This window comes from Chitinophaga sp. W3I9, from assembly GCF_050434025.1.
In the GTDB taxonomy this organism is placed as follows: Bacteria; Bacteroidota; Bacteroidia; order Chitinophagales; family Chitinophagaceae; genus Chitinophaga.
This window is the reverse complement of record NZ_JBNPWC010000001.1, coordinates 656,506-771,848: the sequence shown is the minus strand read 5'-3', so window position 1 is coordinate 771,848 and position 115,343 is coordinate 656,506. Positions and strand designations below refer to the sequence as shown.

The window sequence follows — 115,343 nt, the reverse complement described above, 5'->3', positions numbered from 1 at the left end:
TCCTGTATGCAGATGAAGGCTCCGGTATTACCACCGCCTGGAAAATAGGCGCCCTGCAATTACGCAACAGCAACCTGGACCAGGACTCTACCCGTATACAGGTGGGCGATCTTTCCATCAGCAACACCGCTGGCCTGGTAATGATGGTTGCCGGAAAGGATTCCGTTCCCGCCGCGCCAAACGATACCACGCCAAATACCTGGCAGGTATTTGCCACCCAGGTAAATCTTGATAAACTTGCCCTGCGCTACGATAACGGTGGCCCCGCACCCAAAGCCGCGGGACCAGATCCTGACTATAATCACCTGCTGCTGACTCAATTCTCCAGTAAAATCAGCCATATCCGGTATAAGCCGGATAGCATTATGGTGGGAATAAAATCATTGACTGCCCGGGATAAGTCCGGTTTTACCATCCGCAAAGCCAATATGGACGTATTGTTCACGCCTTATACACTGGCGCTGCGCAACTTCCTGCTGCAAACCAATAAAAGCATTTTCCGCAAACAGATCATCGTAACAGTGCCTTCCTGGTCCGGCATTTCCGACCATCTGGACCAGCTCGGACTGGATGCCAATCTCGATTCTGTGCATGTAGCCCTGGGAGAATGGCTTCCTTTCGTTCCCAACGCACGCAAAAACAAATCATTCGACCAGCTATGGAATAAACAACTAACGCTGGCGGCTATATTAAAAGGAAACCTGGGAGAACTGAATATTAAACAACTCTACGTCAACGATCATGAAGGCAACCTGATCAAAACAGACAATGGCCAGGTGCTCCATGCTACAAACCCGGATCTGCTCAGCGCCGATCTTCCTGCGCTTTATATACAAACGGGCAACAAACCCTTGCGCGCCTGGCTACCCGCGGGTACCCTCCCGGATACGCCACGCCTACCGGAAAACATGCTGATTACCGGTATGTTCAAAGGCGGCATGAAGGATCTCGTTACCCAATTACAACTGAAAAGCGAAACCGCCAACGCCAATATCAACGCACGCCTCGTCAATATTACCGACAGCATCCGCAGCAGCTACACCATCAGCATTCCATACTTCCGCATAAACCCGGGAGCAATGCTATACGATACTACCTACGGCTGGATGTCCGGCAAACTGAGCGCTACCGGTGAGGGCTATACGCTAAAACAAATGGTGGCCAAAGCCACCGCACAACTGGATGAAGCTACCTATAACGCCTATACGTACCACGACGTAAGCGTGATCGCCGGTATCAACAAAGGCGATTTTGAAGCACAGGGCGAAAGCGCAGATAGCAGCATCACCGCCACTTTCGATATCAGCGGGCAAATGGTGGATACTACCATCCAGGGGCTGAAAGTAAATATGGAACTGGCCAAAGCCGACCTTTATGCCACCCATTGGTATTCAGAACCGTTAACGATACAGGGCAATCTCCTGGCAGACTTCAACAGCATAGAACCACAGCGCATAGAAGGCAATGCCTTTTTAACAAAATGGCAGATAGCCACACAAGGACAGGTATTTCCGCTGGACAGCATCTCCCTGGTAGCCGAATACAAGGATCAGCAATACCTTACCCTTAAAAGTCCGTTCGGCCTGATCAGCGCCAACGGCCATATCGATTATACAAAAGTGGGGGCCGCCTTCGCCAATATTATCAATAAACCATTGATGCCGGCCGATTCTGGCGCTATTGTACAGGTCCCTCGCGGACAATCACTGCAGTGGAATGCTTCTTTACAGTGGCCAAAGAATTTACAGCAGATGATTCCAACACTACGCATGGAAGTGCCGCTGGTGATGAATGGCCGCCTCAACAGCGACAGCAGCCTGCTGATCGCAAACGCATATCTTCCGAAAATTAATTATGATTCCCTGCAGGTCGACAGCCTGCGCATAGGCGTATCTATCCAGGACACCTCTTTGCGGCTCGGGGCATCTTTGGCCCGCATGGCGCACCCTACATTCCCGCTGCAACATACCTATCTTACGGCTTATGCCAACACCGGTGTGGTTGACTTTGACGTAGTACTGGATGATGTTAAACGGCAACCCAAGTATAAACTGGGCGGCATTTTTACTTTCCTGAAAGATAATGCCATGCAGCTGTCACTCAAACCCGGACTGTTGTTAAACAAACAGGAATGGACCGTGGCAGAGAACAATATTCTCCGGATGAAAAATGGCGCACCGGATACGGCGAATATCAAACTGTCGCAGGGCGATCAGTCCATCCAGGTGGCCACCAAGCCTGATACCAGCGCCACTCCTGCACTCCAGGCCAACATCGCCAATTTTAAATTGTCGACCATCACCGCCCTACTGGCAACAGACACCCTGCTGGCCAACGGCATCCTGAATGCAGAAGCGACTGTACGTAACTGGAACCAAACACCACTGATTCACGCCACGCTGAAAGTAGACAGTCTAACGGTGAAGAATACACGCATGGGAACATTGGACGCTAATGTGGAAAACAGCGGCCCTGGCCAATATAAACTTACAGCCGGATTAACCGGCAACGATAATGATGTAAAGGTGGATGGCACCTACGACACTACTATCAATGCCCAGCTGGATATCAATAAACTGAGCATCGCCTCGTTGGAACCATTCACGATGGGCAATGTTACCAAAATGTCCGGCAGTGCCTCCGGGCAATTCAATATTACAGGTACGCCGTCGGCCCCCAAAGTATTGGGAAGCCTGCATTTCGATAATGCTGCAGGCATGGTAACCATGATCGGCAGCACTTTCCATTTACCGGATGAAGATATCGTACTGGACGAAAGAGGAATACAACTGAATAACCTGGTAATAGCCGACAGCGCCAATAATGAACTGGTGGTAGATGGCCGCATTAATACCAGGAATTTCACCCGGTATAGCTTTAACCTCGATGTTACTGCCGATAACTTCATGGCTCTTGGCCGGCAGCAAAACCCGGACCAGTGGATTTATGGACCCGCTTATATAGATAGTAAAGTGAAGATCCGCGGCACACTCGACCTGCCGAGAATTGATGCCATCGTAAAGCTGCGCGACAAATCCAGCGTTACCATGACGCTGCCGCAAGAGGAGCCGGGACTCGCCAACAGGGAAGGCGTGATCGAATTTGTGGATAAATCCAATCCTGTCGATTCTGCACTGCTCGCCCGTGAAGATAGCCTTCGGTTTAAAACCACGCGGTTAAAAGGCATGTTCTTATCCGGTAACCTCGATATTACTCCGGAATCTGTCCTTAAAATTATCATCGATTCACAAAACGGTGATTATGTACAGGCAAAAGGTACCGCCAGCATTAATGCCACGCTGGATCCCAGCAGTAAGTTAAGTCTTACCGGCCGCTACGAAATAACGGAAGGTAAATACGAGATGTCACTGAACCAGCTCATTAAACGCTCTTTCGATATAGAAAAGGGCAGCTTCGTATCGTTCAATGGAGACGCTACCAGCGCCGACCTGGATATCACCGCCAAATACACGGTGAATGCGCCGGCCTACGACCTGGTGGCAGATCAGCTTCAAAGCATGTCTGCCGAACAACGAAATACCTATAAACAACGGATGCCCTTCCAGGTATACCTGATGATCAAGGGCAACCTCATGAAGCCCGATATCAGCTTCCGCCTGGACCTGGCAGAGAACGACAGGAATACCCTGAACGGAACACCATATAACCGCCTGAAACAAATTAACCAGGTGCCCTCTGAGCTGAATAAACAGGTAATGGGACTGCTGGTGCTGAACTCCTTTATCCCGGATGACCCTATGAGTACACTCGATGGCGGCTCCGGCGGTGGAGTAGGACAGGCAGCGAAAAACAGTGTAAGTAAAATACTTTCACAACAGCTCAATAACATGGCGGGCAACCTGATCAAAGGAGTGGATCTCAACTTCGACCTGCAGAACCAGGAAGATTATTCCTCCGGCTCCGCACAGGAATCCACCAACCTGAAAGTTGGCGCCTCCAAACAGTTATTTAATGATCGCTTAACCGTTTCCGTAGGTTCCAATATCATGTTGCAGGGAAGCCAGCAAAATGCCAGCTCCCTGATCGGTGATATCTCCGTAGAATATAAACTTACCCGCGACGGACGTTACCGGATAAGGGTATATCAGCGCAACGACAGTCAAACAGTGCTCGAAGGACAGGTAGTGGAAACAGGAGTTGCCTTTGCACTGATCATGGATTATGATGAATTCCGCGAAATTCTGCAGCGGTCTAAAACTGATACTAAAAAACAGCGGTTACGCGATACCAAAAAGAAGAACGATAAAAATACGACAACGCCTGATGCGAAAAGTAAGTAGCCATATCATTATTTGCTGTAGCCTGTTATGCCTGGTAATCCTGGCAGTCAGCTCCTGCAGTACCACACGTACCGTACCTGAAGGAGACCGGCTATATACTGGCAGCGACGTAAAATGGATCACTGACACCATTACTAAAAAAAGACCGAAAGATTATAGCTCGCTCATGGAAGGAATGGATAAAAGAATCCGTCCCAACAGGAACCGTAAATTTCTCGGTATGCCCATTAAGTTGTGGCTGTATAATTTAGGCAATGAACCCAAAGGGAAAGGATTGAACTACCTGCTGCGAAGAAAATGGGGGGAACCGCCCGTGTTGCTGAGCCAGGCAAAACCCGACTACACCTCACAGGTATTGGAAGAATACCTGGTGGATAACGGCTATTTCCAGGCCGGCGTTGTTTCTGCCATTAAGTTATCTGGCAAGAAAAAAGCTTCCATCAAATACACAGCCACTCCCAATCACCGGTATACCATTAAAAGTGTCACCTATTTGACAGATAGTAGTGCCATCGGTAAAACCGTTACTTATACCAAACCGGAAAGCTCTTTGATCATTGGCGCCAATTATTCGCTCGATTCAGTTAAAGCCGAACGGGAACGGATACACGCCGCGTTGAAAGAACAAGGTTATTATTATTTTACACCTGATTATTTACTGGTACAGGTAGATAGTACCAATAGCGGTACGGTTGACCTCTTTGTAAAGATAAAAGACAACACGCCACTGCTGGCGCTCCGGCCTTACAGGATGCATGACATCGTTCTGTTCCCGGACTATTCGCTGGATAACGACTCCGCTTCTACACAGGGAACTCCGGTAAGATATAAAGGCATTTACATTGTAGACTCCGCCCACCGGTTTAAATCATCCGCATTCGACCGCTCCGTGTTTTTGCGGCCGGACAGCCTGTATCGCCTGAGTTCACATAATATCACCCTGCAAAGACTGATTAACCTGGGCGTATTCAAATTTGTAAAGGGACAATTTTCGCCGGTAAGGGATACCTCTATTCACAACTTAGTGGGCGGCGGCCCCAATGTTACCGGCAACAGGGACAGCTCCAGGCGGCGCGATACCTCCGGCAGGAACCTGAACCGGCGCGATAGCACCTACGCCCGTGATACCTCCCAGGCCAACAACTACAGGGCCATGGTAAACAACCGGGTGGCACTCGACAGCGGGTGGCTGGATGCAAAACTTTTCCTTACGCCATATAAACGCCGTTCCCTTCAAACAGAACTACGTGGTACCTCTAAATCTAACGGGTTCATTGGATCACAAATACAGATTACCGCTAAAAATCGCAACTGGCTTCATTCTGCAGCATTGCTTGAAATTGGGTTGCGTGGCGGACTGGAATGGCAAACCGGTAATAAAAATGCAGGAGGCTCCAATTCGTATGGCCTCGGTGCAGAAGCTGCTGTTACTTTTCCGAGGTTCATCACACCCTTCCGTGGATTGAACATCCGTACACCCTATGTACCTAAAACAAGAATAAGCGCCAGCTATGAGTTATACAGCCGCGCCGATCTGTATAACCTTAACGCATATACGCTACAGCTGCAATACCTGTGGCAACGGACACAATACCTGAGTCATATCTTTGCACCCGTTGCGCTTACCTATGTGTTGCCTACCAAAACAACACCGGCATACGACAGTATCCTGGCAAACGATCCAAGTCAGCGCAACGCTATTGAAAAACAATTTATCCTCGGCGGCAACTATACGATCACCTACAATAACCAGCAAGCCAACCGAGTACACAGTTTCTACCTGAGCGGCAATATAGATATCTCAGGAAACATTGCCGGGTTGATCATTCCGAAAAATGATACCGGGCAAAAAACATTACTTGGGAATTCATTTGCGCAGTATGAAAGATTCACTGCAGAAGCGCGCCACTACTGGCAGCTGGGCAAAGGCAAACAATGGGTAAACCGCCTGTTGATTGGATACGGTTTACCATATGGCAACTCAGCCACCCTGCCTTTTGTAAAACAGTTTTTCACCGGTGGTAGCAGCAGCATCCGGGCATTCAGGGCGCGTACCCTCGGTCCGGGATCTTATCACAACCCCGCCGTGGATACTTCCGCCTTGCTGGCTAATGAAGCCGGCGATATCAAGCTGGAATTCAACTCTGAACTGCGGGTGCACGTGGCCAGTGTGTTTAATGTGGCAGCCTTTGTGGATGCCGGTAACATCTGGTTACAGAAAGATGTTCCGGACAAGCCGGGTAGTAAATTTGCCTTCAATACTTTTTATAAAGACATTGCCGTTGGCGGTGGGGTAGGTTTGCGCATTGATGCCTCTATTGTAGTAGTACGCCTCGATCTGGCTATTCCATTCCGTGTTCCTTACCTGCCGGAGAACGAACGCTGGGTGTTTGATAAAATAGATTTCAGCGATCCCGACTGGCGCAAAAAGAATCTCATTCTTAACATTGCCATCGGTTATCCGTTTTAATATTATGGGGAGATGGTCCTGAAATCATCTCCCCATAAATTCATATTTACAGCACATCTTTCAGGTGCTTGTAGTTCGACTTCACCGCATCAAATACATCTTCATATCTTCCGCTGAGGATCAGTTTCCCCATCCAGAGCGCAAATCCTTTCATCTGGGCAAATTCCACTTTTGGCGGCATAGCCAGGGACTCCGGATTAGTAAATACATTTACCAGCACGGGTCCTGCCGTTTTTGCTGCCTGGGCCAATATGCTTTCCACCTCTTCCGGTTTACGGATGGTAAACGCTGTGAAGCCCATGGCCACTGCTACCGCCCCAAAATCAGGATTCACCATGTCCGTTTGCCAATCGGGGAGCCCCGCCACTTCCATCTCCAGCTTCACCATGCCCAGGGCGCGGTTATTAAACACGATTACTTTTACCGGCAGTTGATATTGTTTAATGGTCATCAGGTCGCCCAGCAACATTGTTAACCCGCCATCACCGCACAAGGCAAACACTTCCCGGCCCGGTTGCGCCAACGCAGCTCCTATTGCCTGCGGCATGGCATTCGCCATAGAGCCATGGTTAAAAGATCCCAGCAAGGTACGTTTGCCGGTGCCTTCCAGGTACCTGGCTGTCCAAACATTGGTCATGCCCGTATCTACAGTAAAAATAGCGTCATCTGCTGCAATTTTATTGAGGGTAGCCGCTACATACTCAGGGCTGATGGCGTTCTCCTTGCCGGTGTCTTCTACATAAGTCTGCATTTTCTTTTGCACTTCCCGGTAAAATGCTACCATTTCGTCCAGGAATTGCCGGTCGGTATTTTCCTTTAGCATTGGCAGAAGCGCTTTCAGTGTATCTGCAATATCCCCGCACAAACCTAACTCCAGTGTGGCCCTGCGGCCAAGCCTTTCCGGCTGGATATCTATCTGGATAATCTTCGCCTTCTCAGGAATAAATGGCGTGTACGGAAAATCTGTTCCCAGCAGTAACAACACATCGGCTTCATGCATGCTTTTATAAGCCGATGCCAATCCCAGCAAACCCGTCATGCCCACTTCGTTGGGATTATTGTACTGAATACCCATTTTTGCGCGGAACGAGTATGCAATAGGCGCTTTTAACAACTGCGACAAAGCCACTACTTCATCGTGTGCTTCTACGGCGCCCAGGCCGCAATAGATCGCAATTTTCTTCGCATCGCCGAGTAACCCGGCCAGCTGCTTTAATTCTGGTGCCGACGGACAAACAACGGGCTTAGGATGATACAGCTTCGTGGCAGTAGGGATCTCCTTTGCATCAGCGGCTGCTACATCCCCCGGCAATCCTAAAACGGCTACGCCGTGCTTATGCACCGCATGCTGTAAGGCAGCCTGCAACATGCGGGGTGCCTGCTCGGCTGTTGCCGCTACCTGGTTATAATGACTGCAATCGTCAAACAACTTAATGGTGTTGGTTTCCTGGAAATAGTCGCTGCCAAATTCATTGGTAGCGCAGGTAGACGCAATGGCTACCAGCGATGCGCCCGACCGGTGCGCATCATACAATCCATTGATCAGGTGAACATGCCCGGGTCCGCTGCTGCCGGCACAACAAGCCAGCCCGTTCAGCTGTGCTTCCGCTCCTGCAGCATAAGCCCCCACTTCTTCATGCCGGACATGAATCCATTGGATCCGTCCATCACGACGCACAGCATCGTTGATGTGATTCAAACTGTCGCCGGTTACCGCATAAATGCGCTTGATACCGGCATTTGCCAGCATATCTACTAATTGATCCGCTACAAGTGTTGCCATAAGTAATTTGTTAGGATGAGTGCCAGATAAAAACAGCTGACCTCTCACATTGTTCAGCCGCCTGCCATTCATCAAATTCCCCGCCACGAGCTACTGAAAGCGTCGGGAAATTGACTTATTTTTAGGTCATTGTCTAAATCGCTATCCGTCATGTATATCCCTGCACCCTCACAACACAATTGGGTATTGCTGTTCATTATCCTGATAATGACAGGCGCCTCTTCCTGTAGCCGGAAAATTACCGAAACCGGGAAAGCATCCTATTATGCCAACTCATTCGATGGAAAACGTACCGCAAGCGGCGAAACCTTCCACCAGCGGTCGCTTACCGCCGCACATAAAACACTTCCTTTCGGAACGCGCGTTACTGTTATCAATATCGCAAATGGAAAAAGCGTAAAGGTTCGTATCAATGACCGCGGACCGTTTGTACCAGGGCGCATTATTGATCTGTCGCACAAAGCCGCCTCCAAAATAGGCATGCTGAACACTGGGGTGGCTAATGTAGAAGTGAAATACAAAAAGAAGAAAAAGAAAAAATAAAAGCAGGAGTGAGGTTGCTCACTCCTGCTCCCGGGTATTATCCCAATTGATGTACACCATCTTTACGTGCTTCATTGCCGCGCTGATCATGCGGGCCCTCTGCAATTTCTTCAATCATCTTCTTACAAAACGCAGGTAAATCCTTTGGCGTACGGCTGGTAACCAATCCCTTATCGGTCACCACTTCTTCATCCACCCATAATGCACCTGCGTTTTCAAGATCCGTTTTTAAAGACGGATAAGACGTTACCTTCCGGCCATCAAGTTCATCGGTTTCAATCAGCGTCCAGGGACCGTGGCAAATGGCGGCAATAGGTTTGCTTTCGTCGAAGAAACCGGTAACAAAAGCCACCACGCGGTCATTGGTACGCAAACGGTCTGGGTTCATTACACCACCGGGCAATACCAACGCGTCTACGAAGATGCCACCACTTCTTTTATGTCCTTGTCCACCGGGTAGTCCTTTCCCCAGTCTTTTTCTGCCCAGGCACGAACAGTTTTCCCTTCGGGAGAAATAATATCTACTGTAGCGCCTGCCTCCTTCAGCGCCTCCACGGGCTTTGTAAGCTCCACTTCTTCAAATCCGTTTGCTACCAAAACCGCTACTCTCTTATCTTTTAACTGGTTTGCCATAAAATAATATTTTATAGTTTTTGGAATATGCTGCCTCCGCAGATAAATACCGCGGCAGCATCCCATCTGCCACAAAAACAATTCCCTTTGCGTTCCCTTACGTGCACGGTACCTCTCACAAGATCAGCACGTTTGCGCCTGTATAAATTAATGCACATACCGTTGATTGCATGGGATATAAAAAGGAATCTCATTCGATTGTAATTTTTTTCCGGCAAAATTGCATTTGGAAGCAGATGCAGCTTTATTTGTTGACATACAATTAAGAACAATGAACAAGAAAACACTCCTTGCAGCATCGCTGGCTATTTGCTTTGCTGCCAACAGGGCCTTTGCTCAGGCGCCTGTGGCTGAGCTTCCCGGCTTTGCCGCCTATGCCGATCCGGTGGAAGAACATGTAGAAATCAGTGAACGCCGCGGCGTTGTAAACTGGACGGATAACAGCAATACCGTTAATTTTTATTTCCATGTGGCGAATCCCGGCACCCTCAAAGTGTCGTTACTGGCAAAAACCGATGCAGAAAGTAAGGTATCTGTTTCCGTAAATGGCGCTCAAAAAGTAGTAAGCATACCTAACAATACAGATTTTGTAACGGTACCCGTATTACAAACAACAATAAAAAAAGCAGGTTTTTACTGTGTGTCATTGAAAGGAGTGGAGAAGAAGGGAAGTATATATGCAGATGTAAAAAGCGTAAGCCTTTCCGGATCCGCGGTAAAAGATATGCAGTATAACGCCAAACCCTGGCGCCGTGCGGCTTCTGTACATTTAAACTATCCTGTTCCCGAAGGTAAAAATGTAGAATGGTTTTATGGAGAAATTAAGGTGCCGGAAGGAGAAGATAAACTGGGTACCTATTTCATGTCCTGTGGTTTTCACAGGGGCTATTTTGGTATGCAGGTAAATTCTCCCACAGAAAGAAGAATTATTTTTTCTGTATGGGACGCCGGTGGAGAACCAGAGGAACGCAGCAAGGTAAAGTATGAAGACCAGGTAGTAATGCTGGCAAAAGGAGACAGTGTAGACGCCAGCGGGTTTGGCGGCGAAGGCACCGGTGGACATAGCCATTGGGTGTACAACTGGAAAGCCGGGGACACCTATCGTTTCCTGATGCACAGCGTGCCAACGGGAAATACCACTACTTACACCGCATACTTTTATGTGCCGGAACACAAAGAGTGGAAACTGATTGCCAGCTTCAGGGCGCCAAAAGACGGAAAGTACATGGGACACCTTTATTCCTTCCTGGAAAATTTCTCTTTTGAAAATGGTCATCTTGGCCGCAAAGGATATTTCGGTAACCACTGGATTAAAACCAATACCGGCGAATGGATAGAACTTACCAAGGCCAAATTCTCCAATGATGCCACCGCTAAAGCAAAAGACAGGCTTGATTATGGCGGCGGCTCAGAAAACGGATGGTTCTATTTATGGAACAGTGGTTTCAAACCAGCCAATGCACAGTATGGCGATTTGTTTGAACGCCCTGCCACCGGCACTCCTCCGGTAATTGAGTTGCCAAAGTTCTAAGGATATTGTTATCCTTCACCGAATTTGAAAAAAAGTCGCCCGGCTGTAAATATGCCGGGCGACTTTTTTTATCTCTCTAAAAAAATAATCTCATTTATCAAACATCTACAAATAGTCCACATGTCCTATAGGATTTAAATTACGCATATATTTTCGGCACCGTACGAGTGATTTCAAACAACCGCGGCACCTAATCCCTTTCCCTTCAAACAAATAGAATTAACCCGGTATGATAGTTCCGCTCACTACTATTAACGGATTTTTGCTTTAAATTCGGTAATCAATCCTGCTAACATCAGCATATATGGCCTTCAAAAATAAATTGCCTATTCCCGGCGTAGTACAAGTACTAAACCCGTTCAAGGTGAAGAAGCAACGCATCATGAACTTTAATCCGGCGGAAGGAGTCCCATCCCGCAAGCCGGTGGAAAAAACCAAGATCACCGTTTTTGATTATAATATTAATCTTTGCTCAGAGCTGGTGCTGAACAAAATAGAGGACACCTTTAAATATGCCAACGCTCCCCAATTAAGCTGGATCAACATTGATGGTATCAGGAAAGAAGAGGTGCATGCGGTATGTGAACAATTCATCATCCACCCGTTACTTGAGGAAGATATTCTGAGTGTGGGCCAACGGGCAAAGATGGATGAAATCAATGACCGGATGTTTTGTTTGCTTCCCATGATTTATTTCAATAGTGAAACCTCATCTATCGACCTGGAACAGGTGAGTATTGTACTGGGCAGAAACTTTGTGATCTCTTTCCAGGAGGACCCTGCACGGGATGTATTTGACCCTGTACGGGCCAAACTGCTGATAACCGGATCGAGGATCCGCAATGGTGGCGCCGATTACCTCTGTTATTCATTGCTGGATGTAATTATTGATAATTACTTCATTGTTATGGATAAGCTGGGGGAACGGATTGAAATGATGGAAGACCTGGTTCAACATCAACCCAACACCCGTACGTTGGCGCGGATTAATTATTTACGCCGCCAGGTTTTCCTGTTCAAGCGGGCTATTGCTCCGGTAAGGGAGTTGGTAAATGGCTTTCTGAAAAGTGAGAGCGATCTGCTGGATGATAAAGTAACTAAATACTACAAGGACATCTACGATCACATCATTCAATGTAATGATCTGGCGGATAACTACCGCGATATGGTGCTGAACTTACAGGAGATGTATCATACGCAGTTGAACCTGAAGATGAATGAAATCATGAAAGTGTTGGCGGTGGTAACTACATTAATGGCGCCGCCAACACTGCTTGCTGGTATCTACGGAATGAATTTTCAGCATATGCCTGAACTGGCATCCCCCAATGGATATTATTTTACATTGGGAGGTATGGGGATATTATTGGTGCTGATGGTATTATTTTTCCGGAAAAGAGGCTGGTTTTAGCTTTTCTTCTTATACACGGGCACGGTGGAGCAAGGCTCTCCATACATAATACTCTTTACTACCGGGCGCAACAGGCGTGTAATTTCTGCGTAAGCAATTTCTCCTACCCGTTTATCACCGCATCCTTTAATAACAATTCTTTTATCTGCAAAAGCGGAAAGGTCAATTTCTCCCAGGTTTCTGAGATATAATGTATTGTGTATAAATGCTGCGTCTCCGAAAGCAGCATAGGCCGCCACCGGTTCCAGGTTGGTCATCACCAGCATATAAGCCCATAAAGGAATAACGGCGTCTGCAGAGCAAATAAGCCCCACGTTCTTTCCGCGGTATTGCTCCCAGTCGTGCGACTGCATAGCCGCCCGGAAATCCTTTTCTTTCAGAATGAGCTCCATAAACAGGTAATCCTTCATATCAAAAACAACAATTTCCCCTTTTGGGTAAAACTGTTCTAAATCAATGGTTTCCAGTCCACTCTGCGCTACTTTATTTATGATTTCTTCCATTTTTGTCCCTATTTAAGAATACAAATTTACGAATATCGGCGCAGGAATAGGAATAAGGGCAGAAAGGCACTAAAAGGGGGAAATAAAAAAGGGAAGCAGTAGTGCTTCCCTTTTCTTATGTCAGTAAAAAATGTAGTGATTTAGAAGAATTTACCACGGGTATCCTTCACATCGCTCTTCTTTTTCAGCACTTCGAACAGCTGTTGATCCAGCATGGATTTAACACCTTGTTCGTAAGCCGCCTGTTGGGAAGCGATATCCTGGGCTGGTTGGGCAGACGGCTGGAAGCTGTCTACTTTAATCACATATACACCTGCATTACCTTCAATTGGAGCAGATACTTTTGCAGTACCCCAGTTCTTATTGAAAGATGCGCCGGCAACACGTGGCTCAAAGCCGAGGGAAGCGATGAATGGAGTAGCGAAAGAAACGCCTTCTGCATTCAGCACCGGTTGGTTAGTAGATTTAGCCGCTGCATCCAGGGTAGCCGGAGTTTGCAGTTTAGCGATGATCTGTTCTGCTTTCTTGTGTTTCTTAACTTCAGCTTCTACCTGGGGACGTACATCTGCGAGCGGAGCAGTACCTTCTTTACGTACATTGGTTAAAACAGCCACTACGTATTTATCATCGAAGGTAAATACCTTGCTTACATCACCTTGTTTGGATTCGTAAGCCCAGCGTACCAGTTCGCGTGATTGTCCGATACCGGGGATCACGAAATCCATTGGACGTACATTATCGGCGATTCTTTTATTCAGCTTTTCCTGTTGTACTGTTTTTTCAAAAGCAGCAGCAGTACCGCTTTTACCTGCGAAACCGCTGGCAGCGCTAAATGCGTTGTTGTTAGTTTCTTTGCTGGCCTCTACAGATTTACCGAGATACGCTACTTTAATAGCAGGACCAATATTTTTCTGATCCAGGATCTCAATAACATGGTAACCAAACTGTGTTCTTACTACTTTCACCTGGCCTTTTGAACCATCGAAGGCGAAGTCTTTGAATTCAGGAACAAATTGGGAAGATGGAGTCAACTCGTATTCACCACCGGTTTGTTTGCTACCCGGATCATCGGAAAACTGGTCAACCAGGGCTTTAAAGTCTGCGCCGCCTTTTACAGCCAGCTCAAGGCTATCTGCACGTTTTTTAGCGATGGAATCCGGTAAACCACCCTGAGCGCCGGAAGCGATAAGGATATGGCGTACTTTTACGCTGTCGGGCATATTTTTACGATCAATCATTTTCGCAAAAACGATCAGGTTATTATCGTAGTATGGTCCGAAAACAGTTCCTACAGGCAGATTCACGATAGAATCCTTCATCGGAACTTTTGCTTCATTTTTGGAAATATATCCGTCGTAATATTTAATATCTGAATTACGGTTGATAAAACCGGCGATATTGTCTTTTGTGGTATCCAGTTCCAGCTTCATCGCCATTATCTGCTGAATAGCAGCTGCTGAGTCGGCAGCAGAAGGGATAGCGTCAAAGGATACATATTCAATTTTACGGGACTCTTCCACTTTAAACAGTTGTTTGTGATCCTGGATAAAGCGATCGAGTTCTGCATCAGTTACTTTAATAGTGGAATCGGAGATGGTAGCATAGGGAACGCTTACATAAGATACAGTCGCTGTTTGGCTGTTATCTTTTTGCTGTTGCGCTGCCAGCCATTTTGGATAGTAGATACCTTGTTTAACAAGGGTCACGTATTTCAAACGCTCCTGGTATTTCGCAATATAGCTTTCCAGCTGGTGTAAGCCTTCACGGATCTGTGGATTGCTGCCTGCCTGTGAAATAGCCTGTTGCAAAGCATTACGGTCAAACTGGCCATCGCGGGTAAATTGCTGCACCACAACCGGGTTAGGGTTTTTACCTTTGATTTGGTCTACCACTTCTGCCTCAGTTACGTCGATACCCAATACTTTGTATTGAGCCTGCATAATTTGTTCATTCAGAAATTCGTTCCAAACCTGCTCGCGGATATACTGACGGGTCTGTTCGTCAATATTAGGCATTTGCTGACGCGCGTTGTTTTCTGCGTCCTGAATTCGACGTTGATACTCTGCCAAATCGAGATCTTCACCATTTACTTTACCCACGCTGGTATCGCGACGGGATAGAGAACTTTTGCCAAAAAAGGCATCCTGCAACAGGAAACTAACAATAGCCAGGCAAATCACTACAACGATCATGACGGCGTACTTGTCCCTGATTTTCTGAATTACTGACATATATTATATAGTCTACATTTTTAAGGATAGCAAAAATAGAATAAATAAACTGTAACTGCAAAAGAGTATTTTTTACTCTGAAACTCAATACAGTAAAGGGTTCCAGGTGCTTATAACACTTTTGTGGGCTATGTAACATTCACAGGTTTTCCACATGAAGGGCCAATTAACATCTTCCTTTTTTTTGTGGGCCCAATATTTTTAAACACTGATTACAGCAGGTATTTGGCCGAAATTAAGTGTCAAAACCTAAAAAAAGGTTATTCACAAATGTGAAAAAAGCAGATTTTCTAATTCACATAAATTTGTGAATAAAACGGGGCTAAATTAGCCCCGTATGCATTTTGACCATTTTTCATCCCCAAGAGATTCTTTTCCACAATTGATGTGTAAAAACCCCTGTAAAACGCAAAATAAGGTGGGAAAAGGTGCCTCTGTTCACAGGTAAAACTAATTTTGTTATTGTGGTTAAATTTACCCTTAAAAACCCGGAGGTGGAAATGTGGATACGAAATGTCTTCTTTTAACATTTTCCTAATACACTACACACGAAAAAGATTTTAACCTTGGAGGATATCCACGTATGTGGATGAAAGTAGTAAAACCCAGTATTGGCGCGGAAATGGCATGTTAATTTCGTGTGGAAAGCGTAATAAAAAGGAATAACAACTACATTTGTACGTGAGCTGGAAATTAAATTTCCACATATTCACAGCCCTAATAGTAGTGGGCTTTTCTTTTAAATATTTAAAGAAGTATATAGCTATGATTATGGAAATCGCTGACGCGAAAAAAAATTTGCAACGCAACGGATTTTTGGATATATCAGTCGATCCTTCTCTGGATTTGTTTGAAGCGATAGAAAATTTGAAAAAGAAAAAAAACGCTATCGTCCTGGCTCACTATTACCAGGAACCCGATATTCAGGATATCGCCGATTACATCGGAGATAGTTTAGGCCTCAGTCAGCAGGCTGCCAAAACAGATGCCGACATGATTGTTTTCGCGGGTGTGCATTTTATGGCTGAAACCGCAAAAATTCTCAGTCCCCAGAAGAAAGTGCTGTTACCGGACCTGAAGGCGGGGTGTTCCTTGGCCGACAGTGCCCCTCCGGAGCTGTTTAAGAAGTTCCGGGACCGTTACCCGGACCATATTGTGATTTCATACATTAACTGCTCTGCGGGTATCAAGGCGCTCAGCGATATCATTTGCACGAGCTCCAATGCCGAGAAAATCATCGAAAGCGTGCCACACAACCAGCCGATCATATTTGCCCCCGACAGGAATTTAGGGGCCTATCTGATCAAAAAAACGGGTAGGGACATGGTTTTATGGAACGGCGCCTGCATGGTTCACGAGATTTTCTCACTGGAAAAGATCACAAAATTGAAAATCCGTCACCCCAAAGCTAAAGTGATAGCCCATCCGGAATGTGAACCGGCAGTTTTAGCTATTGCGGATTATATCGGATCCACCACTGGTTTACTGAAGTTTAGTCAGAAAGATGATGCGCAGGAATATATCGTTGTTACAGAAACCGGTATACTTCACCAGATGCAAAAGGAAAATCCGGGCAAAACTTTTATTCCTGCTCCGCCAAATAACGCGTGTGCCTGCAACGACTGTCCTCACATGAAATTGAATACACTGGAGAAATTGTATTTGTGCATGGAATACGAACAGCCGGAAATTACGATGGAAGAAAGTCTGAGAATAGCCGCTAAAAAGCCAATTGAGCGTATGCTGGAAATTAGCGCACAAGCCGGGCTTTAGTTTAACTGACTGATTAACAATACTATTTAAATTTTATTTTTTACATATAGGAAAGTAGTTATTTACCGAGGGCCGTGAGAATCTTGTATTCTGACGGCCTTCGTATTTATGTACGAACCGATTAATTCTCAGCGTGTTACAAAGGCTCTGAGAATCTCTTATCTGTGATTGGACTATACCATTCTCCATAAGAGCGCGATAATACGGGCAGCCCTGATTTGTTTGATGTTAAAAACCCTCTGAAATAGTTTTTTAGTGCCCTGAGAATTAAAAATAAAAAAGAGGTATTGGGTAAGTGAAGGATTTAAGAGAATATCTGATTCTCAGCGCGCTGATATTGGCGTGAGAATGGGATATTTCTTCTTTGGGTGGAATGGTATGCGTAATTTTTCTTTTAAGGAAGTCTCAGTAGTTACTTTTTTAAGGCCCTGACAATTCAATATTTATTTAGATGACAGGGATACCCCATGGTTTTGATTTTCATTACAATGTCAACCCCTTATTTTTTTGCAACTACCTTGATCCATACAGTTTTTCTCTCTTTAGTGACTCTCTACTTCTGTTGTTAGGAGATTCTTCAGCCATGTTTTTTGAAACAAATAAATGCCTTCTGACGCGGCAGCTTATTGATTTTTAAAGAAGGCTATGAGGATTGATTCTTTTTCTTTTTACTGGGGTGTTACCCCGGGATTTTATATTTCATGCAATTCTCAGCTGACTTGTAGTTTGCTGAGAATAGAGTGTTGATTGGGGTAGCCTTGACAACACATATTTCATGCGATTCTCAGCGCTTTGTCAAGGCGCTGAGAATCTGATATTTAATAGCGCCTTGTACTTGTTCCTGTTTATTTAATTTACATCGCAATCTCACTTCACTTGTAGTGCCCTGAGAATTGAATATTTGTTTACCCGCTTTTAAAAATGCACGCTGGAAATTTTCAGGCGATTGTCAGGATGCAAGTAGTGATCTGAGAATCTAATATTCGACAGGATTTGTTGTATAAGTCCGGATATGATATTCCGGTGTAATTCTCAGCGGCTCAGGAGGGCGCTGAGAATTGAATATTTTTATTCTTCGTGGCTCGGATCAGGTTTTGTAAAACGGAGGCGCGCTCAGCTCATTGGGTACGCTTTGAGAATCGGGGATATTTTTATACCTGGGGAATTATACACTGGGGATGCATTGTAGGCGCTTTGAGAAGGTGCTGAGATTTGCGTGTTTTTCAATTGTGCAGGGGAACGCCGGAGAATTTTGGCAGGATTCATTCTAAACGCTCTGCAAATTGTTAATGTTTCACAACGGAATCTGGTCGGCGACATTAAGAAGAAGAATTTCCCTCAAAAATTTCTTGGTATAAAATGTCGGAATAGGGGTAAAAAAGGAGAAATTGTTAATAAATCAGGGAAAATTCGGCTAAGAAACTAAAGAGAAAGCTGAATTTCTTTTGGAAGATTTGTTAATAGGTGGGGAGTCCATCAAAATTTCATTGAAGGAAGAAAAAGCTCAAGAATGTGTGGAAAAATAGCGGTAAAAGTGTGTTTTTTCCGGAAAATGCTCTTTTTGTTATAAAATTTTCTTGGTTTTGGGGATAAAAACGAGAAAAAAGTAGAGGAAAACTAAATTTCCTCTACCCAAATATGATCTGCTTCTGTTTTTCTAAGTGACAAATTATAGCCAGCCACCATAATTGAAATCGGATCTCCCAACGGGGCAATTTTTTCAATTTTTACTGTTTCACCTGGTACGCAGCCCATTTCCATCAGTTTAATATGAAGATCGTCTTTTGCAAATTCTATAATGATCGCGCTTTTTCCTGTCGACAGGGACGATAGTTTTATAATGCCTTTTTTCATTTCCTGCTTGTTAATCTGTTTAAACTTAGTACCAGCACAATGGGGAGCATACTTATGAATGATAAGCAAAGTTACCGCTGTATAGCCAATATGCAAAAAGAAAGGTCATCCAATCCAAAATTTCACTTTACTTTTACATCCACATAAATTTTTTCAGTATAGATGGCTATTCAGTTTACATCGCACGAGGTAAAGGATTATTTAAAAGAAAAGAGGAAGCTAAAGGTGTTTTTAAGTGATCTTTTTTCTGCAGAAGGACAGGGATTGGAGAGTTTACACTACGTTTTTTGTTCAGATGCTTACTTGTTGGAGATCAACAAACAGTTTTTGCAGCACGACACGTATACGGATATCGTAACTTTTGAAATGGGGGAGAATCCGGCCATTACGGAAGGTGAAATATACATTAGCGTGGATAGGGTGCTGGAGAATGCAGATAAGTTTAAGGTACCGGTAGCCCAGGAGCTGCACAGGGTTATTTTTCACGGTGCACTACATTTATGTGGTTTTAAAGACAAAAGTAAAAAGGACGCTGTCCTTATGAGAAGTAAAGAGGATGAGTACCTGGTAAAGTATTTCGGTAGTAAATAGGCTTTTGAGCCTTACAATGTTTCACGTGGAACATTCATTGTTTGGAATCGTTGGAGATGATTAACCTGGGCGTTATAAAACCTGGGATCCTGCATATAGCGTTATTACCCGTGGTATACTTCTCGGATACTTCTCAGTTACTTAGGAGTAGCGTATGTGTCGCACTCCCCATATAGTCCCCATATAGTCCCCATATAGTTCCCATATAGTTCCCATATAGTTCCCATACACTCACAATACACTCCTCATACACTCATAATACACTTCCCATACACTTACAATACACTATGCCCTGTTTTATACCGAAAAGAACCTTACAGCTCAGGGTGGTTATACTGGAATAACTTTACACCCCCAGCGTCGAACACAGATTTAGCTTACAATGTTGCTTTTCGGTGCAGTAATAGCTTTACAGTAACAAAGTAACCAAGGCTTTCGTTTTGATTTTCCATTTTTTATTCAAAGGTCCTTGAATTGGATTGCATTTTTGCTTGATGATCCTGTTTAAAGTTTACTGTTTAGGTTTTAAGTCCTGAAATAAGTTTACAGTGTGGGTTGTAAATCCTGTATTTGGTTTACAGCACTAGTTTTCGTTTGGCCTGGACCTTCGATATAGCGGGGAGAAGGAAGGGATATTGACTGGGGTAAGAGGCATTTGGTTATATGTTTGTACAGTACAGCCAGGACAACATTGTGTTACTGGATATTATCCACTAGGCAAGTGTTGTGCTTATAAATCTTTTCAATTTTTCTGCATGTAGCATTTTGGGAGGGGATTCCCATTTAGGGTTATGGGAATGAATAGGCTTGGAATCAAGTAAAACGATTTCCTGTTTAATATTGCGAATGGTGCCGTTAATCTTATTCCGGCAGATATTCTGTTATGGTGTTCATAAGCAAGGACAGAATTCTTTACATTTCATGAAGTGCCTCCAATAAAAGATTTACTATAAGAAAGAACAAATTTAGATGTTCCACGTGGAACATCTAAAAAGGGATTTATTTAAAAACCGAGCTTTGATTTGTAAGGTTTAAGAGGTGGGGCGTAATTCACAAGGGGGAACCGGCGTATAATAAGCATGATAATGCTGTTTCTTTCTTTATCTGGGCTTTTGATTTCTATCAAGTCATATGATGATCTATGCATGCCGTTTCAAGTGAATATGATATCGCCAGATTGGTTTTAGATTATGGCTATAGTGGTAATGCTCATGGGAGGTAGGCGTCGCTGCATTTTCTTCAGCCGTATTTGTTGATGGTGAGACATTTGGTACTCTTTACCGAATTTAGTGACACGGGACCTTCAATTCTTTTTCCAAAACAACCAAGTGATGTTAACAAGCTTTGGAAGAATAGGGACATTCTTCTTATACGCAGCTCTGCTGAATATCATTTGATATTCCATGCCTGTGAGCCAATTTAGGACTGCTATTCCAGCTTTACCTATAGATGTTGTTTGAGGAATCTGTTGATAATACCAGAAGCAAACTGAGGCTTTTGCATTTAGTTATGCAGATTGAAAAGGCATAGAATTTAGATAATGGAGAGAAACCTAGGATGCCCGGTTTCCTGGAGTTTATTTTCTGCCAGCCGGCTTGTTATCACAGAATTACTATTGAGCAACTTCTCCATGTTAAGAGTAGATTTATCTGCGTAATAAATGATGCAGGAGAGCAGCATTTACAGATTTATATAACTGAGTTTCTATGACAGTGGATGGACTTTGAGCCGGGGTGTCAAGTGTATTCTTAATTGCTTCTTGCATTTGTATCAAGAAACTGCAAGAGCTACAAACAATGATAGTGCTTTGGATTCACTATTTGTTGGAGTTTTCTTAAAGATATAGGTACCCATCACCCGGGAAGCAATTTTCATTTCCGGAGGAAGTGTTTTGCAACTTAAAGAGATACTTCCCGCAGTGGGATTCTCCAGTGTATTATTATGCGAGGAGAGAGGATTTGAATAAGTGTCTAAAGGGAAAGACTAAGAGATAATTAAAATCGATGAAAAAAAGAGCGTATTCGTCATCATACTTCTGATGTTTACCGGATCTTCTAATAGGTGATTCATAACTAATGAAAAGGTTTTGAATCAGGATAGCATCCTTTTCTAATGGAGAACTTACATCTCTTGCCGGCTAATTATGTTCCACGTGAAACATTAACAGGATAAAAGAAGATGCTAAGAATGAGCTATTGAATCCTCTACGGAATGTTCCACGTGGAACATTCACATTGGCAACCACATTCTCCTTTCTTCTACGTAATTTTGCACTTTCTAAAGTTATTATGTTTCCATCATACGATATAATTGTTGTAGGCGCAGGACACGCAGGTTGTGAAGCCGCTGCCGCTGCTGCCAATATGGGGTCCAAGGTTTTGTTGGTAACCATGAATATGCAAACCATTGCTCAAATGAGCTGTAACCCCGCTATGGGGGGCATTGCCAAAGGACAAATTGTAAGAGAGATAGATGCGCTTGGAGGATATTCCGGGATAGTAACGGATCAGTCTATGATCCAGTTCCGTATGCTCAACCGGTCGAAAGGCCCCGCTATGTGGAGCCCCCGTACGCAAAATGACCGCATGCTTTTCGCTGCAAAATGGAGGGAAGCACTGGAAAAAACACCGAATGTGGACTTCTACCAGGATATGGTAAAAGGCCTTTTAGTGAAGGATGGAAGATGCCACGGCGTTGTTACCGGACTAGGCCATGAGATCCAGGCGAAGGCGGTGGTGCTCACCAACGGGACTTTCCTCAACGGTGTAATCCATATCGGGGATAAACAATTTGGCGGTGGCAGGGTAGCAGAAAAAGCGGCTACGGGCATTACAGAACAACTGGTTTCCCTGGGTTTTGAAAGCGACCGTTTGAAAACAGGTACACCTCCACGTATTGATGGAAGGAGCCTCGATTATTCAAAAATGGAAGAACAGAAAGGGGATGAAGAGATTGTTGGATTCTCCTATTTGGATGTCGAAAGAATTAAACCTGCACAACAAAGAAGTTGCTGGATTACCTATACCAGCGATGCCGTACATGAAATGCTCCGTACTGGTTTTGACAGGTCGCCCATGTTCCAGGGACGTATCCAGGGAACAGGTCCCCGTTATTGCCCCAGCATTGAAGATAAAATAAACCGCTTCGCAGAAAGAGAACGCCACCAGTTATTTGTGGAACCAGAAGGCTGGGACACCGTGGAGATTTATGTAAACGGATTCTCTACCTCTTTGCCGGAAGATGTGCAAATGAAAGCGCTTCGCCTGGTACCAGGATTTGAAAACTGCCGGATGTTCCGGCCGGGATATGCCATTGAATACGATTTCTTTCCACCAACCCAGCTTCAGTTCTCCCTGGAAACCAAGCATGTTCAAAACCTCTTCTTTGCCGGGCAGATTAACGGCACTACCGGATATGAGGAAGCTGCATGCCAGGGTATCATGGCGGGCATAAATGCCCACCTGAAGGCCCGGGAAGAAGCACCTTTTGTGTTGAAAAGAAGTGAAGCATATATTGGAGTGCTGATCGATGATCTGATTAATAAAGGCACCGAAGAACCTTACCGTATGTTTACCTCCAGGGCAGAATTCCGCACCCTGTTACGCCAGGACAATGCCGACCTGCGCCTGACAGAAAGGAGCTATAAAATGGGGCTGGCCTCTGAAGAAAGAATGCAGAAGGTGCAGGAAAAAAGACAAGGCGTAGAACAAATTAAGCGCATCCTGAAAGAATTGTCCATAGAGCCGGACGAAATCAGCGGACTACTTGCAGAGAAATCATCTGCTCCGTTAACCCAAAAACAGAAAGCGCACCAGATTTTATTACGTCCGGGACTCGATATTTTTGCCATGAAAGACCAGGTGGAAAAAATAGGACAGGCACTCGCCGGATTTAGTAAGGATATTTTGGAACAGGCAGAAATCCAGATCAAGTATGATGTATACATTGAAAAGGAAAATGAACTGGTGCAGAAAATGAGCCAACTGGAAGATCTCGTGATACCTTCCAATTTCGATTATGCAAAACTGGTTTCATTGTCGAACGAAGCAAGACAGAAATTTAATAAAATTCGTCCGCATACCCTTGGCCAGGCAAGTCGCATTAGTGGAGTTAATCCAAGTGATGTACAAATCCTGATGGTTTATATGGGACGATAAAAATATAAAGCTTTTATAGCGGGTAGTGTTGTTCTTACAATCTGCCCGTTTTTTTTTGGTTTATCACCGGGCACAGACAAAAAATGAGCAAAAATGCCCGAAAATCGACCTTCAGAAACGCGGTAAATTTTAATGATCTCTTCTTTGATGGATATAAGTGTTAGAAAAGGGGTAAAAGGGATAAAAACGGCTAAAAATGCATGTTTTTGAACCAGAACTTTATTTTTCCGGAAAAAGCAACCTTTTTTGATTTTCCACCGTATCTATCTTCAGCCTGGAGTTTATTTAAACAATTATTCCCTGACAAAAAAATAATAGCACCTAATACCAAAAGCAGGTAAGAATATTTTTGTGCATGAGCTGAATAATATTAATGAAGTGATTGCCGGTTGCTGCAGAAAAGAACGCAGCAGTCAGGAAGCGTTATACCGGAACTTTTTCGGGTATGGACTCAGCATTTGTTTGCGATATGCACAGAACAGAGATGAGGCAGTTGAAATTATGAACGACGGATTTCTTAAAATATTCCAACACATTGAAACATTCGATACCTCCCGGCCTTTTAAAACATGGCTGGCCAGAATTATGGTGAATACCGCCATCGATTTTTTAAGAGGTAAAAAGAAACTGGTTTTTACTGATGATATTAACCAGGTACCGGAACCAGGAACGGATGAAAAAATTATTGACAAACTATCCTATGATGAATTGCTGAAACATGTACAGGCTTTGCCTCCGGCTTACAGAACTGTTTTCAACCTGTATATAATGGAAGGCTTCCAGCACCAGGAAATAGCAGGTATGTTGCGAATCTCAGAAGGAACTTCCAAATCGAATCTATTTAAAGCAAAGAAAATACTGAAAGAAAGAATTATTAAAGCATCCATGAGCACTGCTGATGGAATAGACATAAATATGCCCTTATACAAAAATGAATGACGCGTTTGAAAATAGTATCCGTAATAAGCTGAATGAAGCTGATATTCCTTTTGACCAGGATGCCTGGAAAAAAATGGAATCGAAGCTTGATGCAGGAAATAATAAGAAACGACCAGCAGGCTGGTGGTGGCTGTTGTTATTGCCTGTGCTGGGTGGTTTATGCTGGTGGATCATGCAACCATCAGCAACGGATAAAGCAGTTTCACGTGCAACAGTAGATTCCACACAAGATCAACAAGCGCATACCATCACAACAAACGGACAGCGTATTGCCACGCCGGATAGCAGTGCAGTACAACTGCCCGGAACAAGAACAATTACGTCAACAGCAACAAAAACGCAGCAAAACAGCGACTTATCATCAGGTAAACAGCTACCAAAAACAAATACTACGACAGAAAATTCCGCCCAACAGCAAACAATTTCCCCGTCAGGAATCCATCTGCCAAAAACAAATACAACAGCCGTAAACACCGGCCGTCAGCAAACCTTTTCGCAGACAAACACCTATCTGCCGAAGGCAAATAAAACAACAGGTCAGGATATACCGGAAAAAACAACTACACCAGATATTACTGCTGATGCAGGAAAAGAAACAGGAAATGATAAAGGTGTACCCCCAACAATTAATCACGCCGCTTTTGATCTGCTGAAAACAAAGAACAGTAATAACTTTAACGTATATACGAAAATAGGAAGACCTGTTGAAATACCCGTAGATACTAAGTTACAGCCGGATCAGGATAAAAAACCCGTACGTCGGAAGATCAACTCAAAAGGATTGTATATAGGAGTAACTTTCGGACCAGATCTGAACGTTGCGCCCTCTTTTAAATATGGAAACGTCGGCTTTAACGCCGGTGTACTGGCGCATTATTATTTTAACCAGCACTGGTTTGTTACAAGCGGAGTTGTATACAGTAAGAAGCTATATGGCGCTACCAGCAGTGATTATAAAAGTCCTTACAACAGTTCATGGGATCCTCTTGTTAAGGTAAATGCGAATTGTGATGTGCTCGATATACCTGTGAATATAAATTATACTTTCTTGCAGGTAAAAAATAATACAGTGAGTGCTACGCTCGGTATCTCTAACTATTTTATGCTGAAAGAAAAGTATGAATATGTATACAAGTATTCTCCCGAAAAGGAAAGAACGGTAGATAATGAAAACCAGCATTATCTTGCCATACTGAATGTTGGCGCCCTTTACCAGCACCCTGCCGGAAGAAGGTTAATTGTTGGGCTACAGCCATATGCAAAAATTCCCCTGCATGGGGTCGGATTGGGACAGGTGAAACTGTACTCTGCCGGCTTATCAGTACAGTTAAACCTGGTAGGAAAAAAACGCTGATCCATCCTGTAAACAATCATTCTGCTGCGTTGTTATCATCCTGATACAATGCCTGCTGCTTTATGTGGCATGGCATTTTCTGCTTTCCTACTCAATAAAAGATTTGATTATGAGCAACAAAAAGAATAAAACCGGAAAGGAAGATCAACAACTACCTAAAAATGAAGATGATCAGTTTCCCGGATACCCCGAATATCCTGCCAGCGAAGATATCATGAATAAAAAGAACCGGGATAAAGAAGTAGACCTGGATATTAACGAGGTAACCGGCTCTTTCCGTAGAAACAGTGAATTATCGCCTGATAAAAAGAAGTCCAGGGAAAATAATGAACAGGAAGAAACCTGGCGCCAGGATAAAGTGGGAGATGACCTTGATATTCCCGGTGCTGAACTCGACGATGAAGCAGAAGCTATCGGAGAGGAGGATGAGGAAAACAATATTTACAGCATAGGAGGCGACAGACACGAAGATCTGGAAGAAGATAACGGTGAGTTCCTCGACCTGGATGAAGACAAGGATTAGGGCTTATAATAGCGGTGTAAGGAGGCGACAAACAGCGTCCATAAACCGCTTTAGAATATTGCGCCTGTTCCAGCGGGTTTCCTGAACGGGAACTGAATATAAAAGGTCTTCTTCAAACACCTTATTCAGCCGGGTAGCCACCTCTGTATCATAGATCAAAGCACCTATTTCACAATTCAGATAAAAGCTGCGGTTGTCAAAATTAACGGAACTTACCCAGGCAAGATTATCATCTATCACCATCGTTTTCGCGTGAATAAAACCACGCGTGTAAAAATATATTTTGATACCTGCCGCCAGCAAAGGTTTCAGATAGGAGAGGGCGGCATGTTGTACAATGTAGGAATCGCCTTTTAACGGCAGCATCAGCTGTACATCTTTCCCCGCCAGCGCCGCCATTTGCAGCGCGGTGAGCAGCTCTTCAGTAGGAATAAAATAGGGATTAGAGATCCTGATTCTTCTCTTGGCAATATTAATAGCCATAAGAATACTCTGCATGGCAACAGGCCATTCTGAATCGGGCCCGCTGGCAACGATATCTACAAAGCAGGTACCCGTTAAATCTGACCGGCCAAAGAACGGTTCTGCAAAAGGAAATACTTCTTTACTGCAATAACGGTAACTCATCAGAAACTGCAGCTGCAGTATGTTTACCGCATCGCCTTCAATTTTCAGATGGGTATCCCGCCAGAAAGTAGGATGCTTGCCATTGTTGATGTACCGTTCATCGAGATTGATGCCGCCCACAAAGCCGACCTTACCATCTACCACGATAATTTTCCGGTGATTTCTGTAATTGGCGTTCAGATAAAAATCTACAAGCACAGGAGAAAAAGGGTATACACTGGCGCCATGTGCTTTTAACCGTTCGGGAATATCCCCGATCCGGTCGCTGCCCATATCATCGTACAGAAAACGTACCTGTACACCCTGGTTTAATTTTTCGATCAGGATGTTGGTTACTTCATTTCCCACATCATCATCTGCAATCATGTAGTACTCTATATGGATATGATGTTTCGCAGCACGCAGTGCGCTGAAAACCACCGGGAACTTTTCTTCTCCGTTGATCAGTAGTTGTACCCTGTTATTTTTGCTGAGGATAGACTGCCGCGTATTAAGCAGCATGGCTGAAATCTCCTGTTTGTTTCCTGCCAGCCGCCGGAGTTCTACCTGCATTTGTTCTATCAGTGGTTTTTGCGACTCCCAGTACCTGGAAAATAGTACTTCATCTTTACTGCCTTTCAGCGTAAACCTCCTTCGTTTGCGCAGATCACGTCCCAGGTAGTAGTAAACAATTAAACCAACAACGGGAATAAACACCAGCACCAGGATGTAACCGATAGCCTTTACCGGGTTGCGGTTTTCAAGCAGAATGGTAGCAATCAATCCGATGAAAATAAGGATCAGTAAGACGATACTGCCTATTTTGATGTAAATATGCCATTCTGCACCTGTTAGATAACCGATCAGTGTTTTCACCAGTAAAAATTATTTAAGTATTAATATTAACATGTTTCCGTTAAAATAGTTACAGGCTGCTTTTTTATCAACATGGGTACGTGTATCAATATACCAATCGTTGCATTTAACAGCGAGAAAGCCGTCATCCAGCTATTTTCGCGGGAGAACCCTCCCAGGAATAACCAGGCCAGGAAATACACGTGGAACCATAAAGGAACAATCCATGCGGCCAGCGGAAAGTAATGGCCACTGGTGCTATTTCTCCTGGCAAAACCCGTTGCTACCATTAACGACAGTAGTATTATCAAAGCAATGAGCCGATGCATACTGCTGATGCCAAATGCTTGTTTCAGTAAATCGGCCAATGGAAATAAGGATATCCACAGGGCAGCCTGTGAAAGGAGAATGGAAAGTAAAGGCAGCAATGCCTTCCATACCCGGGTGACGGCTACTTTTTCCAGCAGCCGGCCAAAGAGGGAATAGAAAAATACCACCAGCAACCAGCCATAGAAATTAGCGTATGGCACGCCGAACCATTGACCGGTAAGCGTTTCCGAAGGATAGCCCCTGCCCACCCAATCCCAGTGCCACATATGCAGGCGATAGGCTACCACATCCATACTTGCATCGATGTTCAATGCCAGCAAGCTGTCCAGCGCAGCTGCCGCCCATAACGGCAACCCAAAGTTATCTGTAAATAAACGCGACGAATAAATAATGACCGCCCAACCACAGCCAATACAAAACGGAATGTTATGCGGCGCCTTGCCCAACATGAGCCAGAATTGCCCGTACACATAGCCGCTGCTGGTGGCTACATTTACATATTCCAGCAACAACCCGAAACACAGTGCCCCCAGTAACCACGCCATATGTGCGGTTCCTTTTTTCAGGGCGTGCCAGCCGCAAATAAGCAAAAGGATATACATACAGATCTCCGTTAGCGGAAAGCAGTATCCAGGAGCATTACCATAAGGCATATTGGCGAAAGGAAGCATATCCCTGTAGTTTGAAGTATTGAAGATAATAAATCACCTGCGATTCATTTTCTTTCAAAAGAAAATGCCCTGTTTCCATCGTTACTGGAAACAGGGCATTTAAATATACGGTACTTTATTCGGCTGTTATTTCAAGGATGTTGCTGCTTAGTGATCTGCCATTGCCTGGTACCAGCTGAATGCCTTCTTTCATCAGGAAATCGCCGCTATAGAGCCTATCAAAATGATAGGAAGAATGTGTTCCCGGGAACAGGTTTATTTCGTTGATGCGGTAACGTTTCTGAGGATCCAGTCCTTGCAGTTTAACGAGTGTAAATACGTCGTTTTTTGCAATGTTCATCAGGTAGCTGAAAACAATACTTTTTTGCTGATCATCGCTGGTATACTGGAATACCGCCCTGTTTTCCTTATAGGGAGAAATAAGCCGGTAAAGATTGCCATACCACACAATATCACTGATACGCTTATACGTAGTTACTGCATCACGACTGAACTGTAATTCTTTCTCTGTAAAATCGTCCACTTTGATATCGTATCCCAGTTTGCCCATCATGGCTACATCGGTACGGAATTTCAGGGATTGGTTGCCCCAGTTGGTGATATGTGCGGCCATTGTATTGGCCGGGAAGAAGTGTGAGTATCCGTACTGGATATAAATTCTTTCCAGTCCGTCGGTATTGTCACTGGGCCAGAATTCGGTGAAGTATTTCATGGCGCCATAATCTGTGCGACCGCCGCCACCGGAGCAAAGCATGATTGGCAGGTGAGGATATTTCGCTCTTACCCTGTCGAGCACTTTGTATAAGCTACGGGTATAATCGATAAAAAGGTGCGACTGCTTTTCTTTCAGGTAAGGAGAATAGGTATTGGTTAGCATCCGGTTACAATCCCATTTGATATAAGCGATGCCCGGGTTTTCCGACATGGTTTTATCTACCACACCATACACGAAATCCTGTACTGCAGGGTTGGTAAGATCCAGCACCATCTGGTTGCGGTAATAGTTTTCAGCGCGGTTTGGCAGGCGAAGTATCCAGTCGGGATGCTTTGTATACAACTCACTTTTTGGATTTACCATTTCCGGTTCCAGCCATATACCGAACTTTATGTTTTGTTTTTCTGCTTCCTGTACGAGGTAGCCCAATCCATGCGGAAGTTTGGTGGTGTTGTGTTCCCAGTCGCCCAGGCCTGCGTTGTCTGCATTGCGTGGAAATTTATTGGCAAACCAGCCGTCGTCGAGTAGGAACAGATCTACCCCCAGTTTTTTGGCCCCGCTGAAAAGACCGGTTAGCCGTTGTTCGTTGAAGTCCATGCCGGTTGCTTCCCAGTTATTGAGCAGGGTTAAACGTGGGGAATGTCCATCAAGGATGCCGTAGTTGAGTGCCCAGTGATGAAAGTTTCTGCTGGCTTGTCCTGTGCCTTTGGCCGACAGGGTGAAGATGAATGCCGGCGTGGTGAAAACTTCGTTTGGTTTTAGCGTATAGTCGCTGGCGTAAGGATTAATACCGGAATTAATGTGGAGTGAGTTATGTTCATCTACCTCAAATCCAAACTTAAAATTTCCTGTCCAGGCTAATGTTCCGGCCAATACTTCTCCATTCTCTTCTTCAGCAGGATGATTTAATGACAGCAGGAACAGGGGCGATTGCAGCATATTGGCCCTTACGCCCAGTTTGCTGTCGAGGATTTTCATCCCGGTGGTAAGATATTGTTCCTGCATATCAGCTTCCTTTGCCCAATCGCCGTGGAATTGCGTTAACCAGTATTTATCTGCTTTCAGGTGCAGCATGGAAGAGGCGTAGGCTGTTAGCTGTACCGGTTTTTTCTCGTTGTGCTTTACTTCCGTCCATGCTTTGATAATATCTTCTTTATAGTACGCTTCAAAGTGGAGGATAACGGTTACCGGGTATACGGGATCTTTAAGTGTAATGGTAGTTGCAATGATGTCATCGCTGGTTTTTGCGGATGTATAGGTATCATATTTTAGCTCCAGGGAAGGATTTCCGTCGGTGTGAACGATACGGATAGCCGGGTCCAGCAGGCTTTCCATGCCGGCAGTTATATAGGCCTCCTGTTTCCCTTTTGCAAGGGTATCCGCCATATCGGGCTGTAACTGTTGTCCGAAGTATTGTTGTATTAACCGGCCTTCCGGGTTAATGCTGTACACCAGGCTAATGTTGCGGGTAGCAATGCGGATATTTTTTTCTTGTGCAGATACCCAGTGGGTTAACAATAGAAAGCTTATGCAAAACAGTGTTCTCATGTTTTAATATTTACTAACGAGGAATAAGCGTACAAAATACAAATAAAAAGAAAGGATGTATATGGTAATTTACGGGAGACAGGTATCATTCCGGTCAGGATGTGCCCGTACAAAAGTGAACAAAAGTTGTCCGGTACCGGACAAAAATCTTTTATAAGGTTATTGATCATCAATACGTTGGGGTGCGGCATTTTTTTCGCGAGAAGAAGAAACCACTATTCATTTGTTTATGATAAAGAACTACTTTCTGATTGCCTGGAGAAATATGGCGAAGAACCGTTTTTTTGCTATCGTGAATATCTGGGGATTAGCTATCGGGATCACATTTGTATTGTTGATCGGTGCATATACCTGGGGAGAATACCAGGTAAACCACTTTGTGAAGAATAGTGACCGCATTTTTCTACTGAGAAGCAAATGGACAAATCCGGAAACAGGAACAGAGTTAACAACATTAGGACCACTAACCAAGGCACTGCAGGATAATTATCCCTCGCTGGTGGAAAAAGCTTATGCCCACGATGGAATCAATGTTGTTATTTCAGTGGGAGATAAGCATTTCAGGGAAGGGGTACAGCCAGGGGATTCAACTTTTTTTGAGATGTTTAATTTTCCGGTTGCCTATGGTGATCCGCACACCGCAATGGATAAGCCAAATGCGGTGGTGCTTACGGAGAAGAAAGCAAAGCAGTATTTTGGCAAAACAGATGTGGTAGGGAAGTTAGTAAGGATACAATCCTTCGATGGAAGGAATGATAATTTTGAAGTAACAGCTGTAATAAAAGATCTTCCTTTTAATACCATCACCAACTTTTTTAAACCCGGAAATGAAATATTTCTTTCACCCGCCAGCATACGTTATTTTGGAAGGGAGTTTGGATTTAACAGCTGGTTATCGCCCTATATTGTGGGCTATGTAATGCTAAAACCGGGTGTTACTGCTGACCAGCTCCAGGGGCCAATAAAAACATTATTGGCTATCAATACGAACGCAGAAATTCAACGTACGCTGGAGGTAACGCCGGTATCTTTGAAGAACTGGTACCTCCTTATGAATAAAGGGCTGGCGAGAAAAATGATCACCGTATTTTCATTAGTGGCATTGTTTATCCTGCTGATGGCGATTATAAATTTTGTCAATATTTCTATCGGTAATTCTTTAACAAGATTAAAGGAGATCGGTGTACGAAAGGCGATGGGAGGGAAGCGGCTGCAGTTAATATTTCAGTTTATTACCGAGTCGGTGTTAGTCGTTACTTTTTCTTTTATTGTATCGCTGGGTTTGTATTTTATAGTAAGACCTTGGTTTGGAGAGATGATCGGGAAAGATATTCCAGCGTTATCTTCTTTTCCTGCCAGGTTTGCCGTGTTACCATTGTTGGTAATCCTGTTTACTGGCTTACTGGCAGGTATTTATCCTGCGTTTGTATTATCTGCGCAACCTTCTGTAACCGCATTGAAAGGGAAGTTAAAGGATGTAAAGGAGAAATTATTATTCAGGCGGTCGCTTGTAACCGTACAATTTGTGACAGCCATCGTGGTATTTATTGCTGCGATTGTAATAGACCGGCAGGTGGCTTTCTTTTTCAATTCAGACCTTGGGTATAATAAGGAAAAGTTGGTGACTGTTGCCGTGCCGCGCGACTGGACCATAGCGGGAGTAGCACATATGGAACGAATGAGGGAGGAGTTCCGGGCAATGCCGGAAATAAAAGATGCCACCTTTGCCTATGTGATCCCCGACGGGGCAGCCAGTGGCGCCAGCAGGATTTACAGGCCGGAAAATGATTCCAGTACTGCTGTTTCGGCGGTGTCACTTATTACAGATGAGCGCTACCTGGCCACTTACGATATCAAACTGGATGCAGGAAGCTTTTATAATGGCGCCCCGGAAGATTCTACCAAAATTATTATTAATGAAGCGGCGGTAAAGGCATTAGGTTGGAGGAGTGCGGAAGAAGCCATCAATAAGCCGCTGCGGCTGCATAATTTTAACCAGGTGCTGTATGTGAGTGGTGTTACCCGGGATTTTCATTTTGGGAGTCTGCATGATGCCATAGGCCCGGTTTATTTTCAGCCGGTACGGGGAATAAATATATACCGGTATTTATCGTTCCGCTTTAATCCTGGAAATACGGCGACACAAGTAACTGCATTGCAACGAAAATGGCAGCAGGTTTTCCCGGATGCTCCTTTTGATTTCAAATTTTTGGATGATAGTATAGCGCAGTTATACGATACGGAAACACAAATGCGGAAGGCTGCAAAGGCTGCCACTGCAGTATCACTGATGATTGTGTTGCTGGGGGTGCTGGGAATTGTTACTATGAGTATTGCAAAGAGGAATAAAGAGATGGGAATAAGAAAAGTACTCGGTGCATCGGGCTTACACGTCCTCCTGCTTTTTACAAAAGAGTTTTCAGGAATCATTGTTGTGTCCAATATCATTGCCTGGCCATTATCGTGGTATCTCTTACATGGCTGGCTGATGGACTATGCCTACCGGATCAACATTGGGGTATTGCCTTTCCTGATTGTGGGCTTAACCCTGGCAATACTGGTAGGGGTGATCATTGTGTGGATGACTCACCGGTTAGCGGCTATTAACCCGGTAAAGAGCCTGAGAACGGAATAATGATTATTTTAGTAATCCTTTAAAGGATTACTAAAATGGCCACTCAGATTATTATTGTGCTTATCCTTACGATGTTTATTAACGGGATAACTACGTTGTCTTATGCTGTAAGACTGGTAGGTGTAAAAACCGGTAGAATTGCCATTACCTTTTCTTTATTTAATATCCTTGCTCTTTTATCCCGCACCGCCAATACGTTGCAGGCGCCGTTACTGGCCAAAACGGTAGAACGGGACCTGAAACAGGGGCTTTCCTCCAATATGGAGATATTCAGGTATATTATTCTGTCGTGTACTATTGGCGCTATAATTGGCGCACTGTTGATCCCAACTTTTCAGCGGTTATTGTCTAAGGCAGTGGTGCATTTTAGTGTACATAAATCTATTCCCAGGTTATTTTATGTTGGCTTATCCGGCGCCGGTATGCAGTTCATGAAAGAAAGCATGCGGATGCCCACAAAAGAGCAATTCCTGGAATTGCCTGCTAACAGGGATATGCCCTGGCGTATTTTTATCTACAATGTATTGGCCAGCGCAGTAATAACAATTTCGGTTTTATCGTGTGTGTATGCTGCATATCTGAATCCTGAGTACAGAACAACAGCCAGTAATTTATCGGGTGTTATAAACGGTATGGCCACGGTGCTGATGGTATTGTTTATTGATCCGCATTTATCTATACTCACGGATGATGTGGTACTAGGAAAGCTTTCACAGGGCGCTTTCAGAAGATTTGTTGCCTATATGGTAATTGCCCGTATTGCCGGAACGGTACTTGCACAGCTGTTACTTTTCCCCTGTGCGCAATTGATTGCCTGGCTGGCAGAAAAAGTATAGTCCGTTCACAATTGGTTAACATTTTTTTGATGTTTTCCGTGTTTTTTTGAGAATGAATTTTAACCCACGAAAATTATTTGTCATTGTTGGTGATCCTCATTCAGGCAAAACAAGAACGATACAAAACTTGTTTCAGCGAAAGCGGTTTTATCTCTTCAAACAACCCATAAAACTGGATGCTTTGTGGAAGGAGAAATTTATTGTCGTAAATACTCCGGACCCGTACTGCCGGTCAGACGACCAGCTCAGCCGCATTAAATCGGTTATAGAGTATCATGCAGTATCGGATACCTCTTTTCTTTTTAGCCTCAGCCTGGTAATAGATAACAGCGCATTTGACATCGGGCAAATCGTGTCTTATTTTAACCAGTCTGCTTTTGAGGTTCACTACCTTGTTTTATACTCGAGCTGGTATGATAAAAAAGTAATAAGCGGGGAGAACATATTCCGGCTGCAACAGCTGGTTGAAAACGGGAGCATCCATATATTTGAAAGGTTGGTAACCCAATCAGGGTTGCGGTTTAATGAACGGGTGGAGGAGGTGAAAGAGGCCATAGGACGAATACTTGGAATAACCGTTAACATAGAAGGGCAATGAAGAAACGTTGTATTTGGGCATTCATATGATAAATCGGAATCAGCCAATTCAAGGTGTCACAATTTTTGTTGGGAGAGTATAAACATAAATTATGAAACAGCCTTATGTTATAAACATCGACGTATCTCTACTCGACGATTTACGTCACCGCCTGGCGATGACACGCTGGACCAATGACATTAACAACGACAACTGGAAAACGGGCACAAACACAACATATTTGAAAGAGTTATGCTATTATTGGTTGCATAACTTCGATTGGAAAAAGAATGAAGCCTTCCTTAATTCGTTTTCGCATTTTAAAACTGCTATCGACAACGAAGGGATTCATTTTATCCATGAAAAAGGAAAAGGCAAAACAAGCGTGCCTCTTTTGTTGATACATGGTTACCCAGATTCGTTTATGCGGTTCCTGAAAGTAATTCCGCTGTTGGTTGCTCCTGATGATGGGTTTTCCTTTGATGTAGTGATTCCGTCCATACCAGGCTATGGTTTTTCGGATATTCCGACATCGCCGGGTATGAATCCAAAACGCATAGCATCCTTGTTTGCAAAATTGATGACAGAGGAGTTGGGTTATTCCTCCTTTATAGTGCATGGTGGGGATTGGGGTAGCACCATTGCGGAGCAAATTGCGGTTAATAATTCTCAAATTCTTAAAGGTATTCATCTTACCGATATCCCCTGGCGTCATCTGTTCTCTATCTCCCCGGATGCGTTGACGGCATCTGAAAAGAAATACGTGCAAACCGGTCAGCAATGGAGTCAAACCGAAGGAGGTTACGCCGTAATACAATCTACGAAGCCGCAATCGCTGGCATATGGATTGAATGATTCGCCTGTGGGGCTTGCTGCATGGCTGATAGAAAAGTTCTTTAGTTGGAGTGGTTGTGATGGCAAGCTTGAAAATACTTTTACCAAAGATGAATTACTTACGAATCTTACTATCTACTGGGCTACGCAAACAATAACTTCAGCAGTGCGCCTCTATTATGAGGCGGCCGTTTCAATACAACAGGAGGAGAAAAATATGGAAATTAAGAAAGTGGAAGTTCCTACGGGTGTGGCTATATTCCCCCAAGACGTTGTACCGGCTCCCAGGGAATTCGCGGAACGACTCTTTAATGTGCAGCAATGGACTGAAATGCCCAGGGGAGGACACTTTACGGCAATGGAACAACCAGATCTATTTGCAGGGGATGTTCGAAAATTTGCAAAATCATTGAGTGGGGTAAGCTTGCGGTGAATGAGTGGGAGCGAATGAGATATTAAAGATTACCCGGAATACAAGTTGGGCTGTTCATATGAGTGAGCCATTCACTCAGAAATTTGTGAATATATTAGATATACCAAATAACTATTTTTCACAAATAGCGTCGATTTTTAATCACATTTCATGTTTTCTAAATAATTTTCATAAATTAGATATAACTATATTTCATGAAATAAGATGGAAATTAACAGCTTTTCACAATTAATAACGGTATTTCAGGAGAGAACTTCGCCTGAAAAAGGTTATTTAGTAGGATATGGGGCGATATTAAAGGCCTATAATTTACAGGCTCCGCTTCCTGATATCCTGGCTCTTATAAGCCAAAAGCACAAGCAATACAAAACGGAAGAATGGATTGTTTTTACACCCAGACATATGCCTGAAGATACTCTCATGGGGCACCTGACTTTTGCATTAAAGTATGAAGGAATTGAACTTGGGCTACTAAAAAAATTATTTGAAAAGCTGGATGCAGAAGAGATTAGTAAGGTGATCAGCAATGAACCAACGGGCCAATACAGCAGGAAAATATGGTTCTTGTACGAGTGGTTGATGGGTTTTCAACTGGAAATTCCTGATCTGATAGCTGGTAATTATATTAACCTGGTTGATGAAGACATTCAATATGCTTGTCGTGATAGACTGGAGACTTCTAAAAGGCATCGGATAAGAAATAACCTTCCCGGCGTTAAAGATTTTTGTCCTATGATCAGAAAGACTGCTTTATTAGAGCAATATATCAGTCTTGATTTATCCCAACAGATAAAAAGGATCATCGGAAAAATTCACCCGGATGTTATGGCGAGAACATCGGCTTTTTTGTTATTAAAAGATTCAAAAGCATCTTATGCCATTGAAGGAGAAAGACCACCGCAGAACCGGGCACAGCGTTGGGGACGGGCTATCGGTCAGGCAGGTCAAACACCAATCTCGAAAGACGAACTAATCCGGTTACAACAGATAGTAATAGATAACCCGCGATTCACCAAGATGGGATTCCGCGATCACGAAGGGTTTATTGGTGAACATGACAGACGACATGGGACACCCATTCCAGATCATATTTCAGCCAAATGGCAGGACCTTGATGCATTAATAGATGGCTGGATCGCTGCCAACCAAAAATTGGAAAAGGATGGCTCCTTTGATGCCGTATTAGCTGCAGCATTGATTGCTTTTGGATTTGTATTTATACATCCCTTCGCGGATGGAAACGGTAGGATTCACCGGTACCTGATCCATCATGTGCTTTTAAGAAAAGAATATATTTCAAAAGGAATAATCTTTCCTGTTTCTGCCATCATTTTGGAGCGATTGGATGAGTACCGCCGGGTGTTAGAGGGTTTTTCAAGGCCGCGTCTTAATTTGGTGGAATGGAAACCCACTGAAAATAATAACGTTGAAGTACTGAATGATACAATTGATTTTTACCGGTATTTTGATGCAACCAAGCAGGTGGAGTTTTTATATAGTTGCGTTCAGCAAACCATCGAGCAAACCATTCCTGAAGAAGTTGATTATCTCGAAAAGTATGATCTTATGAAAGATTATCTGGACAACTACTTTGAGATGCCAGATAAAACAGTTGCTTTGCTTGTCCGTTTTCTGGAACAAGGAAGAGGACAACTATCTGAAAGAGCGAGAGCAAAAGAGTTCGAAGCTTTGACAGATAAAGAGGTTATTGAAATCGAAAATAAATACCAGGAAATATTCCAATAAAGATGTCTACCGTTTATAATTGCTTACACTATGAAAAGTAAAGCGTTCCAGTTACATATAAGCCTGAAAGATTCTTCTCCATTAATATGGCGCAGTATTATAGTGCCGGAAGATTATTCATTTTACAACTTACACATGACCATCCAGGCAGCTTTCGGTTAGGAGAATGGTCATCTTTTCCGGTTTAATAAATCAGGAATGATGGATGACGAAGGAATAGGCATTCCATATGAAGAATCAGGTATCCTTCTGCACGATGCAAGATCTGTTTTAATCAAAACTATTTTTAAAAAGAAAGGAAATGAATATGTGTATACTTATGATTTTGGTGATAACTGGGTACACCAGATCAAATTAGAATCTATTATAAGTAGAGAACTTTATTGCGCTGTTTGTATAGACGGGGAAAATGAATGCCCGCCTGAAGATGTGGGAGGAATATATGGTTATGCAGCCATGCTGCAATGTTTTGCCTCTGGTACAAAAAAGGAAAAAAAGGAGTTTATTGATTGGATTGGCTTAGATTCCAAAGAAACCTGGAACGCATCCTATTTTAATCTCCGGGAAATAAATAAGCGACTTTCTCTTGTTTCGCCGGCTGATTTCTTTTAAACTTTCAGCAAATAATACATCCAATGTTCCATTATTTAAAAGTCGTAAAAAAAGTCTGCCAGACTTATTAGTAGATAGCAAAACCAATAAGGTTTAATTTTTTTTAACCCAATTCTATATAATAGGAAAATGAACAGTGTCGAACCCACGGGTGAATGAAGTATTCCGTTAATGACGGGCCTGGTCCGGGTTTTAGGGGAAATAAAAAACGGGAACAATACTTTTTACAGTAATGTTCCCGTTTCTGTGGTGTGAGCCGGGATCGAACCGGCGACACAAGGATTTTCAGTCCTTTGCTCTACCAACTGAGCTACCGCACCATCCGTTTTTTATTGCCCTCTCTCGTGAGGGGATTGCAAAAGTAATACATTCTTTCGAATTGCAAAATTTTTTTGAGAAAATTTTACGAAATCACTTTTTCACTGAGAATACTGCTCCAAAGTTCATGCCGCCAATACAGCGACTGGCGGGCGTATTCAGCAGCTTCATCCCATTTATTTTTGTCCGTGCCACATAATTCATTGACCATTTGCATGGCCAGTTGACTATGGTGGTCACCGTCTACTTCTATGTGTCTTTCCAGGTAATAAATGAAGGTATCCAGCTTGCCCGGAAACTTCTGATCGAGGTCTTTTACCAGTGCGAGGAACATGTCGGGAATCAGGTCTTCCCTGCCAAAGGTGAACACCGCTGCCATAATATGTGCCTTACCGGTAGCAATCACTTCAAATGTAAAGCTAAGAAAACCCTTTATGGCCTCAGGAAGGTCGGCGGTGGCCAGCATCCTTTCAATAGGCTTTCCAGCCTTTATATCAGCTATAATCGCCTCTATCGGGCTGGTATCGGCGCCAGCCTGTTGCATGGCGCGTTCATACAGTTCAAAATGGCTGCAGCGGTTACCTTCTTTATCTACGTCGCTTTCTTCCCCGGTAACAATTTCATTGATCAGGTAACGGGTAGCGGCATTGCCCACGGGTACCCAGGGCACGCTTACACAGGTGAGTTGTTGCTGCAGTCCTTTCAATAAAGACATGAAGTCCCATACAGCATATACATGATACTGCATAAAAGTGCGAACATCATCCAATGTTTGCAGCTCCGCGTATAACGGGTGTGATACTACTTTCTCCCTCCCGGAAGCAATCGTTTCCTGTATTTGTTTAATGCTCATCTGTTGTACTTATAGCCGGACTAGTTGCCGTATACCACCAGGAATTTTATACGCATCAGCTTCAGTTGCTCCAGCGAATAATCATTTTCAATCAGTTCTTCCCTGGCCAGGGCGAGACTGGAAGTTTCGCAGCCTTTGAAATACTCCATGATTTCATCCTGTGCATAATCATCCAGTTCTTCATCCAGGCAGTAATCGATGTTCAGTTTGGTACCACTGGCAACAATGGTTTCCATTTCGTCGAGTAACTGGGAGAGGGAGAGTTCCTTATTTTTAGCAATGGTTTCGAGCGGTATTTTCTTATCGATATTCTGGATAATAAATACTTTCATCCCGCTTTTATTCACCACGCTTTTCATAACGAAATCGTCCGGCTTGGTGATATTATTTTCCTCTACGTATTTGGTGATTACATCCAGGAACTGTTTGCCGTAGCGAACAGCTTTCCCTTTGCTCACGCCCTGGATTTTTTCCAGTTCCTGAACGGTAGTAGGGTATTGGGTGGCCATATCTTCCAGGGAAGTTTCCAGGAAGATAACAAATGGGGGAAGGTTCTTTTCCTTGGATACTTTCTTGCGCAGTTCCTTCAGCATTTCAAACAATGCGGGGTCTGCAGATGCCTGTGCTTCCGCGGCGGCTTCCTCTTCCTCATCCAGGGTGTCTTCATCAAACTGGTGATTCAGTGCAACCATGATGGAGTAGGGCTTTTTGAGGAATTTGGCGCCCTTATCGGTTACTTTAAGCAGGCCGTATTCCTCAATATCTTTTTCTATCAGTCCTTCCAGCATCATCTGGCGCATCAGGGAGTTCCAGAAGTGCGCGTCAAATTCTTTTCCTTCTCCAAACACCTCCAGTTTATCATGACGGTAGGTGCTGATCTGGGGGCTGGTTTTCCCGGTGATGATATTGATCACATATTCGCTGCCAAAGCGCTCTTCGAGGGAGCGGATGGCTTTCAGCATGATCACCACGCGGTTTCTGACTTCTATTTTTTCTTTCGGGTTACGGCAGTTATCGCACTGGCCGCAATTCTCCGTTTCGTAATGTTCTCCGAAGTAGTGAAGGATAACCCGGCGGCGGCATACGGCGCTTTCGGCGTATGCAACGGTTTCGTTAATGAGCTGTGCGCCCATTTCACGTTCGCTGAGCGACTTATCGCGCATAAGGTGTTCGAGTTTCTGCACATCCTTATGGGAGTAGTAGCAGATACAATGTCCTTCCAGTCCGTCCCTGCCGGCACGGCCGGTTTCCTGGTAGTAGTTTTCCAGGCTTTTAGGAATGTTGTAGTGGATCACGAACCGTACGTCGGGCTTGTCGATTCCCATTCCGAATGCAATGGTGGCTACAATTACCTCAGTATCTTCATGCAGGAACATATCCTGGCGTTGTGCCCGGGTAGTAGGGTCCAGGCCGGCATGGTAGGCTACCGCTTTAACGCCGTTGGCTACCAGCATATCCGCCAGTTCCTCGGTGGTTTTACGGTTCAGCGTGTAAATGATACCGCTTTTGCCTTTATGCTGATGAATGAACTTAACAATATCCTTGATGGTTTGATCCTTTTTGCGTTTGGGCCTGATTTCGTAATACAGGTTTGGGCGGTTAAAGGAAGAAATAAAGATATTGGCCTTGTTCAGACACAGGTTCTTTACGATGTCGCTTTGCACCTTCGGGGTAGCAGTAGCGGTCAGGGCAATAATGGGCAGGTTATCGCTGATCTGGTCGATCATTTCCTTCAGGCGGCGGTATTCCGGCCGGAAGTCATGTCCCCATTCAGAAATACAGTGTGCCTCATCTACTGCGATAAAAGAGATTTCCAATTCCTTGAAGAAATCGAGGTTTTCCTGTTTGGTGAGGGTTTCCGGAGCTACATAGAGCAGCTTGGTTTTTCCCGCCGTCAGGTCGGCCCGCACTTTCTTGATCTGCGCCTTAGATAAGGTGGAGTTTAGAAAATGTGCCACATTGTCCTTACTGCTATAGCCTCTAACCAGGTCTACCTGGTTTTTCATCAGCGCAATAAGGGGTGAAACGATTAGCGCACAACCCGGCCTCATCAGCGCCGGTAGTTGATAGCATAATGATTTACCTCCGCCGGTTGGCATTATCACAAAAGTATCTTTGCCTGAGAGGATGCTATTTATAATTTTTTCCTGATTTCCCTTAAAGGAATCGAACCCGAAGTGTTCGCGTAATGCATCCATCAAACGTTCCTTAACAACAGCCATTGCATTCAAATTTTAACTCTAAAGAACCAACAAATGACGAAATATATTTATATGTTTTTTAGGGGACACGAAGTTACTTAAAAAAGCGCGGAGTATCAATATAAATTACTTGACCGCTCCAGTGCTGGTTAAAAAATGATAAATTTGTAAATCGACATGAAAAGGAATCAAACTATCAATATAGGACAGGTAGCCAGGCGCACAATTGCGATGGAGGCATCAGCTATTAATGATTTGCAGCATTTTATAGATGCAGATTTTGAAAGAGTTGTTGAAAAGATCGCTCAATGCCAGGGGAGACTGGTGGTGACAGGCATTGGTAAAAGCGCCATTATTGCCCAGAAAATAGTGGCTACATTTAATTCTACCGGTACGCCGGCCCTTTTCATGCATGCAGCAGATGCCATCCACGGAGATCTGGGCATGATCCGCGAGGAAGATGTGGTAATGTGCATCTCCAAAAGCGGTACTTCCGCCGAAATAAAGGTGCTTGTTCCCCTGGTGAAGAACTTTGGCAACACTTTAATTGCCATGGTGGGGAATACCAGCTCGTTTTTAGCCCAGGAAGCCGATTTTGTACTTAATACCACGGTTAGTAAGGAAGCCTGCCCAAATAACCTGGCGCCCACTACCAGTACGGCGGCACAGCTGGTGATGGGAGACGCCCTGGCCGTTTGCCTGATAGAATGGCACGGATTTACTGCTGCAGATTTTGCCAAGTTCCATCCCGGAGGCGCTTTAGGAAAGAAATTGTACCTTAAGGTCGGGGATCTCAGCAAACAGCACAAAGCCCCGCAGGTATCAGCAAACAGCTCATTGAGAGAGGTGATTGTGGAAATTTCATCCAAAATGCTGGGTGTTACTGCCGTAGTGGATGAAAATGGATTACTTCAGGGTATCATTACAGATGGCGACCTGCGCAGAATGCTGGAGAAAGATGTTCCTACAGCAGCTGTAACGGCAAAAGATATAATGTCGCTTCACCCGAAAATGATCCAGCAGGATCAACTGGCCATCAACGCTTTAGAGATGATGCGCCAGCACGATATTACCCAACTGCTGGTAATGGACGGTGAACGGTATCAAGGTATTATTCACTTACATGATTTAATCAGAGAAGGAATTATTTAGAAATGACACAGCTGAACAGCCATTTTTACGTGGCAATAATGGCAGGGGGAATAGGCAGCCGGTTCTGGCCCCATAGCCGCACAGACAATCCCAAGCAGTTCCTGGATATCCTGAATACAGGAAAAACCCTGCTCCAATGGACTTATGAACGCTTCGCGCAGTTCATCCCAAAGGAAAATATATTCGTGGTAACCCACCATCAATATAACAGCAAGGTGAGTGATCAGTTGCCGGAATTGCCCACAGCCAATATTGTGAGCGAACCATCCCGTAAAAATACAGCTCCCTGTGTTGCTTACATTTCCCATAAAATCCATAAACAGGACCCGTTGGCCAACATTATTTGTGCCCCGGCAGATCACCTGATCATGGATGGACCGGCGTTTACCAATTCCTGTTTAAATGCACTGCTGTTTGTGCAGAAAAACAGCGCCCTGGTTACACTGGGAATCAAACCTACCCGCCCGGATACCGGTTACGGCTATATCCAGTTTGAACCACAACACGTGGCGGATAACGTATACCAGGTGAAAACCTTCACAGAAAAGCCCAACCTGGAACTGGCCAAAACGTTCCTGCAAAGCGGTGATTTCCTCTGGAACGCCGGCATCTTTGTATGGAATGTAAAAACGATCCTGGCAGCTTTTAAACAATATCTTCCGGAGATAGATGAACTGTTTGAACAGGCTACACCCGCACTCAATACCCCCCAGGAAAAAGAGGTAATGGAGAAAGTATATCCGCAGTGTACCAATATCTCTATCGATTACGGTATCATGGAAAAAGCCAGCAACGTATATGTGATCCCCGCCAATTTCGGATGGAGTGATCTGGGTACCTGGGCTTCCGCCTATGAGAACCTCGAAAAGGATTACCTCGGCAATGCAGTACAGGGTAAAAACGTGGTGGTGATAGACGCGACCAAATGCATGGTGAAAGTACCTAACGATAAACTGGTGCTGTTACAGGGCCTGGATGAGTTCATCGTAATCGATACAAACGATGTACTGCTCATCTGCAAAAAAGAAAATGAACAACAGATCAAAGAATATGTAGGGGAAATCAAGCGCAACAAAGGCGAGAAGTTCCTGTAAATATTTTTGTGATTTTTGATATTGAAATTCAGATATTTAGTGGCTGAAAAGACTTTCTCACCAGCAGATGTCTGAATTTCAATATCAAAAAATCCGGCAATGATCTCAAAACTGCCCAACGTAGGCACCACCGTATTTACCGTCATGTCCGCACTGGCGGCTTCCCACCAGGCAATTAACCTCTCCCAGGGATTTCCCGATTACGACTGCAGTGATGAACTGAAAGCTATGGTAAATGAAGCCATGCAGCAAGGGCATAACCAATATGCACCTATGCCGGGCCTTCCGCAGTTGCGTAATGCTATTGCCACAAAAATCAGTAGTCTTTACCAGCAGCAGGTACATCCCGATTCGGAAATTACCATTACACCCGGGGGCACCTATGCTATTTTTACGGCCATTGCTACGTGTATACATCCGGGTGATGAAGTGATCATTTTTGAACCGGCCTACGACAGCTATATTCCCAATGTATTGGTAAACGGGGGAGTGCCCGTGCTCATTTCCCTTTCGTTTCCGGGCTACCGGATCAACTGGGACGAAGTAAGAAGTAAAATCACACCCCGCACCAGGATGATTATGCTGAACACCCCGCATAATCCAACAGGGAGCATCTTACAGGAAAATGATATGCAGGAACTGGAAAAACTGGTGGATGAGTTTAACCTGATCGTATTATCAGACGAAGTATATGAACACCTGGTTTTCGACGGCGCACAGCATCACAGCGTATTGCGTTATCCCGCTATTTTCAGGAATAGCTTTGTTACCTTCTCTTTTGGAAAAGTGTTTCATAATACCGGCTGGAAAATGGGCTATTGTGTAGCGCCGGAGCACCTGATGAAGGAGTACCGGAAGGTGCACCAATACCTTTGTTTTTCTGTAAATACCCCCATGCAGTACGGACTGGCAAAATTCCTGGAAATGCCATCTCATTACCTGGAGTTGCCGGCGTTTTACCAGCAGAAAAGAGACTATTTCCTTGAATTAATGAAAGGTACCCGTTTTACCCCGCTGGCCAGCCAGGGAAGCTATTTCCAGCTGATGAAATACGACCGTATATCAGATGAAGGGGATAAGGATTTTGCGATCCGTATGACCAAAGAATTTGGAGTGGCGGTGATCCCTGTATCTGCGTTTTACCAGGATGGGAAAGATGATCATGTCATCCGGTTTTGCTTTGCGAAGAAACAGGCTACGCTGGAACAGGCTGCCGCGCGGTTGCAACAGATATAAAAAAAGGAGACCGCTGATAACAGCCAGATCAATGCCTTTAAATAATTGATCTAACGTGTTATCAGAGTCTCCCTCTTTTTATGAAAAAGCAAATTTATTCTCTTCTATAAAAGGCGGACAGCTTAAACAGCTACTGCTGTTGCTCCTTCCGGTATGTTATTTTCCAGGATCAGCGTTTGCTCCATAAAGCTTACGATCCCGGTTTCTACGTCGTAAATCGCGCCTATAATACCTACTTCTCCTTTCTGGATCATTTCACGGAGAATGTTGCTTTGTTCCATAATGGCCTGCACAGAGCGTTGTACATGGATCGCGTTTACCGCTTCCACAAACTCGCCGTTATGGGAGTTGCGGTCCTGTTTAATAGTTTTCTCTGCAAATACAGCCGGGGCTATTTTGTTTAACAGCCCGGTGAGGTTACCCATTTCAATGGAATCGCAGGCACCCTTGATCGCGCCGCATTTTGTATGGCCCAACACCACGATGAATTTGGAGCCAGCTACCTTACAGGCATATTCGAGGCTGCCCAGTACATTATCGGAAATAACGGCGCCGGCTAAACGGATACTGAAGATGTCGCCCAATCCCTGATCAAAGATCAGCTCTGCAGAGGTACGGGAGTCCATACAGCTGACGATAGCCGCCATGGGCCATTGTCCGTCGGAAGTATCGTTCACCATTTGCAGCAGGTTGCGGTTCAGGCGAAGGTTTTCCACAAACCGGGTGTTACCGGCCTGCAGCAATTCCAGTGCTTTTTTAGGAGATATATTGGCTTGAGATATTTTATTCAGTGTCTTCATAATTGTCATTTTTTGAAATTGAAAAATGAACGGATGTAAGCATGGTTTCCGTTACGTTTTTACATTAAAGAGGTACCTGCCTTTAATTTAACTGCAGCTCTTTCAGTAACTCTTTATGGTTACCGGAAGAAATAGTGTGTACCTGCGGGGAATTCAGCCTCGACTGTTCTTCAACAGAAAGGTCTGGTGTATTTTGAATGTTGTACACGGATTTAAATCCCGTCAGGATTACTTTGATATTTTTTTGTGGCGCTTTGATGTCTTTGAATTCGCGGATGGTCTGCAATACATCAAAATCGATATAAGCAGTTTTGTGTGCATCAATCACCAGTGTAATATTTTCAGGCATATGATCCAGCGTAAGCAGGATGCTGGCCTTGTTCAGGAAAGAAACTTCCTGTGCCAGTTCCAGGCGGATGCTGTCGCCACTGTGGTATTTTTCCTTGCGGAAATAGTAAGAGCTTTTCATATTACCACGTAAAATGGCGAGCACACTTACAACCATACCCAATGCAATACCTACCAGCAGATCGGTAAACACGATGGCTAATACGGTTACAACAAAAGGCACCCATTGGTACTTACCATTTTTGAACATTTCCTTGAAAATGGAAATTTTGCACAATTTGTAACCAGTTACCAGCAATACTGCCGCCAGGGTAGCCAGCGGAATTTTATTTAATAATGCAGGGATCAGGGCCGTACAAACCAGTAATAATGCACCATGCGTCATTGTTGCCAGTTTGGTTTTACCACCGGCATTGATATTAGCGCTGGAGCGTACAATTACAGAGGTGATTGGTAAACCGCCAATTAAGCCACTGATCATGTTACCAATACCTTGTGCTTTCAACTCCCGGTTAGGAGAAGTATGGCGTTTCAGGGGATCCAGTTTTTCGGTGGCTTCCACATTCAGCAGGGTTTCCACGGAAGCTACTATTGCTATAGTAGCGCCGGTAATCCAAACATCTTTGTTAGTGATGGCGTTGAAATTCGGGAGCGTGAACTGGTTCACGAAATCACCAAAACTACCGGCTACCGGTAAAGTTACCAGGTGATTAGATCCCAGTGCCAGCAGCTCACTGCCGGAAAATGCTGTATTCAGCAATATGCCGGTAATTACTGCTACCAGTGGCGCTGGCACTACATTGAGCTTCGGGATCTTACTCCAGTACAGAATAATGAGAATGGAGATAATGGTGATCAATGTTGCGCCAAGATTAATGTGGTTAATCGTGGAAAGCAGGGCACTGAAAGTATTTTCGCCATCTACCTGAATAAAGTTGAAATCACCTTCCGAATCGGCATCATAGCCAAATGCGTGCGGTAACTGTTTCAGGATAATGATGATACCAATAGCGGTAAGCATACCTGTGATTACATTGGAAGGGAAGTAGTTGGCTACCGTTCCTGCTTTAATTAATCCCAGTATAAGCTGAATGGCGCCGCCTATTACCACGCTCAGGAGGAATACATCGAAGGCGCCAAGTTTGGTGATAGCCACCAGTACAACAGCGGTAAGACCTGCTGCAGGACCACTTACACTCAATTGCGAGCCGCTTAAAAAGCCGATTACCAGGCCACCGATGATACCGGAAATCATACCGGCAAACAAGGGCGCTCCTGAGGCCAGGGCAATTCCCAGGCACAATGGTACCGCAATGAGGAAAACAACAAGGCCGGCTGAAAAATCGCCTTTTATATTGGAGAATATTGATATTTGCTTGTTCATAAAATTTGCTTTTCCGTTGAGGGATCACACTTCCGGATAGCAGCCAATGCTGCAACCGTGGAAGCTACAATGATATAATAGTACTCCCCGTTAACGGCTACATACAGGTATCGCCTTAATGGATACACATAGCACGGGCAGTGTTTGAAAAAATCAGTAATAAATAAAATAGAAAAACAGCTGTTGTAATGACAACTGCAAAACGAAATTACGCGATGTGCGTATTGGGAGGAGGGGCGTGTATTTCCTGAGCAGGGTTGCTGGGAATATCTTCCATTAAATGATATTGTAAAATACCAAGAATGAGCAATGGGTTAAACTGGATCTCGTCAAACTGCTTACAAAATTTCAGCTCTTTCGCAATCTTTATATGATCGCCACCACAATCAACCGGGTGTTCTTCCACAATCTGATTATTAAACAGCAGCTTCCCTACTTCCTTGATCGGAAGCAGTTGTGACACCATCAGTGCCAGCAGGAATATGCCAATTAATTTCTTCATGTGTATAATACGCTTAATGCAAATGTAATAGAGGTTAACCATAAATAGTAAATAATCCCAATTAAAATAATGTTAAAGGATTTTAACATAAAAAGGCGGCCCCAACTGTTCCTTTCCGTTTATCCCGGCTGAAAACCGGTCATCATTATCCTATAACAAGTGTTATAACCCGTTTTTTCTACAAGGTCCGCATCTGGATTGAGTTTTGTAGGCTTTGCCGGGTAACGTTCTAAACAAGTTATTTTGCTTTCTATGGTATTGTGTATTGCATAGTAGTAAAAGTTTCCTATTTTTGTATCGTAAAGTTGAAAGAATAGCTATCAAACACTTTAATAACTGATCAGAAACCACCATTAGAAAAAAAACATTAAAGCTCACTTGCCATGAACATTGATAACACACAATCGCAGATGAGGAAGGGAGTGCTGGAGTTTTGCATATTGTCCGTCATTAAGCAAAGGAGAAGCTTACCCTTCAGATATCATCGAAAAGATGAAGGAAGCAAAGCTGGATATCCTGGAGGGCACTCTTTATCCTTTATTAACAAGATTGAAAAATGCGGAATTACTCACTTACCGCTGGGTAGAAAGCAGCTCAGGCCCCCCACGGAAGTATTTTTCCATGACAGATAAAGGGGAAACCTTTTATAAAGAACTGGAAAGTACCTGGAACGAACTGGCCAATGCGGTGCATCAATTAACACAAAATAGTACACCCCTGTAAAGGAAGACTAACCTAAAACCTAAAATCAACTGGTAATGAAAAAGATAATCAACATAAACCTTTCAGGCCGCCTTATCCCCATCGAGGATAGCGCGTATGAGATACTAAATCAGTATCTCGGGAGCCTGAAAAAATATTTCTCGAAAGAGGAAGGCGGGGATGAAATCGTGTCTGACATTGAAAGCCGCATTGCTGAAATATTCCAGGATAAATTGAAAAAAGGCGCTCATTGTATTACTGATGAAGATGTAATTGCAGTAAAAGCTTCCATGGGTACACCAGAGCAATTCGACGACGCTGCCGGCGAAAGCACTCAACAAACAAAGGAAGACGATCCGTTTGCAGGATATATTCCCCGCCCACGCAAACGCCTGTACCGCGATCCGGAAAATAAGGTGCTGAGTGGTGTATGTAGCGGGCTAGGCGCTTATTTCAACATCGATCCGGTGATCTTCCGTATCATATTCGCCCTGTTGGCGATTGGTGGCTTCGGCACCGGTATCCTTGTATACTTCATCCTCTGGATAGCAACTCCGTCTGCCGACACGGCAGCGGAAAAGCTGGAAATGAGAGGAGAGAAGGTGGATCTGAACACCATCAAGTCCACCATCCAGGAAGAATTAAATCATATGAAAGGCCAGGTGAAAAATGTAGGAGATGATATCCGAAATTTTTCTCAGGGCCGCGGCAAGCAGGTAGGTAGTGATATCGAACGCTTTTTTGTGAGCCTGGCAAGTGGATTAGGTAAAGTGTTGGTAGCTGTTACCAAAGGGTTCTTTTACTTCTTCGCTGTAGTGATGCTGATCTGCCTGATAGTGGCAGGAATAGCCATTGCAGCCACTTCCGCGGCCCTTTTTCCCATCAAGGATCTGTTACTCGGCGCCCCGGTGCAAAGCGCATTGTTATGGCCTGCAGTTGGATTGCTCATAGGCATCCCGATTGTTGCACTGGTTATATTCATCATCCGTAAACTCACCGGCGTAAAAGAAGGCAACCGCTATGCAGGTTATACCTTAACCTTCCTGTGGTTACTTGGACTGACTTTCGCCGCCATCATTGCTACGTCCTTTGTAAAAGATTTCAGAAGACCGGCAACAGAAACGGAAGCAATAGCCATTCAACAGCCATCGAAAGGCAAGCTGATACTGAAAAGAACGCCTGGTATCCTGTCTGAAATCAATGGCGACGACATCAGTTTCTTTGATGATCACTTACTGATCGCAGACGATACCGTATTGATTAACTACATCCGGATAAGGGTTGAAAAAAGCCTGACCGACAGTTTCTCGGTAGATGTATCCCGCTTTTCCAGGGGCCGTACCGTTCAACAGGCAAAAATGCTGGCTCATGATATAGCGTTCCACCTGAACCAACAGGACTCTGTATTGTACCTGCCGGAAGGGTTTTCCCTGCCGCCGCACTCCAAGTACCGCGGTCAGCGTATTACAGTAACCATTAAAGTACCGGTAGGAAAGAATATTGAAATAGATCGCGAAGTATACCGTAACTATGACTTTAGCCGGTACGACCGTAACGACAATGGCGACTGGGATAACGATTTCGATAATGACCAGCCCGGACCATTGAACCTGAAAATGACACCCGATGGTACCGACGACGTCAACGAAAAGAAACCGGTGCCGGAAAAGGCGAATACCGACTCTTCCAATGAAGGCTACCGTTACAAGGGACCCGCCGCTGAAAATGCAGTTAAAGCGGTGAAAAAGAACCAGCCCATCGAAGGCGATGTATCTTTCCTGGCTTATTCCCTCATTAACATGTTTCACAGTTAATCTATATAAATAATTAATTTTTAAAAAGATAAAGCGAAAACAAGCCACTGTTTTCGCTTTATCTTTTCCGGCAAATTACCATTCTGAGATTTTCCCGATCGGATCATTCCGCCGGCTGATTAATGTTTAACTTTGCATCTTCAGCAATTAATATTAATAAATAGGATAAGATAAGGAATGCAGGCTCCCATAAACATCGCGCTGGTAGGTAATCCGAATAGTGGTAAAAGTTCCCTTTTTAATGCGCTCACCGGCTTAAACCAGAAGGTGGGTAATTTTCCGGGCGTAACGGTAGATAAAAAAACCGGGATAGCTCAGATAGTATCAGGCGTAACAGCCAATATTATCGACCTGCCGGGAACTTATAGCCTGTATCCGAAAAGCGCCGATGAATATGTTACCTATGATGTGCTGATTAACCAGCAAAACGAAGATACCCCCCGCCTCGTGATCATTGTAGCGGATGCTTCCAACCTTAAACGTAACCTGTTATTCTGTTCCCAGATCATCGATCTCAAAATCCCGGTCATTATAGCCCTCACCATGATGGACATTGCCCGTAAAAAGGGTGTGGAGATAGACCTGGACGGACTGGAAAGGGAACTTGGCGTGCCCGTAGTAGCCATCAATCCAAGAAAAAATAAAGGGGTTACGGAAATCAAGAAAGTAATAGACCTGTCGATGCGTTCCCATTACAGCACTCCTCCCAGGGATTTTATTAATAACAACGCGCTGGCTAAAGACGTGATTGACGAAGTACGTAAAACAGTACCGGTGAAAAGTGATTACGGCGCTTTACATATAGCCGTTAACGTAGACGATCTGCCTTTTATAGACATTACACAGAAAAAGGCGATTCATAGCGCGCTGGAAACATACCAGTTTAATAAAACAAAGATCCAGGCCGAAGAGATCATGCAGCGGTATAGCCGGATCAAACATATCATGAAAGCGACGGTAGTGGAAAATGATCCGCTGCAGAAGCAATTGCGTTCTGAAAAAATAGACGACCTCCTGCTGCACCGTTTCTGGGGATACGTAATTCTGCTGGTAGTGATGTTCCTCCTGTTCCAAAGCATTTTCTGGCTGGCTTCATACCCCATGGACTGGATCGAAGGCGGCTTTGGCGCGCTGAGCGGATGGCTGAGCAATATCCTCCCCGACAATAAAGTTACCGACTTCTTCATCAATGGGATCCTGGCTGGTATCAGCGGTTTTGCCGTGTTTATTCCCCAGATCATGATCCTGTTTGGCCTGATCACCATACTAGAAGATACCGGCTACATGGCCCGTATCAGTTTCCTGACGGATCGCCTGATGCGGCAGGTGGGATTAAACGGAAAGTCAGTGATGCCGCTGATCAGCGGAGTGGCTTGTGCAGTACCCGCTATCATGGCCACCCGTACTATTGAGAATAAAAAGGAACGGCTTATCACCATTATGGTAACGCCTTTAATGAGTTGTTCTGCAAGGTTGCCTATTTATACCATGATGATTGCGCTGATCATCCCCGACAAGCGGATCTTTGGTATTCTTGGCCTGCAGGGACTTATTATGATGGGGCTTTACCTGCTGGGCTTCTTCATGGCCATCTTCATTGCGGCTATCATGAAGCTGTTTGTACGCATCAAAGAAAAGAGTTACTTCATCATGGAGTTACCAGTTTACCGCTCCCCGCGCTGGGCCAATGTGGGAACCACCATGGTGGAGAAAGCGAAAATATTTGTGAAAGACGCCGGTAAGGTGATTGTGGTAATATCTGTAATCCTCTGGTTCCTGGCTTCTTATGGTCCTGCCAGCAGAATGGAACCGGTACATGCCAAATATGAACAACTTCTCGCGAAAGTGCCTGCTGAATCTCCCGAAGCAGCGGTGTTGAATAAGGAATTTCAATCTGCCAAATTATCCAATTCCTATGCAGGGGTACTCGGTCATGCCATCGAGCCGGCCATCCGTCCGCTGGGATTTGACTGGAAAATCGGCATTGCACTGATCACCTCTTTTGCCGCCCGCGAAGTGTTTGTGGGTACTATGGCTACCCTCTATAGTGTGGGAGAAGATCCTGATAACAATAACGCTACCCTCCGGGAAAAACTGTCGTCGGCTACCTGGCCTGATGGTGCGCCGGTATACACGCTGGCCTCGGGGTTGTCTTTAATGATTTTTTATGCGTTTGCCATGCAGTGTATGAGTACGATGGCCATTGTAAAACGTGAAACCAAATCATGGAAATACCCGCTGATACAGCTTGTTTACATGACAGCACTGGCCTATGTGTGCAGTTTGATCATCTTTAATATCTTCAAATAATATCTTGTACATTGCAGGTATAGTTAACCATAAATGCAATGTTTATGAAATGGCTTTGTTACAGCTTTTGCCTGCTTTTTGCGCTGCCTGTGATGGCGCAAACTTCCGTTGATTCCATGCAATTGATGAAAGATGTGAAAACGCTTTCCGCAGATAAGATGGAAGGCCGGAAAACAGGTACCCGCGGCAGCCGTATGGCGCAATTCTATATCCTCGACCGCTTCAAAAAAATTGGGTTATCCGCTTATCACGATACCTACGAATATCCCTTCTATTTCCAGGAAGGAGATAAGAAAATCATGGGCACTAACCTGTACGGCTATATTCCCGGTAAGCTGAATACAGTGATTGTTATTTCTGCGCATTATGATCATCTCGGTATTACCTCCAAAACGAATGGGGCGGACACTGTGTATAACGGCGCAGACGACAACGCTTCCGGCATAGGCGGATTACTGGCAATGGCTGCTTATTTTAAAACGCACCCGCCCCGTTATACCCTTATTTTCGCCGCTTTTGATGGAGAGGAGGAAGGACTCCAGGGTGCTAAAGCCTTTGTAGCACAGGCCCCGGTGCCGCTTACACAAATCCGGCAGAATATTAACATGGATATGATTGCCCATAACGACAAAAATGAACTGTATGTATGTGGCACATTCCAGTTTCCGGATCTGAAGAAGTATACCGATGATGTGGCTGCGCGCAGCAGCGTGAAACTGATAGCAGGTCATGATAAACCGGAAAGCGGTACAGACGACTGGACGAAACAGAGCGATCAGTATGAATTCTTTAAACAAAAGATCCCGTTCCTGTACTTTGGCGTGGAAGATCACCCGGATTACCATCATCTCTCTGATGAATATTCCCGCATTAATCATTCTTTCTATTACAGGGCAGTACAGGCGGTGCTGGAAGTGGTGAAGAAGCTGGACAGCGATATGCCGGAGAACAAATACAGCGGCGCTAAAACGATGTAAAAATAAAGGCCGGTAGTTCCGCAAAAGAAACTACCGGCAGTAAATATTATTGGTGGATGGTTTGTATCATCCCTTTAAATTTAGTGGATTCCAGCCTGTTGGCGGGTGTTACAGCCAGCCTGTTTCCGTTTAATTTTGCCGCGCGTCCCAGTGAGCCGGCGTCAACTCCCATATCAATGAGTGCCGCACGTAATAACGGATCGCTGAAGGCGCCCCAGTCGAGCGAGAAATCATCCTCTGCTTTTATATCTGCCGGAAGGCCACTAAAATAATCACCTTCGTTAGCTGAGTTTTTTGTCTGGAAGTTAACCGCGTACATATCATATTTACCAAAAGAGATATTAATGAAACCAACAGGTTTGCCATAAGTGTTGCTTCCTACCAGCTTGGTGGTCATTACCGGTTTCAGCACATTGTACAGCAGTTCACTGGCAGATACGGTATTACGTGTACCCAGGAATGTAACTTTGTTTAAGGCAAGTGCGCCGCTTTTCTGGAACTTCGCTGTTTTATAGGTAGTGGCTTCGCTGTAGAAGATATCCGACCAGTTTACGCTGGGATAATAAGGCACGGCCTTCATGTATTTGAAGTAGGGGCCGTAATTATTAGTATTCACGTTGTTATTGAAATACTGGGAATACATGGTGGTGTTGCTTTTGGCCGCAGGCACCAGGATATTGGCAAGATATTCCGCCGTTTCAATCAGCCCACCGCCGTTATATCGCAGATCAATAACCACCTGCTTTACTCCTGCCTTTGTATAAGCGTCAAAAATTGAGTCTATCTGCGCTTTTACGTCAGATAATGCTACGAAGTTATTAAAAACAAAGTAGCCGATTTTATTGCCGTTAAAGTCATATAAGTGAGAATAAAGAATAGGATTCAACTTATAATCTACACGGCTTAAATTAAACTGCTGGGTAGTGTTGTCTGGTTTACGGAAACCCCAGGAGGCACTGGCACTGCCGAAGGCAGTATTCAGCATATTATCCGTAGTACCGTCGTTTACCCTGAAGCGGGTGACCCCATTTACGTCAATTAACTGCCAGCCCCTTTTAATACCGGCTTTACCGGCCGGAGAGCCGGGGTATACATACACCACAAACAAGGTGGAGTCCGTTTGATAGCCTACTTCAAAGCCCATATCGCCCGCAATCCCTTCCTGCAGGGCCCTGGAGGTGCCGCCATTGTCTACAAAGCTGTACCTGTCGAGGTTATTGCCGGAAGCGTCTTTTTTATAGGTTCTCAATGCGTTAAACAGCACGATCGGATTTGCATATTGATTGGGTTTGAACGTTGCCGAGTCGGGCAAAACGTCGTTCCAGAGGTATATATCTTTCGCGATGAAAAAGACGCTGTCGTTGACGGAGCCGGTTACGCCATCACCTCCGCGGTTTCGCGGGGTATTACTATCCTTTTTATTACAGGCAGACATCAAAAAAATGAGCACTAAGCCAGTGAGTAATGAGTGGTAAAAATTATTTGGTTGCATAGATCCTTTTTTATGCTGCATAACCGCTATGAATAAACGTTAAAACGGGTTGTTATTGTATGGGTCTGAAGTTAATGCCTTCAATACCCAGTTCTTCCGGAAGCACGCCGTTGTTTTTCAGGCCCACATTTACTTTATCCCGCCAGCGGATCTGTTCTGCAGCATTCAGTCCGTGATGGGTTTCCTGGTCGAAACGGTACTGGAGGCGGTTCATCTCCCGGAAAGACTGAAGGTACTGATATTGTATGATACTATCGTAGTCGTCGCGGTTCAATGCGGTTTGGCGGAGCTTCTGTTTAAACCGTTCTACCACCAGGCGGGTAATATCGAAATGAAGTTGTTCATGTGCCAGGGCATAGCTGTTCCTTGCTTCCGGCCTTACCCACGACGCGCTTTTTATAAAGAACACCTGAAGGTTTAGCGTGATCCGGAGGGTATCATTTACGAGGTTGCTGTTGCCCTCATAGGCAAAGCTGGTGTAGGAAACTGCAGCACTGGGGCCGTTGGGCGAAGGCTTTGCCTGAAAATCCTCCCATTGCAGTTTTCTTTCGAAATCATAATAAATAGTATCGGATCCGGGCGGTGCGGGCGTTTGTTTTTCTTCGAAATTCAGCTGTATGACGGTATAATGCCGGCCCTCCGGGCGTGGATTTTTATGTCCGGTGAACAATAGCAAAAAGCTCAGTATGGTAGCAGCAGACAGCATTATCGGTTAGAAGGTAATAAAATTAAGGGAATGGCCGGCTATCTGTTTCATGACGGAAAAATTTGGCGATTCTATAACATTTGAATACCGCTGTTTTAACAATCAATTCCTGCTGAAACGGTCTTTTTTCCGTAATTTACTAGCGACCAAAACAATCGCACTATGTACGGCGGTGGATATATTTTCGACGAACCCAACAGAAATCAGTTGCGGGAAGAACAGCAGCATGATGAGCCGGAAAAGCTCGCTGCTTTTGAGGAACGTATTGCCAGAGGGGAAAAGATAGAACCCGGCGACTGGATGCCGGTGGAATACCGGAGGCAGTTAATACGCCTTATTGAACAACACGCTCACTCAGAAATTATCGGGGCATTACCGGAAGGCACCTGGATTACGAGGGCGCCGGGCTTCAAGCGCAAACTGGCGCTAATCGCCAAAGTGCAGGATGAAATAGGGCACGGGCAGTTACTGTACAATGCGGCCGAAACACTCGGCAAATCAAGGGAAGCCATGATTAATGACCTGCTCAGCGGTAAATCCAAGTACTCCAACGTATTTAATTATCCGGCCGAGACCTGGGCAGATGTGGCTGTTATCGGATTTCTGATTGATGCCGCAGCCATTGTAAACCAGGTTGCCAATGCCAAGGGTTCGTATGGTCCCTATTGCAGGGCATTGGAGCGTATTTGTTACGAAGAAAGCTTCCATCTCAAACAGGGCCATGACGCGTTTATTGAACTGGCAACGGGTACGCCGGCGCAGAAGGAAATGCTGCAGGATGCCCTTAACCGCTGGTGGCAGCCTATTATGCATTTCTTTGGCCCTCCGGACAAAAGTTCCAGTCATAGTGAAAAACTGATGCAATGGAAAGTGAAAATGGCGAGTAATGATGATATGCGGAATCAATTCCTGGAGTCCTATGTACCTAAGATCTGGGAGTTGGGGCTCACCCTGCCGGATCCGGCGCTGCGCAAAAATGTGGAGACAGGCCGTTGGCAATATACGGACCCCGACTGGGATGAGTTTTTCCGGGTGATTAACGGCGGCGGACCCTGTAATATGGAACGGCTGCAAGTGCGCAAGTGGGCAGAAGAAAAGGGCCGTTGGGTACGCAAAGCGCTCATGAAACCAACAGAAAAACGGGTATTGCCGGTGGCCTAGGATGTGCCGGCAGAAATAGCAGCATCAGACTTTATCATTAAAACTATTCAAATATTCATGTCGAACGATTCTTTAGATCCCCGTGTAAACAGGCTGAAACTGGGCCAGGCCGGGGAAGTAGTGAAAGTGGAGGAGGGAGAGAACTGGAACATATACGAGGTATTTCACCAGGAGAAGAGAGGCGCGCATCATGAGCACGTGGGCTGTGTACATGCGCCGGACCCGCAGCTGGCGCTGGTATTTGCGAAAGAGCAATTTGCCCGCCGGAAAAAATGTGTCAATCTCTGGGTCGTGAAAAGTGCAGACATCCTGGCCTTTGATGTGGAAGATGAAGATATGTTTGCCAACAATATGGAGAAAACCTACCGGGATGCCAGTGGCTTTAAAGTGATGGAGAAGATCAATAAATTCAAACAATCCAAATGAACAACGCAGCACTAACAGATCTGATTATAAAAATGGCAGACGATGAACTGATTCAGGGACATCGTAATTCTGAGTGGACGGGATTGGGACCTGTGATGGAAGAAGATATTGCTTTTTCTTCCATGGCGCAGGACAAAATAGGCCATGCATGGGCGTTGTATCGCATGCTTCATGAAGATCTCGGAGGAAAAGATCCGGATACATTTGCATTTCTCCGTCCGGAGAAAGAATTCAAGTCGTCGCACCTGGTAGAGATGCCTAATGGTGAATATGATTTCAGCCTGATGCGGCACTTTTTATTTGACCTGGCCGAATCAGTCCGTTATGAAAGTTTACAGGACAGCAGTTATGAACCTTTCCGGCTATTGAGCAAAAAAGTAAAGGGGGAGCTGAAATATCATACGCTGCATGCAAATGCATGGATTATGCAACTGAGCCGGGCGGGAGAAGAAAGCTACGACCGTATGCAGCAGGCGCTCGACCAAACGATTGCACTGGCGGCGGGAATTTTTGAACCCTCGCAGCTATATGAAGAGGCTTTGATTGAAGACAAGGTATATCCTGGTGAAACGGCGTTGTACCATCGCTGGCTGGATCGGATTTACCCGGTATTGGTAAAGGCCTCCCTGAACCTGCCGGAGATAAGTGCTATTGTTCCGGTGTATGGCGGCCGTCATGGACTTCATACGCCGCACCTGCAGCCTTTATTGAGAGAAATGAGTGAAGTGTTTAACCTGGATACGGAGGCCAGCTGGTAAATGATGTCTTCCAAAACAATTACGATAGCCGATGTATATGCAGCACTGGAAACGGTGATGGACCCGGAGATCCCGGTATTGAGCGTAGTGGATCTGGGAATGATCACCGGTGTGGATCTGAATGACTCGGCGGTGCATATTAAAATGATTCCCACTTTTGCGGCCTGCCCGGCGGTGAGTTATATCCGGCATAACATTAAAACAGTGCTGGAAAAAGAACTTGGTATAGCCGTTAGCGTTGAAGTGGACAAACAGGAGCACTGGCATAGCAACCGGATGACGCCTGCCGCCAAGGAAAAGCTGAAAACCTTTGGCATAGCCCCTCCCAAAGTATTGACGGGAGAGGTAAGCGCAGAACTTATGATGGAGGTTCCCTGCCCGCATTGCGGCAGCGAACAAACTTATTTACGTTCTCCTTTCGGCTCTACGTTGTGCCGTGCGATCCATTTTTGCAAGAACTGCGGCCAGGTGTTTGAGCAATTCAAACCACTGGAATAAGCCTTATTTCCATGTTCCCGCTATAAATACCTATTTTTACACGCATTATGAAGTAGCCATTGGCAATTTATACGATGAAAACATGAGAATAGGCTTGTATTTTGGGTCTTTTAATCCTATACACACGGGGCATTTGATCATTGCCAATTACGTAGCGCACAATACTGATCTTGATAAAGTATGGCTGGTGGTTTCGCCGCATAACCCGCTGAAACCACAGTCGGCCCTGCTGAATGAACATGATCGCTTTCACCTGGTGGAGCTGGCCATCAAAGACGAAGTGCGGCTGCGGGCCAGCAACATTGAGTTTTCGTTACCCCGGCCGTCCTATACAGTGGACACGCTCACGTATTTGCAGGAGAAATTTCCAACACAGGAATTTGCCATCATTATGGGAAGCGACAGCTTTCAGAATTTACCGCGCTGGAAAAATTACGAACAGATCGTGAAAAATTATCCGATCTATGTTTACCGCCGGCCGGGGCATGAAATAACAGACACCTTTGGCGCCCGGATCGAAATACTGGATGCGCCTATGCTGGACATCTCCGCTACAGATATCCGAAAATGGCTGAAAGAAGGAAAATCTGTCCGTTTTATGGTACCTGATAATGTGATTAATTATATCTCCGAAAATAATTATTACCGCTGATTACCTTGTTCCGGGCGTATCGCGGACATCTGTATCGGTGGCCGGTTTCTTCTGCGCGATATCCCTTCTTTTTATCACAAACTCATTTCCGTAAATATCCAGCAAAAGGATAAACATAGAGATGAGTAACGGGCCGAAAATCAGGCCGATGAAGCCAAACAGGCTAACGCCAATGATTACACCGAATATAGTAATGAGGGGATGGACGTCTGCAATTCTCTTTGCCAGCAACATCCGCGCAACGTTATCGGAGGTGCCCACCACGCCGAATCCGTACACCAGCACCGCTATGCCCTGCCAGGTGCTGCCGGAAGCCAGTAAATAAACTCCCAGTGGCACATACACAGCGGCGGCGCCTATCACCGGCAGCATTGCGGTAAAACAGGTGATCACAAACCAGAAAAAAGGCTGGGGGATTCCAAAAATTAAATAGCCGATCAGAGAAATGACACCCTGTACCACCGCAATGAGGGGGATACCTACGGCATTGGCAATTACCAAAGTGTTGAACTCTTTACCCAGTCTTTCCACATTTTTATCTTTCAGGGGAATATACTCATAGAGGTTCTCTTCCATTTTCCGGCCGTTTACCAGCATAAAATACAGCATGAAATACATCAGGGCAATGGTAGTAAGCGTATTGAAGGTAGCGCCCAGGAACCCGGGTAAAAAGGCGGTGATATTTTCCTGTATTTTCTGCAGCCGTTCTGCGGTGAGCAGGCCGAATCCCAGGCTATTTTCCAGCCGGGCATTAGTTTGTTTGAGGCTGTTGATGAGTTCTGTGGAGTGGTTGGCGGCATAAGCGGCTTTGGCCCCGAGCATGTTTATCAGCATGCCTATGGGCAGCAGGATCACCAGGAAGGAGAGTACCATCAGCAGTGCAGCGGCAAGATTTGTTCTCCACTTACGTTGTTCTACCAGTTTGAACATCCATTTCCTGCTGATTACATACAGGGTAACAGCCCCCAGGAAGCCGGGAAAAAAGGTGAACATCTCCATAAACAGGAGCACAGCAAGAAATAGGATCAGGAGTAAAAAGCCAATTTGTTTAAGGCGGTCGTTGTCAAGATAGCTCATAGTACATAATATCGTGTAATTATCCGGTATGTCAAAAAACAGACCGGCCGCACCGTTATACTTTTATAAACCCTAAACAAAATTACGGAGAGCTTGTTCTTATTTGGCGGAGGTTTAACACAGCTTTTTATTCAATTGTCATTTATGGAATAATGTTTGTTGCACCTCTGTTACCAAAAAAGAAAACCTAATTTATAACATCTTAAAAACCTTTAGTTATGAGTAACAGTTCCAAAGCCGTGGTTTCATTTATTGTAGGTGCAGCCGTGGGCGTTGCAGTAGGGTATTTCCTCAATTCCGATAAAAAAGATGAGCTGGTAGAAAAATTAAGAGATCAGTCTGAAAAGCTGAAAGAAAAATGGAGAAAGAAGAAAGATCAGTTCCAGGATGAGTTAGAGAATGAGTTGGCATAACCCCATTTGAATAAATTGATTTGCATGGAAGATAATTTCAGCAACTATTTTTCCCAAACGGGAAAAGTAGCCAGGGAATACCTGGAAACCAGACTGGACCTGATTAAGCTCCAGGCAGCAGGAAAGCTGTCAAAAGCGTTGGGATTGTTTTTCTCTCTTTTGATGGCTTTCCTGCTGTTCTTTTTTGTGATTGTGTTCCTGGGCATGGTAGTAGGCTTCTGGATCGGGGAAATGACCAATAGTTTTACCATTGGTTTCAGCTGTGCTGCAGGATTATTTATATTGTTATTCCTGGTTATTTTATTGTTCCGTAAGCAGCTGATACAGCGGCCACTGGCTAAATTGCTGATTACTGAACTGGTAGATGAAATTACGGACCAGGATGAGCATTCCAATCATATTCACAATCAGCGGGCAAAGGAACATCCGGAGCAACCTGTAGATCCGGGGTATGTTCCTGATGAAGAAGCCACTGAAAACACCATGAAAGGATAAACAATGATAAATGTTTACACATGAGTAAGAAAATAGACAGCTTCGAATCACTGGAGCTGGAAATTACCCGGCTAAAAATGAAGTCCAGGCAGTTGGAAAATGAAATGGGAAACAGGGTGGATTTTTTCAGGGACAACTATAAAAAGATGGCCCTGAATGCTGTTATCCCCGGTAGCGCAAAACATAGCGGTGCCCTGAACGTAGCCATGAATGTGGCTAAGATGGCCTGGGGAAGTGGTAAATTTAAGAATTTTGCTACCGGGGCATTAATGACAGCACTTGAGTTTATAGGTGTTCAACTAGGTATCAACCTGTTTAACAAGGTGACGAAGGGTCGTCGAAAAAAGAAAGAGACAGTGGCTGAATAAAGGAAATCGGTTTCGGCAGGTATCCCATTACAATTATATCCGCGTTATCTGCGTCGGATCCTTTAATAAATCCACCTGCGCCATTATCCAGCATAAATGATATGCGCAGGGAAACGGTAACAGTTTTCCCCGAAGGATCCGCTGCAAAGGTAGGGAGCTGTTCTAAAACACGTTTTACCTCATCGCCAAGTGCTTTATCCGGCGTTTCCAGCAACTCTATATTATTGATGACACCGTTGGGCTGAATTTTATATTGCAGCCTGACCACACCGGCCGTTTTGCTTTGCTGGCTTGCCCTCGGATAGCGGACATTTTTTGCAAACACCTTGCGGTATGCGTGCTCTCCACCTGGAAAGCGATTCAAAAAGGTGGAGTCGGTAGTAATCCCTTTAGTGGCTCCATTACCTTCTGCCAATGCAAGGTCCTGCAGGTGCCGGGGGCAATTCTTCATTGGAAAAGGACCTATTCCGCCTTCCTTCTCAGCACAATAAAAGAAATAAGGTGTAAACGGAACTTCCATTGTTTCCCGCATTGACCAGGTACCGGACACCAGTTTGAAATCAATTGCTGTGATTTCCCCGTTCTTATTACGTTTGAGGGTCGGGATGTTCAGCGTTATACCTTTTTTTTCCAATGCATCCTTCATCTCCGCGAAGTCCTTATCAGAAGTTAATGGCGTAACCACTCCATAGAGCCGGTCGTTTTCTGTGGCCAGGTATTTAGTGCCCGCGTCGTTTTTTGATGATGGAGAAGTGGCCGCCAGAAGGCCCGCTGCCAGTGCAAATACCGGCAGCAGCAGCAGGTACCGCCAGGTACGTAGCCGGGGTGATTGGGTTTTGTTGATCATGAGTATTCTGTTTTTAATGAACGATTTACTGAAATGATTCACGATGGTTACGCGGCTGCCGGCCAGGCCTATCTTCAGTAAACTGTACTGGTAGGCATCCGGGGCGTCGGTGGTTTGGATGACGGCTTCATCTGCCAGGAACTCCAGGTTCAGCTGCAGCGCTCTTTTACAACGCCATGCAAAGGGATTGATCCAGCAAATGCAGCAGTAGAGGGCTGATAGCAGCATATCAGCAGAGTGGTATTGCTGTACATGCGCTTCTTCATGTTTGAGAACATGTTGCAATTCCGTATGGGCATGGGCGTTAGGATCGAAGAAAATGGTTCTCAGAAAAGAGAAGGGCGCTGTTATTCCGGAAAGCTGTACATAACGTATGTTATTACGCATGTATACATTGCCTGCCCGCACCAGGCGGCGGATCTTTAAGAGCTGCAGTATGTGCAGCAACAGCAGGAAAGCAGCTATTGCTATGTATGCTGCTACCAATATGGTACCACCGTGTTGCATCAGCGGGTCCCACCAGTGGTGTTCCACTGCGACACCGGTTACCGGCGTAGATGCGTGCGCGTTATCACTAAAGTAAACGCTTACCGGTGTTGCGGCTTCTGTTGATTTTTGCGTCCATTGCCATGCAGGGAGGGGAAGCAGCGGCAATATCGCTGAGAATATGAAAGCGCTCAGCAGAACGATCCTGTTATACCGATAAAATGTTTCTTTTTTAAAACAGCTGATATACAGGAGATAAAAAAGCGTCATTGCACAGGATGCTTGCAGAATATATATAAACAGGGTAGGCATACACGTTATTTTTTATCTTTTTCGATCATCTTTACCAGCGTCTTCATGTCTTCCGCACTGATTTTTTCTTCCTTAGCGAAATAAGCCAGCATATTGAGATAGGAGTTATCAAAGAAAGTGTTGAGTACCTTTTTCATAAAAGTGTCTTTATAACTTTCCTTTGCAATGGTGGGGTAATACTCGAAGGAGCCACCATATTCATGATGGGCGAGATACCCTTTATCTTCCAGTCGCTTCATGAGCGTAGCAATGGTGTTGTAATGCGGCTTCGGGTCGGGGAGTTGCTCGATGGCATCCTTTACAAATGCTTTTTCGAGATCCCACATTACCTGCATTAATTCTTCTTCTTTACGGGATAGCTTTTTCATAACACTAATCTATAACTATTTCTGTAGTTTAAAAACTATTTTTGTAGTATTAAACTATAAATATAGTTAATAGATTGAATGTCAATGAGAAAAAATTTCTGCAGCAGGTGATTATCCCCAAACTTTGGTGCCTTCACTGCAGTTAGCGCAGATATCTATGTTTTTGCGGGTTTCGAGGATTTGGCTACGGAAACGGATATACTCTTTATTATGCCACAGTGTTTTGAAGGATTCTTTTTTCAGATCGCCCAGCCTGTGCTGTGCATCTTTGTCGAAGCAGCAGGGTACTACCAGGCCATCCCAGGTAACCACCGGGGAATGCCACAGGCGCCAGCAATGATTGCTTAGCTTGTTTTTTATGGCGTAGGTACCATCTTCGTTGCGATGGTAGCGGGAGTATTTATCGATGGTAGGAATTAAGCGGTTGCCTTCTTCATAATCATATACCTGCGCAGTTTTAAACCGCACCTGGTCTACGCCTATTTCCTTGGCCAGCCGTTTAATATCTTCTATCTGGTGTTCATTAGGTTTTACTACAAGGAACTGGAAAAAGACAAAAGGCTTGGACGAATTCAGCTCTTTTTTCCATTTTACGATGTTTTTTGCACCCTGGATCACTTTATCCAGGTGGCCGCCTACCCGGTACTGCGTATATACGTCCTGGGTAGTACCATCGATAGAGATGATGAGCCTGTCCAGTCCACTTTCCACTGTTTTCTTCGCATTGGCGTCTGTGAGGTAGTGGGCGTTGGTGGAGGTAGCGGTGTAAATTCCTTTATCGGCCGCATATCTCACCATGTCCAGGAAACCGGGATTGAGATAAGGTTCTCCCTGGAAGTAAAAGATCAGGTATAGCAGTTCTTTGGAAATTTCATCGATCGTTTTCCTGAAAAAGTCCTGTTCCAGCATGCCGGTAGGGCGGGTAAAGGCCCTGAGCCCGCTGGGGCATTCGGGGCAACGGAGGTTGCAGGACGTAGTAGGTTCAAAAGATATAGAAATAGGATAGCCCCACTGAACCGGTTTGTTGGTCCACTTGCTCATGAAATAGCTTCCAAGTACTTTGCCGGCATTTAAACCGCGGCGCAGTGTAAACTTTGAAAACAAATTAAGGGTATCCTTCAGGTTAAAATCGGGCATAAAAAATCACTTGACCGCTGTAAAAGTAGCTTCTTTAAACAAATTATAACCTATACTTGCTGTAAAAAATAGGACTGCCGGCATTTATTACAGCATCCTTACCCAATTACCCTGCAACTAACAGAAGCAAAAGTGAAAAGCATCCGGATCCGATTATTATTAATATTACTGGTAGTACTGGCCGCAGTGGCTTATTTATGGTGGCGCCAGCGGGAAAAGCAAGTGAAATTTGTACGCTATGAAGAGTTTGGAATTGACATGCCGGTGAATTATAAGATACATGGGATAGATGTTTCTAAATTTCAGAAAGACATCAACTGGGCGGCAGTAAAACAAATGCAGGTAGATAAAATTCGTATATCCTTTGCCTTTATAAAAGCCACGGAAGGTATTACACGGCAGGACGCCGCCTTCAGGATAAATTGGGACAAGGCGGGTAAGGCTGGTTTAATCCGGGGCGCCTACCACTTCTTTTATGCTACCCGTGACCCGTTGAAGCAAGCCATTAACTTCCACAATGTGGCCGACCTGCAGTCAGGGGATCTTCCGCCGGTACTGGATATCGAAACCAGCAACAACCAGCCTGCCGCCGTTATCCGCAGCACGGCGAAAATCTGGCTGGAGGAAATGGAAAAGGTATACAAGGTAAAACCCATCATCTACACTAACATTCATTTTTACGAAACCTATCTTGGCAGCGAATTTGACCGCTATCCTTTGTGGATCGCGCATTACTATCAGAAGGAGCGGCCGCGTTCCGACAGGGCCTGGTTGTTTTGGCAGCACAGCGACATCGGCCGGGTAAACGGCATCCGGACCACTGTGGATTTTAATGTATTTAAGGGCGACAGTACAGACCTTGCCAAACTGTGCATACCTTAGTAGTGCTGATATAAAAGATTATGGAAGAAGAACAGGAAAAACCGGCGCCGGATCCCAATAAGATGGATTATGAGTTGTTTCATTTCCTCATAAAAATAATGCGGACCATCTTTATTGGCTTTTTCTGGTTGATGATCAATGTATTCCTCGGGTTGTACCTCGGATTTGCTGTGCCGGAGGAGTCTACTCCTGGCAGGATGATCTTCTTCTACAGCTGGTTTGGCGTTTCCATGGCAGCCTATCTTTACTTTGTATGGCGTATGTGGCGCAAAAAGATGAGCGCCCCCTGATTAGTTGGCAACAGACCTCCTGCCCAATTCCATTGTCCAGTCGTTGTTATAGCGGCCAATGCCGATCTCTTTAAAATTAGCATCCATCATATTGTGACAATGTTTCGGACTGTTTAGCCAGCCAAGTATCACGGCTTGTTCGTTCAGGCTGCCGGTAGCTATATTTTCTCCATAATAGGTCCATTTGTATCCGGCTGCATCCAGGCGGGAACCAGGTGTGGAACCATTGAGCCCGGTATGGTCGAAATATTTATTCAGTACCATGTCTTTGCTGTGGTCATAAGCCGCTCTTTCCAACAGGCCATTCCAGGTAAGGGCGCCTACAGGAGGCATCGATTCTGTACCGCAGTTACAGCCACGGTTGCGTAATCCGTTTACCAGCAGTAAGAGGGCGTTGCGGTCCACTTTGTTTTCGGGCACCACCGACGTATCTGCAGGAGGTGTTTTTTCCGGCGTATCCAGTGTCAGGTCAGTCTTTTTAGTACAACTGCAATAAATAACAACAGCCATCAGAGCGGTGGCAACGCGCATAATTTTCCCGGGCATAACCAGTAATTAGTTATAGTAAATAGATACCGGGTTCTAAACAGGACTTGGATTAAAACTAAAAAATTGGCTTTAGGCAGGAACTTGATTAAAACTACTCGTGGCTGATCAGAGGTTACGGGTTAAAACTTGTTTGAGGCATCGAAGATAGTGTGTAGATATGAGATAATGATCATAGTTTTTGTAAATCTAATGTTAATCAGAACTGCAATATTTCCGCAGCCGGTGTGTTGTTATTCTTTCTCACTGTGCATCAGGGTTTTGTGGAACTGATGCCCCGGACACCCTTCGCCAGCTCGTCAAAATGGCCTGTTTTGAGGGTGGAATAGTGTTTGTGATTCCCATGGTGTATCTCCCATATTTTCATCTTCAAAAAAAGAGATTATGAAAAAGAAGGAAACAGATCATACCGGTGAGTATCATGACAGGAAGAAGAAACCGGTAGACATATTAGACCAGGATAAAGGCACTACTAACCGTAATCCCTTACATGGCGATTTGTCTGATAAACCTGAAAAGGAGAACAAAGCGGTGAGGGATAGTGAAGCCAGTAAGAAATCAAAGCATTGAACATTTTACCATATCAGATGAAAACTTTTAAACTTTACTTCTAAAGAAAAAGAAGTCCAGAACTTCTTTAATGTTGTGGTGTATAGCGGCCATCCTATTCCTGGGATGGTTTTTTTTAGCTGCTATGGTCAGCAATAATTTTCCATTGTCCTTTTATTTTTTGTAAGATGAGGCTGAAGTGGCCCTGTAAGTCGCCTATAGTCCTTTCCAGGTGCCATTTCCCGATTAAGAGGTAGGTATCGGAAGCCAGGGGCTTGAATTCCAGCAATTTGAAATCCAGTTTGCCCATTGCCGCGGCGTCCGGATATGTTTTTTTATAGCGGTCCAGCGTGGCCTGCCACCCATAGGTAACCCCGTTTTTACCGATGAACAGCAGGGAATCGGAATGCCAGTAAGTAGTCATGAAGCCGTCGATATCTCCTTTATTCCAGGCGGCCGTTTGCGTGGCCATGAGTGCAGCAATCTGTTGCTGATCGGCGGGCAGGGCTTTCTGCGCGTGAGCGGGCATTCCGGCTAAAACCCCCAACAGGGTAAGGAACAGTATAAAACGCATGGTGAATTTTTAGCAAAAGATAAACAGTTTTTCCGATGTAACGCAATGCCTATTATAGTAACTTTGCAGCACTATTGAAAAAGCACTCATTCAAATTATATTTTAAAATCAACAGTTTATGCCCGGATATGAACTATTTGGAGCCGAGGAAAGGAAAGAAGTAAACGACGTACTGGAAACAGGAATAATGATGCGTTACGGATTCGACGGTCCGCGTAAAGGCATCTGGAAAGCAAAGGAGCTGGAACAGGCTATTTGCGATAAACTGAATGTACAGTATACCCAGCTTGCCTCCAGTGGTACGGCCGCGTTAACCACCGCTATGGCTGCCCTGGGATTGGGCGCAGGCGATGAAATCATTATGCCCACCTTTACTTTTGTGGCCAGCTTTGAATCGGTATTTTCCGTAGGCGCCACACCGGTACTGGTAGATGTGGACGATACCCTGACCCTGGACCCCAAAGCGGTGGAAGCAGCTATTACTCCCCGTACAAAGGCAGTAATGCCGGTGCATATGTGCGGCGCAATGGCCGATCTGGATGCGTTACAGGCCATTTGTAAAAAGCATAACCTGTTCCTGCTGGAAGATGCCTGCCAGAGCTTTGGCGCTTCCTATAAAGGAAAAGCGCTGGGTTCCATTGGCGATGCCGGTACGTTTTCTTTTGATTTCGTAAAAACGATCACCTGTGCAGAAGGGGGCGCCATCATTACCAATAATAAAGACATTTATACTAAATGTGACGGGTATACGGACCATGGTCATGATCACCTCGGGGTAGACCGTGGCGCTGACCTTCATCCATTTATCGGTTACAATTACCGTATTTCCGAATTGCATGCTGCAGTGGGACTGGCGCAGATCCGCAAGCTGGATACGTTCCTGGAAATACAGCGTAAGACCAAGAAAATATTCAAGGATGCACTGGCCACTGTGCCGGGTGTAACCTTCCGCCGGTTGCCGGATGAAGCCGGCGACAGTGCTACCTTCCTGTCGTTTTTCCTGCCGGAAACAGCCCAGGCAGCAAAAGCAGCTGCTGCAATGAAAGCCGCCGGACTGGCCGCTTTCCATTATTATGATAACAACTGGCATTACATCCGCCAGTGGCAGCATTTTAAAGAAGGGCATGTATTAACTCCCTTTGCAAAAGAACTGAAACAGGCAATGGAGGTTTACAAAACCAAAGAATTCCCTGCTTCAGATGATATCATCGGAAGAAACATTTCCACCCCGATTAACCTGGGCTGGAGCGAAGAAGAGATCCGGGAAAGAGCAGAGAAACTGGTGAAGGCAGTTAAAAGCGCATTATAATTGATCTGGTGAAGGCGCCGGGCAGCAATGTATATTTGTTGCCTGCGCCTTTGCAGTTAAAACCATACTACATGAGAAAAATAGCGTTGATACCTGCCCGTTATGGGGCGTCCCGTTTCCCAGGTAAAATGATGGCTAAGCTGGGGGATAAAACAGTGATACTCAGAACCTATGAATCTGCAGTAAACACCGGTGTTTTCGACGATGTAATGGTGGTGACAGACAGTGATCTTATCTATAATGAAATTGTAAGTAACGGCGGCAAAGCCGTTATGAGCAAAAAAGAGCATGAATGCGGTACCGATCGTATAGCTGAAGCCGTTGTAGATATGGAAGTGGATATTGTAGTGAATGTGCAGGGCGACGAGCCATTTACACAGAAAGAGCCGCTGGAAAAGTTGTTGAAGGTATTTGAAGGGGAAGAAGGAAAGAAAGTACAGGTGGCTTCGCTGATGCAGGAACTGAAAGATCCCGCATCCATAGAAGATCCTAATTACGTGAAGGTGGCGGTAGATAAGAACTTTAACGCATTATTCTTCTCCCGCTCCGTTATTCCCTATCCGCGGAATAAAGAGATCAAAAGCATTTACTACGAGCATATCGGTATTTATGCCTTCCGTAAACAAACCCTGCTGGATTTCACCCAGCTGGCGATGACGCCACTGGAGGCGGCCGAAAAAATTGAATGTTTGCGTTACCTGGAGAATGGCATTCCTATGAAAATGGTAGTGACTTCTTATATGGGCGTGGAAATAGATACGCCGGAAGACCTGGAAAAGGCAGCAAAACTTTTATAATACCTAACTAACACGGATATATGAAATTCAGGAATTTTAAAATGGTGGACTATGTAGTTTACGGCAGCGGATGTTTTGATCAGCTGGGCGAAATACTGGCCCCCAGGCGCATAGGCGATGCTCCCATGATATTCTTCGTGGATGAGTACTTCCAGGATAAGAATGATTTTTTGGCCCGTCTTCCGCTGGAAGGCAAGGACAAAATTGTGGTGATTGATGTGACCGATGAGCCCAAAACAAAAACAGTTGATAAGATCCGTGATGAGCTCAAAGCGGAATTCGGTATGGTATCCGGGATCATTGGTATTGGTGGCGGCTCTGTAATGGACATGGCCAAAGCGGTATCCCTGATGATGACCAATCCGGGTTCTTCTGCTGATTACCAGGGATGGGATCTTGTGAAAGTAGCTGGTGTATATAAAGTGGGTATTCCTACTATTTCCGGTACCGGAGCGGAAGTGAGCCGTACCTGTGTGTTAACGGGACCAACCCGTAAGCTGGGTATGAATTCTGACTTCACGCCGTTTGACCAGATTGTGCTGGACCCTGCGCTGACCAGCACCGTGGAGGCAAACCAGCGTTTTTATACTGCGATGGATTGCTTTATTCACTGTGTGGAATCGCTGGAAGGTACTTACCTGAATGCGTTCAGTAAATCATACGGTGAAAAGGCACAGGAGCTGTGTGAGGAAATTTTCCTGCAAAAGGATGAATGGGATGACGATGCCGACGAGAAACTCATGATGGCCTCCTATGCGGGGGGGATGAGTATTGCTTATTCCCAGGTGGGTGTGGCGCATGCCGTGAGTTATGGCTTAGCCTACCTGTTGGGTACCAAGCACGGTATTGGTAACTGTATTGTGTTTGATAAGCTGGAAGAATTCTATCCTGAAGGAGTGATAAAGTTCAAGCAGATGGTGAAAAAGCATAAGATTGATATTCCGCAGGGAATCACCAAAGGCTTGACAGATGAGCAGTTTGAAACCATGATCAATGTATCGCTGGGTATGGCCCCATTGTGGGAAAACGCGCTGGGTAAAGACTGGCAGCAGCTGATGACCCGCGAAAGACTGCGTAAGCTGTACGAACGTTTATAACAGGGTTTATAACATTGAAAGCAGGAACGGGCGGATCATTTCCGGTTGTTCCTGCTTTTTTAATGATGTTTGAAGAAGTTATCTGTTCACCGCAACGCAGATTCAGTGCGTAGTAATAAGTTATTTTGCTTTCAGAGGAAATTATCATGATCATACTAATAGTCATTTCGGGAATTGCGATACTGGTGCTTGGCTATCTTTTATTCGCGGCTAAACAGCAGCGGCGGGTGCAGGAAGCAGTGCTGGCGCAGCAGCAGCAGGCCTGGCAAGCCAGCCAGGCGGCCCTGCAGGAAAAATATAACCTGCTGGAGGCCCGGCAGGAGTACCTGCAGAATATGCTGGATGATAAAGGGATGTTAGTAAAAGAGAAGCAGGAACAACTGGAACGGTTAAACGAAGAGTTTTCGGTGCTGATGTCGGAGCAGGGCCGTATCATAGAGCAGAATAAATATCTCCAGCTGCAGTTGAGCGGGGAAAAGGAGCGGTTGCAACAGGTACAGCAGGATTTTAAAATCCAGTTTGAGAATATAGCGCAGCAGCTGTTGCACCGTATTTCCGGTACGTTCATGGAGCAGAACAAAGTGAAAATGGACGACGTACTAAAGCCGCTGGCAGAGAAAATTGATAACTTCCGCAGTAGTGTGCAGCAATCGCTGGTAGCGGAAACGGCGCAGCGCACCGAATTGAAGAATGAGTTGCAGCGGCTGTTACTGCTCAATCAAACATTGTCCAAGGAGGCGAATAACTTAACGAACGCCCTGAAGGCAGACACTAAAAAACAGGGAAATTGGGGGGAAATGATCCTGGAAAGGGTATTGGAGGCTTCCGGATTGGAAAAGGGAGTGCATTATTTTACCCAGGATGCGCAGCGTGACGAAACAGGGCAACTGAGGAAACCCGACCTGGTATTGCAATTGCCTGAAAACAGGCAACTGGTGATCGATTCCAAAGTATCGCTGAAGGCATATGAACAATATTGCAGTGCCACCAACGAAGAAGAAAAAAAGCATGCCCTCAGGATGCACCTGCAATCGGTGAAGAACCATGTAACGGAACTTAGCGCCAAAGCGTATCATACGCTATACAAGAACACCACCGACTTTGTGATGTTGTTTATTCCTATTGAGCCGGCTTATGCCCTGGCCATTATGCAGGTGGAGGAGGACTTGTATGATTTCGCTTTCCGTAAAAGAATCATACTGGTGAGCGTGCCGTCTTTACTGGCCACTTTACGCGTGATTGATAATATGTGGCGGCTGGATAAACAAAATAAGAATGCGGAAGAAATTGTGCGACAGGGAAGCGCCTTGTATGATAAGTTTGTAGGCTTTGCAGAAGATATGGGCCTGATCGGGGAACACCTGAAACGTAGCCAGAATGTTTATGAAAGCGCTATGAATAAGCTTTCCACCGGGAATGGCAATCTCGTAGGCCGCGCCGAAAGAATGCGGAAACTGGGGCTTGATAATAAGAAGGTGCTGCCAAAAGATTTGATGTCAGATCCGGCAGCAGACTTGTCATTGCCTGAGGAAGAAGAGCAGATTACCGTAATTCCTGCAACCGGGATTGCCGATGCAGATGTTAAGGAATAGCGTCTGCAGCCTTCCGTGGCTTATAAATGAAACTGAGATATAAAGTAGCCATTAGCGTAATGCCGGCAAATATATAGAACGTAACAGGGAAATTAGTCGCGTGATTATTATAGATGAAGGCTGAAAAGTAAGCCCCGAGGCCAATACCGGCTTCCATAGCAATATACATGCTGGCAAGCGCGCGTCCGCGGTGTTCCGGCCGGCCAAGATCTACCGTCCAGGCGGTAACGGCAGGGGAGTTCAGCCCCACGGAAATTCCATATACCACCGCTGAGGAAAGCAGTAACATGCTATTGTGCGCCAGTGCCATCATCAGCATGGAACCAGCCATCATCAGCGCTGAAATCTTTAAAACAGGTACGCGGCCAAACTGATCTGATACCCTGCCCGCCAATAGCCGGATCCCGATAGAGCTCACCGTAAAGAAAGTAAAGAAAAGACCCTTATTGCTTATCCCCAGGTAAGCGCTGAAATCCGGGATGATAGTGAGAATAGCGCCATAACTGAAATAAGTAAGGAAAGTGATGATCACCGGCGACCAAACCAATGGTTCAAAAACCTCACTGCCGGAGATCCTTAACAGGGAAAACCGGAACGGCTGTTTATTGGTAAGGGTTTCTTTCATACCTATGAGAATAACTACAGACAACAACGCAAACACCGCAGACAACTGGAACATGATGTTAATATTCCATCGTACTGCCACGTATCCGCCAATAGCCGGCCCCATAGCCATACCGATAGTACTGAATAACCCTACCATACCCATAGCCTCACCACGCCGCGTAACCGGCACCATATCGGATACGTAGGCAGAAGTGCCCGTAGGCTTAAACCCCGTAGAAAACCCGTGGAAGAACCGCAGTAACAGGAATGCGCCTACAGTACTGATTAAAGGATAAATCAGGCTGCACACTACACATACCAGCGACCCGAAAATCATAACTGGTACACGTCCTATTGTATCCGTAAGCTTACCGCTGAATGGCCTCGACAGCCCCGCCATTAAGGTGAACAGGCCAATAATATATCCTTTGTAATCCGCGCCACCCATCCGGGTAAGATAGGCCGGCAGCTCAGGGATCATCATATTGAAGCTGGCAGAAAAGAGCGCATTGCTAAGACAAAGTAGTATAAAATGCAGCGTGTAGATGCTTTCCTTCGACTGATACATGTACACAAAATTAGGAACTATGGTACAATTTTAGCAAAGTAATTGCCACCCCCGGCGATCTCATGAACAAAAATCAGCAGTAGCCTGTTTATATTAACCGGTTGTTAAATTATGATAATCATCATAGCCCGGTAACCAGGGAAATATTAAATTTATAGTAACCAAAAAACGCAATGATATGAAAGCAAACATTGGTGTTTCAGCAGAAAACACAAAACAAATAGCATTAGAATTGAATAAAGTACTGGCCGATGAATTACTGATTTATGCTAAAACACGCAATTCTCACTGGAATATCGAAGGAAGTAATTTCATGGAAATGCATAAGTTCTATGAAGCACAATATGAAGAGCTGCAGGACTTTGGCGATGAAGTAGCAGAATACATCCGTTCATTGGGACATTATGCAGAAGGCCGCTATGCAGATGTATTGAAACTGACCAACCTGCTGGAGTCGGAGTATTCCAACGATCAGAAAAAACAACTAAAGGAATTACTGGATGATCATGAAACCATTATCCGTAACCTGCGCAGGCTTATCGATGAATTCGATGAGAAATATAAAGATAAAGGAGCCGCAGATTTTGCCACACAAATGCTGCAAAAGCACATGAAGCTGGCCTGGATGATCCGCGCATACCTCAGCTAAACAGATCACTTGAAGTAACTGACGTGCTGGTGGCAGTAAATAACTGCAGCCGGCACGTTTTTAGTTTTCAGTAATTGGCTACATTTGTTGGTGTTCCCCTTCAACCCAAAAATTAAAACAATGGATAATACCACGAAAGACCTCCGCCTGGCAGTGCTGATAGACGCTGACAACATCCCGTATCATAATATTAAAGGGATGCTGGAAGAGATAGCCAAGTATGGTAATCCTACCTTTAAAAGAATTTACGGCGACTGGACAAAACCCACGGTGGTAGGATGGAAAGGGGTGCTCCTGGACTATGCGATCACTCCCATTCAGCAATACAGTTATACCTCCGGTAAAAATGCGACCGATTCCGCTATGATCATTGATGCGATGGATATACTGTATACCGGCAGGGTGGATGGCTTTTGCCTCGTATCCAGCGACAGCGACTTCACCCGGTTGGCTACCCGCTTGCGGGAGGCCGGAATGATTGTATACGGCATGGGAGAACAAAAAACACCCAGCGCCTTCAGGGCCGCGTGCGACAAATTTATTTACCTGGAAATTTTACAGGTAAGAGAAAAGAAAACAGATACAGAGAAAACCACAAAAACCACTAAAGATAAACGGAACAGCATCAGTAAAGCAGATAAGCAGCTGGTATCTTTAATATCCACCAGTATCAATGATATTGCAGACGAAGACGGATGGGCCTACCTGGGCGAACTAGGGAACCTGTTGCTGAAGAAACAACCGGATTTTGACTCCCGTAACTTTGGATTCAATAAACTGGTGCAATTGCTAAAAAGTTTTCCGGACTTTGAAATAGACATCAGGGAAAGTGGAAAGAAAACCGGGAAACTGGTATATGTAAGAACTGTATAATCCTATGGCACATAGAAAGATCAGCATCATTCAAGGTGATATCACGAAAGTAAAGGCAGATGCCATTGTTAATGCGGCCAACTCTTCGCTTTTAGGCGGAGGCGGTGTAGACGGCGCTATTCATCGTGCAGGTGGACCGGAAATACTCAATGATTGCAGGGCTATTGTTGCCCGGCAGGGAGGATGCAAAACCGGAGAAGCAGTAATCACTACTGCCGGCCGTTTACCGGCAAAACATGTTATACATACCGTAGGACCTGTTTGGAACAATGGTACCCGGGAAGAAGATATCCTGCTGGCCAATTGCTACCGGCATTCACTGGAGCTGGCGGCCCGGCATCACTTGAAAAGTATCGCTTTCCCCAATATCAGTACCGGCATTTACCATTTCCCTAAAGATCTTGCCGCGAAAATAGCCATGGATACCATCGTGAAGTACCTGGAGAAAAACACGGAAATAGAGGAAGTGATCCTCGTGTGTTTTGATGAAGAGAATTTACGTTACACAAGGCACTATTATAATCAATATATACCTCCCGAAGAATAATACGCTAAACATAGAAGGGGCCATCTCATTGAGATGGCCCCTTTTTATAATGCGATGTGAAAAACTATTGCAATTAGATCTTTGCGTACTTAACCCATGCGTAGATAAACATGGCAGCAAAAACGATAATGGCCACAGGAGCCAGGAAGCCTCCGATACTATCGCCAACTTTATAGAAGTTGGTGGTGTGTACTACTGTTAAAAGATTCATCAACATTGTATAATGATTTTATATTATTCCGGATGCAAATTAAAACTTTCAATGCATATTCCCAATCATACGGTCGGTTACCAGCTGGTTAATTGCTGAATGTACTTGTCCAGCCTTGCTTTGGCGAGAAAATTTTTTTCCAGCGGGCCGGCAAAAGGCACAGGGGTATCCAGGCTGGCGCACCGCATCACCGGTGCATCCAGGAGAGGAAAGCAGTGTTCGGCGATCCAGGCGCTGATTTCCGCGCCGAAGCCACCTGTCAGCGTGTCTTCATGCAGGATCAGCACTTTACCCGTTGCGGCCACTACTTCCCGGATAGCGGCGTAATCCAGTGGGAGCAGGGTACGCAGGTCCAATATAGCGATCGAAAGCGCCGGGTGCTGTTGGGCATACTCCAATGCCCAGTGCACGCCACTGCCCCAGGTAATGATGCTGATATCTTCTCCGGGCCTTACCAGCGCGGCTTTTCCTATTTCAATGGTGTAATAATTATCAGGTACTGGCCCACTGATGCTGCGGTACAGTGCCTTATGCTCAAAGTACAGAACCGGGTTGGGATCGGCGAAAGCTGCGGTCAGCAAGCCTTTTGCATCTGCCGGGTTGGAAGGGTATACCACTTTCAGGCCGGGTACATGGGTAAACCACGCTTCATTGGTTTGTGAATGGAAGGGACCGGCGCCAACACCGCCACCGGCAGGCATCCTGATCACTACATCGGCTGCCTGGCCCCAGCGGTAATGTATTTTGGCGAGGTTATTCACAATCTGGTTAAAGCCACAGGTCACAAAATCGGCAAACTGCATTTCCACCATGCTCTTGAATCCCCCAATAGACAGGCCCAGCGCAGCGCCGATTATCGCGCTTTCGCAGAGGGGAGTATTCCGCACCCTGTTTGTGCCGAACCGCTCCAGGAAGCCTTCCGTGATTTTAAAAGCGCCGCCGTAAGCTGCAATGTCCTGCCCCATCAGGATCAGCTCAGGGTGTTGTTCCATCGCCTGTTTAAGACCATCAGATAAGGCATTGATAAAGCGTTTTTCTGAAGACGGCCCAGAAGCGGCTACCGGAGCGGGCGCCGGGGCATAGAGGTCATTCAGCTCTGTTTGTGTATCGGCGAAAAAAGGGACATCGGTAAAGCCCGTGGCCACCTGTGCATCTATTTCATGTTTCAGTTCTTCCCGGATAGCGGCAATACTTTCTGCAGAAAGGATGTTTGCCTGCACCAGGAAGGATTCATATTGCGCAATGGGATCTTTTTTACCCCAGGCTTCAAACAGCTCCGGAGGCACATATTTTACGCCGCTGGCTTCTTCATGTCCGCGCATGCGGAAGGTCATGGCTTCTATCAGTACAGGTTTCTGTTCTTTGATGGCATAGGCCCTTGCGGTTCGTATGGTTTGATATACTTCCAGCAGGTTATTGCCATCTATCTGTACGCCTTCCATGCCGTAGCCAATGGCTTTATCCACCAGGTTGGCGCAATGATATTGTTCGCTGACGGGGGTACTTAATCCGTAGCCATTATTTTCTATCAGGAAGATGACCGGCAGGCCCCATACCGCCGCCACATTGAGCGCTTCATGGAATTCTCCTTCGCTGGTACCGCCTTCACCGGTAAAAGTGAGGGATACCTTTTCTTCTTTTTTCAGCTGGTGCGCCAGTGCAATGCCATCGGCAACAGACAGCTGGGGGCCAAGATGCGAGATCATGCCGCAAATATGATGCGGTTTGCTGCCAAAGTGAAAGGAGCGTTCGCGACCTTTACTGTAGCCGCTTTCACTTCCCTGCCATTGCTGCAGTAGTTTGTAGAGGGGCATTTCACGGGTTGTAAACACACCGAGGTTACGATGCAGGGGGAGTATCCACTCGTCTGCTTCCAGCGCCAGGGTAGCGCCTACCGCAATAGCCTCCTGGCCGATGCCGGAGAACCATTTACTTATTTTACCCTGCCGAAGTAACAGCAGCATTTTTTCTTCTATAAGCCGTGGGTATACCAATGCTTTATAGAAAGACTGTAATTGCGCATCGTTCAGGTCTGACCGGTCAAAGTGCATGAATTGGCTTTTTAACAGGCAGTAAAGGTAATGGCTAATCGTTGTTACCGCCGGCAAGGCTGATCATAACGCTGTTGATGATGGTCATAACTATACTGAAAAGCAGGGCCCACCAAAAACCGTCCACTTTAAAACCGGGTACCAGTTTAGCGGCCAGCAGGATGATCAGGGCATTGATAACAAAGAGGAAAAGCCCCAGGGTAACAATAGTTACCGGGAACGTGAGTAAAATGAGCAGGGGTTTAACCAGGGCATTTAACAGTGCTAACACCAGTGCTAATATCAGCGCGGTGATAAAGCTATCTACTTTTACTGCCGGTTTCAGCAGGTAAGCGGTTAACATGGCAGCCAAAGCACTAACTAGTATACGAAGCAGGAAACCCATTGTAGATCATTTTACTAGTTAAGTTAGCGAAAAAAAAAGTGAATGGCAAAGTTTAGCTGTTGGCAGCCGGCATGTAATCTGCTGCCAACAGCTAAATATCAGTGGTTATATAAAGCTGTCTGCTTCGCGGTATGCTTTTATCAGTGCGTCTTCGCCTTCTTTTCCTTTTCCAGCCATCCCGTGTTCCATGCCTAGTACACCTTTATATCCTTTGTTATGGAGATGTTTAAAGATGTTTTTATAATTGATTTCACCGGTGCCTGGTTCCTTACGACCGGGGTTATCGCCGATCTGGATGTAGGCAATTTCGTCCCAGCACCAGTCCATTACAGGAATGAGGTTGCCGGTATTGCGCTGCATATGGTAGATGTCGTATAATATTTTGCAGGAAGGGCTTTTAACGGCCTTGCATATTTCAAAGCTTTGTTCAGCAGTACGGAGAAACAGGTCGGGGTTATCGCTCAGGGGTTCCAGCACCATGATGAGGCCATGCGGTTCAAAAATTTCCGCACCGCTGCGTAATGCGTCTATTACATGTGCGGTTTGAACACCGATAGGAAGTGTGCGTTCAAAGTAGCCGGGTACCACGGTTGCCCATTTGGCATTGCAGCGTTTGGCTGTTTCTACACTGGCTTTGCAGGTTTTAATAAAGGCATCTTTAAATTCCTGTTTGCCTGTGGCCAGGGAGGGCTTCCAGTTATTGCCGGTATCTACTACGAACACGCCCATGGTCATCCCTAATTTATTCAGGAGGTCGCCTATTTTGGATTGTTCTTCAGGAGAGCGTCCCAGCATGCCATTGTCTTCGATAGACCGGAATCCCTGATCGTGCATATATTTTATCTGGTCCAGGAAGTTACCGCCATTGGCACTGTTTTTAAACATGCCGTCATGCGGGCCATAGTTCATGTTAAACGGCTTTCCGGCCAGGCTGGCGTTGTTATCGCCGGCGGCTTGTGCAGTGTTGCTGATGCCTCCCATTGCCAGCGCTGAAATACCGGCCAGGGCGCCGTTTTGCAGGAATTTTCTTCTTTCCATAACGTTTGATTGATTATATAATTGACAGGGAGCTAAATTTAATCGCTTTTCTAAGGAAATACTAATATTGATGAAAATTTTTCAATTCATCAGCTCATTTTCGCATTCATAAAAAAATATTGCTTTCCCCGTTAGTTTTTTTTAGATTCACCCACTTATATTTTCAAACACGTTAGATGATTAAACCGTATGTGACCTTAATGCTGAGCGGATTGCTCAGCCAGGTTGTTGTTTTAGCACAATCAAAGCAGGCGTTCGAAGCTTATAGCCAGCAGATCCCCGGAACCGATGTTAGTTTTAAAATGGTACCTATACAAGGGGGAAGCTTTCAACTGGGAAGCCCCGACAGTGAAAAAGGAAGAAATAAAGATGAAGGTCCGGCAAAGAAGGTAAGCGTGTCTGATTTCTGGATGGGCGCCACTGAAGTTACTTTTGACGAATACGATATATATGCAGATGCGGAAAAGGATAAAACACCCACACCAGACGGGATGACCCGTCCCAGCCCGCCATATATTGATCTTACGCTGGGAATGGGTAAATCCGGTGGATTTCCCGCCAACAGCATGAGCCAATATGCGGCCCTGATGTATTGCCAGTGGTTGTATATAAAAACCGGTGTCTTTTACCGCCTGCCCACCGCGGCAGAGTGGGAATATGCCTGCAGGGCAGGTTCCACCACCGCGTATCCTTTTGGCGCCGATGCTGGTCAGCTGAAAGAGTATGCCTGGTTCCAGGGCAACAGTGATAATAAATACCATAAAGTAGGGCAGCTGAAACCCAATGCCTGGGGATTATATGATATGCTGGGCAATGTGGAAGAATGGACATTGGATCAATACGACGAAAATGGCGTAGCCAACGCGGCTGCTACTGATCCCTGGACACAGCCAACTGCTAAAACCCCGCGGCTGCTGAAAGGTGGCAGTTTCCAGGATGAAGCCCCGCTGCTCCGCAGCGCCGCCCGCCTGAAGTCGGACCCTATCTGGAACCGCCGCGACCCACAGATTCCTAAAAGCTCCTGGTGGAATGCAGACGCCCCCTTTGTTGGCTTCAGAATAGTAAGACCCGTTAAACAACCAACAGCAGCAGAAGCCACAGCATTTTTTGAAGAGATGATCGCAAAATATAAAGGTGCACGCTAGAAAGATTCAACATCCAAAAATCTAAAAATCTTATTCATTTATGGACAACGAAAAGAAATTCCACGGTGAAGGCCGCCGCGAATTCGTAAAGCAAACTACTTTGCTTGCTGGCGGTTTGCTGGCTATGCCTATTTTATCAAAAGCTAATTATTTCTCAGGATCTACCGGTGTTATCAAAATAGCCCTCATTGGCTGCGGAGGCCGTGGTACCGGCGCCGCTACACAGGCGCTCAGCACAAAAGAAAACGTGCAGTTGGTAGCGATGGCAGATGCTTTCCCCGACAGGTTGAATAACAGCTTTAATGATATTAAAGAAGCATTGGGCGACAAAGCCAGCCGGGTAAACGTTCCGGAAGGCAATAAATTTATCGGCTTCGATGCCTACAAACAAGCCATTGCGCTGGCAGATGTAGTGATCCTCGCCACCCCTCCGGGTTTCAGACCCATTCATTTTGAAGAAGCGGTTAAACAGGGGAAACACATCTTCATGGAAAAACCGGTAGCAACAGATCCCGCCGGTATTAAAAAAGTACTGGAAGCTGCTGCGGTAGCTAAAACCAAGAAACTGAACGTTGTAGTAGGTTTACAACGCCGCTACCAGAATTCTTACCGCGAATTATACAAACGCTTCCAGGACGGCATGATCGGTGATATGCTGTCGGCACAGGTGTGGTGGAACCAGGGCGCACTTTGGGTAAAACCGCGCAAACCTGAATATACTGAAATGGAATACCAGATGCGTAACTGGTATTATTTCAACTGGCTGTGCGGCGATCATATCGTAGAACAACATATCCACAATATTGACGTGGGCAACTGGTTTATGGGCGCCACTCCTGTTACCGCAGGAGGTATGGGCGGCCGTGCCGTGCGTACCGGCAAGGAGTTCGGTGAAATATTTGACCACCACTTTGTGGAGTACCGCTATGCCAACGGTGTAGTAATGAACAGTCAGTGCCGCCACTGGAAAGACGCTCCCAGCAAAGTAGACGAAGAAATTGTTGGAACAAAGGGCCGTATCTTCTGTGATAAAGCCCAGATAGTAGACCATAAAGGCAAAGTGTTGTACCAGTTTGATAAGAAGAAGGAAAACAATCCTTACCAAACGGAACATGACGAGCTGTTTGCCGCCATTGCCAAAGGCGAATACAAATTTGCAGATGCGGAAAGAGGCGCACAAGCCACCCTTTCTGCTATTATAGGCCGTTTGGCAACCTATTCCGGTCAGGTGATCGACTGGAATGTAGCGCTGAACTCAGGTCTGGACCTGCATCCTAAATCATACTCATTTGATGCGCAGCCACCGGTTATGCCGGATGCATCTGGTAATTATGCTTACGCAAAACCAGGGATTACCAAATATTTTACCTGATAAACATTACCAGGCAAAGAACGGATCAGGGATTTGGGGGAAGATCAATAAAATGGTCTTCTCACAAATCCCTGTTTCGTAATGCACAATTCGTAATTTCCATCTATGAAAAAATTACTGGTAGTAATTATATCCATCATAACCGGGGGAAGTGTAACCGCCCAGGTGGCAGCGATAAAGAAATGGGCGGAAGCAGAATTGCTTCATAAAATACCAATGGAGCAGGCACATGTGGGCATCTGTATTTATGAACCGGCTACCGGGAAATACTGGTATCAATACCAGGACAATAAGTTTTTCACCCCCGCGTCCAACACCAAGATCTTCTCGTTGTATGCAGGATTAAAGCTGCTGGGAGATTCCCTTCCCGCGGCGCGGTATTATGAAAATGATACGGCCCTTTTTGTAAAGGGAACGGGAGATCCGTCTTTTCTGCACCCGGACTATCACTATCAACCCCTGCTGCAGTTGTTGCAGCAAACCACTAAAAAGATTTACCTGGTACCCGGTGTGAATACCAACCAACGTTTTGGCCCGGGCTGGGGCTGGGGTGATTATGCCGACGACTATCAGCCGGAGCTGAATGAATGGCCCATGTACGGTAATGTGGTACGTATCCGTCACCAGGGGAATAGCAACAGTATTGTGCCTGCTTTCTATGATCTGGATATTGCAGAAGATGATACCCTGAGCGAAACGATCACATCGAGAGACGAACGCAATAATTTATTCTACCTGAAATACAACCCGAAGGATAAGGCATTGGAAAATGCGGAAGTTCCTTTTATTACCGGGTCTGTACAGGAGCTGCGGCAGCGGCTGGAAGACACGCTGCATAAACGTATAGGGCTGGCCGTTATACCACCGGCCGGCAACTTCAAAATACTGAATAGTATCCCGGCAGATTCGTTGTTTATACCGATGATGGAGCGCAGTGATAACTTTTTTGCAGAGCAAACGCTGATGATGGCTGCTTCCGCTTTGTGGGACACTATCAGCAGCGCCCGCACAATTAAGTACCTGCTTACCGGCAACCTCAAAAGCCTGCCGCATCCGCCGCAGTGGGAGGATGGCTCCGGGCTTTCCCGGTATAACCTGTTTACGCCCCGCGACTTTGTAACCCTGCTCACCCTGATGCGCGAACAGTTCCCGCAGGAACGCCTCTGGCAGATTTTCCCCACCGGCGGGAGGGGAACATTAAAGAACTACTACCAGCAACAGAAAGTACATGCCAAAACGGGTACGCTGAATGGCGTGGTAGCCTTGAGCGGTTACCTGGAAACTAAGAAAAAGAGAACGCTGGTATTCAGTGTATTGGTGAATAATCATCATGAATCCGCTACCAGTGTGAGAAGGGCGGTAGAACGGTTGCTCACGATGGTGAGCACAGCCTATTAGGGCTTTATGGTATAGGAAACGATGGTGGTGGTGTCGTGCAGCTGATCAGCTTCTATCAGTCCCACCCCTTTGCCGTAATAGCTGGTGGAGATGGTGCCCACAGAAACCGGGTTGCCAAAAACAATGGCATAGGCATCCATTTTTACAGCGATCACGGAGGCGTAGTTTTTGCCACCCACCGTTTTGGTGATATCCTTTTCTGAAATCGTAAATTCCAGGATGCCGGATGTGGTCACTCCGCCGTTGTTCACGGTGATGGTATCTTTCCAGCTGGTGCCCACGGGGACATTGTCTTTCAGATAAGTAAGCTCGAGGCTGTCGGCGCTGTAACCCTGGAAAGTAAGGATGCTGGCCACCTGCGTATAGATGCCATCTTTACAGTTGGAGCAGGTAAATACACTGTCGTTACCCACTTTTTTATACACTACACCGTTGATGGTAGTATCTTCTGAAACCGTGAGGGTGTAGCTGGTTGTGTCTTCGGAGCTATTTACGTTTATATAGGAAAAGGAGGAGCCGTTCGTATAGGGGGCATATTCGCAATTGCTGTTGGAAGGTAATGTACCTTCTCCTTCATCGCTCATTTCCTTACTGCAGGAGAACAATAAGGTAACCATTGAAAGGATAGCTATGAGAAAGTAACGTTTTTTCATAAAACCATATGGTTGATGTTACTATAACGTTTAAATAACGCTTCAGGGTATAAAATTATGCAAAAAAAACCGCCGGGCTGTTTGCTAGTGGTTTTTTTAATAATATAATAACCAGCTGCTCCGGTTAGCCGCTCAAATACTCATACGAGTAGAAATTACATTTATTCGTTTTTTTAAGGAAGAAATTTTAAAATAATTGTATTTGAGACATTTATTTTTAGAAAATAATTAAACTTTTCATGTTTATCTTACATAGACATGAATACCCGTTTCGTCGTTATGAAAAGCTAGTTAACAGACAAATTTTCATCATCTTCCAAAATCACTTGTAGCATGAACCCACGTTATGCAAAGGCTATGCTATTGCTATGCCTGTTTGCGACCACCAGCAGCGCCATCACTGCGCGCGCGCCATTACCCAGTGTATGGCAACAAGGAAATCTAACAGTTAAGGGAAAGGTTAAAGACATCAACGGTAACCCGCTGCCCGGGGTTACGGTGTTGGTGAAAGACACCAAGAAAGGCGCCACCTCCGATGAAAAAGGCAACTATGTATTAACCGATGTTAAAAAAGATGCGGTACTCGTATTCCAGTACATTGGCTTTGATGCACAGGAGCTGAAAGTAGACGGAAAGACAACCCAGAATGTTGTATTGAAAGAGAACCAGAAAACCCTGGACGAGTACGTAGTAGTAGGTTATGGTACACAGAAAAAAGTTACAAAAACCGGCGCAGTATCCTCTGTAAAAGGCGCCGAGTTACAGCAGTCACCTAACGTTAATATCTCTAACTCGCTTGTTGGCCGTATTCCCGGCATTATTGCCGTTAACAACAGTGGAGAGCCCGGTTACGACGGCTCCCGTATTTTTATCCGTGGCCGCAGTACTTTAGGTAACAGTAATCCGCTCGTTGTAATTGATGGTTTCCCGCGCGATGGTTTTGAGCGCATGAACCCCAACGACATCGAAAGTGTGTCCATTCTGAAAGATGCTGCCGCGGCCATTTATGGTTCCCGCGCGGCCAATGGCGTTATCCTCGTTACCACCAAACGCGGTAAAGGAGGTAAACCGACCCTGAGCTACGGCTTCAACCAGTCGTTTGTAACGCCTACCAGGCTGCCGGAAATGGCGGATGCGCCTACGTACGCCAAAGTAGTGAACGAAATTTTAAAGTATGGAGGAGACGCTCCTAAGTATACAGATGAACAGATCAAGAAATTTGGAGACGGCTCCGACCCGTGGCTCTATCCCAATACCAACTGGTACGATGCAGCGATTAAAAAATACTCTTTGCAAAACAGGCATGATCTGTCGCTCAGCGGCGGTACAGAAAAAATGTCTTACTACGTTTCCCTCGGATCCTTATTTCAGGACGGTATTTATAAAAGCAGTGCCACCAATTACAAACAACAGAACGTAAGGGCTAACCTCGATGCAGTAGTGAGTGATTACATCCGCCTGCGTTTCGACCTGGCAGGACGCCTGGAAAACAGGAACTTTCCTCCACGCAGCGCCGGTTCTATTTTCAGATCCCTGATGCGCGGCCGTCCAACAGAAAACGCTATCTGGCCCAACGGACTGCCCGGACCTGATATTGAATACGGAGATAACCCCGTTGTTACAGGAACAAATGCAATCGGTTACACCAACGATAAGAACTATGTGATCAATACCAACATGTCGGCCGTTGTAAATATTCCGGGAGTAGAAGGATTGTTTGTAGATGGTAGCTTTGCCTACGATCAGAACTTCGACTTCTACAAATCGTACATTAAACCCTGGACATTATACACGCTGGCAGATGCCAATGATCCTACGCATAAGCTAAATGCGGGTTCCAGGGGTGTAAGCGCGCCTGAACTAACGGAACAGTTTAGTACGCTGCGCCAAACCACTGTCAACTTCAAAGTGAATTATGTACGTTCTTTCGGGAAGCATAATCTCAGCAGCTTCATCGCCTTTGAACAGGCCACACTGAAAAATGATGGCTTCTCTGCAAACCGCAGGTACTTTATCAGTGATAAGCTGGACCAGTTGAATTTGGGTGGCGACAAAGAAAAGAATAATGCCGGCAGCGGCTTTGAATATGCTCGCCGCAATTACTTCGGGCGTATATCCTATAACTACAAGGAAACCTACCTGTTTGATTACAACATGCGTTACGATGGCTCCCAGAATTTCCCGGAAGGCCGCCGTATGGGGCTGTTCCCCGGCGCTTCAGCAGGTTGGGTATTGTCTAATGAAGCCTTCTGGAAAAAAAGCATCCGCACACTGGACTACTTTAAAGTGCGCGCGTCCTGGGGACAAATGGGTAATGACCAGATCGATCCGTTCCAGTACCTGAGTACCTATGGATTCAGTGCCGGTGGTGTAATGCTGGGCGGAGACCTGAATAAAGGCCTTTACCAGCTGCGGTCGCCCAACGAGTCTATTACCTGGGAAGTAGCCAACAACTATGATTTCGGTATCGAAGCAAAAATACTGGGAGATAAACTGGCCTTTGAAGGAGATTACTTCCTGACTAAAAGATCCAATATCCTCGCCAGCCGCAGCCAGTCGATGCCCGGCTATACCGGTATGACCCTGCCGCAGGAAAATATTGCCAAGGTGGAAAACAAAGGGTTTGAACTGGTGCTGAGCCACAAGAACGACATCAAAAAATTCCATTATGAAATTATAGGAACCGTTACCCACGCAGAAAATAAAGTACTGTTCTTCGACGAAACGCCGAACCTGCCCGCATATCAGCAGGCTACCGGCAAACAGATAGGCGCACCACTGTATTACCAGGCCATTGGTATTTATAAAACACAGGATGAAGTGGATAAAAGCCCGCACGTTGGCGGCGCAAGAGCCGGCGACGTTATCTTCCTGGACAAAAACGGCGATGGCGCCATTGATGACCTGGACCGTATTCGCATGGACCGTACAGAAAATCCTACGTGGATCTTCGGGTTGACCATGACCGCCAAGTTCAAAAACTTCGACTTCACCATGCTGTGGCAGGGCGCTACCGGCGCAAGCCAGTACCTGCGTACAGAATCCGGTTTGATTGGGAACTTCCCGATGGCATATGTAAAAGACCGCTGGACAGAAGACAATATCAACGGATCATGGCCAAGAGCGTACGACCGTGACCGTGAGTACTGGGTAAACCGTCAGAATACTTTCTGGTATTGGAATACCAACTATGTCCGTTTAAAAACCCTGGATCTTGGTTACAACATACCTACCACCCTTTGCAAACGGATTGGACTGCAAAACCTCCGGGTATATGTAAGTGGCCAGAACCTGGTTACCATCGACAAAGTGAAGATTTTTGACCCCGAAGCGCCAAGTGGAAGCGGACAGTTCTATCCACAAACCAAGATTTATAATGTGGGATTAAACGTAACCTTTTAATTAATGTGCCATGAAGAAAACAACAATTATCAGATATATAGCGGGAGCGTTTCTACTATGTGCGGTTTCCGCCGGTTGCAATAAAGACTTCCTCGAAAAGAAGCCTTTAACCGAGTATGAAGAAAATGACGTGTGGAAAGATGTGGGCCTGGTACAGGCATTTGTAAACGACCTGTATGTACAGATGCGTCCCGGTTTCCTTGAAGTAATGCTTTCCTCCATGACAGACGAAAGCCGGTTTATCCACGACTACAATACCTCCAGGGTGGTGCAGGGTAACGCCTCCGCCGATGATGTGGGCGCCATCAACGATTTTGCCAGATGGGATTTGCACTACAAGGCTATCCGTAACTGTAATATGTTCCTGGAGAAAATTGCAGACGTGCCTTTGACCGATGAAGCCGTGCGGACACGCATGACAGGCGAAGTGCATTTTATGCGGGCCTGGTATTATCACATGCTGGTGAGATACTATGGCGGTGTTCCGTTGATCACCAAAACTTTTAATATTAAGGGAGATGAACAGGAGATCCTGAGTGTGAAGCGAGCCACTTTCGACGAATGTATTAAGTTCATTGCAGCGGAATGTGACCTGGCTACACAACAACTACCGGCCACCTATGATGCCGTGGCAAGCAAAGGAAGAGTGACGAGGGGCGCTGCTATGGCCCTGAAATCCAGGATACTGCTTTACGCCGCCAGCAACCTGTTCAATGATGCGAAAGTGCCCAATGACTTAATGGGGTATAAATCCGGCTTACAAAAAGACCGCTACAAACTGGCGATGGATGCAGCAAAAGCGGTAATGGACCTTAACACTTACAGCCTTTACCAGCCTACCGCAAACCCGGTAGAGAACTATACCCGGGTGTTCCTCGATAAAGATAACCCGGAGATGATCTTTGTTAAGCAATATGATAAAGCATTACTGGGTACTTCTCACGACCTGTACAATGGTCCTAACGGGTATCACAACTGGGGCGGAAATGTGCCTATTGAGAATTTTGTGACCGGCTACCAGATGAAAGATGGTACTGCTTTTTCATGGAGCAATGCTGCCCAGGCAAAGGCGCCGTATGAAAACCGGGATCCCCGCTTTTACGCCACCATTTTATACGATGGGGCTAAGTGGAAACCACGTCCTTCCGATGCCGCCAAAACGGACCCGGTAGGAGTGATACAAACCGGGAAATATGAAGCCGCCAATGGAAGGGACAGTGTGTGGGGACTTGATACCCGCAACAGTACCATCGAAAACTGGAATGGTACTTACTCCGGTTATTACCTGCGTAAGTTTATGGACAAAAACCTGGATGCCCAGTTCTTCCGAGGCGACCAGTCCTGGATCTTCTTCCGGTATGCAGAAATTCTGCTGAACTATGCAGAAGCAGCTATTGGATATGGCGATGAGGCGAACGGCCGTATTGTATTGAATAAGGTACGCGAACGTGCCGGGATGCCTGCTACTACTGCATCCGGAGCCGCTTTATTGGCCGTGTTGAAATATGAAAGACGGTATGAACTGGCTTATGAAGAACACCGTTTCTTTGATGCCCGCAGGTGGAGGGATGCCGAAACGGCTTTTAATGAAAATGCTTTTGGCATTGAGGTGTTGGGGTCAATGATTGCCGGACATCCTTTTGTATACCATGTATACAGTATCCAGTCCCGTAAATTTAATAAGGCGAAGAATTACTTACTGCCTATTCCTGCCAATGAAATCAGGAAGAACAGTAACCTGAAACAACAAGACGATTATCAATAGCGGGATTCATGTACCAGCTTTTCATAAAAGAAAAATGCCGCGGATTATCGCGGCATTTTCTTTTTATATGGATATCATTTATACGCCCAGTGACCAGCCATCGCGGTAAGTGCGTTTTACAAACTGGTTGGCTTCGTCGAAGTTGGTAATCTTCATATTGTTACCATCCCAGAGCAGTTTGATATAACGGCCCGGATAATCAAAGCCTTTACCATTTGCTTTTGCCTTACGGATATCGAAGCTACGGATAGCCAGGTTAGCCATCAGGATCGTTTCTGTAAGCGGACCGGCAATATCGAACGGAGAGCTCAGCGCTTTCTGTTGTTTGCTACCGTAACCGGCAATAGCAGCGTTTACCCATTGTACGTAGTGGCCTTCCGGTACGCGTGCAATAGTTTGCGGCACATTTGCTTCTGTAGTGCGGGAAGTGGGCAGCAACTTAGGATACATACCGTAGGTACCGCACATCATTTTGCCTTTATCACCGATAAACAAGGCGCCGTTACCACCGTCGCCCATTGTTTCGTTGGGTCCCAGTTCTTCCGGACGCTCTGGTTGAATACCACCGTCCATCCAGTGAAGGGTTACTTCCTTGCCATTCTTTCCAGGGAATTTCATAATTACATGGGAAGAAGGAGGGCAGCTTTCAGGGAAATATCCGCGGGTGAATTCTCCCACGTATACGCTACCAACGCTGCACTCAACAGAAGTGGGATAGCCCAGGCCCAATACACGGAAAGGAGGTTCAATGATATGACAGCCCATGTCGCCGATAGCGCCGGTACCGTAATCCCACCAGCCGCGCCAGTTGAAAGGCACGAGGTTACCCACGTAATCTTTTTTGGGCGCGGTACCTAACCACAGGTCCCAGTTCAGTTCTGCAGGAACTTCCTCGCGGGTGGTTGGCCAGGGAACGCCCTGTGGCCATACCGGACGGTCGGTCCAGCAGTAGATGGTGTGTACATCACCAACAAGTCCGGCATTGTACCATTCCATCAGTTGACGAACGCCATCGCCGGAAGAGCCCTGGTTACCCATCTGGCTTACTACCTTGTATTTGTTGGCGCCCTGCGTAAGCATACGTGCTTCGTAGATGTCGTGGGTTAATGGTTTCTGCACATATACATCCTTCTTCAGCTGCATAGCGGCCATTGTTGCTACGGCGTGTGTATGATCCGGTGTGGACACAGACACAGCATCGAAGTTTTTGTGTTCCTTGTCAAACATTTCCCGGAAGTCGGTATAGAACTTTGCCTTAGGGAATTTCTTCACGGCTTCGGCTGCGCGACGTTTATCTACATCACACAGGAAAGTAATATCAGCCGGACCTTTAGCAAATTCAGATATATCGCTGAAGCCTTTACCGCCTACGCCGATACCTGCTACCCGCAGGCGATCGCTTGGCGCTACAAAGCCACGGCCTAATACATGACGTGGAACTATCATGAAACCGGCGGCGGCGAGCGCACCGTTTCTCAGGAATGATCTGCGGGAAACACCGTTTTCTCCCTCATTCTTTTTTTCTGGAATCATTGATGTGAAGTTTTCTGGATTTAAATTATGAAATAGCAAGTTTGATCGTTATTCCCAGGTCATCAGCTTGCCCCTGTCTTCGATTTTCAGACAGGTAGCCAGTGTTTTTTCATCATAGGCATAACCGTACTGCTTTAATACATCGTCAGGTACGCCATCCCATTCGTTGGGTGTATTACCGATGTAGTTCAGATCCTTGATGCCCATTTTACTGGTGAAAAAGCCTGTGGCAGTGAGATTACGCATGCGGTTGAAAAAGGCGACGCCCTGGCTGTTTTCCGGGGACGCTTTCCCCGGCCAGGCAATCAGGTCCACTACGGCGATACGTTGTTCTGCACTGCTTTCTGCAAATGACTTATTATACCGTTTGGCACATTGCATATCCAGCCAGCGTAGTCCGCCGCGCATAGGCAATTGATGCTCCGGTATATCTTTTACAATGAACTCTATAAACTCCGGCACTTTTGCATCGGAGGCGCTGCCGGAATGTTCATCTGCCGGGATAATGATATCCGCCAGGATGGTGATGGTTTTCATTTCGGCGTCGGTAAAGAACTTTTGTTCTGTTAACGATTTATCCCGCAGTACTTCTTCCGGAGTACGGCCATAGCCGGCGGTTTTCACATTGGGATGATCATTTTTATCAGCCGTTGTTTTTTTATCTTCACAACTGGTGGCAGATAAAATGGTACCAACTGATAACGTTCCCAGTGCAAGCGCTTTGAGTGATTCTCTTCTATCCATGAAAAAAACTTAAAAGATTAGAGATTCTGTTTTTTCAATTGATCCACGATATATTCAGATGCCCGCATAGATAGCGCGAGTATGGTCCAGGTAGGGTTTTTATCTGCCTGTGACACAAACGCGCCACCATCTACAACGAAGAGATTCTTTACTTCGTGTGCCTGGTTAAATTTATTCAGCACGGATTTGTTTGGGTCGTCACCCATGCGGGTGGTGCCTACTTCATGAATAATGCGGCCCGGATTTTCCAGTCCGTATTTGGTTTCGGGTCCGGGCTTGGTGCCAAAGGCGATGCCGCCCATTTCATGAATGATTTGTTCAAACGTATCCTGCATGTGTTTGGCCTGTTTGATTTCATGATCGCTCCAGGTGTAGTTGAAACGCAGTACAGGAATCCCGAATTTATCCACCACGTTCGGATCTATTTCGCAATAGTTATCTTCCCGCGCAATACATTCGCCCCTGCCGGCAAAGCCGATCTGGGAGCCATAAAAGCGGCGGTAATCATCTTTCAGTGAAGCGCCGTAGCCACCGGCTGCTTTGGTTTGGCCATCACGACCGGGCGCCCGGCCGTTCATATTTTCCATGCCGAAGCCGAAGCCATATCCCGGCATGTGCATGCCGCCACCAAATTCGATGTGATAGCCGCGGGCGAAGTCCAGTTTCTTGTTATCGCCCCACCAGGGAACATACATATGCATGCCGCCTACGCCGTCTTCATTATATCGTTTGCGGTCCATCAGCTGGGGCAGGAAGCCTCCGCGTGAAGAACCGGTTGAGTCGTGGAGGTATTTACCTACTACACCGCTGGAGTTGGCCAGTCCGTTAGGATGTTTGGCTGATTTTGAGTTCAGCAGCAAGCGGGCCGATTCGCAGGCGCTGGCGGCCAGTACAACTACCCGTGCGTTTACGGAATATTCCTGCAGGTCTGTTTTATCTACGTAGGCTACGCCGGTGGCTTTGCCATTGCCGTCTGTTAATACTTCCCGCACCATTGCGTTGGTATACAGGTCCACATGTCCGCTTTTCATGGCTGGCTTTACCAGCACTGAAGAGGCAGAGAAGTCGCCATACACGGTACAGCCGCGGTTACACTGGCTGCAAAAGAAGCACGGGCTGCGGTCTTTATTTACGGAGCGGGTTAATATCGATAAGCGCGCCGGAATAACGGGGATGCCTAAACGATCGCCTGCTTTTTTCACCATCAGCTCATGGAGCCGGGGTTTAGGTGGAGGCAGAAAGAAGCCATCCGGTTCGTTGGGCAGGTTTTCTTTGCTGCCAAACACGCCGATCATCTTATCTACCCGGTCGTAAAAGGGCGCCACCTCATCGTAGGTAATGGGCCAGTCGTCGCCGAGGCCATCATAACTTTTGTGTTTGAAGTCGCGGGGCCCAAACCGCAGTGAGATGCGGCCCCAGTGATTGGTTCTGCCTCCCAGCATGCGGGAGCGGAACCAGTCGAATTCAGTTCCGTTTTTTTTCGTGTAAGGTTCACCGTTGAGTTCCCATCCGCCATAGGATGCGTCGAAGTCGCCGAAAGGACGGGTGGTACTGGCTCCTCTTCTGGGCGATTCATATGACCATTTCAGCTGTGTTGCCTGCTCCGGGTCGGCCGGATCGTATTTAGGGCCCGCTTCCAGAAGGGCTACTTTCAGGCCGGCATCCGACAGGATTTTTGCGGCCATGCCTCCTCCGGCGCCGGAACCAACAATACAAACGTCATAAACCTTCCCCTGTTTTTTGATTTCGAAAGCCATTTGCGTGGATATTTTAGACTTTTTAGAAGAACACCGGTTTTAAATCTATAAATTAAATGCGGAAAAAGAACGGTTTTTTTTATGAGTGATCATACAGCATATATTATTGGTGTAGATATAGGCACCAGCAGTACAAAATCGATTGTGCAAGGAATGGATGGAAAAATTCTGGCGGTGTTTCAGCAGGCATATGGTACCAGTCACCCGCAGCCGGGATACAGCGAGCAAAAACCTGGGGTGATCCTGGAAGCGGTAATAGCCGGCATCCGGGAAGCAGTAGCCCAGGTAGGAGGCGCGCCGGCGGCCATTTCCTTCAGCAGCGCCATGCACAGCATAATGGCGGTGAGCCGGGAGGGGGTGGCGCTCACGCCATTGATCATCTGGGCCGATAACCGGAGTGAGCCTAACGCATTGGCATTACGCGATACGCCGGAAGGGAGGCTGATTTACCGGCAAACCGGCACGCCGGTACACGCCATGTCGCCCCTGTGCAAAATCATGTGGCTGCGGGAGCAGCAGCCTGCCTTATTTGCCGCTACGGCTATGTTCCCGGGTATTAAGGAATACATCTTTCATCATTTTTTTGGACGCTGGTTAACGGATCACTCCATTGCGTCGGCGACGGGCCTGTTTGATATTCACACACTTCAATGGAACGAAACGGCTTTGGGCGTCGCGGGTATTAGAGCTGCGCAGCTGCCACAGCCGGTACCGGCTAATCATGTGGTGAGCGGGCTGTTGCCGGATATGGCAGCCATGCTGGATATCCCGGCCAGTACGCCTTTTGTGATTGGTGGCAGCGATGGCTGCCTGGCCCAACTGGGCAGCGGTGCGCTGGATGCAGGACATGCCACGCTTACCATTGGCACCAGCGGAGCGGTGAGGATGGCAGGCGCCCAACCACTCACTGATGCCCGTGGCCGGCTATTCACCTATCTCCTGACAGATGATATTTATATTACCGGTGGCGCCTCCAATAATGGGGGTGTGGTGCTGCAATGGCTGGTGAAGGATTTCCTGCGGCAGCCACTGGATGCGCTGAACGACCTGGTGGCAGAGGCATTGGTAACTGACCCCGGGAAACTCCTTTGTTTACCTTACCTGCTGGGGGAAAGGGCGCCGGTGTGGAACAGTCATGCTACCGCGGCCTTCATCGGTATTCAGCCCCAGCATACGCCGGCGCACTTCACCCGCGCCGTGTTGGAAGGGATTTGTTTTGCGTTGCTGAGCATTAAAGAAGCCCTGGAGGAAACTGCCGGGCCGGTGAAAAGGATCTCTGTGAGTGGTGGTTTTACCAATGCGCCGGGGTGGATACAGCTGCTGGCGGATATCTTTGGCCAGGAAATGCACCTGCAGCAGGGAAGCGACGCCTCTGCGCTTGGTGCTATCCTGTTGGCTGCTAACGTGCTGGGATGGCCGGAGCGGCCCTCAGAACAGGCGCAAACGGTATTTATGCCGGATGCCACCCGGTTTGAAGCTTATCGTAAAAAGTATAAGATGTTCCTGAAGTTATACGGGCAGATAGAAGAATGCCTTACGGCAGAATGATGGTATAGCACTAACCTTGCGGTAGGCGCAAACCTACGTTGCACATGGATAGGAGCTGCATTAAACATGGACTAAACACGGAGAAATGCTGGAGGTGAGGTGGACTTGATCTGGAGATCGTCTGCTGTAAAGGGTTTGGGAGCTATCAGGAGAGCGGGTTTATGCGGGCAGAGCCGTTGTTTAAAGACCCGGGGAGTAAAGATAGGCAATGCCTGCTCTGTCTCCCCGGATTTTTAGTATCCTGACATCAGTTCCCGCGTTCAAACATACGCGCGAGGTCTGTGAGTTTAAATGATATAAACGTGAACTTGCCGCCGGGAGCAACATTGGGCATGCTGCAGGCGAAGAGTTCATCGATGATATTCTGCATTTCGCGGGCAGCCAGTATTTTGCCGGCTGGTATGGCGTTATTACGTGCCATTGAGCGGATCAGTTGCTCGCGGTTATTTACTTTCAGTTCGTGGCTGAAGTTTTTGAATTGTTCCAGCAGGCTCTGGATGGTGGCGTGATCGTTACCATTCTGGATATCGGCGGGGGTACCGCGAACGATAAAGGTATTGTTGCCAAATGGTTCCAGGTCGTAGCCCAGTGTTTGGAGGTCGCCCAGCATTTCGCTGACCAGGGCCGCATCTGCCGGGGGCAGTTGCAGGGTTTGTGGGAAAAGGCTTTGCTGGGTGGCCATGGGAGCTTCCTGTAAGGCACGCTGGTAGCGTTCATAGAGGATTCTTTCATGGGCGGCCTGCTGGTCTATTAATATAAAGCCTGACTTTATCTGCGACAGGATATATTGCTGGTGCACCTGTACCGGTACTTTTTGATCGGTGGCGGTATCCTGCCAGCGTTCATCGATCACGGAGGCGGTGGCATGCGGCTGACTTTCGTAGGTTACAGCCGGCCGTGTTTCCGGTTCCGGGGCGATGGTATAAGTAGTTTCGTTATTACTGTTTGTTTCGTACAGATCTTTCCAGTGCTTCAGGTTGCTGCTGTTGCTGCTTTTATCGATCATGTGCGCCTGGTTGGCCTGTGTAAATGATTTATACAGGGGGCTCTGAATGGATTCATTCTGCTGCTGGGCGGTGAAGGGTTTACTTACCGCGTCCAGGGCCTGAATGCTCGGGTCCAGGTCGAAATCCAGTGTGGCAGTGATGCTGAACTGGGCCAGGGAGTGTTTTACCGCCGATTGCACGAAGGCATACATCAGTTTTTCATCATCGAACTTGATCTCCTGTTTGGTAGGATGTACGTTGATGTCGACATGTTCGGGGTTTACGTCAATAAACAATACATAGAGCGGGAAGCTGTCGGCCGGGATGATGTCTGCAAATGCGTTCATCACGGCGTGGTTCAGGTAGGAGCTCTTGATAAAGCGGTTATTGACAAAAAAGAACTGGTCGCCCCTGGTTTTTTTAGCGGTTTCAGGTTTTCCTACAAATCCGTACACATTCATGTAGTCGGTAGTTTCCTTAACGCTTACGAGGCGTGCATTATAATGTTGTCCCAGGATGGCCACGATGCGCTGTTTGAGCGATCCTTTGTCCAGGTGGAACAGCTGTTGGTTATTGCTTGTCAGGGAGAACTGCAGTTGCGGGAACGACATGGCCACACGGATGAACTCGTCTACGATGTGTCTCATTTCCGCGGCATTACTTTTCAGGAAGTTTCTGCGTGCGGGCACATTGAAGAACAGGTTTTTCATGGCAATGCTGGTACCTTCAGCGGTTTGACAGGGTTCCTGTTTATTAACAAAGCTGTTGTCAATTTCCACGTAGGTGCCTACTTCTGCGCCTCTTTTGCGGGTTTTAAGTTCTACCTGGGAAACTGCGGCAATGGAGGCCAGCGCTTCTCCTCTGAATCCCATGGTGGTGATCTGGAAGAGATCTTCTATGGATTGTATTTTAGAGGTGGCATGTCGTTCAAAGCACATCCGGGCATCTGTTTCGCTCATACCGCCGCCGTTATCAATTACCTGCACTAACTCCTTGCCTGCATCTTTAATGATCAGTTGAATATCGGTAGCACCTGCATCCACTGCATTTTCCAGTAATTCTTTTACCGCTGATGCTGGTCTTTGTATCACTTCCCCTGCAGCTATCTGGTTCGCTATATTGTCTGGTAATAAATTGATGATATCCGCCACTTACTAGCCTTTTGCTGTAAAGTTAACAATTTATATGCAGTTGCTCATCGGTGATTATCAGACAGTTTTAAACAAAAAATTAACTGTTTTGTTAAATAGCCCCTTGATTTGCAGGAAATAACAATCCATTATGCTTGTTCATACGTAATTTATGTAGAGATAAAAAAGGAACCGGCCAACGACCCAGTAATCACAATGATAGTGTTAATGAGAAGTTAACGAATCAAAACTTTACATATGTACCTATGGAAACTGATATTTTTGACTATCTCTATCAGGGTATACCAACTATACTTACCCCAAAAATGGGGAAAAAAAGAAATCAATGGAAGATGGAAAAAAGAAGGGAGAGATTTACTCCCATACGGATGCCACTAAAGTAAATCTGACAGACGAAGAATGGAAAAAAGTACTGCCAACAGACGTGTATCATATTGCCAGGGAGAAAGGAACAGAGTGGGCCTTTACAGGAAAATACTGGAATAGCAGGGAGAACGGAACCTATTACTGTGCTGCTTGTGGTAACCCTTTATTTGTTTCAGATACCAAGTTTGACAGCAGCTGTGGCTGGCCAAGTTTTTTTCAGCCACTTACCAAAACCAGTGTTATTTATTCTCCGGACAACAGTCATGGGATGCATAGGACGGAGGTATTATGTGGCCGCTGTAAATCCCACCTGGGGCATGTATTCGACGACGGACCACCGCCAACCGGGCTCCGTTACTGTATTAATTCCGTGATCCTGGACTTTGAAAAAGCGCAGGAAGCGGATGAACAGTACCAGCAAGATAAAAAAAACGGTGACAAAGAACTGGAGTAGTCAAACATTCTTCTGCCCTGATTGTCAGTATCATCTGTCGGTTGAACAATAAAAAGATGTATTTTTATTATCATCAACCCCCGACAGACATGAAAGTACTTAAAACGCTCGCCTGGATCATAGGAATCATCCTGTTCATTGCAATTGCGCTGATCTTTTTTGCGCCCACTACCATGCATGTGGAGCGTTCAGTGGAAATCAATGCTCCCGCGACAATTGTATGGAATGATATTGTGAAATTCGAGAAGTTTAATGAGTGGAGCACCTGGAAACAGATGGACCCCGACGCCAGGTATACTATCACTGGTGAAGATGGCTCCATTGGCACTGTAGACTCGTGGAAAGGCAGCAAGATCGGGGAGGGAAAGCTGCAACACCTGTCCATGGACCCTTATAAGTCGGTTACCCAGAAGCTTACCTTTATCACGCCGTTTGCATCTGAGTCAGATGTGTTTTTCCGGTTATCGGAAGCGGCAGGGAAAACAAAGGTTGTGTGGGGATTTGATACCCATTACGACCGGCCTCAGAATGTAATGACCCTTTTTATGAAAGGCGCGCTGGAAAAGGACTTTGAGCAGGGGCTCAATAACCTGAAGAGTATGGCGGAAGCAGAGGTAAAAGGCCCAAATGCACCCAATGGCATTGATGTGACGGTAAGAGAGATGAATTTCCCGGCAACAACGTATGCGGCTGTACGAAAAACCATCCCTATCAGCAAAATCAGCGACTATTACCATTCCAACCTCCGGACCATTTTTAATGCAGCTTCCGCTGCCCGGTTGCAGCCAGGCGTGCCCTGCGGCATTTTTTTCAGCTGGGACCGGAAGCAGGGGCAAACTGATATGGCCGCTGCGATCCCCGTACCGGAAGGAAGTAAACCGGCTCCGGGCTATGAAATTATTACCCTGCCGGCAGCACAGGCCGCGTATGCCGATTACGTGGGACCTCACGGCAAGGTAGCCAATGCGCATGTGGCGATCAGAAACTTTATTACCGATAAAGGGAAGACCATTGTACCACCCACTATAGAGATGTATGTGATTGGTCCGGGCAAAGAAAAGGACAGTAGCAAATGGCTCACGAAGGTCATCTACTTTATGAAGTAATTATCCCGGAAGTAAAGAAGCAAAAACGATTGGCACAGCATTACAGGGGGAAATATTATTTTCCCAGTGTGTTGGCATACTTGGTTGGTTCAAACTCTATGATCTCGTAAAGGGCCAGCTGGAACCTTTCCAGCGGATCTTCGCTCATAATCTCTTCTACCTCCCTGCGGGTAGCCGCATTACACAAGATAACAGACCCCGACTTCGGCTTTCGCCTGCCTGATAAGATGAACCGGCCACTGTCGAAGTGTTTTTGCAGGAAGGCGGTATGCGCCTCCATGTAGTGTTCTACAGCCGCAACGGGCCGTATGTATTGTAGCATAATCAGGAACATAATGGTTTTTCTATGGTATTTAGTAATAGTTTCATAGTTAGTAGCAAAGGTATAAACTTAATCAGTATGGAAATATTGTATGTGCCAGGGAAAAATGAGACATATGCGCTACAAAAATATACGTACTTTTGCACGAATGAAATACCACGATAGTGGGAATGTCATGTTCGATATAGTGTTGCTCCGAATAATTTTCTTAATTTTTAACGCTTTTATGAAAAAATCAATTTCCAAAGTTTTGTTAGCCGCTGCGACGACAGCGGTTATGCTGTCTTCCTGCTCTAAAGCCCCTGACGAGAGCCGGTACATCCCGAAAACAGCTGGTGTGGTAGTGGACCTGAATGCCAAACAATTGACCACCAAGCTAGTGACGAATGGTATTACCATGGATAAACTGTTTGAAGCCACCCAAAGTAAAGACACCTCCAATGAAGTGATGAAGGCCTGGAAAGATGCCGAAAACTCCGGTATCGACATGCAAAGCCACTTCTTTGCCTCTTTTGTGTTCCAGGGCCAGCCGGCAGAGCATAAATCTTACATCAGCCTTACCGCCAGCCTGAAAGATGCCGACAAATTTGAAGCCTATCTCAAAAAGAACATCGCAAACTTCTCCCTGAAAACACAAAATGACTTTAAATATATCTGGGAAGAAAAGCAGCATGCCGTAATCGGATGGAACAAATCTGCCGTTATCTATATCAGTGCAGTAGATCCAAGCAACCTGGAAAAGTATAACCCGGGCGGTTCTTCATCTCCCGATTATGGAGATCCCATAATAGACTCCGCAACAGCAATAATAGACACCGCAGTAGCCGTTCCTGCTGCCCTGGTGACAACAGAAGACGATGCGCAGATAAAAACCTGGGTAACAGAAGTGGATCATCTCTTTCACCTGAAAAAAGATGAAACAGCCGGTTCCATTGAGCCTTTCGCTAAGTTACTGAAAGAAGATGCCGACGCCGGTATCTTTGTAAACCCGGAAGCCATTTACAACAGCGGTCAGTTTACCATGATCCCTGCCAACGTAAAGAAACTGATGGAAGGTTCTTTCTATACCGGTACGGTTAACTTTGAAAACGGTAAAATCGTTTTCAACGGTCACTCTTACATGGGTAAAGAAATGGCGGCGATCTATAAAAAATATGGTAAGAAAGAGATCGATATGGATATGCTGAAGAAAGTATCCTTCCCAGAATATCACCGGTTTCATTTCTTATGCCTTTGATTTCCGCATGATCGGAGATATCGTGAAAGCAACGGGTATGGATGGTATGGTGAACCTGATGATGGGTAAATCCGGCTTGTCTATGGACGATGTGCTGAACGCATTTGAAGGCCAGTTGACCTACGTGGCTTCTGACTTCGCTATCACCAAAAAGGAATCTCCTTATTTCCCCGGCGAGTTCACTGAGAAACCAGACGCTAAATGGATCTTCAGCCTGAAAGTTGGTAACAAGGATGCCTTCAATAAAATTATGACTTCCCCGATGCTGAAAGAAGTATTTACCAAGGAAGGAGATCATTATGTAGTGGTAAATCCAATGGCAGCGGCTACCATGCCGGCGATGTCCATCAACGAGAAATTTGTGACACTGGGCTCCGACAGCTTGCTGCTGCAAGAATACCTGGGTGGCAAAGGCCACATCAAATTACCTGATGGTATCGAAGGAAAAGTAAAAGGCAGCATGCTGGGTGGTTATGTAGACATTGAAAAAATAGCCAGCGTAATTCCTGAAGATAAAATGGAAGAAGACGAGAAACCAGTAGCCAAGAAAGCAAAGGAACTGTTGAAAGACGTAACCTTTGTAAGCAAAGCTGATGGCGGCGACGTACAGCATGGAGAAGCGGTGCTGACCTTTAAAAATAAAGATCAGAACAGCCTGGTACAGCTGATCAACCTGGGCACTGAAGCTGCAAAAGTGATGCAGGCCAGGAAAGCCAAGGATAAAGCGTATGAAGACAGCGTATTTGCTGCGCCGGTAGATACTGCCGTTGCACAGTAATTTATAACCCGACCAGGAAAAGGGCGCCGGATATCCGTTGCGCCCTTTTCTTTTGCGTAAAATATATCATTTATATTCGCTACTGTTAACAGTAAATGCCACTATGCAGATTCAGCTCAATCAGCTCATGCCCATACCATTGCAGGATAAGCTCCGGCAACGGTCGTCGGACATCTGGAACCAGGACGTCACTTTCCAGCCAGGCAGTTTTGTGAAAATCAAGGCGCCTTCCGGCACCGGCAAAACTACCCTGATCCATTACCTCTATCATATCCGGTACGACTATACGGGAAAAGTGCAGGTGAATGGTCGGCCATGGCAGGCATATAATAAGAACGAAATAGCCGTGATGCGGCAAAAGGATATCAGTATTGTATTCCAGGATCTTCGCCTTTTTGAGCAGCTCAGTGCCAGGGAAAACATTTCGTTGAAGCGGGTAATGGAGCCAAAGCCTTATTATCCCGCGGAAAAGATTGATGAAATGGCCGCCCGGCTCAATGTGTCGCACGTGCTGGAGCAAAGCGGCAAAACCCTTTCGTATGGCGAAAGGCAACGTATTGCCATTATCAGGGCGCTGGTACAGCCTTTCCAATGGCTCCTGATGGATGAACCCTTCAGCCATCTGGATGAAGACAATACACAGCGCGCCGCCGCACTGATTGCCGATGAATGTAAAGCCCGCAATGCCGGGTTCATTTTAACAGACCTGGATAATGACCAGCACTTCCCTTATGATGTGCATTATCATCTTTAATGTTATTTCATGCGTCCATTTTTTGAATTACTGAAGAAAATTATTCAAACCGGTGTGGGAAAAACCCGGTTCCTGATGGCGGCAGTTGGTTTGGGCATTGCGATGCTGCTGATCCTCATCGCCATCCAGGCGCATTCCAACTTCAGCCAGCTGCTGTACAGCAGCAAAAACCAGAATGAAACCGCCGACTTCCTCGTGATCAATAAAACCATCACCAACGCCATGATGGGGCAGTCGTCTAAAAGTATTTTTACCCCCGAAGAAATTGCCAATATAAGAAAGCAGCCATTCGTGCAGTCGTTTGGGTTAGTAACCTCCAGCCAGTATAAGGTAGTGGTTCAGGCGCCGGGCGACCTGCACTTTGCTACTGATATGTTTTTTGAAGCAGTACCGGATAGCTTCCTGGATGTGAAAGGGCAGGACTGGAAATGGAGTGAGGGCGACCGTACTATTCCTATTATTTTGCCTAATGACTTCCTGAACCTTTACAACTTTGGTTTTTCCCTGAGCCAGGACCTGCCGCAGATTTCTCAGGAAACCGTAAAAGCATTGCCGTTGCAGGTAAATATTTCCAACAACCAGGTATCCGATCAGTACATGGGGCATATTGTTGGCTTCTCCGACCGGATCTCTTCCTTTCTTGTACCGGCATCTTTTATGTCCTGGGCCAATGAAAAGTATGGAATGACCACCACCGCGGGCACTTCCCGTGTGATCATTAAAACGCCGGACCCATCTAACCCGGAGCTGGTTAAGTTTTTACAGGACAATGGCTATACTACCAACCAGGATAAACTGAAGTTCAGCAAAACAAGGCTGATTGTACAAACGATCGTATCTGTGGTTGGATTTTTTGGACTGATCTTATTGTTTTTTGCCTTGCTGGTTTTCAGCATGTTTATACAACTGGTGATTGCATCCTGCAAGCGGGAAATTCAATTGCTGGTGATACTGGGTACTGCCCCTAAACAATTGCAGCGGTACCTGCTGCGGCAGTTTGTACCCCTGTATATTGTAATCGGAATTTTGTCGTTGCTGCTGGTAACGGGGCTGCAATACTGGGCGGCAGGTGAACTGGCGCAGCATGACATGCAGGTGAGCACCTGGCCGGGAGTGCCTGTATTTGCAGGTATCGCGCTGGTATTAGGACTCGTGTATATTGTAAACCTTCTCACGGTGAGGAAGTATGTAAATAATATTTAGCCCTGTGGTGGCCGGTATGGTACAGTAAAAGTGTTTTTAGCCCTTTGTGAAATGAGCAGGTAAGGCACCCATACTGCCATGCGCACTAATGGCCAGAGGATGGAATTAACGCTGAAAATATCCTGCGGTTTTTCTGTTTTGAAGAAATAGTGATTCAGGGAATTATCTGCATAAATAGAAATAGTAGCAATGAAATAGAAAGTTGCCAGTGCAAAAGGAAAGGTATCACGACGGTGAAAAAACAACACGGCCAGCAGGATACTGTATGCCAGCATAAATACATTGATCATCATTTCCATGATGAGGAAAAGCTGTACCAGGGTGATATTTCCCAGGTCCTGCCGGTCGGAAATACTGATCCAGTAGGAGTAATCAAATACATCCATTTTGCAGATCCCGGTGATTTCTCCCATTGGCGCAAACAATAACCCGATGGCCAGCAGTACCAGTCCGCCGCCGATTGGCTGCGATTCCGGTGCTTCCCCGGCGGGTGTAACAGAATGCTTATAAAAAACAAATGCGAGGGCGGCAAATGCAGCGGCAGATAAAACTGCCAGTACGATAGCCAGCCAGTTTCCTTTCCCTTCCGGATGACGCGTGGCAGCAGTGCCTGGGTTCCAGGTAAGATCCATAGAAGTTATTTCATTCATCTTCTTCAGGTCCTCTACATATTGCGGTATAAACTTTACGGGGATATGATCGCTGAAGGTTTTGAAATGATAGGATAACAGGACCTGTTGCCCTTTGATGCTGGCCGTATAATCGAAGGAGTAGTAATCATTCTGCAGGTGCAGTGGTGTTTGATCCAGCGACCACTTCACCGGCGTGTGCAGGATGATTTGATAATCGAAGTCGTATGGATAGCGGATGCTCACCGGTACTTTACGTTTATCGTCGGAGATATAGGAAAGCACGTCATAAAAGGATTGCGCGTTGGCCGTGAATTTCAGCTTGTTGGTGCTGCTGTCTCTTTGCCAGATGTTGTGTACCAGGTAGCTTTCATTCACATATATCGTATTACCGGCTAAGCTGTCGCGGGTGGTGATGGAGTCCCTGATCTCCACTTCTCCATATAACTTCTTATAAAAAGAGAGATAGGATTTTTCTTTGTCCTTCATGCTGGTGCCAGCCAGTTCAGCGCGTTGTGCGTCTGCATCATCACGTTGGTAGGTAGTTACTACTTCCAGTTTACCATCTTTATTTTCATCGTCCGGCAGTGTAAAAACTTCGCGGACGGCAATTTTGCCACGGGTTGCGGGTACGATCGACGTGAGTTGCGTGGTGGTATCGGTTACCACGAGTGCCTTCCCGTAGTCTGGTTCGCATAAATCAACGAGGCCTCCGCGTTGGTAGGACATGGTGCCATCCAGCCAGTATGTTTTATTGTTTAGTACTGCATGTACAATAACATGGTTGAAGGCGTTGGGGGAAGGGAGTGATTCGCTGACGGTTCCTCTCAGATCCGTATTAACATAGGCCATGTCGGCTACAATATTATTGGCGCGCAGCATGGTACAAAGCAGCAGGGCTTTGTCTTTACAATCCCCGAAGCGTTGTGCCAGTACCCTGTCTGGATTATTGGGACGATGGGAGTATTCTCCCATTTCGATGCCCATATACCTGATATCGTCCTGAACAAATCGTAATGCCTGCAGGAGATAGGCAGCGGGGTCGCCATTGGCCGATTTTTTAAAAGCGGCGATTTTGCCGGTCAGCAACGGACCTGGTGCAGGCTTTTGATTGACCTTCATCCCCCATTGCGCTACTTCTTTCCAGGAGGGATATTCGCTTACCTGTACATAGGTAAAAGGATTATACCAGGAAGGAACAAAGTTGGTGTTATCCGTTTCCCTGATGTCTACTTTATTCCATTCGTATACGGTGAGGCCGTTCCATGATTTTTGGAGGGGTGCGACTGCATTGTTATACCGTTTAAAGTGGATCTGCCTTTGAGGGCTAATGATCAGGTTTTTATAGTAATTGACAATGGGTTCGTAGGCAACGAAATAGATGCGGCTATCCAGTTTCCCGTTGAAGATGGGGTTATCGCCGTTAATGGAATAGGCGTATTCTATCTGGTCACCTTTCCGTACATCTTCGAGGATCAGGTATGCGGTGTAGGTACCACTGTAGATGAACCGCGAGAGGTCTTTTTCTTTCTGAAGCAGTTTGAATGCTGCGCCAGGCAGGCGGTTAATTTCTTTTCCATCGCGGTGGATCACTATTTTATGGAATGTAAGTTTTTCATATTGGGGATCGTATTCCACTGAAATTTCCGAGCCATTCTGGATGCCTGCTTCTGAGATAATTTGCCGGATGAAGTGTTGGTAATTGCTTTTCAGTTCTGTATGCCGTTGTTCTTCCAGGAGCAGAAGGTAATAGCCATCGCTGATATTTTTGGCGTTGGGTTTTTTGGAGAGATCGGGCGTAAAGGGGACGAGCCATGCCGGAGCGGGGCTGGTATTTACTTTTTGGGCGGGTGCAATGGCGGGGGTTAGTATCAGCAGCAGGGATAATACTAACTTCCAGGCACGGGAATTTATGACGTGCATAGTATAGTGATGTTGATTGATACCCCTTTATGGGCGGCCGGGTATAGGGGAATAAAAATTTTTGTTGATGAATTTACGGTTGTTTTCCGATAGTTAACATATAAACTGCAAAAGATGCGAGCCAGTGTTCGCCGGCATAGCTGCCGCTGAAAACCTGTTTCAGTCCTGCTTCCATGTGTGCGTGGGCCAGTTGCTGAATGGCCTGCTGGTTTTTGCCCCCGTGTTCCGCGATGGCCTCCAGGCACCAGGTGCGGCTCAGGTTTAATCCATCGAGGTGAACGAGTTTCCCGTCTGTTCTATCTTTTACCTGTGCCACCTGCAGGATACTTATCTTGTTCTCAAAAAGGCCGGGTAAAAATGCGTATAGCCATTTGCGGTAGTCTGCCTGCGGCATTACCCTGCGCATCAGGTCGGCCTCTTCGAGGGAGGGGGAGAGGAAGTCGTAGCCACCGGGTTCCCATTGTATGGGGGCATTTTTATCGGCGGCGTAGAAGCGCATGGCGGCGTTGTGTATGGCTTTTTGCAGGGGTTCGTCTTTTGCAGTAACGGCATAATCCCAGGCGAGGCATAATCCGAAGGCGAGGTTGGTATGTTCTCCTACGCGGATCGGGTACATGATTTTATCGAGGAACTGGATATAGGCGATGGAGAACTGGGAGGCCAGTGGCTGCAGGTTCTGGCTCATGGTTTTTCCCAATGGGTCGTTCCATGTGAGCAGTTCGTTTTGCAGTTGCAGGAGCCAGCTCCAGCCATAGATGCGTTCAAAGCTTTTATTTTCTGCGCTGCTGAACAGTTGTTGTTCAATTTTTATATTTTCTGAAGATAGATGCGCTGCCAGTTTACTTCTGATGACGGAGGCTTTGGCCAGGTCGGGGTAAGACTTGAGCAGGCGCACCAGCATCCAGTGTCCGTGCACGCTGCTATGCCAGTCGAAGCAGCCATAGAAAGCGGGGTGATAATTTTTGGGCGCTGTGAGCAGTGAGCTGTCGGTGAATACGATCCCTGTTTTATAAGGGAATTCCAGGTCCAGGCATTTCAGGGGCAGTTCCACCAGTTTATTGGCGATGTCCTTTGTTAGCAGGGTGGCTGCTGGCGTATGTTCCGGATTGGAAGGTACCTGTGCGCTCATGTTGAATGAGAAAAGGAGGATGACGGATAATTGGCCTAAAAATTTCACGACGGAGTGGTGCTTTTATCTGTTAAATAACAATTTTACGTAGAACATGGGCTGGCCCAGTTTCTTTCGAAGGTCCACCTCATGGAACATGCATGACATCAGGTCTTTCAGCTGTTTATTGCGGGAGCCCATTTTCATCAGCATATTAAATAGCCACGGGTATTTGATGAGTTTCTGCAATTTGGTGCTTACCTGGAATTCCGGTCCGAGGATGCGGTATACCGCTTCATCGTATGCGTTGAAGAAGGTATCGGAATAGTCGTTGGCAGCGATGGCTGCTGCGGCTTGCTGGGCGGCTATCCTGCCGGAGTACAGGGCGTTGCCGATGCCTTCCCCGGTGAAGGGGTCGATCAGGAATCCGGCGTCGCCCACCAGCATGTAGCGTTCGCCATGCAGTTTTCTTTTTTTGCTGCCGAGGGGCAGGCCATATCCGTCGATGCTGCCGGTGAGTTCCGCGTTTTTGAAGCGTTCCTTCATTACCGGGTCGGTAGCAATGGTATCCAGCATCAGCTGTTTCAGGTTTACTTTCTTGTTGCGGGCGGAGTTGCTGAGCATTCCCACGCCTACGTTGGCTTCGCCATTAGGGAGGGGGAATATCCAGATGTAGCCCGGGAGCATATTTTTCAGGAAGTGCAGTTCAATGAAGTTGTCTTTATGGAGACCGGTGATGCCTTTATAATAGGCGCGGATACCGGCTACATAGTGTTTGGGTTCCATTTTAATACCAGCCACATCGCGGGTGAAGCCAGAGTGGGCGCCGTTGGCTACTATTACCACGTCGGCTTTTACTTTGAAGGAGCCGTCTTTGCTGGAGAGGTAGTAACCGTCTGGTTTGAGCTCATATTTATCGATGCTTTTGCCTTCGAATAATTGGATTTCGGGGCGGCGTTTTATTTCATCAACAAGGAAGTTATCGAAGTCGATACGTTTGCAAACGAAGCCCCTTGGGTTGCTCTTATCTTCCTGGTATCCGAGGCGGTAGGGAATATCCATCCCGATGCGGTTGGGTGCTACGAAGGTAACGCCCCAGCTGTCTGCTTTAAAAATTGCTTCCTGGAGGCGTTGTCCGATGCCTTTGTCGATACGTTCCAGGAGGGAGAGCACTTTTCCGCTTAGTCCGTCTCCACATACTTTATCCCGTGGGAAAAAGGCTTTATCTACTACGATACATTCAATGCCAAGCTGGGCGAGTTGCAATGCTGCGGTGGCTCCACCGGGCCCTGCGCCTATGATACAAACTTTTGTTTCCATTATTAGTGATACGATTACGTGCTGGTAAGATACGGAATAGTGCGGATTTAGCAGAGGGGATTGCCACCGTTAAAAATCTGCTATATTTGCTCTTCTTAAAAACACAAGAAACATGTTTGGTGATTTATTTGGAAAGCTGACGCAGATTAAGCAGAAAATGCAGGAAGGCAAAGAGCGTCTGGCTACCGTAACTTTATCCGGCGAGGCCGGCGATGGCGCAGTAAAAGTAACCGTGGATGGTAACCGCCAGGTGAAAAGTATTGATATTGCGGAGCGTCTTTTCGCACCGGAGCATAAGGAAGAAATGGAAGACCTGTTGCTGGCTGCTTTGAACCGTGCACTGAAAGATGCAGAGAATTCCTGGGAAGCAGAAATGAAAAACGCTGCCGGCGGAATGCTCGGAGGGTTGATGTAAGATATTTTCAATACAGGGAATTGCCATATGCGTACCATACATATGGCAATTTTGTTTTATAGGAATACTGAAGAAATTCTGTATTACGTAAATAATATTCCGGTTCCGATACCATAATACCCCGCGCGTGGATTTTCTTTGCAGGTACGATCGACTCTGACATGAAAGTATTTTTCCGGCGCATTCACTTATACCTGGGCCTTACTGCCGGCCTGGTGATCACTATCAGCTGTTTAACAGGTGCCTTACTGGTATTTGAGAAGGAGCTGACGGAAGCGTTTAACCGTGACCGTTATTTCGTGGAGCCGGGAGGAGCGCGTTTACCGCTGGACAAGGTGGCTACGCTGGTAAAACAGGCCGTTCCGGGTGCAGGTATTGCAAGGATACAGGTGTTTGCGGACCCCACACGGGCGCTGCAGGTGCAGCTGGAGGAAGGTAAAAAAGGCGGACCAAAAGAAGGCGGGGAGCGGAGAGGTAAGATAGGAAAGAAAGAAGGGGCCGCTAAGGCTGGTGAAAAAGAAGGCGCGGGCCCGAAGAAAGAAAAGGGACGTACTGCGTTTGTAAATCCCTACACAGGTAAAGTCATAGAACTATACAGCTATCAGCAAACATTTTACTACCAGGTATTTTCCCTGCACCGCTGGCTGCTGGCAGGCGCTGTAGGTAAACTGATTACCGGTATCAGCACTCTTATATTTTTGTTTATCCTGGTTACGGGCATCATTCTCTGGTTGCCCAAAACGCGCAATATTTTCCGGCAGCGGATTAAAATCAAATGGGATGGTAACTGGAAAAGGGTGAACAATGATTTACACATTGTACTGGGTTTTTACACTTCCATCTTCCTTTTTGTATCTGTTTTCACGGGCTTAACCTGGTCGTTTGAATGGTTTAACAAGGCGTTGTATGCTTCACTGAGAACCTCTCCCAAGCCTTCGGCAGCACCGCTATCGGCTCCGGCAGTGGAGGCGAATGGTAAAAGTATATCTTATGAAACGGCATTGGCAGTAGCCAAACATGCCGTTCCCGATGCACTGTTTTATTCGTTTACTGCGCCGAAAGACAGCTCCGCGGCCTTTATGGTAAGCCTGCTTCCGGCAGACGCGCTGCACGAAGCTGCCACCACCACTTACTACCTGGATCAGTTTAATGGGAAAGTGTTGTCGTCGCAAACTTTTGCGCAAAGGAACCTCGGGCAGCAGATCCGGGGAACAATAAAACCGTTGCACACCGGCGCCATCTTTGGTACGCCTTCTAAAATATTTGCTTTAATCCTCGCACTGCTTGGCGCTATCTTCCCTACCACCGGTACCCTTATGTGGCTGAACAGAACCCGCAAGAAGAAAAAGAAAGCAGTGGCTCCGGCCGTATCCAAAGCGGTTCCTGCGCAGGTAGCATAAAAAGGATCATCCTTCCGGTTTTCCATTTTTGAAAACACCCTTCAGAAACGGAAGGTTTTTTACGCCGTTTTTATCTCCCGCTTTTAACGTTTCCTTTGCAAACCCTTGCTCCCGCTAAGTTTTAACACTCCTACACAGAATATGGAATAGCATTTGGCATATACCTGCAAAATGATGTTACCATGATTAATCAGTTTGAAGTGCCAGCATGCATAGAGGACACAATACCTGCACTAAAAGAAGAACTGCACCAGTTTCCTGCCGTACATCATATTAACGAAACCATGGGCTGCTTTACGAAGTATACCGATAAGCAGCTGAGGGCACAGAATTTTTCGTCAGCAGGCAAGTGTTTGCAGCTGGCCGGCCGGTTATACGAACGGGGTAATACGGTTGTGAAAGAAGCGATTACCCGTATTTTTTTACCCGGTACTTTGCCGGGTTCCCCTGGCAGATGCCGTGAGCAGGATCCGGATGTATTCACTGATACCGGACTCAATTTATCCACTTTACATACAATATCAACTTACTGGTAATGGGAACAGATGAGGAAATTGTCGTCCGGTTAGCTACGGCTATGGACGTTGATTTTGCGCTGCCTATTGTGGCAGAAATGGAAGCCTCTGCTAAGGCAAGAGGTACCGGGATTGCGAAAAGAAATCCCCTTACAATAAAGGAAAAGATCCTGGAAGGGAAGGCCGTTATTGCTTTTACGGCGAAGGGCATATGGGCAGGGTTTTCCTATATACAATCCTGGGAAGAGAACAGGTTTGTATCCAACAGCGGTTTAATTGTAGCGCCGGCATTCCGTGGATTGAAAGTGGCGCAGGCCATCAAGCAGAAAATATTTGAGTTAAGCCGGCTGCTTTATCCAGTGTCAAAAATATTCAGTATCACTACGGGGTTACCTGTTATGAAACTAAATACCCGGTTGGGTTTCGAGCCGGTTACCTATCATGAAATTACGCAGGACCCTCTTTTTTGGGAGGGCTGTAAAAGTTGTGTGAACTATCCTATCCTGGCAAGCAAAAATTACAGGAATTGTTTGTGCACTGCCATGTTGTTTCAGCCTTTTCAATAGTTGAAGCAAGAGTACCCTTATGGTGAAAATACAGCCAATGAATAACCGGCGATGCTTTTGCGTTGCTGGTTATTCATGCGTATTATCCATTAAAGTTTACATCAATGATGAGTAGTTTATTGATCTTGTTGGTTGTTTGTTTGTAGCAACCATCCAGCCGTATATAGTACCGGCTGATTTCAATTTGCAGGGGTGGTTCCGGGAAGTTATTCATTTGGGCAACGCGTGAATAAGCGGCGGGGGAATAATGTTGTTTTATATGTTGCTGTAATGCGTGGAGGGTGGCTGGTGGGAACCGGCGTTTTTCGGCAGCGGTATATGTTCTGCAGATGAAGAAGTTGTTGGCTTCGGGGAACAGTGTTTCCCAGGGAGATCGGTAATGTTTCCACAGGAGCAGTGGTTGCTGCTCAATAACGGCGCTGGTTTCGTAGCACTGTGATACTTTTATCCTGTTTGATTCGCCGGTGGTAACGGCCAGCATCTGGCCTTCGATGGTACGGAGGTGTGCCAGCCGGAAGTAGAGGGTATCCGGATGCAGTTCAAAGTCGTTGAGTTGTGTATCCGGTATGATCCAGTCGAGGGAGAAATAGCAGTCACCGAAACGGATATACGTAGTAGAGTCGCGGCACACTACGTATACTTCGTTGGAGGCAACTTTCGCTGTTGGTGCAGGCATGGCTATCAGCTGCATGGTATCGATCTGCACCGGTTTTTCCTTTACGGATGTTACGGTTCGATGGCAGGCAGGCAGCAACAGTAATGCGATTGCGGGGAGAAAAAATATCTTCATGGTATACGGGATACTGTACGAACATTGACGTCAGGCATAGTCCCCTTTTACGGAAGGAACAGTTATTCTGCGTCTACAGCGTCGGTAGTATCTACTTTCCTGTTAAGGGCTTCCCACAAGATATCTTTTAATTCACTGAGGCCCTGGTTTGTAACAGAGGAAATAAATACATGTGGAACATCTTCCGGCAGCTCGGCTGATATAGCGGTTTTCAGCTCATCGTCCAGCATATCGCTTTTACTGATGGCCAGCAGAAACTGTTTATCCAGTAATTCGGGATTATATTGTTCCAGTTCATTTACCAATACTTCAAAATCTTTGCGGTGGTCTGCACTATCAGCTGGAATAAGGAATAATAATACGGCGTTTCTTTCAATATGTCGTAAAAAACGGTGGCCTAATCCTTTTCCTTCATGGGCGCCTTCGATGATACCGGGGAGGTCGGCGATACAAAACGACTTATTGTCGCGGTATTCCACCATTCCGAGTTGTGGGGTTAGCGTAGTAAAGGCGTAGTCGGCCACTTTAGGTTTAGCTGCGGTGATAGTAGACAGGAGGGTGGATTTGCCGGCATTGGGGAAACCTACCAGTCCAACATCTGCCAAAACTTTTAACTCTACTACTTTCCAGCCTTCCCTGCCGGGCATACCGGGTTGAGCGTATTCGGGTGTTTGGTTGGTGGCAGATTTAAAGTAGGCGTTACCTTTACCGCCTTGTCCGCCGGGAATCCAGATCACTTCCTGGCCGTCGTGGAGGATTTCGGCTTCCACCTGGCCGGTTTCTTCGTCTTTAGCCTGGGTGCCTAGTGGAACTTCGATGATAATATCTTTACCGAAACGGCCGGTACAGTTGTCGCCGCTACCGTTTTCACCGTCTTCTGCGAGCAGGTTTTTATGCCAGCGGAGGTGCAGGAGGGTCCACAGCTGTGAATTGCCTCTTAAAATAACATGTCCGCCTCTACCGCCATCGCCGCCATCAGGGCCGGCCTGCGCATTAAACTTGGTACGCATAAAGTGCATACTGCCTGCGCCACCTTTCCCGGATTTACAAAATACACGGATATAATCTACAAAGTTTGCTTTTTCCACTAGTTCTCAATTTTTAATACTCTGGGGTCCATTACCACAGAAAAACAAAACGCAAAGATCGTGAAGTTTGAGCTAATTAGCACCATCATGTGCCAGGAGCTCTTTACTTACAATCTTTGCGTTGTATAATAAGATGCTAAAAGTCTTAATCACAGCGGGATTCCGCTTACTGCACTTTTTCTCCTACCAGTTCATCCAGTTCTTTGGAGAGCAGTTCGAATACTTCTTCTTCTGTACCATCGCCTTTCACTTTTTTGAATTTGCCGAATTTGGCATAGTGATCAGCCACAGGAGCCGTTTTATTATGATATTCCACGATACGCGCTTTCACTACATCTTCAGAGGCATCATCGCTGCGGCCGGAGGTTAATCCACGGTTCAGCAGGCGTTTTATGAGCGCATCTTCCGGTACTTCCAGTGAGAGAACGGTTGAGATAGACGTTTTCTTCAATGCGAGCAGTTTATCCAGAGCCTCTGCCTGCGCAGTGGTACGGGGAAAGCCGTCGAAAATGAAACCACGTGTATCAGGATTAGCGTCCAGCTTAGAGCTGATCATGCCAATCACCACTTCATCCGGTACCAGCTGGCCCTGATCCATAAACTTTTTGGCTTCCAGTCCCAGGGGTGTTTTATCACCGATCTCGCTGCGAAGCAAATCGCCCGTGGAAAGATGAATAAGTCCGTATTTCTGGATAATGTTAGCACTTTGTGTACCCTTGCCGCTACCGGGAGGGCCAAATAAAATGAGATTGACCATGTTTTATTAAAATCTACTTTACTCGCAAGGTTGCAAATATAAGAAACAGATGAATGTATTGGTAATTAAAATTACGATTGATTAAACTAAATGTAAATATTCTGACAAAATAGTGAACACATTTCAATTTTTTACCAGAATCCATAAAATATCTTCAACAGGGTATTCTAATTTAATGAAATAGTTTGGATCTGACAAAATCATATGATTATTATTAGTAATTCTTTGATATTCAGGGCTGTCGGGCTGGATTTCCGCATGAATATTTGTAAGTTTATGATATGAGGAAACAATTATTGGTTGCAGGACTTACAGGCCTAATGATGACAGGCAGCGCCATTTCTGCGCCCCTGGTATTTAAGGAAAAGAAGAGGCATAAAAAAATGACTACACAAAAGGTGGCGCCACAGCAGGACAAAGCCTCACAATGGGCAGATAGTGTGTTTCAATCACTCACCCCCGAAGAACGTATCGCCCAGCTGATCATGATCCGCGCGCATTCCAATCTCGGGCAGGATCATATTAATGCCGTCGTTAAAGATATACAGGATAACAAAGTAGGAGGCGTCATTTTTTTCCAGGGCGGCCCGGTGCGGCAGGCCAATCTCACTAACTACTACCAGTCTATTTCAAAAGTACCCTTGCTGGTAGCCATTGACGGCGAATGGGGGCTTGGCATGCGCCTCGACAGTGTTATTTCATTACCGCGGAA

General features: G+C 46.0%; 97 protein-coding genes, 1 tRNA gene and 1 pseudogene (2 of these 99 only partly in view). 59 read left to right on the top strand and 40 right to left on the bottom strand.

Going from position 1 to position 115,343, the window contains the following annotated elements; all coding sequences use genetic code 11:
• Both QFZ51_RS03405 and QFZ51_RS03400 read left to right on the top strand, forming a co-directional pair.
• A protein-coding gene (locus tag QFZ51_RS03405) for a translocation/assembly module TamB domain-containing protein (RefSeq protein WP_429043155.1) crosses the window boundary here: on the top strand, window positions 1-4,301 show its 3' portion. It extends 778 nt beyond the left edge of the window; the window shows 4,301 of its 5,079 coding nt (coding positions 779-5,079); its start codon lies beyond the left edge, outside the window; it ends in the stop codon at window positions 4,299-4,301.
• Entirely contained in the window at window positions 4,285-6,771 is a 2,487-nt protein-coding gene (locus QFZ51_RS03400) for a BamA/TamA family outer membrane protein (protein WP_429043153.1), read from the top strand. Before QFZ51_RS03405 ends, QFZ51_RS03400 begins: the two co-directional genes overlap by 17 nt.
• 46 nt (window positions 6,772-6,817) lie before the next feature.
• Here QFZ51_RS03400 and QFZ51_RS03395 read toward each other — a convergent pair whose 3' ends face one another.
• The gene (locus QFZ51_RS03395; protein WP_429043152.1) at window positions 6,818-8,554 is read right to left on the bottom strand and encodes a thiamine pyrophosphate-dependent enzyme; all 1,737 of its coding nucleotides are present in this window, start codon (window positions 8,552-8,554) and stop codon (window positions 6,818-6,820) included.
• Between the two features lie 150 nt (window positions 8,555-8,704).
• Between QFZ51_RS03395 and QFZ51_RS03390 the strand changes: the two genes are divergently transcribed.
• Complete coding sequence (locus QFZ51_RS03390; protein WP_429043150.1) at window positions 8,705-9,097, top strand: septal ring lytic transglycosylase RlpA family protein; 393 nt, start codon at window positions 8,705-8,707, stop codon at window positions 9,095-9,097.
• Between the two features lie 37 nt (window positions 9,098-9,134).
• On the opposite strand, the gene QFZ51_RS03385 is transcribed toward QFZ51_RS03390, so the two are convergent.
• Window positions 9,135-9,470, bottom strand: coding sequence for a DJ-1/PfpI family protein (locus QFZ51_RS03385; protein ID WP_429043147.1), 336 nt, complete (start codon window positions 9,468-9,470; stop codon window positions 9,135-9,137).
• Window positions 9,471-9,511: 41 nt separating this feature from the next.
• Window positions 9,512-9,730: a DJ-1/PfpI family protein gene (locus QFZ51_RS03380; protein WP_429043145.1), complete on the bottom strand. Its 219-nt coding sequence runs from the start codon at window positions 9,728-9,730 to the stop codon at window positions 9,512-9,514.
• Between the two features lie 271 nt (window positions 9,731-10,001).
• On the opposite strand from QFZ51_RS03380, the gene QFZ51_RS03375 reads away from it, so the two are divergent.
• Together QFZ51_RS03375 and corA are read left to right on the top strand one after the other, a co-directional pair.
• Window positions 10,002-11,261 carry a DUF3472 domain-containing protein gene (locus QFZ51_RS03375; protein WP_429043142.1) on the top strand — a complete coding sequence of 420 codons (1,260 nt, stop codon included), beginning with the start codon at window positions 10,002-10,004 and terminating at the stop codon, window positions 11,259-11,261.
• 304 nt (window positions 11,262-11,565) lie between these two features.
• Window positions 11,566-12,672, top strand: coding sequence for a magnesium/cobalt transporter CorA (gene corA, locus QFZ51_RS03370; RefSeq protein ID WP_429043139.1), 1,107 nt, complete (start codon window positions 11,566-11,568; stop codon window positions 12,670-12,672).
• Here the strand turns inward: corA and QFZ51_RS03365 are convergent.
• Complete coding sequence (locus QFZ51_RS03365; RefSeq protein ID WP_370908872.1) at window positions 12,669-13,175, bottom strand: DUF2480 family protein; 507 nt, start codon at window positions 13,173-13,175, stop codon at window positions 12,669-12,671. The two genes, corA and QFZ51_RS03365, sit on opposite strands and share 4 nt — an antisense overlap.
• A gap of 140 nt (window positions 13,176-13,315) precedes the next feature.
• Window positions 13,316-15,406 carry a peptidylprolyl isomerase gene (locus QFZ51_RS03360; RefSeq protein WP_429043136.1) on the bottom strand — a complete coding sequence of 697 codons (2,091 nt, stop codon included), beginning with the start codon at window positions 15,404-15,406 and terminating at the stop codon, window positions 13,316-13,318.
• 765 nt (window positions 15,407-16,171) lie between these two features.
• On the opposite strand from QFZ51_RS03360, the gene nadA reads away from it, so the two are divergent.
• A complete protein-coding gene (nadA, locus tag QFZ51_RS03355) occupies window positions 16,172-17,179 on the top strand; it encodes a quinolinate synthase NadA (protein WP_429043133.1) in 1,008 nt (335 codons plus the stop codon).
• Between the two features lie 1,617 nt (window positions 17,180-18,796).
• Here nadA and QFZ51_RS03350 read toward each other — a convergent pair.
• Window positions 18,797-19,033, bottom strand: coding sequence for a FeoA family protein (locus tag QFZ51_RS03350; protein ID WP_429043131.1), 237 nt, complete (start codon window positions 19,031-19,033; stop codon window positions 18,797-18,799).
• Window positions 19,034-19,195: 162 nt separating this feature from the next.
• Here QFZ51_RS03350 and ybeY point away from each other — a divergent pair, with 162 nt between their 5' ends.
• The 5 genes from ybeY (at window position 19,196) to QFZ51_RS03325 (ending at window position 26,597) form a co-directional block, all read left to right on the top strand.
• Complete coding sequence (gene ybeY, locus QFZ51_RS03345) at window positions 19,196-19,624, top strand: rRNA maturation RNase YbeY (protein WP_429043128.1); 429 nt, start codon at window positions 19,196-19,198, stop codon at window positions 19,622-19,624.
• Between the two features lie 2,288 nt (window positions 19,625-21,912).
• Window positions 21,913-23,781 carry a tRNA uridine-5-carboxymethylaminomethyl(34) synthesis enzyme MnmG gene (gene mnmG / locus QFZ51_RS03340; RefSeq protein ID WP_370908867.1) on the top strand — a complete coding sequence of 623 codons (1,869 nt, stop codon included), beginning with the start codon at window positions 21,913-21,915 and terminating at the stop codon, window positions 23,779-23,781.
• 351 nt (window positions 23,782-24,132) lie between these two features.
• Window positions 24,133-24,720 (top strand): RNA polymerase sigma factor, encoded by a 588-nt coding sequence (locus QFZ51_RS03335; protein WP_370908866.1) that lies wholly within the window; start codon window positions 24,133-24,135, stop codon window positions 24,718-24,720.
• Window positions 24,713-26,074: an outer membrane beta-barrel protein gene (locus QFZ51_RS03330; RefSeq protein ID WP_429043123.1), complete on the top strand. Its 1,362-nt coding sequence runs from the start codon at window positions 24,713-24,715 to the stop codon at window positions 26,072-26,074. Before QFZ51_RS03335 ends, QFZ51_RS03330 begins: the two co-directional genes overlap by 8 nt.
• Window positions 26,075-26,183: 109 nt before the next feature.
• The gene (locus QFZ51_RS03325) at window positions 26,184-26,597 is read left to right on the top strand and encodes a hypothetical protein (RefSeq protein ID WP_429043120.1); all 414 of its coding nucleotides are present in this window, start codon (window positions 26,184-26,186) and stop codon (window positions 26,595-26,597) included.
• A gap of 3 nt (window positions 26,598-26,600) precedes the next feature.
• On the opposite strand, the gene cls is transcribed toward QFZ51_RS03325, so the two are convergent.
• The 3 genes from cls to QFZ51_RS03310 form a co-directional block, all read right to left on the bottom strand.
• Window positions 26,601-28,079: a cardiolipin synthase gene (gene cls, locus QFZ51_RS03320; RefSeq protein WP_429043117.1), complete on the bottom strand. Its 1,479-nt coding sequence runs from the start codon at window positions 28,077-28,079 to the stop codon at window positions 26,601-26,603.
• 26 nt (window positions 28,080-28,105) lie between these two features.
• Window positions 28,106-28,990, bottom strand: coding sequence for a carotenoid biosynthesis protein (locus QFZ51_RS03315; RefSeq protein ID WP_429043115.1), 885 nt, complete (start codon window positions 28,988-28,990; stop codon window positions 28,106-28,108).
• Between the two features lie 184 nt (window positions 28,991-29,174).
• Entirely contained in the window at window positions 29,175-31,322 is a 2,148-nt protein-coding gene (locus tag QFZ51_RS03310; RefSeq protein ID WP_429043112.1) for an alpha-galactosidase, read from the bottom strand.
• Between the two features lie 229 nt (window positions 31,323-31,551).
• On the opposite strand from QFZ51_RS03310, the gene QFZ51_RS03305 reads away from it, so the two are divergent.
• The 6 genes and pseudogenes from QFZ51_RS03305 (at window position 31,552) to QFZ51_RS03280 (ending at window position 38,995) form a co-directional block, all read left to right on the top strand.
• Entirely contained in the window at window positions 31,552-33,957 is a 2,406-nt protein-coding gene (locus QFZ51_RS03305; RefSeq protein ID WP_429043109.1) for an ABC transporter permease, read from the top strand.
• Between the two features lie 35 nt (window positions 33,958-33,992).
• Window positions 33,993-34,793: a lipid II flippase Amj family protein gene (locus QFZ51_RS03300; protein WP_429043106.1), complete on the top strand. Its 801-nt coding sequence runs from the start codon at window positions 33,993-33,995 to the stop codon at window positions 34,791-34,793.
• A 181-nt stretch (window positions 34,794-34,974) separates the two neighbouring features.
• On the top strand, window positions 34,975-35,391 hold the full coding sequence (locus QFZ51_RS03295; RefSeq protein WP_429043104.1) for a hypothetical protein: 417 nt from the start codon (window positions 34,975-34,977) through the stop codon (window positions 35,389-35,391).
• A 91-nt stretch (window positions 35,392-35,482) separates the two neighbouring features.
• Window positions 35,483-36,637: an epoxide hydrolase family protein gene (locus tag QFZ51_RS03290; protein ID WP_429043101.1), complete on the top strand. Its 1,155-nt coding sequence runs from the start codon at window positions 35,483-35,485 to the stop codon at window positions 36,635-36,637.
• Window positions 36,638-36,841: 204 nt separating this feature from the next.
• Window positions 36,842-38,383 (top strand): Fic family protein, encoded by a 1,542-nt coding sequence (locus QFZ51_RS03285; protein ID WP_429043098.1) that lies wholly within the window; start codon window positions 36,842-36,844, stop codon window positions 38,381-38,383.
• Window positions 38,384-38,413: 30 nt separating this feature from the next.
• Window positions 38,414-38,995 (top strand): annotated as a pseudogene (locus QFZ51_RS03280) (plasmid pRiA4b ORF-3 family protein).
• Window positions 38,996-39,242: 247 nt separating this feature from the next.
• Here the strand turns inward: QFZ51_RS03280 and QFZ51_RS03275 are convergent.
• The 3 genes from QFZ51_RS03275 to recQ form a co-directional block, all read right to left on the bottom strand.
• Window positions 39,243-39,315 (bottom strand) — tRNA-Phe (locus tag QFZ51_RS03275).
• 83 nt (window positions 39,316-39,398) lie between these two features.
• Window positions 39,399-40,166, bottom strand: coding sequence for a DUF3050 domain-containing protein (locus QFZ51_RS03270; protein ID WP_429043095.1), 768 nt, complete (start codon window positions 40,164-40,166; stop codon window positions 39,399-39,401).
• A 20-nt stretch (window positions 40,167-40,186) separates the two neighbouring features.
• On the bottom strand, window positions 40,187-42,388 hold the full coding sequence (gene recQ, locus QFZ51_RS03265) for a DNA helicase RecQ (RefSeq protein ID WP_370908855.1): 2,202 nt from the start codon (window positions 42,386-42,388) through the stop codon (window positions 40,187-40,189).
• A gap of 156 nt (window positions 42,389-42,544) precedes the next feature.
• Between recQ and QFZ51_RS03260 the strand changes: the two genes are divergently transcribed.
• From QFZ51_RS03260 to QFZ51_RS03250, 3 genes are all read left to right on the top strand, one after another.
• Window positions 42,545-43,519: a KpsF/GutQ family sugar-phosphate isomerase gene (locus QFZ51_RS03260; RefSeq protein ID WP_429043091.1), complete on the top strand. Its 975-nt coding sequence runs from the start codon at window positions 42,545-42,547 to the stop codon at window positions 43,517-43,519.
• A 2-nt stretch (window positions 43,520-43,521) separates the two neighbouring features.
• Entirely contained in the window at window positions 43,522-44,613 is a 1,092-nt protein-coding gene (locus tag QFZ51_RS03255; RefSeq protein WP_370908853.1) for a mannose-1-phosphate guanylyltransferase, read from the top strand.
• 99 nt (window positions 44,614-44,712) lie between these two features.
• Window positions 44,713-45,849 carry a methionine aminotransferase gene (locus tag QFZ51_RS03250; protein ID WP_429043087.1) on the top strand — a complete coding sequence of 379 codons (1,137 nt, stop codon included), beginning with the start codon at window positions 44,713-44,715 and terminating at the stop codon, window positions 45,847-45,849.
• A 122-nt stretch (window positions 45,850-45,971) separates the two neighbouring features.
• Here the strand turns inward: QFZ51_RS03250 and QFZ51_RS03245 are convergent, their stop codons facing one another.
• From QFZ51_RS03245 to QFZ51_RS03235, 3 genes are all read right to left on the bottom strand, one after another.
• Window positions 45,972-46,649, bottom strand: a complete 678-nt coding sequence (locus QFZ51_RS03245) for a carbonic anhydrase family protein (RefSeq protein ID WP_429043085.1) — start codon at window positions 46,647-46,649, stop codon at window positions 45,972-45,974.
• An 82-nt stretch (window positions 46,650-46,731) separates the two neighbouring features.
• Window positions 46,732-48,381, bottom strand: coding sequence for a SulP family inorganic anion transporter (locus QFZ51_RS03240; protein WP_429043083.1), 1,650 nt, complete (start codon window positions 48,379-48,381; stop codon window positions 46,732-46,734).
• A gap of 208 nt (window positions 48,382-48,589) precedes the next feature.
• Window positions 48,590-48,883 (bottom strand): hypothetical protein, encoded by a 294-nt coding sequence (locus QFZ51_RS03235; protein WP_370908849.1) that lies wholly within the window; start codon window positions 48,881-48,883, stop codon window positions 48,590-48,592.
• 492 nt (window positions 48,884-49,375) lie between these two features.
• On the opposite strand from QFZ51_RS03235, the gene QFZ51_RS03230 reads away from it, so the two are divergent.
• From QFZ51_RS03230 to QFZ51_RS03215, 4 genes are all read left to right on the top strand, one after another.
• The gene (locus tag QFZ51_RS03230) at window positions 49,376-49,606 is read left to right on the top strand and encodes a PadR family transcriptional regulator (RefSeq protein ID WP_429043081.1); all 231 of its coding nucleotides are present in this window, start codon (window positions 49,376-49,378) and stop codon (window positions 49,604-49,606) included.
• 35 nt (window positions 49,607-49,641) lie between these two features.
• Window positions 49,642-51,399, top strand: a complete 1,758-nt coding sequence (locus QFZ51_RS03225) for a PspC domain-containing protein (protein WP_429043078.1) — start codon at window positions 49,642-49,644, stop codon at window positions 51,397-51,399.
• A gap of 177 nt (window positions 51,400-51,576) precedes the next feature.
• The gene (feoB, locus tag QFZ51_RS03220; protein WP_429043075.1) at window positions 51,577-53,709 is read left to right on the top strand and encodes a ferrous iron transport protein B; all 2,133 of its coding nucleotides are present in this window, start codon (window positions 51,577-51,579) and stop codon (window positions 53,707-53,709) included.
• Between the two features lie 44 nt (window positions 53,710-53,753).
• Window positions 53,754-54,686: a M28 family peptidase gene (locus tag QFZ51_RS03215; RefSeq protein ID WP_429043072.1), complete on the top strand. Its 933-nt coding sequence runs from the start codon at window positions 53,754-53,756 to the stop codon at window positions 54,684-54,686.
• Between the two features lie 46 nt (window positions 54,687-54,732).
• Here the strand turns inward: QFZ51_RS03215 and QFZ51_RS03210 are convergent, their stop codons facing one another.
• Both QFZ51_RS03210 and QFZ51_RS03205 read right to left on the bottom strand, forming a co-directional pair.
• Window positions 54,733-56,178 carry a S41 family peptidase gene (locus tag QFZ51_RS03210; RefSeq protein ID WP_429043069.1) on the bottom strand — a complete coding sequence of 482 codons (1,446 nt, stop codon included), beginning with the start codon at window positions 56,176-56,178 and terminating at the stop codon, window positions 54,733-54,735.
• A 52-nt stretch (window positions 56,179-56,230) separates the two neighbouring features.
• Window positions 56,231-56,884 (bottom strand): hypothetical protein, encoded by a 654-nt coding sequence (locus QFZ51_RS03205; RefSeq protein ID WP_429043068.1) that lies wholly within the window; start codon window positions 56,882-56,884, stop codon window positions 56,231-56,233.
• Window positions 56,885-57,046: 162 nt separating this feature from the next.
• On the opposite strand from QFZ51_RS03205, the gene paaA reads away from it, so the two are divergent.
• From paaA to nadD, 5 genes are read left to right on the top strand one after another with little or no spacing between them, the layout of a single operon-like run.
• On the top strand, window positions 57,047-58,045 hold the full coding sequence (gene paaA / locus QFZ51_RS03200) for a 1,2-phenylacetyl-CoA epoxidase subunit PaaA (RefSeq protein WP_429043065.1): 999 nt from the start codon (window positions 57,047-57,049) through the stop codon (window positions 58,043-58,045).
• 57 nt (window positions 58,046-58,102) lie between these two features.
• Window positions 58,103-58,471 carry a hypothetical protein gene (locus QFZ51_RS03195; protein WP_429043062.1) on the top strand — a complete coding sequence of 123 codons (369 nt, stop codon included), beginning with the start codon at window positions 58,103-58,105 and terminating at the stop codon, window positions 58,469-58,471.
• Window positions 58,468-59,229 carry a 1,2-phenylacetyl-CoA epoxidase subunit PaaC gene (gene paaC / locus QFZ51_RS03190; RefSeq protein ID WP_429043060.1) on the top strand — a complete coding sequence of 254 codons (762 nt, stop codon included), beginning with the start codon at window positions 58,468-58,470 and terminating at the stop codon, window positions 59,227-59,229. Before QFZ51_RS03195 ends, paaC begins: the two co-directional genes overlap by 4 nt.
• A gap of 3 nt (window positions 59,230-59,232) precedes the next feature.
• The gene (paaD, locus tag QFZ51_RS03185; protein ID WP_429043057.1) at window positions 59,233-59,727 is read left to right on the top strand and encodes a 1,2-phenylacetyl-CoA epoxidase subunit PaaD; all 495 of its coding nucleotides are present in this window, start codon (window positions 59,233-59,235) and stop codon (window positions 59,725-59,727) included.
• On the top strand, window positions 59,702-60,379 hold the full coding sequence (nadD, locus tag QFZ51_RS03180) for a nicotinate (nicotinamide) nucleotide adenylyltransferase (RefSeq protein WP_370908840.1): 678 nt from the start codon (window positions 59,702-59,704) through the stop codon (window positions 60,377-60,379). Before paaD ends, nadD begins: the two co-directional genes overlap by 26 nt.
• Here the strand turns inward: nadD and QFZ51_RS03175 are convergent, their stop codons facing one another.
• The gene (locus tag QFZ51_RS03175; protein ID WP_370908839.1) at window positions 60,380-61,456 is read right to left on the bottom strand and encodes an AI-2E family transporter; all 1,077 of its coding nucleotides are present in this window, start codon (window positions 61,454-61,456) and stop codon (window positions 60,380-60,382) included. It lies immediately after the preceding gene.
• A gap of 218 nt (window positions 61,457-61,674) precedes the next feature.
• On the opposite strand from QFZ51_RS03175, the gene QFZ51_RS03170 reads away from it, so the two are divergent.
• The 3 genes from QFZ51_RS03170 to QFZ51_RS03160 are packed head-to-tail and all read left to right on the top strand — an operon-like array spanning window position 61,675 to window position 62,732.
• Window positions 61,675-61,869 (top strand): YtxH domain-containing protein, encoded by a 195-nt coding sequence (locus QFZ51_RS03170; RefSeq protein ID WP_291916028.1) that lies wholly within the window; start codon window positions 61,675-61,677, stop codon window positions 61,867-61,869.
• 24 nt (window positions 61,870-61,893) lie between these two features.
• On the top strand, window positions 61,894-62,364 hold the full coding sequence (locus tag QFZ51_RS03165) for a hypothetical protein (RefSeq protein WP_370908838.1): 471 nt from the start codon (window positions 61,894-61,896) through the stop codon (window positions 62,362-62,364).
• Window positions 62,365-62,384: 20 nt separating this feature from the next.
• Window positions 62,385-62,732 (top strand): hypothetical protein, encoded by a 348-nt coding sequence (locus QFZ51_RS03160; RefSeq protein WP_429043052.1) that lies wholly within the window; start codon window positions 62,385-62,387, stop codon window positions 62,730-62,732.
• On the opposite strand, the gene QFZ51_RS03155 is transcribed toward QFZ51_RS03160, so the two are convergent.
• The 3 genes from QFZ51_RS03155 to QFZ51_RS03145 form a co-directional block, all read right to left on the bottom strand.
• Window positions 62,680-64,377, bottom strand: coding sequence for a TonB family protein (locus tag QFZ51_RS03155; RefSeq protein ID WP_429043051.1), 1,698 nt, complete (start codon window positions 64,375-64,377; stop codon window positions 62,680-62,682). The two genes, QFZ51_RS03160 and QFZ51_RS03155, sit on opposite strands and share 53 nt — an antisense overlap.
• A gap of 5 nt (window positions 64,378-64,382) precedes the next feature.
• Window positions 64,383-64,745 carry a BlaI/MecI/CopY family transcriptional regulator gene (locus QFZ51_RS03150; RefSeq protein WP_370908835.1) on the bottom strand — a complete coding sequence of 121 codons (363 nt, stop codon included), beginning with the start codon at window positions 64,743-64,745 and terminating at the stop codon, window positions 64,383-64,385.
• A gap of 111 nt (window positions 64,746-64,856) precedes the next feature.
• The gene (locus QFZ51_RS03145; protein WP_429043048.1) at window positions 64,857-65,882 is read right to left on the bottom strand and encodes an SPASM domain-containing protein; all 1,026 of its coding nucleotides are present in this window, start codon (window positions 65,880-65,882) and stop codon (window positions 64,857-64,859) included.
• 132 nt (window positions 65,883-66,014) lie between these two features.
• Between QFZ51_RS03145 and QFZ51_RS03140 the strand changes: the two genes are divergently transcribed.
• Window positions 66,015-66,764 carry a glycoside hydrolase family 25 protein gene (locus QFZ51_RS03140; protein ID WP_370908833.1) on the top strand — a complete coding sequence of 250 codons (750 nt, stop codon included), beginning with the start codon at window positions 66,015-66,017 and terminating at the stop codon, window positions 66,762-66,764.
• A 20-nt stretch (window positions 66,765-66,784) separates the two neighbouring features.
• Entirely contained in the window at window positions 66,785-67,054 is a 270-nt protein-coding gene (locus QFZ51_RS03135) for a hypothetical protein (RefSeq protein WP_370908832.1), read from the top strand.
• Here the strand turns inward: QFZ51_RS03135 and QFZ51_RS03130 are convergent, their stop codons facing one another.
• Complete coding sequence (locus QFZ51_RS03130; protein ID WP_429043045.1) at window positions 67,055-67,600, bottom strand: CAP domain-containing protein; 546 nt, start codon at window positions 67,598-67,600, stop codon at window positions 67,055-67,057.
• 384 nt (window positions 67,601-67,984) lie between these two features.
• On the opposite strand from QFZ51_RS03130, the gene QFZ51_RS03125 reads away from it, so the two are divergent.
• Entirely contained in the window at window positions 67,985-68,170 is a 186-nt protein-coding gene (locus QFZ51_RS03125) for a hypothetical protein (protein ID WP_370908830.1), read from the top strand.
• 115 nt (window positions 68,171-68,285) lie between these two features.
• On the opposite strand, the gene QFZ51_RS03120 is transcribed toward QFZ51_RS03125, so the two are convergent.
• Window positions 68,286-68,723: a YybH family protein gene (locus tag QFZ51_RS03120; protein ID WP_429043042.1), complete on the bottom strand. Its 438-nt coding sequence runs from the start codon at window positions 68,721-68,723 to the stop codon at window positions 68,286-68,288.
• A gap of 118 nt (window positions 68,724-68,841) precedes the next feature.
• On the opposite strand from QFZ51_RS03120, the gene QFZ51_RS03115 reads away from it, so the two are divergent.
• The 4 genes from QFZ51_RS03115 to QFZ51_RS03100 all read left to right on the top strand — a co-directional run bounded on the left by QFZ51_RS03115 (window position 68,842) and on the right by QFZ51_RS03100 (window position 73,518).
• Window positions 68,842-70,032 carry a DegT/DnrJ/EryC1/StrS family aminotransferase gene (locus tag QFZ51_RS03115; RefSeq protein ID WP_370908828.1) on the top strand — a complete coding sequence of 397 codons (1,191 nt, stop codon included), beginning with the start codon at window positions 68,842-68,844 and terminating at the stop codon, window positions 70,030-70,032.
• A 71-nt stretch (window positions 70,033-70,103) separates the two neighbouring features.
• Complete coding sequence (kdsB, locus tag QFZ51_RS03110) at window positions 70,104-70,829, top strand: 3-deoxy-manno-octulosonate cytidylyltransferase (protein WP_370908827.1); 726 nt, start codon at window positions 70,104-70,106, stop codon at window positions 70,827-70,829.
• Between the two features lie 20 nt (window positions 70,830-70,849).
• Window positions 70,850-71,926, top strand: a complete 1,077-nt coding sequence (locus QFZ51_RS03105; protein WP_429043039.1) for an iron-containing alcohol dehydrogenase family protein — start codon at window positions 70,850-70,852, stop codon at window positions 71,924-71,926.
• A gap of 146 nt (window positions 71,927-72,072) precedes the next feature.
• Window positions 72,073-73,518, top strand: a complete 1,446-nt coding sequence (locus QFZ51_RS03100; RefSeq protein WP_429043036.1) for a DNA recombination protein RmuC — start codon at window positions 72,073-72,075, stop codon at window positions 73,516-73,518.
• On the opposite strand, the gene QFZ51_RS03095 is transcribed toward QFZ51_RS03100, so the two are convergent.
• Window positions 73,508-74,692: an MFS transporter gene (locus QFZ51_RS03095; protein WP_429043033.1), complete on the bottom strand. Its 1,185-nt coding sequence runs from the start codon at window positions 74,690-74,692 to the stop codon at window positions 73,508-73,510. The two genes, QFZ51_RS03100 and QFZ51_RS03095, sit on opposite strands and share 11 nt — an antisense overlap.
• A 178-nt stretch (window positions 74,693-74,870) precedes the next feature.
• Here QFZ51_RS03095 and QFZ51_RS03090 point away from each other — a divergent pair, with 178 nt between their 5' ends.
• The 3 genes from QFZ51_RS03090 (at window position 74,871) to QFZ51_RS03080 (ending at window position 76,761) form a co-directional block, all read left to right on the top strand.
• Complete coding sequence (locus QFZ51_RS03090; RefSeq protein ID WP_370908823.1) at window positions 74,871-75,341, top strand: Dps family protein; 471 nt, start codon at window positions 74,871-74,873, stop codon at window positions 75,339-75,341.
• A 120-nt stretch (window positions 75,342-75,461) separates the two neighbouring features.
• Window positions 75,462-76,214, top strand: a complete 753-nt coding sequence (locus tag QFZ51_RS03085) for an NYN domain-containing protein (RefSeq protein ID WP_079471435.1) — start codon at window positions 75,462-75,464, stop codon at window positions 76,212-76,214.
• 4 nt (window positions 76,215-76,218) lie between these two features.
• Window positions 76,219-76,761 carry an O-acetyl-ADP-ribose deacetylase gene (locus tag QFZ51_RS03080; RefSeq protein WP_429043028.1) on the top strand — a complete coding sequence of 181 codons (543 nt, stop codon included), beginning with the start codon at window positions 76,219-76,221 and terminating at the stop codon, window positions 76,759-76,761.
• Window positions 76,762-76,834: 73 nt separating this feature from the next.
• Here QFZ51_RS03080 and QFZ51_RS03075 read toward each other — a convergent pair whose 3' ends face one another.
• From QFZ51_RS03075 to QFZ51_RS03060, 4 genes are all read right to left on the bottom strand, one after another.
• Window positions 76,835-76,978 (bottom strand): hypothetical protein, encoded by a 144-nt coding sequence (locus tag QFZ51_RS03075; RefSeq protein WP_370908821.1) that lies wholly within the window; start codon window positions 76,976-76,978, stop codon window positions 76,835-76,837.
• Between the two features lie 71 nt (window positions 76,979-77,049).
• Complete coding sequence (locus tag QFZ51_RS03070; RefSeq protein WP_429043025.1) at window positions 77,050-79,023, bottom strand: alpha-ketoacid dehydrogenase subunit alpha/beta; 1,974 nt, start codon at window positions 79,021-79,023, stop codon at window positions 77,050-77,052.
• Window positions 79,024-79,057: 34 nt separating this feature from the next.
• Window positions 79,058-79,408, bottom strand: a complete 351-nt coding sequence (locus tag QFZ51_RS03065; protein WP_370908819.1) for a phage holin family protein — start codon at window positions 79,406-79,408, stop codon at window positions 79,058-79,060.
• Between the two features lie 105 nt (window positions 79,409-79,513).
• Entirely contained in the window at window positions 79,514-80,446 is a 933-nt protein-coding gene (locus QFZ51_RS03060) for a hydroxypyruvate isomerase family protein (RefSeq protein ID WP_429043022.1), read from the bottom strand.
• A gap of 176 nt (window positions 80,447-80,622) precedes the next feature.
• Between QFZ51_RS03060 and QFZ51_RS03055 the strand changes: the two genes are divergently transcribed.
• From QFZ51_RS03055 to QFZ51_RS03045, 3 genes are all read left to right on the top strand, one after another.
• Window positions 80,623-81,591, top strand: coding sequence for a formylglycine-generating enzyme family protein (locus QFZ51_RS03055; protein WP_429043021.1), 969 nt, complete (start codon window positions 80,623-80,625; stop codon window positions 81,589-81,591).
• Between the two features lie 40 nt (window positions 81,592-81,631).
• Entirely contained in the window at window positions 81,632-82,963 is a 1,332-nt protein-coding gene (locus QFZ51_RS03050; RefSeq protein ID WP_429043018.1) for a Gfo/Idh/MocA family protein, read from the top strand.
• A gap of 105 nt (window positions 82,964-83,068) precedes the next feature.
• The gene (locus QFZ51_RS03045; protein ID WP_429043016.1) at window positions 83,069-84,361 is read left to right on the top strand and encodes a D-alanyl-D-alanine carboxypeptidase/D-alanyl-D-alanine-endopeptidase; all 1,293 of its coding nucleotides are present in this window, start codon (window positions 83,069-83,071) and stop codon (window positions 84,359-84,361) included.
• On the opposite strand, the gene QFZ51_RS03040 is transcribed toward QFZ51_RS03045, so the two are convergent.
• On the bottom strand, window positions 84,358-85,014 hold the full coding sequence (locus QFZ51_RS03040) for a hypothetical protein (protein WP_429043014.1): 657 nt from the start codon (window positions 85,012-85,014) through the stop codon (window positions 84,358-84,360). The two genes, QFZ51_RS03045 and QFZ51_RS03040, sit on opposite strands and share 4 nt — an antisense overlap.
• A gap of 333 nt (window positions 85,015-85,347) precedes the next feature.
• On the opposite strand from QFZ51_RS03040, the gene QFZ51_RS03035 reads away from it, so the two are divergent.
• Together QFZ51_RS03035 and QFZ51_RS03030 are read left to right on the top strand one after the other, a co-directional pair.
• Window positions 85,348-88,416 carry a SusC/RagA family TonB-linked outer membrane protein gene (locus tag QFZ51_RS03035; RefSeq protein ID WP_429043012.1) on the top strand — a complete coding sequence of 1,023 codons (3,069 nt, stop codon included), beginning with the start codon at window positions 85,348-85,350 and terminating at the stop codon, window positions 88,414-88,416.
• Window positions 88,417-88,426: 10 nt separating this feature from the next.
• Window positions 88,427-90,181 carry a RagB/SusD family nutrient uptake outer membrane protein gene (locus QFZ51_RS03030; protein WP_429043010.1) on the top strand — a complete coding sequence of 585 codons (1,755 nt, stop codon included), beginning with the start codon at window positions 88,427-88,429 and terminating at the stop codon, window positions 90,179-90,181.
• Between the two features lie 78 nt (window positions 90,182-90,259).
• Here QFZ51_RS03030 and QFZ51_RS03025 read toward each other — a convergent pair whose 3' ends face one another.
• Genes QFZ51_RS03025 through QFZ51_RS03015 form a run of 3 tightly spaced genes read right to left on the bottom strand, consistent with a single transcriptional unit; the run spans window position 90,260 to window position 94,215 of the window.
• Window positions 90,260-91,714 (bottom strand): Gfo/Idh/MocA family protein, encoded by a 1,455-nt coding sequence (locus tag QFZ51_RS03025; RefSeq protein ID WP_429043008.1) that lies wholly within the window; start codon window positions 91,712-91,714, stop codon window positions 90,260-90,262.
• Window positions 91,715-91,762: 48 nt separating this feature from the next.
• Window positions 91,763-92,458: a gluconate 2-dehydrogenase subunit 3 family protein gene (locus QFZ51_RS03020; RefSeq protein WP_370908810.1), complete on the bottom strand. Its 696-nt coding sequence runs from the start codon at window positions 92,456-92,458 to the stop codon at window positions 91,763-91,765.
• A 17-nt stretch (window positions 92,459-92,475) separates the two neighbouring features.
• Entirely contained in the window at window positions 92,476-94,215 is a 1,740-nt protein-coding gene (locus QFZ51_RS03015) for a GMC family oxidoreductase (protein ID WP_429043005.1), read from the bottom strand.
• An 81-nt stretch (window positions 94,216-94,296) separates the two neighbouring features.
• On the opposite strand from QFZ51_RS03015, the gene QFZ51_RS03010 reads away from it, so the two are divergent.
• A complete protein-coding gene (locus QFZ51_RS03010; RefSeq protein WP_429043004.1) occupies window positions 94,297-95,763 on the top strand; it encodes a gluconokinase in 1,467 nt (488 codons plus the stop codon).
• A 247-nt stretch (window positions 95,764-96,010) separates the two neighbouring features.
• On the opposite strand, the gene mutL is transcribed toward QFZ51_RS03010, so the two are convergent.
• Window positions 96,011-97,900: a DNA mismatch repair endonuclease MutL gene (mutL, locus tag QFZ51_RS03005; protein ID WP_429043001.1), complete on the bottom strand. Its 1,890-nt coding sequence runs from the start codon at window positions 97,898-97,900 to the stop codon at window positions 96,011-96,013.
• Window positions 97,901-98,225: 325 nt separating this feature from the next.
• On the opposite strand from mutL, the gene msrB reads away from it, so the two are divergent.
• A complete protein-coding gene (gene msrB, locus QFZ51_RS03000) occupies window positions 98,226-98,720 on the top strand; it encodes a peptide-methionine (R)-S-oxide reductase MsrB (protein ID WP_429042999.1) in 495 nt (164 codons plus the stop codon).
• A gap of 89 nt (window positions 98,721-98,809) precedes the next feature.
• Complete coding sequence (locus QFZ51_RS02995) at window positions 98,810-99,826, top strand: SRPBCC family protein (RefSeq protein WP_429042997.1); 1,017 nt, start codon at window positions 98,810-98,812, stop codon at window positions 99,824-99,826.
• Window positions 99,827-99,881: 55 nt separating this feature from the next.
• Here the strand turns inward: QFZ51_RS02995 and QFZ51_RS02990 are convergent, their stop codons facing one another.
• Complete coding sequence (locus tag QFZ51_RS02990) at window positions 99,882-100,148, bottom strand: YciI family protein (protein WP_370908804.1); 267 nt, start codon at window positions 100,146-100,148, stop codon at window positions 99,882-99,884.
• A gap of 226 nt (window positions 100,149-100,374) precedes the next feature.
• Between QFZ51_RS02990 and QFZ51_RS02985 the strand changes: the two genes are divergently transcribed.
• The 4 genes from QFZ51_RS02985 (at window position 100,375) to QFZ51_RS02970 (ending at window position 104,120) form a co-directional block, all read left to right on the top strand.
• Window positions 100,375-101,385: a DUF4836 family protein gene (locus tag QFZ51_RS02985; RefSeq protein ID WP_429042994.1), complete on the top strand. Its 1,011-nt coding sequence runs from the start codon at window positions 100,375-100,377 to the stop codon at window positions 101,383-101,385.
• A gap of 7 nt (window positions 101,386-101,392) precedes the next feature.
• Entirely contained in the window at window positions 101,393-102,163 is a 771-nt protein-coding gene (locus QFZ51_RS02980; protein WP_429042991.1) for a hypothetical protein, read from the top strand.
• Window positions 102,164-102,266: 103 nt separating this feature from the next.
• Window positions 102,267-102,917 (top strand): ATP-binding cassette domain-containing protein, encoded by a 651-nt coding sequence (locus tag QFZ51_RS02975; protein ID WP_429042989.1) that lies wholly within the window; start codon window positions 102,267-102,269, stop codon window positions 102,915-102,917.
• Between the two features lie 9 nt (window positions 102,918-102,926).
• Window positions 102,927-104,120 (top strand): FtsX-like permease family protein, encoded by a 1,194-nt coding sequence (locus QFZ51_RS02970; RefSeq protein WP_429042987.1) that lies wholly within the window; start codon window positions 102,927-102,929, stop codon window positions 104,118-104,120.
• On the opposite strand, the gene QFZ51_RS02965 is transcribed toward QFZ51_RS02970, so the two are convergent.
• The 3 genes from QFZ51_RS02965 to QFZ51_RS02955 all read right to left on the bottom strand — a co-directional run bounded on the left by QFZ51_RS02965 (window position 104,117) and on the right by QFZ51_RS02955 (window position 109,100).
• Window positions 104,117-106,672, bottom strand: coding sequence for a DUF3857 domain-containing protein (locus tag QFZ51_RS02965; RefSeq protein ID WP_429042984.1), 2,556 nt, complete (start codon window positions 106,670-106,672; stop codon window positions 104,117-104,119). The genes QFZ51_RS02970 and QFZ51_RS02965 overlap by 4 nt on opposite strands.
• A 73-nt stretch (window positions 106,673-106,745) precedes the next feature.
• Complete coding sequence (locus QFZ51_RS02960; protein ID WP_429042981.1) at window positions 106,746-107,801, bottom strand: DUF2891 domain-containing protein; 1,056 nt, start codon at window positions 107,799-107,801, stop codon at window positions 106,746-106,748.
• A gap of 63 nt (window positions 107,802-107,864) precedes the next feature.
• Window positions 107,865-109,100 (bottom strand): NAD(P)/FAD-dependent oxidoreductase, encoded by a 1,236-nt coding sequence (locus tag QFZ51_RS02955; protein ID WP_429042978.1) that lies wholly within the window; start codon window positions 109,098-109,100, stop codon window positions 107,865-107,867.
• 112 nt (window positions 109,101-109,212) lie between these two features.
• On the opposite strand from QFZ51_RS02955, the gene QFZ51_RS02950 reads away from it, so the two are divergent.
• From QFZ51_RS02950 to QFZ51_RS02935, 4 genes are all read left to right on the top strand, one after another.
• Window positions 109,213-109,515 (top strand): YbaB/EbfC family nucleoid-associated protein, encoded by a 303-nt coding sequence (locus QFZ51_RS02950; protein ID WP_370908797.1) that lies wholly within the window; start codon window positions 109,213-109,215, stop codon window positions 109,513-109,515.
• Between the two features lie 161 nt (window positions 109,516-109,676).
• Window positions 109,677-110,915 carry a PepSY-associated TM helix domain-containing protein gene (locus tag QFZ51_RS02945; protein ID WP_429042975.1) on the top strand — a complete coding sequence of 413 codons (1,239 nt, stop codon included), beginning with the start codon at window positions 109,677-109,679 and terminating at the stop codon, window positions 110,913-110,915.
• Window positions 110,916-111,097: 182 nt separating this feature from the next.
• Window positions 111,098-111,451 carry a DUF7674 family protein gene (locus QFZ51_RS02940; protein ID WP_429042972.1) on the top strand — a complete coding sequence of 118 codons (354 nt, stop codon included), beginning with the start codon at window positions 111,098-111,100 and terminating at the stop codon, window positions 111,449-111,451.
• Window positions 111,451-111,996: an N-acetyltransferase gene (locus QFZ51_RS02935; RefSeq protein ID WP_429042971.1), complete on the top strand. Its 546-nt coding sequence runs from the start codon at window positions 111,451-111,453 to the stop codon at window positions 111,994-111,996. Before QFZ51_RS02940 ends, QFZ51_RS02935 begins: the two co-directional genes overlap by 1 nt.
• Before the next feature lie 82 nt (window positions 111,997-112,078).
• On the opposite strand, the gene QFZ51_RS02930 is transcribed toward QFZ51_RS02935, so the two are convergent.
• From QFZ51_RS02930 to QFZ51_RS02920, 3 genes are all read right to left on the bottom strand, one after another.
• Window positions 112,079-112,786, bottom strand: a complete 708-nt coding sequence (locus tag QFZ51_RS02930; protein WP_429042969.1) for a hypothetical protein — start codon at window positions 112,784-112,786, stop codon at window positions 112,079-112,081.
• Window positions 112,787-112,848: 62 nt separating this feature from the next.
• Window positions 112,849-113,874, bottom strand: coding sequence for a GTPase ObgE (gene obgE, locus QFZ51_RS02925; RefSeq protein ID WP_370908792.1), 1,026 nt, complete (start codon window positions 113,872-113,874; stop codon window positions 112,849-112,851).
• 166 nt (window positions 113,875-114,040) lie between these two features.
• Window positions 114,041-114,631, bottom strand: a complete 591-nt coding sequence (locus tag QFZ51_RS02920; protein WP_370908791.1) for an adenylate kinase — start codon at window positions 114,629-114,631, stop codon at window positions 114,041-114,043.
• Between the two features lie 281 nt (window positions 114,632-114,912).
• Here QFZ51_RS02920 and QFZ51_RS02915 point away from each other — a divergent pair, with 281 nt between their 5' ends.
• Window positions 114,913-115,343 carry the start of a glycoside hydrolase family 3 N-terminal domain-containing protein gene (locus QFZ51_RS02915; RefSeq protein WP_429042965.1) on the top strand. The gene runs 2,554 nt beyond the window's last position, so only the first 431 of its 2,985 coding nucleotides appear in the window; the start codon lies at window positions 114,913-114,915; the stop codon falls past the right edge of the window.

What these genes read in the sequence shown, in the direction of transcription:
- QFZ51_RS02965 (WP_429042984.1), bottom strand. Translation starts at nt 106,672, where the DNA reads ATGCACGTCATAAATTCCCGTGCCTGGAAGTTAGTATTATCCCTGCTG.
- recQ (WP_370908855.1), bottom strand. Translation starts at nt 42,388, where the DNA reads ATGGCTGTTGTTAAGGAACGTTTGATGGATGCATTACGCGAACACTTC.
- QFZ51_RS02980 (WP_429042991.1), top strand. Translation starts at nt 101,393, where the DNA reads ATGATCGGAGATATCGTGAAAGCAACGGGTATGGATGGTATGGTGAAC.
- QFZ51_RS03380 (WP_429043145.1), bottom strand. Translation starts at nt 9,730, where the DNA reads ATGGCAAACCAGTTAAAAGATAAGAGAGTAGCGGTTTTGGTAGCAAAC.
- QFZ51_RS03145 (WP_429043048.1), bottom strand. Translation starts at nt 65,882, where the DNA reads ATGCCCGATTTTAACCTGAAGGATACCCTTAATTTGTTTTCAAAGTTT.
- QFZ51_RS03230 (WP_429043081.1), top strand. Translation starts at nt 49,376, where the DNA reads ATGAAGGAAGCAAAGCTGGATATCCTGGAGGGCACTCTTTATCCTTTA.
- QFZ51_RS03055 (WP_429043021.1), top strand. Translation starts at nt 80,623, where the DNA reads ATGATTAAACCGTATGTGACCTTAATGCTGAGCGGATTGCTCAGCCAG.
- QFZ51_RS03305 (WP_429043109.1), top strand. Translation starts at nt 31,552, where the DNA reads ATGATAAAGAACTACTTTCTGATTGCCTGGAGAAATATGGCGAAGAAC.
- QFZ51_RS03160 (WP_429043052.1), top strand. Translation starts at nt 62,385, where the DNA reads ATGAGTAAGAAAATAGACAGCTTCGAATCACTGGAGCTGGAAATTACC.
- QFZ51_RS03245 (WP_429043085.1), bottom strand. Translation starts at nt 46,649, where the DNA reads ATGAAGACACTGAATAAAATATCTCAAGCCAATATATCTCCTAAAAAA.
- QFZ51_RS02985 (WP_429042994.1), top strand. Translation starts at nt 100,375, where the DNA reads ATGAAAAAATCAATTTCCAAAGTTTTGTTAGCCGCTGCGACGACAGCG.
- QFZ51_RS03020 (WP_370908810.1), bottom strand. Translation starts at nt 92,458, where the DNA reads ATGGATAGAAGAGAATCACTCAAAGCGCTTGCACTGGGAACGTTATCA.
- QFZ51_RS02940 (WP_429042972.1), top strand. Translation starts at nt 111,098, where the DNA reads ATGATTAATCAGTTTGAAGTGCCAGCATGCATAGAGGACACAATACCT.
- QFZ51_RS03210 (WP_429043069.1), bottom strand. Translation starts at nt 56,178, where the DNA reads ATGCAACCAAATAATTTTTACCACTCATTACTCACTGGCTTAGTGCTC.
- QFZ51_RS02935 (WP_429042971.1), top strand. Translation starts at nt 111,451, where the DNA reads ATGGGAACAGATGAGGAAATTGTCGTCCGGTTAGCTACGGCTATGGAC.
- QFZ51_RS03060 (WP_429043022.1), bottom strand. Translation starts at nt 80,446, where the DNA reads ATGGAAAGAAGAAAATTCCTGCAAAACGGCGCCCTGGCCGGTATTTCA.
- QFZ51_RS03300 (WP_429043106.1), top strand. Translation starts at nt 33,993, where the DNA reads ATGGCCACTCAGATTATTATTGTGCTTATCCTTACGATGTTTATTAAC.
- corA (WP_429043139.1), top strand. Translation starts at nt 11,566, where the DNA reads ATGGCCTTCAAAAATAAATTGCCTATTCCCGGCGTAGTACAAGTACTA.
- QFZ51_RS03270 (WP_429043095.1), bottom strand. Translation starts at nt 40,166, where the DNA reads ATGAGCATTAAACAAATACAGGAAACGATTGCTTCCGGGAGGGAGAAA.
- QFZ51_RS03365 (WP_370908872.1), bottom strand. Translation starts at nt 13,175, where the DNA reads ATGGAAGAAATCATAAATAAAGTAGCGCAGAGTGGACTGGAAACCATT.
- QFZ51_RS03350 (WP_429043131.1), bottom strand. Translation starts at nt 19,033, where the DNA reads ATGAAAAAAGGCATTATAAAACTATCGTCCCTGTCGACAGGAAAAAGC.
- QFZ51_RS03015 (WP_429043005.1), bottom strand. Translation starts at nt 94,215, where the DNA reads ATGGCTTTCGAAATCAAAAAACAGGGGAAGGTTTATGACGTTTGTATT.
- QFZ51_RS03235 (WP_370908849.1), bottom strand. Translation starts at nt 48,883, where the DNA reads ATGAAGAAATTAATTGGCATATTCCTGCTGGCACTGATGGTGTCACAA.
- nadA (WP_429043133.1), top strand. Translation starts at nt 16,172, where the DNA reads ATGATTATGGAAATCGCTGACGCGAAAAAAAATTTGCAACGCAACGGA.
- QFZ51_RS03240 (WP_429043083.1), bottom strand. Translation starts at nt 48,381, where the DNA reads ATGAACAAGCAAATATCAATATTCTCCAATATAAAAGGCGATTTTTCA.
- msrB (WP_429042999.1), top strand. Translation starts at nt 98,226, where the DNA reads ATGGAAGATGGAAAAAAGAAGGGAGAGATTTACTCCCATACGGATGCC.
- QFZ51_RS02990 (WP_370908804.1), bottom strand. Translation starts at nt 100,148, where the DNA reads ATGCTACAATACATACGGCCCGTTGCGGCTGTAGAACACTACATGGAG.
- QFZ51_RS03205 (WP_429043068.1), bottom strand. Translation starts at nt 56,884, where the DNA reads ATGCTGTCTGCTGCTACCATACTGAGCTTTTTGCTATTGTTCACCGGA.
- QFZ51_RS03330 (WP_429043123.1), top strand. Translation starts at nt 24,713, where the DNA reads ATGAATGACGCGTTTGAAAATAGTATCCGTAATAAGCTGAATGAAGCT.
- QFZ51_RS03070 (WP_429043025.1), bottom strand. Translation starts at nt 79,023, where the DNA reads ATGCACTTTGACCGGTCAGACCTGAACGATGCGCAATTACAGTCTTTC.
- feoB (WP_429043075.1), top strand. Translation starts at nt 51,577, where the DNA reads ATGCAGGCTCCCATAAACATCGCGCTGGTAGGTAATCCGAATAGTGGT.
- mnmG (WP_370908867.1), top strand. Translation starts at nt 21,913, where the DNA reads ATGTTTCCATCATACGATATAATTGTTGTAGGCGCAGGACACGCAGGT.
- QFZ51_RS02920 (WP_370908791.1), bottom strand. Translation starts at nt 114,631, where the DNA reads ATGGTCAATCTCATTTTATTTGGCCCTCCCGGTAGCGGCAAGGGTACA.
- QFZ51_RS03400 (WP_429043153.1), top strand. Translation starts at nt 4,285, where the DNA reads ATGCGAAAAGTAAGTAGCCATATCATTATTTGCTGTAGCCTGTTATGC.
- QFZ51_RS03360 (WP_429043136.1), bottom strand. Translation starts at nt 15,406, where the DNA reads ATGTCAGTAATTCAGAAAATCAGGGACAAGTACGCCGTCATGATCGTT.
- QFZ51_RS02945 (WP_429042975.1), top strand. Translation starts at nt 109,677, where the DNA reads ATGAAAGTATTTTTCCGGCGCATTCACTTATACCTGGGCCTTACTGCC.
- QFZ51_RS03155 (WP_429043051.1), bottom strand. Translation starts at nt 64,377, where the DNA reads ATGCCTACCCTGTTTATATATATTCTGCAAGCATCCTGTGCAATGACG.
- QFZ51_RS03125 (WP_370908830.1), top strand. Translation starts at nt 67,985, where the DNA reads ATGAAAAAGAAGGAAACAGATCATACCGGTGAGTATCATGACAGGAAG.
- QFZ51_RS03135 (WP_370908832.1), top strand. Translation starts at nt 66,785, where the DNA reads ATGGAAGAAGAACAGGAAAAACCGGCGCCGGATCCCAATAAGATGGAT.
- QFZ51_RS03195 (WP_429043062.1), top strand. Translation starts at nt 58,103, where the DNA reads ATGTCGAACGATTCTTTAGATCCCCGTGTAAACAGGCTGAAACTGGGC.
- QFZ51_RS03075 (WP_370908821.1), bottom strand. Translation starts at nt 76,978, where the DNA reads ATGTTGATGAATCTTTTAACAGTAGTACACACCACCAACTTCTATAAA.
- QFZ51_RS03115 (WP_370908828.1), top strand. Translation starts at nt 68,842, where the DNA reads ATGCCCGGATATGAACTATTTGGAGCCGAGGAAAGGAAAGAAGTAAAC.
- QFZ51_RS03025 (WP_429043008.1), bottom strand. Translation starts at nt 91,714, where the DNA reads ATGATTCCAGAAAAAAAGAATGAGGGAGAAAACGGTGTTTCCCGCAGA.
- QFZ51_RS03080 (WP_429043028.1), top strand. Translation starts at nt 76,219, where the DNA reads ATGGCACATAGAAAGATCAGCATCATTCAAGGTGATATCACGAAAGTA.
- QFZ51_RS03045 (WP_429043016.1), top strand. Translation starts at nt 83,069, where the DNA reads ATGAAAAAATTACTGGTAGTAATTATATCCATCATAACCGGGGGAAGT.
- QFZ51_RS03250 (WP_429043087.1), top strand. Translation starts at nt 44,713, where the DNA reads ATGATCTCAAAACTGCCCAACGTAGGCACCACCGTATTTACCGTCATG.
- kdsB (WP_370908827.1), top strand. Translation starts at nt 70,104, where the DNA reads ATGAGAAAAATAGCGTTGATACCTGCCCGTTATGGGGCGTCCCGTTTC.
- QFZ51_RS03065 (WP_370908819.1), bottom strand. Translation starts at nt 79,408, where the DNA reads ATGGGTTTCCTGCTTCGTATACTAGTTAGTGCTTTGGCTGCCATGTTA.
- QFZ51_RS03290 (WP_429043101.1), top strand. Translation starts at nt 35,483, where the DNA reads ATGAAACAGCCTTATGTTATAAACATCGACGTATCTCTACTCGACGAT.
- QFZ51_RS03215 (WP_429043072.1), top strand. Translation starts at nt 53,754, where the DNA reads ATGAAATGGCTTTGTTACAGCTTTTGCCTGCTTTTTGCGCTGCCTGTG.
- QFZ51_RS03095 (WP_429043033.1), bottom strand. Translation starts at nt 74,692, where the DNA reads ATGTATCAGTCGAAGGAAAGCATCTACACGCTGCATTTTATACTACTT.
- QFZ51_RS03085 (WP_079471435.1), top strand. Translation starts at nt 75,462, where the DNA reads ATGGATAATACCACGAAAGACCTCCGCCTGGCAGTGCTGATAGACGCT.
- QFZ51_RS03175 (WP_370908839.1), bottom strand. Translation starts at nt 61,456, where the DNA reads ATGAGCTATCTTGACAACGACCGCCTTAAACAAATTGGCTTTTTACTC.
- QFZ51_RS03100 (WP_429043036.1), top strand. Translation starts at nt 72,073, where the DNA reads ATGATCATACTAATAGTCATTTCGGGAATTGCGATACTGGTGCTTGGC.
- ybeY (WP_429043128.1), top strand. Translation starts at nt 19,196, where the DNA reads ATGGCTATTCAGTTTACATCGCACGAGGTAAAGGATTATTTAAAAGAA.
- QFZ51_RS02960 (WP_429042981.1), bottom strand. Translation starts at nt 107,801, where the DNA reads ATGAGCGCACAGGTACCTTCCAATCCGGAACATACGCCAGCAGCCACC.
- QFZ51_RS02975 (WP_429042989.1), top strand. Translation starts at nt 102,267, where the DNA reads ATGCAGATTCAGCTCAATCAGCTCATGCCCATACCATTGCAGGATAAG.
- QFZ51_RS02950 (WP_370908797.1), top strand. Translation starts at nt 109,213, where the DNA reads ATGTTTGGTGATTTATTTGGAAAGCTGACGCAGATTAAGCAGAAAATG.
- QFZ51_RS02930 (WP_429042969.1), bottom strand. Translation starts at nt 112,786, where the DNA reads ATGAAGATATTTTTTCTCCCCGCAATCGCATTACTGTTGCTGCCTGCC.
- QFZ51_RS03375 (WP_429043142.1), top strand. Translation starts at nt 10,002, where the DNA reads ATGAACAAGAAAACACTCCTTGCAGCATCGCTGGCTATTTGCTTTGCT.
- QFZ51_RS03325 (WP_429043120.1), top strand. Translation starts at nt 26,184, where the DNA reads ATGAGCAACAAAAAGAATAAAACCGGAAAGGAAGATCAACAACTACCT.
- QFZ51_RS03255 (WP_370908853.1), top strand. Translation starts at nt 43,522, where the DNA reads ATGACACAGCTGAACAGCCATTTTTACGTGGCAATAATGGCAGGGGGA.
- paaD (WP_429043057.1), top strand. Translation starts at nt 59,233, where the DNA reads ATGTCTTCCAAAACAATTACGATAGCCGATGTATATGCAGCACTGGAA.
- QFZ51_RS03315 (WP_429043115.1), bottom strand. Translation starts at nt 28,990, where the DNA reads ATGTATATCCTTTTGCTTATTTGCGGCTGGCACGCCCTGAAAAAAGGA.
- QFZ51_RS03225 (WP_429043078.1), top strand. Translation starts at nt 49,642, where the DNA reads ATGAAAAAGATAATCAACATAAACCTTTCAGGCCGCCTTATCCCCATC.
- paaA (WP_429043065.1), top strand. Translation starts at nt 57,047, where the DNA reads ATGTACGGCGGTGGATATATTTTCGACGAACCCAACAGAAATCAGTTG.
- QFZ51_RS03165 (WP_370908838.1), top strand. Translation starts at nt 61,894, where the DNA reads ATGGAAGATAATTTCAGCAACTATTTTTCCCAAACGGGAAAAGTAGCC.
- QFZ51_RS03030 (WP_429043010.1), top strand. Translation starts at nt 88,427, where the DNA reads ATGAAGAAAACAACAATTATCAGATATATAGCGGGAGCGTTTCTACTA.
- QFZ51_RS03035 (WP_429043012.1), top strand. Translation starts at nt 85,348, where the DNA reads ATGAACCCACGTTATGCAAAGGCTATGCTATTGCTATGCCTGTTTGCG.
- QFZ51_RS02995 (WP_429042997.1), top strand. Translation starts at nt 98,810, where the DNA reads ATGAAAGTACTTAAAACGCTCGCCTGGATCATAGGAATCATCCTGTTC.
- QFZ51_RS03310 (WP_429043112.1), bottom strand. Translation starts at nt 31,322, where the DNA reads ATGAGAACACTGTTTTGCATAAGCTTTCTATTGTTAACCCACTGGGTA.
- QFZ51_RS03150 (WP_370908835.1), bottom strand. Translation starts at nt 64,745, where the DNA reads ATGAAAAAGCTATCCCGTAAAGAAGAAGAATTAATGCAGGTAATGTGG.
- QFZ51_RS03395 (WP_429043152.1), bottom strand. Translation starts at nt 8,554, where the DNA reads ATGGCAACACTTGTAGCGGATCAATTAGTAGATATGCTGGCAAATGCC.
- QFZ51_RS03260 (WP_429043091.1), top strand. Translation starts at nt 42,545, where the DNA reads ATGAAAAGGAATCAAACTATCAATATAGGACAGGTAGCCAGGCGCACA.
- QFZ51_RS02970 (WP_429042987.1), top strand. Translation starts at nt 102,927, where the DNA reads ATGCGTCCATTTTTTGAATTACTGAAGAAAATTATTCAAACCGGTGTG.
- QFZ51_RS03010 (WP_429043004.1), top strand. Translation starts at nt 94,297, where the DNA reads ATGAGTGATCATACAGCATATATTATTGGTGTAGATATAGGCACCAGC.
- QFZ51_RS03050 (WP_429043018.1), top strand. Translation starts at nt 81,632, where the DNA reads ATGGACAACGAAAAGAAATTCCACGGTGAAGGCCGCCGCGAATTCGTA.
- QFZ51_RS03120 (WP_429043042.1), bottom strand. Translation starts at nt 68,723, where the DNA reads ATGCGTTTTATACTGTTCCTTACCCTGTTGGGGGTTTTAGCCGGAATG.
- QFZ51_RS03390 (WP_429043150.1), top strand. Translation starts at nt 8,705, where the DNA reads ATGTATATCCCTGCACCCTCACAACACAATTGGGTATTGCTGTTCATT.
- QFZ51_RS03285 (WP_429043098.1), top strand. Translation starts at nt 36,842, where the DNA reads ATGGAAATTAACAGCTTTTCACAATTAATAACGGTATTTCAGGAGAGA.
- QFZ51_RS03090 (WP_370908823.1), top strand. Translation starts at nt 74,871, where the DNA reads ATGAAAGCAAACATTGGTGTTTCAGCAGAAAACACAAAACAAATAGCA.
- QFZ51_RS03105 (WP_429043039.1), top strand. Translation starts at nt 70,850, where the DNA reads ATGAAATTCAGGAATTTTAAAATGGTGGACTATGTAGTTTACGGCAGC.
- QFZ51_RS03040 (WP_429043014.1), bottom strand. Translation starts at nt 85,014, where the DNA reads ATGAAAAAACGTTACTTTCTCATAGCTATCCTTTCAATGGTTACCTTA.
- QFZ51_RS02955 (WP_429042978.1), bottom strand. Translation starts at nt 109,100, where the DNA reads ATGGAAACAAAAGTTTGTATCATAGGCGCAGGGCCCGGTGGAGCCACC.
- paaC (WP_429043060.1), top strand. Translation starts at nt 58,468, where the DNA reads ATGAACAACGCAGCACTAACAGATCTGATTATAAAAATGGCAGACGAT.
- QFZ51_RS03170 (WP_291916028.1), top strand. Translation starts at nt 61,675, where the DNA reads ATGAGTAACAGTTCCAAAGCCGTGGTTTCATTTATTGTAGGTGCAGCC.
- QFZ51_RS03130 (WP_429043045.1), bottom strand. Translation starts at nt 67,600, where the DNA reads ATGCCCGGGAAAATTATGCGCGTTGCCACCGCTCTGATGGCTGTTGTT.